This window comes from Clostridium grantii DSM 8605 (genome assembly GCF_900129965.1).
Taxonomy (GTDB): Bacteria; Bacillota; Clostridia; order Clostridiales; family Clostridiaceae; genus Clostridium_AF; species Clostridium_AF grantii.
The window spans coordinates 115,344-230,686 of sequence record NZ_FQXM01000005.1 but is presented as its reverse complement, the minus strand read 5'-3'; the positions used below and the strand labels follow the sequence as shown (position 1 = coordinate 230,686).

General features: G+C 29.7%; 92 protein-coding genes and 2 pseudogenes (2 of these 94 cut by a window edge). 24 read left to right on the top strand and 70 right to left on the bottom strand.

All coding sequences use genetic code 11. The features are described 5' to 3' along the window. Positions 1 to 392: the 3' portion of a Crp/Fnr family transcriptional regulator gene (locus BUB83_RS06045; protein WP_073337546.1), read on the top strand. It extends 289 nt beyond the left edge of the window; only the last 392 of its 681 coding nucleotides appear in the window; its start codon lies off the left edge, out of view; it ends in the stop codon at positions 390 to 392. Between the two features lie 269 nt (positions 393 to 661). Here the strand turns inward: BUB83_RS06045 and BUB83_RS22415 are convergent, their stop codons facing one another. The 6 genes and pseudogenes from BUB83_RS22415 to BUB83_RS06020 all read right to left on the bottom strand — a co-directional run bounded on the left by BUB83_RS22415 (position 662) and on the right by BUB83_RS06020 (position 5,668). Beyond that, complete coding sequence (locus BUB83_RS22415; RefSeq protein WP_242950635.1) at positions 662 to 805, bottom strand: nitroreductase family protein; 144 nt, start codon at positions 803 to 805, stop codon at positions 662 to 664. A 116-nt stretch (positions 806 to 921) separates the two neighbouring features. Continuing rightward, positions 922 to 1,332 carry a hypothetical protein gene (locus BUB83_RS06035; RefSeq protein ID WP_073337545.1) on the bottom strand — a complete coding sequence of 137 codons (411 nt, stop codon included), beginning with the start codon at positions 1,330 to 1,332 and terminating at the stop codon, positions 922 to 924. 122 nt (positions 1,333 to 1,454) lie between these two features. Continuing rightward, positions 1,455 to 1,529 (bottom strand): annotated as a pseudogene (locus tag BUB83_RS22920) (zinc ribbon domain-containing protein); the annotation flags it as partial. A 95-nt stretch (positions 1,530 to 1,624) separates the two neighbouring features. Beyond that, the gene (gene splB / locus BUB83_RS06030) at positions 1,625 to 2,647 is read right to left on the bottom strand and encodes a spore photoproduct lyase (RefSeq protein WP_073337544.1); all 1,023 of its coding nucleotides are present in this window, start codon (positions 2,645 to 2,647) and stop codon (positions 1,625 to 1,627) included. 21 nt (positions 2,648 to 2,668) lie between these two features. Next, a complete protein-coding gene (locus BUB83_RS06025) occupies positions 2,669 to 3,883 on the bottom strand; it encodes an NAD(P)/FAD-dependent oxidoreductase (protein ID WP_073337595.1) in 1,215 nt (404 codons plus the stop codon). A 144-nt stretch (positions 3,884 to 4,027) separates the two neighbouring features. Continuing rightward, positions 4,028 to 5,668 (bottom strand): methyl-accepting chemotaxis protein, encoded by a 1,641-nt coding sequence (locus BUB83_RS06020; protein WP_084133423.1) that lies wholly within the window; start codon positions 5,666 to 5,668, stop codon positions 4,028 to 4,030. A 314-nt stretch (positions 5,669 to 5,982) separates the two neighbouring features. Between BUB83_RS06020 and BUB83_RS06015 the strand changes: the two genes are divergently transcribed. Together BUB83_RS06015 and BUB83_RS06010 are read left to right on the top strand one after the other, a co-directional pair. Then, positions 5,983 to 6,822, top strand: a complete 840-nt coding sequence (locus BUB83_RS06015; RefSeq protein ID WP_242950634.1) for a phosphodiester glycosidase family protein — start codon at positions 5,983 to 5,985, stop codon at positions 6,820 to 6,822. Between the two features lie 51 nt (positions 6,823 to 6,873). Further along, complete coding sequence (locus BUB83_RS06010; RefSeq protein WP_073337542.1) at positions 6,874 to 7,929, top strand: bifunctional glycosyltransferase family 2/GtrA family protein; 1,056 nt, start codon at positions 6,874 to 6,876, stop codon at positions 7,927 to 7,929. Positions 7,930 to 8,355: 426 nt separating this feature from the next. On the opposite strand, the gene BUB83_RS06005 is transcribed toward BUB83_RS06010, so the two are convergent. The 10 genes from BUB83_RS06005 to BUB83_RS05960 all read right to left on the bottom strand — a co-directional run bounded on the left by BUB83_RS06005 (position 8,356) and on the right by BUB83_RS05960 (position 20,441). Beyond that, the gene (locus BUB83_RS06005; RefSeq protein WP_073337541.1) at positions 8,356 to 8,769 is read right to left on the bottom strand and encodes a response regulator; all 414 of its coding nucleotides are present in this window, start codon (positions 8,767 to 8,769) and stop codon (positions 8,356 to 8,358) included. A gap of 3 nt (positions 8,770 to 8,772) precedes the next feature. Then, positions 8,773 to 10,245 (bottom strand): sensor histidine kinase, encoded by a 1,473-nt coding sequence (locus BUB83_RS06000; RefSeq protein WP_073337540.1) that lies wholly within the window; start codon positions 10,243 to 10,245, stop codon positions 8,773 to 8,775. Continuing rightward, positions 10,238 to 11,272 carry a GGDEF domain-containing response regulator gene (locus BUB83_RS05995; protein WP_073337539.1) on the bottom strand — a complete coding sequence of 345 codons (1,035 nt, stop codon included), beginning with the start codon at positions 11,270 to 11,272 and terminating at the stop codon, positions 10,238 to 10,240. The genes BUB83_RS06000 and BUB83_RS05995 overlap by 8 nt, the downstream gene beginning before the upstream one ends. Before the next feature lie 373 nt (positions 11,273 to 11,645). Continuing rightward, positions 11,646 to 12,443 (bottom strand): heterodisulfide reductase-related iron-sulfur binding cluster, encoded by a 798-nt coding sequence (locus BUB83_RS05990; RefSeq protein ID WP_073337538.1) that lies wholly within the window; start codon positions 12,441 to 12,443, stop codon positions 11,646 to 11,648. Further along, the gene (locus BUB83_RS05985) at positions 12,443 to 12,829 is read right to left on the bottom strand and encodes a 4Fe-4S dicluster domain-containing protein (RefSeq protein WP_073337537.1); all 387 of its coding nucleotides are present in this window, start codon (positions 12,827 to 12,829) and stop codon (positions 12,443 to 12,445) included. Before BUB83_RS05985 ends, BUB83_RS05990 begins: the two co-directional genes overlap by 1 nt. 82 nt (positions 12,830 to 12,911) lie before the next feature. Then, the gene (locus tag BUB83_RS05980) at positions 12,912 to 13,343 is read right to left on the bottom strand and encodes a hypothetical protein (RefSeq protein ID WP_073337536.1); all 432 of its coding nucleotides are present in this window, start codon (positions 13,341 to 13,343) and stop codon (positions 12,912 to 12,914) included. A 12-nt stretch (positions 13,344 to 13,355) separates the two neighbouring features. Beyond that, the gene (locus tag BUB83_RS05975) at positions 13,356 to 14,741 is read right to left on the bottom strand and encodes a rhodanese-like domain-containing protein (protein ID WP_073337535.1); all 1,386 of its coding nucleotides are present in this window, start codon (positions 14,739 to 14,741) and stop codon (positions 13,356 to 13,358) included. A gap of 227 nt (positions 14,742 to 14,968) precedes the next feature. Beyond that, a complete protein-coding gene (locus BUB83_RS05970) occupies positions 14,969 to 16,675 on the bottom strand; it encodes an AAA family ATPase (RefSeq protein WP_073337534.1) in 1,707 nt (568 codons plus the stop codon). Between the two features lie 211 nt (positions 16,676 to 16,886). Beyond that, complete coding sequence (locus BUB83_RS05965; RefSeq protein WP_073337533.1) at positions 16,887 to 18,668, bottom strand: ABC transporter ATP-binding protein; 1,782 nt, start codon at positions 18,666 to 18,668, stop codon at positions 16,887 to 16,889. Then, entirely contained in the window at positions 18,669 to 20,441 is a 1,773-nt protein-coding gene (locus tag BUB83_RS05960; protein ID WP_073337532.1) for an ABC transporter ATP-binding protein, read from the bottom strand. Positions 20,442 to 20,642: 201 nt separating this feature from the next. Here BUB83_RS05960 and BUB83_RS05955 point away from each other — a divergent pair, with 201 nt between their 5' ends. After that, the gene (locus tag BUB83_RS05955) at positions 20,643 to 21,479 is read left to right on the top strand and encodes an AraC family transcriptional regulator (RefSeq protein WP_073337531.1); all 837 of its coding nucleotides are present in this window, start codon (positions 20,643 to 20,645) and stop codon (positions 21,477 to 21,479) included. A 43-nt stretch (positions 21,480 to 21,522) separates the two neighbouring features. Then, on the top strand, positions 21,523 to 21,762 hold the full coding sequence (locus BUB83_RS22915) for a helix-turn-helix transcriptional regulator (RefSeq protein ID WP_084133422.1): 240 nt from the start codon (positions 21,523 to 21,525) through the stop codon (positions 21,760 to 21,762). Here the strand turns inward: BUB83_RS22915 and BUB83_RS05945 are convergent. The 8 genes and pseudogenes from BUB83_RS05945 to BUB83_RS05910 form a co-directional block, all read right to left on the bottom strand. Then, on the bottom strand, positions 21,757 to 23,508 hold the full coding sequence (locus tag BUB83_RS05945; RefSeq protein ID WP_073337530.1) for an arylsulfatase: 1,752 nt from the start codon (positions 23,506 to 23,508) through the stop codon (positions 21,757 to 21,759). The two genes, BUB83_RS22915 and BUB83_RS05945, sit on opposite strands and share 6 nt — an antisense overlap. A gap of 205 nt (positions 23,509 to 23,713) precedes the next feature. Continuing rightward, on the bottom strand, positions 23,714 to 24,136 hold the full coding sequence (locus tag BUB83_RS05940; protein WP_073337529.1) for a flavodoxin family protein: 423 nt from the start codon (positions 24,134 to 24,136) through the stop codon (positions 23,714 to 23,716). Between the two features lie 25 nt (positions 24,137 to 24,161). Further along, positions 24,162 to 24,281 (bottom strand): annotated as a pseudogene (locus tag BUB83_RS05935) (YwbE family protein); the annotation flags it as partial. A gap of 65 nt (positions 24,282 to 24,346) precedes the next feature. After that, positions 24,347 to 25,204, bottom strand: a complete 858-nt coding sequence (locus BUB83_RS05930) for an AraC family transcriptional regulator (RefSeq protein ID WP_084133421.1) — start codon at positions 25,202 to 25,204, stop codon at positions 24,347 to 24,349. Positions 25,205 to 25,264: 60 nt separating this feature from the next. Then, a complete protein-coding gene (locus BUB83_RS05925) occupies positions 25,265 to 26,575 on the bottom strand; it encodes a glycoside hydrolase family 30 protein (RefSeq protein WP_073337528.1) in 1,311 nt (436 codons plus the stop codon). Between the two features lie 166 nt (positions 26,576 to 26,741). Next, positions 26,742 to 27,005, bottom strand: coding sequence for a hypothetical protein (locus BUB83_RS05920; RefSeq protein ID WP_073337527.1), 264 nt, complete (start codon positions 27,003 to 27,005; stop codon positions 26,742 to 26,744). Positions 27,006 to 27,020: 15 nt separating this feature from the next. Then, complete coding sequence (locus BUB83_RS05915; RefSeq protein ID WP_073337592.1) at positions 27,021 to 28,286, bottom strand: DNA polymerase Y family protein; 1,266 nt, start codon at positions 28,284 to 28,286, stop codon at positions 27,021 to 27,023. Between the two features lie 105 nt (positions 28,287 to 28,391). Further along, on the bottom strand, positions 28,392 to 28,655 hold the full coding sequence (locus tag BUB83_RS05910; protein WP_073337526.1) for a hypothetical protein: 264 nt from the start codon (positions 28,653 to 28,655) through the stop codon (positions 28,392 to 28,394). Between the two features lie 269 nt (positions 28,656 to 28,924). On the opposite strand from BUB83_RS05910, the gene BUB83_RS05905 reads away from it, so the two are divergent. Next, positions 28,925 to 30,010, top strand: coding sequence for a GIY-YIG nuclease family protein (locus BUB83_RS05905; protein WP_073337525.1), 1,086 nt, complete (start codon positions 28,925 to 28,927; stop codon positions 30,008 to 30,010). A gap of 189 nt (positions 30,011 to 30,199) precedes the next feature. Here the strand turns inward: BUB83_RS05905 and BUB83_RS05900 are convergent, their stop codons facing one another. From BUB83_RS05900 to BUB83_RS05820, 17 genes are all read right to left on the bottom strand, one after another. Next, entirely contained in the window at positions 30,200 to 35,209 is a 5,010-nt protein-coding gene (locus BUB83_RS05900; RefSeq protein WP_073337524.1) for a polysaccharide lyase family 7 protein, read from the bottom strand. Positions 35,210 to 35,605: 396 nt separating this feature from the next. After that, positions 35,606 to 36,883: an MFS transporter gene (locus BUB83_RS05895; RefSeq protein ID WP_073337523.1), complete on the bottom strand. Its 1,278-nt coding sequence runs from the start codon at positions 36,881 to 36,883 to the stop codon at positions 35,606 to 35,608. A gap of 23 nt (positions 36,884 to 36,906) precedes the next feature. Then, positions 36,907 to 37,644: an IclR family transcriptional regulator domain-containing protein gene (locus BUB83_RS05890; RefSeq protein ID WP_073337522.1), complete on the bottom strand. Its 738-nt coding sequence runs from the start codon at positions 37,642 to 37,644 to the stop codon at positions 36,907 to 36,909. Positions 37,645 to 37,815: 171 nt separating this feature from the next. Further along, on the bottom strand, positions 37,816 to 39,153 hold the full coding sequence (locus BUB83_RS05885) for an MATE family efflux transporter (RefSeq protein ID WP_073337521.1): 1,338 nt from the start codon (positions 39,151 to 39,153) through the stop codon (positions 37,816 to 37,818). Between the two features lies 1 nt (position 39,154). Beyond that, positions 39,155 to 39,952 (bottom strand): sugar phosphate isomerase/epimerase family protein, encoded by a 798-nt coding sequence (locus BUB83_RS05880; protein WP_073337520.1) that lies wholly within the window; start codon positions 39,950 to 39,952, stop codon positions 39,155 to 39,157. A 162-nt stretch (positions 39,953 to 40,114) separates the two neighbouring features. Beyond that, complete coding sequence (locus BUB83_RS05875) at positions 40,115 to 40,951, bottom strand: carbohydrate ABC transporter permease (RefSeq protein WP_073337519.1); 837 nt, start codon at positions 40,949 to 40,951, stop codon at positions 40,115 to 40,117. After that, entirely contained in the window at positions 40,951 to 41,826 is an 876-nt protein-coding gene (locus BUB83_RS05870) for a carbohydrate ABC transporter permease (RefSeq protein ID WP_084133420.1), read from the bottom strand. The genes BUB83_RS05875 and BUB83_RS05870 overlap by 1 nt, the downstream gene beginning before the upstream one ends. A gap of 110 nt (positions 41,827 to 41,936) precedes the next feature. Continuing rightward, positions 41,937 to 43,244 (bottom strand): ABC transporter substrate-binding protein, encoded by a 1,308-nt coding sequence (locus BUB83_RS05865; protein ID WP_073337518.1) that lies wholly within the window; start codon positions 43,242 to 43,244, stop codon positions 41,937 to 41,939. Positions 43,245 to 43,383: 139 nt separating this feature from the next. Next, a complete protein-coding gene (locus BUB83_RS05860) occupies positions 43,384 to 44,985 on the bottom strand; it encodes a response regulator (protein WP_073337517.1) in 1,602 nt (533 codons plus the stop codon). Beyond that, the gene (locus tag BUB83_RS05855) at positions 44,963 to 46,759 is read right to left on the bottom strand and encodes a sensor histidine kinase (RefSeq protein WP_073337516.1); all 1,797 of its coding nucleotides are present in this window, start codon (positions 46,757 to 46,759) and stop codon (positions 44,963 to 44,965) included. Before BUB83_RS05855 ends, BUB83_RS05860 begins: the two co-directional genes overlap by 23 nt. Before the next feature lie 77 nt (positions 46,760 to 46,836). Next, complete coding sequence (locus tag BUB83_RS05850) at positions 46,837 to 48,468, bottom strand: glycoside hydrolase family 43 protein (RefSeq protein WP_073337515.1); 1,632 nt, start codon at positions 48,466 to 48,468, stop codon at positions 46,837 to 46,839. A gap of 218 nt (positions 48,469 to 48,686) precedes the next feature. Continuing rightward, positions 48,687 to 49,763, bottom strand: coding sequence for a Gfo/Idh/MocA family protein (locus BUB83_RS05845; RefSeq protein ID WP_073337514.1), 1,077 nt, complete (start codon positions 49,761 to 49,763; stop codon positions 48,687 to 48,689). Positions 49,764 to 49,775: 12 nt separating this feature from the next. After that, positions 49,776 to 50,510, bottom strand: coding sequence for a ThuA domain-containing protein (locus BUB83_RS05840; protein ID WP_073337513.1), 735 nt, complete (start codon positions 50,508 to 50,510; stop codon positions 49,776 to 49,778). An 83-nt stretch (positions 50,511 to 50,593) separates the two neighbouring features. Further along, a complete protein-coding gene (locus BUB83_RS05835; RefSeq protein WP_073337512.1) occupies positions 50,594 to 51,454 on the bottom strand; it encodes an AraC family transcriptional regulator in 861 nt (286 codons plus the stop codon). 4 nt (positions 51,455 to 51,458) lie between these two features. After that, positions 51,459 to 52,715, bottom strand: a complete 1,257-nt coding sequence (locus tag BUB83_RS05830) for an AraC family transcriptional regulator (RefSeq protein WP_084133419.1) — start codon at positions 52,713 to 52,715, stop codon at positions 51,459 to 51,461. 16 nt (positions 52,716 to 52,731) lie between these two features. Continuing rightward, positions 52,732 to 54,510 carry an ASKHA domain-containing protein gene (locus tag BUB83_RS05825; RefSeq protein WP_073337511.1) on the bottom strand — a complete coding sequence of 593 codons (1,779 nt, stop codon included), beginning with the start codon at positions 54,508 to 54,510 and terminating at the stop codon, positions 52,732 to 52,734. Further along, the gene (locus BUB83_RS05820) at positions 54,501 to 55,148 is read right to left on the bottom strand and encodes a hypothetical protein (protein WP_073337510.1); all 648 of its coding nucleotides are present in this window, start codon (positions 55,146 to 55,148) and stop codon (positions 54,501 to 54,503) included. Before BUB83_RS05820 ends, BUB83_RS05825 begins: the two co-directional genes overlap by 10 nt. 203 nt (positions 55,149 to 55,351) lie before the next feature. On the opposite strand from BUB83_RS05820, the gene BUB83_RS05815 reads away from it, so the two are divergent. The 3 genes from BUB83_RS05815 to BUB83_RS05805 all read left to right on the top strand — a co-directional run bounded on the left by BUB83_RS05815 (position 55,352) and on the right by BUB83_RS05805 (position 58,507). Further along, a complete protein-coding gene (locus BUB83_RS05815; protein ID WP_073337509.1) occupies positions 55,352 to 56,707 on the top strand; it encodes a uroporphyrinogen decarboxylase family protein in 1,356 nt (451 codons plus the stop codon). A 42-nt stretch (positions 56,708 to 56,749) separates the two neighbouring features. Continuing rightward, positions 56,750 to 57,382 carry a corrinoid protein gene (locus tag BUB83_RS05810; protein WP_073337508.1) on the top strand — a complete coding sequence of 211 codons (633 nt, stop codon included), beginning with the start codon at positions 56,750 to 56,752 and terminating at the stop codon, positions 57,380 to 57,382. 120 nt (positions 57,383 to 57,502) lie between these two features. Continuing rightward, positions 57,503 to 58,507, top strand: coding sequence for a GTP-binding protein (locus tag BUB83_RS05805; protein WP_073337507.1), 1,005 nt, complete (start codon positions 57,503 to 57,505; stop codon positions 58,505 to 58,507). A gap of 154 nt (positions 58,508 to 58,661) precedes the next feature. Here BUB83_RS05805 and BUB83_RS05800 read toward each other — a convergent pair whose 3' ends face one another. The 3 genes from BUB83_RS05800 to kduI all read right to left on the bottom strand — a co-directional run bounded on the left by BUB83_RS05800 (position 58,662) and on the right by kduI (position 61,539). Next, on the bottom strand, positions 58,662 to 59,648 hold the full coding sequence (locus BUB83_RS05800; RefSeq protein ID WP_073337506.1) for a LacI family DNA-binding transcriptional regulator: 987 nt from the start codon (positions 59,646 to 59,648) through the stop codon (positions 58,662 to 58,664). Positions 59,649 to 59,892: 244 nt separating this feature from the next. Further along, complete coding sequence (gene kduD / locus BUB83_RS05795) at positions 59,893 to 60,675, bottom strand: 2-dehydro-3-deoxy-D-gluconate 5-dehydrogenase KduD (protein WP_073337505.1); 783 nt, start codon at positions 60,673 to 60,675, stop codon at positions 59,893 to 59,895. Between the two features lie 33 nt (positions 60,676 to 60,708). After that, complete coding sequence (gene kduI / locus BUB83_RS05790) at positions 60,709 to 61,539, bottom strand: 5-dehydro-4-deoxy-D-glucuronate isomerase (protein WP_073337504.1); 831 nt, start codon at positions 61,537 to 61,539, stop codon at positions 60,709 to 60,711. 362 nt (positions 61,540 to 61,901) lie between these two features. On the opposite strand from kduI, the gene BUB83_RS05785 reads away from it, so the two are divergent. Then, on the top strand, positions 61,902 to 62,678 hold the full coding sequence (locus tag BUB83_RS05785; protein ID WP_073337503.1) for a hypothetical protein: 777 nt from the start codon (positions 61,902 to 61,904) through the stop codon (positions 62,676 to 62,678). Positions 62,679 to 62,886: 208 nt separating this feature from the next. On the opposite strand, the gene BUB83_RS05780 is transcribed toward BUB83_RS05785, so the two are convergent. From BUB83_RS05780 to BUB83_RS05750, 7 genes are all read right to left on the bottom strand, one after another. Then, positions 62,887 to 64,467, bottom strand: coding sequence for a glycoside hydrolase family 43 protein (locus BUB83_RS05780; RefSeq protein ID WP_073337502.1), 1,581 nt, complete (start codon positions 64,465 to 64,467; stop codon positions 62,887 to 62,889). Positions 64,468 to 64,480: 13 nt separating this feature from the next. Continuing rightward, positions 64,481 to 65,803, bottom strand: coding sequence for a GH1 family beta-glucosidase (locus BUB83_RS05775; protein WP_073337501.1), 1,323 nt, complete (start codon positions 65,801 to 65,803; stop codon positions 64,481 to 64,483). 10 nt (positions 65,804 to 65,813) lie between these two features. After that, the gene (locus BUB83_RS05770) at positions 65,814 to 66,650 is read right to left on the bottom strand and encodes a carbohydrate ABC transporter permease (protein WP_073337500.1); all 837 of its coding nucleotides are present in this window, start codon (positions 66,648 to 66,650) and stop codon (positions 65,814 to 65,816) included. Continuing rightward, positions 66,651 to 67,586 (bottom strand): carbohydrate ABC transporter permease, encoded by a 936-nt coding sequence (locus BUB83_RS05765; RefSeq protein ID WP_073337499.1) that lies wholly within the window; start codon positions 67,584 to 67,586, stop codon positions 66,651 to 66,653. 82 nt (positions 67,587 to 67,668) lie between these two features. Continuing rightward, positions 67,669 to 69,036 carry an ABC transporter substrate-binding protein gene (locus BUB83_RS05760; protein ID WP_073337498.1) on the bottom strand — a complete coding sequence of 456 codons (1,368 nt, stop codon included), beginning with the start codon at positions 69,034 to 69,036 and terminating at the stop codon, positions 67,669 to 67,671. Between the two features lie 338 nt (positions 69,037 to 69,374). Further along, positions 69,375 to 70,373: a LacI family DNA-binding transcriptional regulator gene (locus BUB83_RS05755; RefSeq protein ID WP_073337497.1), complete on the bottom strand. Its 999-nt coding sequence runs from the start codon at positions 70,371 to 70,373 to the stop codon at positions 69,375 to 69,377. 282 nt (positions 70,374 to 70,655) lie between these two features. Next, complete coding sequence (locus BUB83_RS05750; RefSeq protein ID WP_073337496.1) at positions 70,656 to 72,023, bottom strand: MATE family efflux transporter; 1,368 nt, start codon at positions 72,021 to 72,023, stop codon at positions 70,656 to 70,658. Between the two features lie 242 nt (positions 72,024 to 72,265). Between BUB83_RS05750 and BUB83_RS05745 the strand changes: the two genes are divergently transcribed. Beyond that, positions 72,266 to 73,270 carry a LacI family DNA-binding transcriptional regulator gene (locus tag BUB83_RS05745; RefSeq protein WP_073337495.1) on the top strand — a complete coding sequence of 335 codons (1,005 nt, stop codon included), beginning with the start codon at positions 72,266 to 72,268 and terminating at the stop codon, positions 73,268 to 73,270. 92 nt (positions 73,271 to 73,362) lie between these two features. Here the strand turns inward: BUB83_RS05745 and BUB83_RS05740 are convergent, their stop codons facing one another. From BUB83_RS05740 to BUB83_RS05700, 9 genes are all read right to left on the bottom strand, one after another. Continuing rightward, positions 73,363 to 75,774 carry a glycoside hydrolase family 94 protein gene (locus BUB83_RS05740; RefSeq protein ID WP_073337494.1) on the bottom strand — a complete coding sequence of 804 codons (2,412 nt, stop codon included), beginning with the start codon at positions 75,772 to 75,774 and terminating at the stop codon, positions 73,363 to 73,365. 46 nt (positions 75,775 to 75,820) lie between these two features. Then, on the bottom strand, positions 75,821 to 78,256 hold the full coding sequence (locus BUB83_RS05735; protein ID WP_073337493.1) for a glycoside hydrolase family 94 protein: 2,436 nt from the start codon (positions 78,254 to 78,256) through the stop codon (positions 75,821 to 75,823). Positions 78,257 to 78,330: 74 nt separating this feature from the next. Further along, positions 78,331 to 79,383 (bottom strand): LacI family DNA-binding transcriptional regulator, encoded by a 1,053-nt coding sequence (locus BUB83_RS05730; protein ID WP_073337492.1) that lies wholly within the window; start codon positions 79,381 to 79,383, stop codon positions 78,331 to 78,333. Between the two features lie 148 nt (positions 79,384 to 79,531). Continuing rightward, positions 79,532 to 80,479: a D-2-hydroxyacid dehydrogenase gene (locus BUB83_RS05725; protein ID WP_073337491.1), complete on the bottom strand. Its 948-nt coding sequence runs from the start codon at positions 80,477 to 80,479 to the stop codon at positions 79,532 to 79,534. Further along, positions 80,445 to 80,795: a PadR family transcriptional regulator gene (locus BUB83_RS05720; RefSeq protein WP_073337490.1), complete on the bottom strand. Its 351-nt coding sequence runs from the start codon at positions 80,793 to 80,795 to the stop codon at positions 80,445 to 80,447. Before BUB83_RS05720 ends, BUB83_RS05725 begins: the two co-directional genes overlap by 35 nt. 160 nt (positions 80,796 to 80,955) lie before the next feature. Beyond that, on the bottom strand, positions 80,956 to 82,449 hold the full coding sequence (locus BUB83_RS05715; protein ID WP_073337489.1) for a cohesin domain-containing protein: 1,494 nt from the start codon (positions 82,447 to 82,449) through the stop codon (positions 80,956 to 80,958). 97 nt (positions 82,450 to 82,546) lie between these two features. Then, positions 82,547 to 87,937 carry an InlB B-repeat-containing protein gene (locus BUB83_RS05710; protein WP_073337488.1) on the bottom strand — a complete coding sequence of 1,797 codons (5,391 nt, stop codon included), beginning with the start codon at positions 87,935 to 87,937 and terminating at the stop codon, positions 82,547 to 82,549. A gap of 329 nt (positions 87,938 to 88,266) precedes the next feature. Then, a complete protein-coding gene (locus BUB83_RS05705) occupies positions 88,267 to 88,977 on the bottom strand; it encodes a LytR/AlgR family response regulator transcription factor (protein ID WP_073337487.1) in 711 nt (236 codons plus the stop codon). 41 nt (positions 88,978 to 89,018) lie between these two features. Then, positions 89,019 to 89,480 (bottom strand): MarR family winged helix-turn-helix transcriptional regulator, encoded by a 462-nt coding sequence (locus tag BUB83_RS05700; protein ID WP_073337486.1) that lies wholly within the window; start codon positions 89,478 to 89,480, stop codon positions 89,019 to 89,021. A gap of 320 nt (positions 89,481 to 89,800) precedes the next feature. Here BUB83_RS05700 and BUB83_RS05695 point away from each other — a divergent pair, with 320 nt between their 5' ends. Further along, complete coding sequence (locus BUB83_RS05695; protein WP_073337485.1) at positions 89,801 to 90,724, top strand: ketopantoate reductase family protein; 924 nt, start codon at positions 89,801 to 89,803, stop codon at positions 90,722 to 90,724. A 37-nt stretch (positions 90,725 to 90,761) separates the two neighbouring features. On the opposite strand, the gene dhaM is transcribed toward BUB83_RS05695, so the two are convergent. From dhaM to dhaK, 3 genes are read right to left on the bottom strand one after another with little or no spacing between them, the layout of a single operon-like run. Then, positions 90,762 to 91,151 (bottom strand): dihydroxyacetone kinase phosphoryl donor subunit DhaM, encoded by a 390-nt coding sequence (dhaM, locus tag BUB83_RS05690; RefSeq protein ID WP_073337484.1) that lies wholly within the window; start codon positions 91,149 to 91,151, stop codon positions 90,762 to 90,764. Between the two features lie 34 nt (positions 91,152 to 91,185). Further along, entirely contained in the window at positions 91,186 to 91,815 is a 630-nt protein-coding gene (gene dhaL / locus BUB83_RS05685; protein WP_073337483.1) for a dihydroxyacetone kinase subunit DhaL, read from the bottom strand. Between the two features lie 16 nt (positions 91,816 to 91,831). Then, positions 91,832 to 92,833 (bottom strand): dihydroxyacetone kinase subunit DhaK, encoded by a 1,002-nt coding sequence (gene dhaK, locus BUB83_RS05680; RefSeq protein ID WP_073337482.1) that lies wholly within the window; start codon positions 92,831 to 92,833, stop codon positions 91,832 to 91,834. 192 nt (positions 92,834 to 93,025) lie between these two features. Here dhaK and BUB83_RS05675 point away from each other — a divergent pair, with 192 nt between their 5' ends. From BUB83_RS05675 to BUB83_RS05650, 6 genes are all read left to right on the top strand, one after another. Then, positions 93,026 to 94,609, top strand: coding sequence for an ATP-binding protein (locus BUB83_RS05675; RefSeq protein ID WP_073337481.1), 1,584 nt, complete (start codon positions 93,026 to 93,028; stop codon positions 94,607 to 94,609). Beyond that, positions 94,599 to 95,300, top strand: a complete 702-nt coding sequence (locus BUB83_RS05670) for a response regulator (RefSeq protein WP_073337480.1) — start codon at positions 94,599 to 94,601, stop codon at positions 95,298 to 95,300. The genes BUB83_RS05675 and BUB83_RS05670 overlap by 11 nt, the downstream gene beginning before the upstream one ends. A gap of 163 nt (positions 95,301 to 95,463) precedes the next feature. Then, a complete protein-coding gene (locus BUB83_RS05665; RefSeq protein ID WP_073337479.1) occupies positions 95,464 to 95,880 on the top strand; it encodes a potassium channel family protein in 417 nt (138 codons plus the stop codon). Continuing rightward, a complete protein-coding gene (locus tag BUB83_RS05660) occupies positions 95,880 to 96,314 on the top strand; it encodes a potassium channel family protein (RefSeq protein WP_073337478.1) in 435 nt (144 codons plus the stop codon). The genes BUB83_RS05665 and BUB83_RS05660 overlap by 1 nt, the downstream gene beginning before the upstream one ends. Before the next feature lie 148 nt (positions 96,315 to 96,462). Next, entirely contained in the window at positions 96,463 to 97,989 is a 1,527-nt protein-coding gene (locus BUB83_RS05655) for a TrkH family potassium uptake protein (protein ID WP_073337477.1), read from the top strand. Continuing rightward, the gene (locus BUB83_RS05650; protein WP_073337476.1) at positions 97,968 to 98,471 is read left to right on the top strand and encodes a hypothetical protein; all 504 of its coding nucleotides are present in this window, start codon (positions 97,968 to 97,970) and stop codon (positions 98,469 to 98,471) included. The genes BUB83_RS05655 and BUB83_RS05650 overlap by 22 nt, the downstream gene beginning before the upstream one ends. Here BUB83_RS05650 and BUB83_RS05645 read toward each other — a convergent pair. Both BUB83_RS05645 and BUB83_RS05640 read right to left on the bottom strand, forming a co-directional pair. Continuing rightward, entirely contained in the window at positions 98,468 to 99,052 is a 585-nt protein-coding gene (locus tag BUB83_RS05645) for an SPASM domain-containing protein (RefSeq protein WP_073337475.1), read from the bottom strand. The genes BUB83_RS05650 and BUB83_RS05645 overlap by 4 nt on opposite strands. Positions 99,053 to 99,178: 126 nt before the next feature. Continuing rightward, complete coding sequence (locus BUB83_RS05640; protein ID WP_073337474.1) at positions 99,179 to 100,291, bottom strand: NADH:flavin oxidoreductase; 1,113 nt, start codon at positions 100,289 to 100,291, stop codon at positions 99,179 to 99,181. Positions 100,292 to 100,822: 531 nt separating this feature from the next. Between BUB83_RS05640 and BUB83_RS05635 the strand changes: the two genes are divergently transcribed. The 4 genes from BUB83_RS05635 to BUB83_RS05620 all read left to right on the top strand — a co-directional run bounded on the left by BUB83_RS05635 (position 100,823) and on the right by BUB83_RS05620 (position 106,029). Then, positions 100,823 to 102,448, top strand: a complete 1,626-nt coding sequence (locus tag BUB83_RS05635; RefSeq protein WP_073337473.1) for a methyltransferase domain-containing protein — start codon at positions 100,823 to 100,825, stop codon at positions 102,446 to 102,448. A 112-nt stretch (positions 102,449 to 102,560) separates the two neighbouring features. Then, positions 102,561 to 103,232: a response regulator transcription factor gene (locus BUB83_RS05630; RefSeq protein ID WP_073337472.1), complete on the top strand. Its 672-nt coding sequence runs from the start codon at positions 102,561 to 102,563 to the stop codon at positions 103,230 to 103,232. Beyond that, entirely contained in the window at positions 103,213 to 104,643 is a 1,431-nt protein-coding gene (locus BUB83_RS05625) for a sensor histidine kinase (RefSeq protein ID WP_073337471.1), read from the top strand. Before BUB83_RS05630 ends, BUB83_RS05625 begins: the two co-directional genes overlap by 20 nt. A 150-nt stretch (positions 104,644 to 104,793) precedes the next feature. Next, entirely contained in the window at positions 104,794 to 106,029 is a 1,236-nt protein-coding gene (locus BUB83_RS05620; RefSeq protein ID WP_073337470.1) for an MFS transporter, read from the top strand. A gap of 73 nt (positions 106,030 to 106,102) precedes the next feature. Here the strand turns inward: BUB83_RS05620 and BUB83_RS05615 are convergent, their stop codons facing one another. Further along, complete coding sequence (locus BUB83_RS05615) at positions 106,103 to 106,975, bottom strand: radical SAM/SPASM domain-containing protein (RefSeq protein WP_073337469.1); 873 nt, start codon at positions 106,973 to 106,975, stop codon at positions 106,103 to 106,105. A 323-nt stretch (positions 106,976 to 107,298) separates the two neighbouring features. Here BUB83_RS05615 and BUB83_RS05610 point away from each other — a divergent pair, with 323 nt between their 5' ends. Together BUB83_RS05610 and BUB83_RS05605 are read left to right on the top strand one after the other, a co-directional pair. Then, the gene (locus BUB83_RS05610; protein WP_073337468.1) at positions 107,299 to 107,955 is read left to right on the top strand and encodes a pentapeptide repeat-containing protein; all 657 of its coding nucleotides are present in this window, start codon (positions 107,299 to 107,301) and stop codon (positions 107,953 to 107,955) included. 186 nt (positions 107,956 to 108,141) lie between these two features. After that, a complete protein-coding gene (locus BUB83_RS05605) occupies positions 108,142 to 110,148 on the top strand; it encodes an MASE3 domain-containing sensor histidine kinase (protein ID WP_073337467.1) in 2,007 nt (668 codons plus the stop codon). 105 nt (positions 110,149 to 110,253) lie between these two features. On the opposite strand, the gene hypB is transcribed toward BUB83_RS05605, so the two are convergent. From hypB to BUB83_RS05585, 4 genes are all read right to left on the bottom strand, one after another. After that, positions 110,254 to 110,925, bottom strand: a complete 672-nt coding sequence (hypB, locus tag BUB83_RS05600; protein WP_073337466.1) for a hydrogenase nickel incorporation protein HypB — start codon at positions 110,923 to 110,925, stop codon at positions 110,254 to 110,256. 115 nt (positions 110,926 to 111,040) lie between these two features. After that, a complete protein-coding gene (locus BUB83_RS05595) occupies positions 111,041 to 113,725 on the bottom strand; it encodes an FAD-dependent oxidoreductase (protein ID WP_073337465.1) in 2,685 nt (894 codons plus the stop codon). Between the two features lie 451 nt (positions 113,726 to 114,176). Then, positions 114,177 to 114,566 (bottom strand): hypothetical protein, encoded by a 390-nt coding sequence (locus BUB83_RS05590; protein ID WP_073337464.1) that lies wholly within the window; start codon positions 114,564 to 114,566, stop codon positions 114,177 to 114,179. A gap of 29 nt (positions 114,567 to 114,595) precedes the next feature. After that, on the bottom strand, positions 114,596 to 115,343 hold the final stretch of the coding sequence (locus BUB83_RS05585; protein ID WP_073337463.1) for an EAL domain-containing protein. Its footprint extends 1,511 nt past the window's final position; the window shows 748 of its 2,259 coding nt (coding positions 1,512-2,259); its start codon lies off the right edge, out of view — the gene reads right to left on this strand; its stop codon occupies positions 114,596 to 114,598.

Genomic DNA, 115,343 nt, shown 5'->3' with positions numbered 1-115,343 from the left:
ATGTAGAAGCTTTAAAGGATACCTTTTGTATTGGGATTCCAACGGATATTATTAATAAATATTGTATTACCGATGCTATTTTTCTTAGATATCTTTGTTTAAATTTAAGCGATAAATTAAACAATCTTTCTAATATTAGCTCTATTAATATTTTGTATCCTTTGGAAAATAGGCTGGCAAGTTATTTATCCCATATTGCAGCTGGTGAAAAAATATTTAACTTAACTTCCTCTTTTTCAGATATAGCTGACCTTCTAGGAACCAGTTATAGACATTTATCTAGGACTTTGAAAGGGTTAAATGAGAAGAAAATTATTAGAAGTAGTAAAAAAAGAATTGAAATTCTTGATGTGGGGGCGCTGGTGGAACTGGCGGGGGAGCTTTATAAGTAATAGGGATGATAACTTTAAAAGATAGTTGCAGTTAGGATTTATTTGTAGGGGCGGGTTTCCATGCCCGCCCCTTGTAGTCTCCCAATAAAATTACAATTATAGCAATATTATAACAAAAATATTATACTATATTCTGAGTTTTTTATATTATTGTCAATATTATGGTTAAACCTATTATGTAATAAATTGAGGTACCGGGGCTGCTATTATTGCATCAGCACAAGCTAGTAAAATATCCCCTTCTCCTGGTTTTCTTGGATTACAGCCTTCTAGATCAAAAGCATCATAGCTCCTGCAGTTGGAGCTTCAAAGGCTGCTTGTACTATTTCTTTTTTTACTTCTTTATCGATTAATTTATCTTCAAATACTCTCACTGATTTTCTGCTTTTTAATTGTTCTAAAACCTCATTCATAGCTACGGTCTCCTTACATATTGTGTATTTTATATTAATTATATCATTTGTTTGACCGTTTATGTTATATAGCTTTTTATAAAATTACACTGCTCAAAATTGAGCAGTGTAATTTTTTATATAATATGAACCAAAATAGCTACTACTAATGCAAAAGCTAATAAACGATGGATTTTAAGCCAAATTCCTTTACGAGTTTTATTAATATATGCGCCATAAATCCCCAATGCAAATATACTAGCCATTATTGCGGCTGCTATTATTCCTGTTATTTTAATTCGATTTGCTGAAAACGCTATTATAAAATGAGCTAGTACAGATACTACAGCTATAGTTCCTGCTAGCTTATGATTTTTAACAACTATCTTCATTATTTTTCTATACATGTCCACTATTTGCTTTTTGTCTTTTCCTAATTTATTAATATATTTTTTATTGATATACTTCATAACAAAATTCAAAATTGCTATAGTAAAACTTATAATTGTTACCCAACCTAAAATTCCTATTAAATTTGCTGTTTTCATAATCATTTCCCCTTTGAAAATATATTTTTATTTATTATACCACTATTTTTCTTCAGTGGTATACAAACAAGAAATAATTTATCCATTATTGCATCTGCTACTATTCCAGTTATTTTAATTCAATTTGATGATGCTATTATTATTTCTCTACCATACCATTTTGCTTTATACTCTAGCATCCTTCTAAATTCATTCCATATGATATTTACAATTCCACTTACTATGCGTTAAACTACTATTTTCCAATACAAAGGGAGGGGTGCACAATTTTGAGCACCCCCTTTTTTCAAAGCTATATAATGTACTTCACTTCTTTATTTTCAAATAATTCTTCTATTTCTTTTATAAAAAACTCTTTCATTTCTTCTAAATTTTCTTTAGGATAAACATATTTTCCATATCCAAATTGCCCATATTTATACTTACGGTCTTCATCAATCATAGGTAGCTTGCTTTCGGGAAATACCTGAGATATTATATTTTTGGCTGCTGTGGTGTAACGGTGTGATATAATCTCAAAAGTTACTGGATACTTTAAATCTTTTGGAAGTTTTCTACTTAATTGTACTAATAAATCATGATATTCTTGTTTCCAGTTAGGATAAATAAATACGGGTGCAATTAGAAATCCTATGGGATAACCTGCTTTTGCCATTTTTATGCTTGCTTCTATTCTTTTATCAACCGAAGCTGTAAAATTCTCATATTCATTTATTATAGTGGAGGTATTAAGACTAAATCTGATTTCAGTATGTCCATTATGTTTTATGTTAATCAACGAATCCACATCATTATATTTTGTTACAAATCTAAATCTAGCATTTTCATTATCCCCGAAATAAGTTATAGCTTTTTCTAAAGAATGAGTATAAGGTTCTACAGGTATTGGGTCTGAGGTTGCCGCTCCTTCGAATATTGTTATCTCTGGCAATCTCTCATTTATATACTTCTCTGCTTGCATTAAAATATCATCTATATTGGCAAAAACTTTTACATAAGATTTATCTCCCATATTGGTGTTTAAATAACAATATTCACATTGGCCCATACAGCCTGATACCAAAGGAAGTTGATAATGAGCTGAAGGTTTACAGGATTGAAATTTTAAACCAGTCTTAATTCCCACCACTAAAGTTTTCTTTCCTTCTTTATATTGAGCAGATAAATCATCTCCTGGAATATGTTTTTTTACTTGATTAGACGTTAAATTTATAATTTCAACTTTGGGATTATCTTTGAAGGTGGCTAGAATTTCCTTAGCTATTGGGTAGTTTTGTGTATCTTTTTGAAATATTATTCTGTTTGGTAAAAACATTTTTTCTCTCCTTTAATATTATTACGAGTCAAATCTTCCTACATCAAAAAGTTTCAAATCCTTTACTTCTTCTCCCAGATATAATTTACTCAACATCATTCCACCTAGCACAGCATATAAAATACCATTAGCTCCATAACCTAGTCCATACCATAGTTTTGAATTTTTTGGGTCTTTCCCTAGAAATCCTAAGTTATCTTGAGTTGAGGCGAAAGCCCCACAGTATCTGTATTCCACATCAATATTTAAATGGGGGAACATATTTTTTAGCCTTTGCTCTAACTTATCATAGCTTTTATTACACAATTCTTCATTAAATATTTCTGGGATAAAATTAATATCTTCCCCACCAATTATTATTCTGTTATCACTGGTTGTTCTTAAATAATTATAGGGGTCTTCATTATCTCTCACTACCACGCTCTTATAAATTTCTTTTATATTATTTATTGGTTTAGTTGCTATATTAAAAGTAGTAGTTTTAATTCCAAAGTTCCTTTTTGTAAAAAGTTCAGTATTGTATCCAGTGGCAACTATAATAATTTTTCCTTTTACTTTATGTCCATATACAGTTTCTACGGTAACTCCCTTTTCACTATAATCTACCCTTATAACTTCACTATTTTCATAAACTTTTAATCCTTTTTTGCAACTTTCATTTAATAAATCATGAGTAAATTTATAAGGATCTAATTTAGCCCCTCCTTCTATACTTAGCAAACCAGCTTTTATATTAAAAGAAAATGGATTCTTGTTTTCATCAATAAATTCTACCGGAAATCCTGCTTTTCTTCTAAACTTATATTCTTCTTCAATTTGTTTTTTTTCTATATCTTTTGCAGTATATAAAAAACTATCTGCTATTTGAAAATCACATCTATTGCCGTATTCTTTTATAAACTCTTTAATTTCATTTAAAGCTTTTAGTCCTAGTTCATAGGATTTTATAATGTTATCCTCAGATGTATGTGTCTTTAATTCTCCAACATTACTATCCAGTTCATATTGAAGAAGGGAAGTTGTTATACTAGTACTTCCATGGGCAATTCTTGATTTTTCTAGAATAACAGCATTGATATTGTTTTTTGTAAAATAATATGCTAAAGTTGCCCCCGTTACTCCACCACCTACTATTATCACCTCTGTTTCAATGTCCTCTTTTAAATATTCAGATTGCTTAATTTCCCTATTAACTCTCGTAAATATACTTTCTCCTTGTACATATTGAATATCTATATAAATCACCTACTTCCTTATAAATATAATTTCCTAAATCTTATGATTATATTTATCTTCTTTACTTTGTGATTTAATATTTTCAGTTTATTTTATTACAGCACAAAAACAGATACAAATAGATATTTTATTTTTCCTCTGAATTTATTCTGATTTGTTATTTTTCAATTTAAAATTTCCTACTTGTTCTTTTAATATAGCAGCTTGTCCTGAAAGTTCTTCACTTGCAGATGCTGTTTCTTCTGAGGTAGATGAAGTAGTTTGAACCACCTTAGTTATTTGATTGATACTTCGATTAACTTGGTCTGCCCCTATAGCTTGTTCATTTGACGCTAGAGCTATATCTCCAACTAATTTAGCTGCTTTAGAAACATCTTGCACTATATTATTAAGTTCGTTTGATGTTAGATTTGCAATTTTACTACCTACTTCAACTTTTTTAACAGACCCTTCTATCATATCTGTTGTTTCTTTTGCAGCATTTGATGAGCGCAATGCTAAATTTCTAACCTCTTCAGCTACTACTGAAAAACCTTTGCCATATTGGCCTGCTCTGGCTGCTTCAATTGCGGCATTCAGTGCTAATATATTAGTTTGAAAAGCAATTTCTTCTATAACTTTTATGACTTTTGATATATTCATGGAGGATTCATTAATTTCAGACATTGCATTAAGCATTTCATTCATTTGCTTTTTACTTTCTTCTGCATTAACTTTGGCTTTTTCCGTAATATTCTTAGCTAAATTTGCATTTGTTGCATTATATTTGGTTTGCTTTGAAATTTCTTCAACAGTTGATGATAACTGTTCAATAGCGCTTGCTTGTTCCGTTGCTCCTTGTGATAATAACATACTAGAATTTGCAACCTGATTTGCTCCACTTGCAACTTGTTCTGCTGATTCATTAATATTGTATAATGCATGATTTATATTATAAGTCATTTTGTTAAATGCTGTACTTAAAACTCCAATTTCACTTTTGTTTTGAATATCAATTTCTATATCCAAATTTCCCTCTGCTATCTGTGTAGATGCACTTAACAACTTATTTATTGGTTTACTAATTAAACCTGCAACCCACATGCCCAAAACAATTGCAGCTGATAATACTACTAAAATAGTAAGTATCATTCTAAAATAGGATGCCTCAAAATAAGTTTGGTTATTGTCTAGTAAAAGAGCTGCTTCTTCTTTGTTTATCTGAATTAAATGTTCTATATTTTCGCTAACTTTATCCCATGCTTCATTAAAGCTAACTACATAACTCATGGCTTCTTCATATTTATTTTCCTTTAATTTCATCTCGTACATCATAGCAAACTGATTATATGATGTTAAACTAGATTGCAATTCAATTAAATAATTTTCTTCTGCTTTTGTTAAGTCTGTTTCTTTGTATTTTGTAATTAATTCTTGATATCCTACTTTTAATTCTTCAATTTCGTCTACTGCTTCGCTTATTTTAGCTGTATCTTTTTCTGAGAGCATGTATAAATGTTTAGCTCTAATAAGCAGCATATTTTTTTGAACTCCTGTCACATATGTAATTGGCAAAAGTCTTTTTTCGTAAATTTCTATTGAGCTTTCATTAGTATTATTCATATTTTTTAAAGCAATTATTCCAACAAATGAAGTTAATATTCCTATTAATGCAAAACAGCTTATAAGTTGTTTTGCTAGTTTGATGTTTTTAAATCCTGTTATAAAATTTGTCTTTTTTAAAATACCACCACGTCTAGATTCTTTCTTTTTAAATTTTCTTTTAAGGTAAGTTAACGTTTTCATATTATACACACCTCTATCCCCATAGTTTATAAAATTAATTTAAATCCTTTTTAAGCTTAGATTAAAATATTCCTTTTCTTTAATTATATTTTATTTTATACAATAATTCAATTCTTTTATATATTACCATTTCTTAATTATTTAAGGTTAATTTAAGCTTTCTCTTTTATAATGTAAATATACTAGTGAATAACACTTTTAAGGAGCTGATTTAAATTAAAACTAAAAGAAAATTAAATAAAAAACCTATAATAATAATTTTACCAATAATTTTAATAATTGCTGCTATACTTTATGGTTTGGCTGATCGTTATTTGATTGAAAAGGTTGAAGCAAAAGTAGAGAATGTTACTGTTAGTACTCCTGTTGAGGATATTGTGACCTGGTCAAATGATATAGAATACGATGCCTCTAGTTATAAAAGCGATAATATAGAAATAAATATCGAAACCGTTGAAACTGGTTCTGGTAGTAACAAAATAACTTATTATGTGGCGGATGTTGTGCTTAGTGATGCTTCTTATTTAAATTCTGCTCTTGCCAAAGATTCTTTTGGTAGCAATATAACGGAAGATACTTCAGTAATAGCTGAAAATCATAATGCAATCTTTGCCATCAACGGTGATTATTACGGATTTAGAGATGATGGTGTTGTGATACGTAATGGTGTTCTTTATAGAGATAATCCAACTCGAACCGGTGCTGCTTTTTACAGTGATGGAAATATGCTTACCTATGACGAAACTGAAATAAGCGCAGAGGAATTACTTGACAGCGGAGTTATGGATACCTACTCTTTTGGTCCTATACTTATTTCTAATGGGGTAGTTACAGAAGATTTTGAAGATACTGCTATTGATACCAATGTAGGAAATCGTACTATTGAAAATTCAAATCCCAGAACTGGTTTTGGAATGATTGAGCCTAATCACTTTGTTTTTGTAGTAGTAGATGGTAGAAGTACTGGTTACAGTAAAGGAATGACTTTAACTGAGTTTGCAAATGTTTTTGAAGAACTTGGATGTGTGGAAGCTTATAATTTAGATGGTGGTGGTTCTTCAACTATGTATTTTATGGGAGAAGTAGTTAATGATCCTCTTGGTAAAGGTGATGAAAGAGGAGTCAGCGATATTATTTATATTGGTGAAAATTAGTGTTGATTTTGAAATATAAAAAAATATAATTTGAAAGGATTTGTTATTATTATGATAGTATTAATTCCAGCTTATGAGCCGACTAATAAAATGATTAATCTTATAAAGAATCTTAAGGATAAATGTGATTATGATATATTAATTGTGGATGATGGAAGTGGCAATGATTATAAAATTGTGTTTGATATTGCCCGGGAAATGGGCTGTTTAGTCATTACTGGGGAAGTGAATAAAGGTAAGGGCTCTGCTTTAAAACTTGGTTTTGAATTTATAAAAAGTTTAGGTAATAACCAGGGAATTGTTACTGCAGATTGTGATGGACAACATTTGCCGGAAGATATAATTAAAGTTGCAGAGGCTATTGATGAAAATTCCAATAAAATTATACTAGGTAGTAGAAAATTTAAGGGTAATGTGCCTTTCCGTAGTCGTTTTGGAAACAGCATCACAAGAAATGTTTTTACTTTTGCTAGTGGTGTAAAAATTTACGATACTCAAACGGGCCTAAGAGGATTTAATTATTCAATGCTTAATTGGCTTTGCCATATTCCTGGCCATAGATTTGAATATGAAATGAATCAATTATTAGAAGCAAATTTTGCTGGCTATGATTTTAAAGAAATTGATATAGATACAGTTTATTTGGAAGAGAATAAATCTTCACATTTCAGAACAATTCAAGATTCTGCTCAGGTTTATTATCCTATTATTAAGTTTAGTCTTTCTTCTATACTTTCAGCTGTTTTAGACTTTACTTTGGTAATACTGCTACAATTACTTACTTCAAATTTATTTCTTGCAGTTGTTGGTGCTAGAGTTTGTAGTGGAATATTTAATTATACTATGAATAATCTTTATGTGTTTTCAAAGTTTAAAAATTCTTCCATAAAAAAATCTTTACCTAGATATTTTATTCTTGCCTTTTTTATAATGCTTGCAAATTACGGCATTATTCATATTTTTAATGAAACACTGGGAGTAAATTTATTTATGTCTAAACTTATGGCTGAAGTTTCAATTTTTTCATTTAGCTTTTGGGCACAAAGAAAATTCGTTTTTACTAATAATAATGATGATTGTTATACCAAAATTTCTCATATAAACTAAAGTGTTTTAAATTATAAAAGCCAAAAGGTAAGCTATTTGTATAATTATAGCTTACCTTTTGACTTTATTTGTTATATGGATTTCAGTTAAACTACTATAAAATTGGACAGTAATAAATTTAAATCCATAAGTATTTTGTTTTTTAAAGGATAGTTTCCTTCATTTAAACACCAATCAAAAATTACCCCTCTAGACATTCGTAAGATTGTAGTAGTAAGCTCTTGAGGATTTACCTCAAAAACTAATTCTTTATTTTTCATAGCATTATTTATTGTTTCTTTTAGAACTAGATAAATATATCTTTCTTCATTTTTATGGTTAATTAGTATTTTAGCTTTAGGATCTAATGTGGCAGTATTTATTTACCATTTCCACAAAATCCACAAGTTTAAACTTAATCCATTTAAAGAAGAAATTCATACAGATTTAAAGCAATGGCTTCTTAGCAAGAACTATCCAAAACTCTTCAATAGTCATAATTATTTTTATAAATTCTTTAGGATCTATTGGCTTTTCCACATAAGCATTAGCTCCTAAGCTATAAGCTAACTCAATATCTTCATCACGATGTGATGATGTTAAGATAACTACTGGAATTTTTGATAGTTTTTCTGATTCTTTTCTAATTTTCAAAAAATCAAAGCCATTCATCACTTCCATGTTTAAGTCTAGTAGAATTAATTCTATGGATTTATTCTGTATACTTTCCATAAAATCCAGTGCTTCTTTACCATTAACAAACCTTTTTAAAGGATTTGCTATCTTGCCTTTTTTGAATCCACGTTCAATAACAAGAACATCATCATCATTATCTTCAATAATCAGTATTAAATCATTCATCTTTTATACTCCTTTTTTAATGGTAAAACAAATTTTTGTGCCAACCCCAACAGTGCTATCTTCAATCCATACATCTCCACCATGTTCCTGAATAATGGATTTTACAATAGCTAAGCCTGCACCACTTCCTTCTTTGTCTTTCTTGCTGTAGGCTCTTCTAAAAAGTCCAAAAACTTTTTCATGTTGAGTTTCATCAATTCCTATTCCATTATCTGATACATCAATTAAATACTTGTTTTTATCCTTTGGATCATTGTTTATTGTTACGCTAATTTCAACTGATTCCTTAGATTCATCATGGTACTTAATTGAATTACTAATTAGATTTGAAAACACCATTTTCATCCACATGGGTTGACAGTTAATTGTGGGCAAATCTGCATAATGTAATGTTACATTGTTTGTTCTAAAAAATGCATTCATCTCAAACTCAATTTCTTTTAAAATATCATTCAATGCTACGTTTTTGAATTCTATCTCTTTTTTTCCGATTCTTGATAATATTAATAAATCATCAATCATATTTGCCATTTTATTTGATGCTAAAATAATTCTATTAAAATAATCTTTTCCTGTTTCATCAAATTGTTCTTCATAATCTTCCAGAATAAATTCAGAAAAAGTTCTAATGCTTCTTATAGGCTCTTTTAAATCGTGGCTAATAATATAGGTATATTCATTAAGTTTCTTATTGATTTCAAGTATTTCATTATTTTTTTGTTCTAGCTTTTTACGGTTATCTTCAATAAGAATTAGAATAAAGCCTAACATAATAATATATGCTATGAGCCTTGTTACATGCCATGTCCACCATGTAACGCACCACACTTCAGACATTTGAAAAGTAATATTGCTAATGCCCATTAATAAGGAGGATGAGAAAAATAATAAATTAACTTCGCTATCATTATTTGTTAATTGTATATAAAAAAACAGGGAACTCAATAAAAAGAAAATTCCTGCTGCAACATTGATTGCTACTGCAAGATTTGTAAACTCATTGTTCTCAACCATTCTAGGTATTAGTTGATCAAAATAAAATACTAAAGTTCCTACAATTAAAGCCATAATCGATGTAATGATTAAACTTTTTAATTTAATCATTTTTGTAAAATTTAATTTTTTCATTATGATGGTTGATACAATCCCAATTCCCCCAAAAATCCCTGCAATACTATGCAAAAATACAAATCTATCTCCTAATGGTGAAAAACTATGGAATAAATCAAACAACCCCATTAATAAAAATCCAATAATAAAGCCACTCATATTGTATTCCCAATCATGCTTGTATATTGTAATCATAAAAGCAACTAAAATGATAATAACAGCTCCTATAACCTCAACAACAATATGTATGTGTTCATTAATTAGTAAAGGATCATTGGTAACTATTTCAATACAACATATGCCTGCAAATAGGATTATATTCATTACAAGTAGAATTATAGCTTTACGGTTTAAATATTTAGTCATTTAAGCAATCCTTTCTATTAATTAATATAGGCTTCTGGATATTGTAATCACTATATGCAATGTTATTTCGGCCAGATTCCTTAACTAAATAAAGACATTGATCAGCTATTCTAAACAAATCATAAAATTCCACTAATTTCCCACTTAGAAAGGTTGTTCCCACGGATGCCGTTACTCTAAAATATTGGCGTTGGGAACTTACATCACTTAATTTCAAATACTTTGCTGTTTTTAAATATTCGTTGATTTCTTTTTCAATCTTTTGAGAAATTTTCTTTAATATCAAAATTTGATTATTTATAATATTTGACATGTTTTCATCCAAGGCTTCCACAAGGCATAGGGTAAACTCATCTCCACCGTATCTACAGACTATATCTGTACTTCTTACAGACTCAGCGATAATTTTTCCTGCGATTTTCAGTACTTCATCACCAATCAAATGTCCATAATTATCATTAACCAGTTTAAAATAATCCAAATCAATGATTGTTATGGATATTGTATTATGACTTCTGTTTAATCGTTTAATTTCTTCTTCTACTTTTTCGATAAACCACCTTCGATTGTATAAACCTGTCAAATCATCAATCCTTGAAAGCCTAATGATTTCCTTATGTTGTTCCTCAATTTTATTATTTAGTTTTGATTCAGTTATAGCTCGCTTTACCGCTAAACGAAGGTCATTTTTACCTAAGTCATCTTTAATGAGATAATTTTCAGCATTATTTTTAATACAATCCACAATAATATTAGGGTCTATTTCATTTGTTAACATAATAACCGAAATATTTTTATACTCTTCATCTGACTGTAATATTTTAAGCATTTCAATACCTTGAAGTCCTCCTAGGTTATAATCTAACAAAATACATACAGGGGCAACCTCTTTAATCGTATTCATTATTACTTCAGGATTTGCTTGTCCATTATCATATTTAATCCTATACTTATCACCTAAAAATCTTTTTATTATTAAATAATCATTTTCATTATCATCAATTACTAATAACACTTCTTTATCCATAAGTCACCTCTGCTATTAATACATAATACTCCTTATTTCTACATATTTATTTTATCACACCTATAATTTTATTACTATTATAAATAGTACTATATATTAGGTTTTTTGTGTAGAAGTGGTTTATATATAAGTGGTATAATTAGTATAATTGTATACAACTATTACAAAAATCAACTAAAAAAGAGAACTATAATGAAAAAAATTATCAAATTAGGATTATTTATGTTGTTAATATGAAAGTTTACGAAAACAATAAAACTTGTTTTAAATTAACTGATGGTGACGGAAAAAATATTGCCATTGATGTAGTTATGGGTGATGATCAAGTTGATGCTGATATTAAAAATGATATTGAAATTAAGCCTAAAAGTTCTTACTTTTTAGTTATATATGCTTTCTTTTCAATTTTCCTTTTGGATATATATCTATTAGTCCAAGCTCTTACTGGTGAGTGTAAGATATTTTTAGGACACATATCTTTACTATTCACTACAGGACCCCATAATAAATCTAGAACATGCCAAGCTTTTGCTCCACCTTTTATTATTGATGAACCACATTCTGCGCAGTAAACTACCACATTATTATTCTCTAAGGTTTCCACTCTTCGCTTTATAATCCTTTTACCCATTTCTGGATTTCCTGCTAAAACCATTCCTCCACTCCCACAACAAAGTGTTCTTTCTCTAGAATATTTAGATTCCACATATTTATAACCCAGTTCGTCCATTATCCATCTTATTCCCTCTTGAATTTCTGATTCTTTTCTTGTAACACAAGAATCATGAATTGTAAATACAATATCACTCTTTTTACCTTTACCTATCATTTCTTCTGGCAATCCAATTAAGGGTAACATCTGCCACAAAGAATGTGTAGTAACTGAATTTTCTTCGTTAAAAGTAACTTTACAATTTTGGCATGCAACTATCATTTCTTCAATATTTAAATTCTTTATATCACTTTCTAAACTTTGGAATCTTTCTTTAAATAACTTTTCTTGCCCCAAATATTTTGTAGGTTTACCACAGCATTTTTGAAAAGCTGAGAATTTAGGAAAAATGCTATTTAAATATGCAATAGTTTTTTCTACATTTTCTGGACTATATGAGGCCAAGCTGCATCCTGGCATAAAACCATATGTTTTATTTTTATTTATTTGAATGTCCATTACTTTTTTCCACTCTTTGTTTTTGTAGTAAAGAACTTAGAGAAGCTAAGCCACTGATGGATTTTAACAGGTTTATGATTTTTTATAGGTGATTGACCTTTATTTGCTTTTACAAAATCTTTCCGCGAATCCATAAACACTTTTTCCATGGGAAGATTATTTGGACAAACTACCTTACATAAACCACATTGATTACAAGAATAAGCTAATAATGGGTCCATCTCAGAATTATTGGCTAATTTTTTCATAAAATCTTTGGGGCAATTTCCAAAATCATTCATCATAACACACTCTTTCATACAAAGCCTACACTCACTTCCATTGCATTTTTCTACGATTATATTTGCGTAATTTATAACGGATAAGCTAAATTCTACTTTATTCATGCTATCACCTCTTTGAATAATAATTTTCTCCGAAAATCTTTGAATTCAACAAAAATAACCCTCAATTATAGTAGTTAAACTACTATAATTGGGGTTTTATTTTTTCCAACAATAATTTCATTGCTTCAATCCCAATGAAGATTTCTAAAAATATTAATATATAAACATAAGTATTTAAGTCTTTCATATAAGGAAGATAAAATCCACTAATTAATATAATAACATATAAAAGAAATCTAATGAAATTTAATTTTCTTTTTTTGCTCAAACTGTTTTTGAAAACAAAAGCTAATGTTACAAATAAAAAGACTATAATAATTGTATGAATCATCATTCCTTTTTCTGTGTATATCTTAGCCAAGTATTCTATTTTTTTTGAATATAAGTGTCGCATTACACCCGCTTTGAAACTAGATAAATACTCTAATACCAAAATCGTTACAACTATAATTAATTCAAGTCCATAAATTAAACTATTAATTATTTTACTCTTCTTAATTATTTTACTATCCAAGTTAATTCTCACCTACTTAGTTGGCTCTCCTGTTTCTGTTGGGTTGCTTTCATCTGTGCTCCAACCAATCCATCCATCACTGTAAAGAGCTATATCTTTAAGCCCTACTACTTCAGCATAAGTGTATATTTCTGCCGCTCTCCAACCACTTCCACACATAAATGCTAAATGTTTATTTGTATCTATTCCTTGCTCTTCCCAAAATCCTATAAATTCACTGGCATTTCTCATAGTTTGATCAATATTTCTATAGTAATCTAGTGATAAAGAATCTGTTATACCTGCACGACCAAATACAGCTCCTGGTATTCTACCTTTTTTATCATAATAAGTGTATCCACTTTCCTCACCTATAAACTCCTTCCAAGTACGATTATCCACAAATGTATTTTTATCTGGAGATTGAAGGTTTACTTTTAATTCTTCTATTGTATCTATTACATTTGGATTTACTGGTATAACTGCGCCAAAATCTTCAACTGCTACAGGTTTGTTACTTTCAGTTTCTAAATCATAGCCAGCCATAGTCCAAGCTGTTGTACCACCATTTAAAACTCTTACATCCTGAACACCAATATATTTAAGAACTGTAGCCACTCTATAAGCTGCCATTTGTTCTTCTCCTGTAACTATTACTGTATCTTCTTTTGTAAAACCATTATCAATTGCAAACTTAGTTAAAGTTGCATCATCAGCTAACATCCATGCTGGAGGTGGTTCTACTGAATCTGTATCAATATGAAAGGAAGTTGGTATATGTCCATTGGCATAAGAAGTTTTTTCTTCTCCCCAACTTGCTTCAACTATTTTTATATTCTTAGCATTTTCAAAACTTTCTGGTTTATTTCCATCAAGAATATCTTTTACAATTGAAGCTGGTACAATTGATTGATAGTTTTCATATTTAACCATTTCTAAACTTTCATCATTTGCCCATTCATTAACATCATATATGTATAAATTGCTATATCCTTTTTCTTTTAAATAATTAGCAACTTCTTCTGCATCTTTTTTATTTGCATCGTATAATACTACATTTTTGTCTTTTGTTATTCCTTTTGTTTCTAAAGCTTCATCTAAAATAGCTTCTTTGTCCTCATTTTCAACCTTTAACCAATTAGCTGAAAAATCCACAGCACCAGGGATTCTTCCACCTCTTTTAACTCCATCTAATTTCCATCCATTAAAAGCATCATTTAATCGTGTATCTACTATTACCCACGAATTGTCTTTCAAAGCTTCTTGAACTTTTTCAGTATCCACTTTAGTGTATACTTCCTCAGTGTTATTGATAATTTCTTCTTTATTTGCTACATCTTTATTATTTACACTTGAACATCCTACAAAAGTAAAGATAGCCATAATTAAAGATAATATAACTATAAATGTTTTTTTCATAATAACTTAGCTCCTTCTTTTTTTCATCTTCACAACAAAAAATATTTATAAAAATTAGGTTTATAGGTATATAGAAATAATATCTATATACCTATTGCCCAGTTTATTATAAATAAGAAGTTTTCATATGTCCAATAGATTTTCTTTATACTTAATAAATAATTATAAGTTTTTCTAATACTGTGTATATAGAGTCCCCTATACTTTTATGAAACACAAGAGTTTATTTAATACTTACTAGGGATAGTAGATATATTTGTTTTTCTTTCTTTAATATATATTTCTTTTCCTTTAAATACTATAGCAATTTCTTTAATATTAGTTATCCCTTTACTCTTCAGTGTAGTAGTATATTTCTTGCAAGAAATTTGCTTTAAAGCCACATCTGCTGTTTCTTCTAAGGTTTCTTCATCATCAGGGTCTAGTTTTTTGAATTCTATAACAATACCCAATTTAGAAATATCCTTTGGGATTATCATTACATCATATCTTCCATAGCCACTCTCTCTATTTGATAAAATCTCATGGGTATCATCTAAAGATATTAGCATACCTAGTACAAAAGCATGGTAAACCTTCTCCCCCTCATATCCACCTACATCAAAGTAACTTATGCTTTTTAAAACAAATTGTCTTAACATCTTTCCAAATATTTTAATATCTCCAATAACCAGACTATTCATCATCATGTCATAATTTTGCTTTGTTATTGTATCCTTGAACCAACTTTCTATTAATCCATAGTAAAGGGTCGTTACTTCTAGATTGGGAATAGAAAGAGCGTAGTAATCTCGAAGTCCTATTCTTTCCTGAGAATTAACTTTTAAATATCCAGTAAATAAAAGAAAACTCCATAAGTTATCACTAGATTTTTCTATATCCTCCATAACTATATTTTCATCTATTAATTTAGTTATTGTAGTTCCCTTTATAAGTGACTCTAGATCTTTTTTCACTTCCTCTGATCCTTTAGATAGAAGAATATTCACTAAATCGTTAGAACTGCTATTTACCCAATAAGCTTTTAATCCAGCTTTAGGGCTTGATAAATAGTTTAATATTGACCAAGGATTGTAAATGGTCACTTCTCCAAAATAATAACCATTGTACCATTCTTTTATATTCTTAAACTGTTCTTTTACTTTGTATTCTAAGACAAGCTTTTCAATGTCTGAATCAGTAAATCCAAATTTATCAGAAAAATTATGGCTTAGTATGCTTTCCACCTTAAGATTGTTTAATCCTGAAAAAATAGATTCTCGAGCAACTCTAAGTATGCCTGTAATCATTCCCTTTTGTAATGAATTATTATCCTTAAAGGCTCCGCTTAATAAATTTCTCATAAATTCTATAGCTTCTGTATAATAATTATTTACATATGAGGCTTGAATTGGAACATCATATTCATCTATTAAGATTAATACTTTTTCATCATAATAATTATAAAGATATTCAGATAACATTTTTAGTGCATCAGATAAATCTATTATATTAGCTTTTTTATTTACTATAGAAGAATAATATTCTTTATCCACATCATGGATTTTCTCATTATCCAAACAATAATCATGTTCTTTATATAGTCTACTTAATAAATTTCTTAAGCCAATTTGCAAATACTCAAAGGAACTATATTTTTCATCTTTAAAGCTTAAATATATCACTGGATACTTACCTTGAATATCCATCATATTTTTATAATTTTCTATATTAAGACCTTGAAAAAGATATCTATTGTTTTCATTACTTTTCTCAAAAAAATACTTAAGCATACTCATATTAAGCGTTTTACCAAACCTTCTTGGTCTTGGGATTAAAATAGTTTGCCCATTGCTTTGCCAAAATTCACTTATTAATTCAGATTTATCAATGAACAAATAATCTTCATCTATTAACATTTTAAAATCACTTATACCTATTGGTATTTTTTTCATATTTATCACCTACTTTTTTAGAACTGATATATATTTTATTATACGCAATAAGCATAAGTTAAACAACATATTCATAATGAGCTGCTATATATTTTATATTTTTCTTTATAGGGTTCCCAGCTCAACTATTAATTTATACATGTCCAAAACTAGTTGATGCGTCTAGATTTTGGAACAAGTATAAATTAAGTTTCGCAATGGGAACCCTATACTACATTGCTTCCAATAATTTATATTGAGACATGTATAATTTATAATATTCTCCTTTAAATCTCATAAGTTCTTCATGATTTCCTGACTCAACTATTGTTCCTTTATTTATGCACATTATTATATCTGAATTTTTTATTGTGGAAAGTCTATGAGCTATTATAAAGGATGTTCTTCCTTTTAATAATTCTTCTAATCCCTTTTGAAGTAAAAGTTCTGTTTTTGTATCTATACTAGAAGTAGCTTCGTCTAATATTAATATTTTTGGATCTGCTAATATAGCTCTAGCAAAAGATATTAATTGTCTTTGTCCTGCGGATAATCTAGCACCTCTTTCATTTACTTCTGTGTTATACCCATCCTCTAAATTTGCAATGAAATCATGTGCATGAACTTTTTTAGCCGCTTCAATAACTTCCTCATCTGTTGCTTCTATATTTCCATATCTAATGTTGTCCATAATTGTTCCTGAAAATATAAAGGAATCTTGCATCATTATTCCCATTTGTTTTCTAAGAGTGCTTAAAGTTACCTTGCTAATATCTACTCCATCAATTAAAATTTCACCGGAATTTAGATTATAAAATCTACTAATTAAATTTATTATGGTGGATTTACCTGCTCCTGTTGGTCCTACTAAAGCTATACTTTTTCCTTCATTAACTTTAAAACTGATATTATTTAATATTTTATGGTCTTCTTCGTAAGCAAAATCCACATTTTTGAACTCTACACTACCTTTAATTTCTGGCATTTCAAAAGCTCCCACCACATCTTTAACCGCAGGTTCTTCGTCCATTGTCTCAAATATTCTTTCTAAGTATGCCATGGCATTGATAATGGAGTTATAAAAATTGGCCATATTTGATATAGGTGCCCAGAATCTACCGATGTATCCTAAGAAAGCAATAAGTACCCCTACTGTAACCCCCTGCGCCATCCAAGCCACACCAAAGATATACACTGCAGCCATTACTAAGCTAGATGTTCCATCTACCATAGGTCCCATTAACATCATTATTCTTACACAATTAAGCCAAGCTGTTCTATAATTGTTATTTAACTCTTCAAATATTTTATAGTTTTCCTTTTCTCTAGAAAAAGATTGAGTTACTTTCATACCAGTAATGCTTTCATGAATATAAGCATTTAAATTTGAAGTTTTACTACTCATTATTTGCCATCCTTTTCTTTGGGCATTCTTTATAGCAAAAATGCCTGCAAAAAGTATTGGTAATCCCAAAAGACATATAATAGTTAGCTTTACATCTATTATTAACATAAATATAATAATAATTATTAAAGTGGCTAAGTCCGTGATTAAATTTATAATACCGTTAGATAACAAATCACTTAAGCTATTAATATAATTTACAACTCTTATAAGGATTTTACCATGGGGTCTACTATCGTAATAGCTAAAAGGTAGTTTTTGAAGATGCTCAAATAAATCTTTTCTAATGTTGTATATTATACTTTGACCCACATTGGTCATAATTTTTATTTTTAAATGTAAGCATACTCCTCCGATTATCAAGGTTGCCAAATAAATTCCTGCTAAAATAACCAGCCCTTTTATATCCGAATTGATTATTTTATTATCTATGGCATCCTTTACCAAAAAAGGTCCTAATAAACTTGCAACAGAAGCTACAAGCATTATCATTATTGTTATGCCCATTTGCTTTTTAAAGGGTTTAACATATTTAAATATTCTTTTCAGATGATTATAATTAAACTTAGTTGCTAAACTCTCATCCACATCAAATTTGTTTCTTGCCATTTAGCCCACCACCTTTTTAATTTCCGTGTCAAAGTCTCCAAATTGATTCAAATATACACTTTTATAGTATCCATTTTTCTCAATCAACTCATTATGTGTTCCTCTTTCAACTATTCTTCCTTCACTTAAAACCAGTATTTTATCTGCTTGCATAACTGAAGATATTCTATGAGCTATTATAAAAGTTGTTTTATCTTTATAGTAATTATCAAGTGATTTTTGAATTTTATGTTCTGTTTCCATATCCAAACTAGAGGTGGTATCATCTAAAACCAGTATTGATGGATTTTTCAACAAAGCTCTAGCTAGTGAAATTCTTTGTTTTTGACCCCCTGATAATCCAACTCCTCTTTCCCCAACAATAGTGTTATAACCTTCCTCCATATTTCCTATAAAGTCATTAGCTTTTGCTAATTCTGCTGCCCATTTTACTTGAGCAAAGGAAGCATCTGGTTTACCATAAGCAATGTTTCCCTCAATGGTATCCGAGAATAAAAATATATCCTGCATTGCAACTCCAATACTACTTCTCAGCTTGCTTAGTTTTACATTTTGTATATCAATACCATCAACTAAAATTCCTCCGCTTGTACAATCATAAAATCTACATAAAAGATTTATTAATGTGGATTTTCCTGAACCTGTAGGTCCTATAATTGCAATGGTCTGTCCCGGTTTTACACTAAAACTAATATTTTCTAAAATAGGTTCTCTCCCATATTTAAAGGAAACATTTCTATATTCTAAATTCCCACTAACTCTTTCTTCTTTAAATAAATCTTTATTGTTTTTGATTTTAGGTTCTTCTTTAAGAATTTCTATAATCTTCTCACCAGAGGCACTGAATTTTTGAATATCATTTAATATCCACCCTGACATTTTTAAAGGATTACTTATAGTGAAGATTAATGAATTCATAGTTACCAATTTACCTATAGTTAACTCTCCTTTGATAACTAAAATACCTCCCACAAGAATTAATACAATATTCAAAACTCCAGATAAAGAATCAATAATAGGTAAATACTTTCCCCAAACTTTAGCTGCCGTTAAGTTTCTATTTTTGAATTCCTCATTCTCTTTATTAAATTTTTCTATCTCATATTCTTCTTTTGCAAAAGCTTTAACCACTCTATTCCCACTTATATTCTCTTGTGCCACAGAATTCAACTTAGAAAATTGATTTCTTATAGCTGTAAAATTTGGTTTAACTTCTATGGAAAGTTTACGAGCAAAATAAGCTATAAATGGAGTTATAAGCATTAATAATAAAGTCATTTTCACGTTTATCGTAAATAATAATATAATTCCAACAATAAAAGTCATTCCATTTTCCACCGCCATATAAATTACCCAGGCAATAAAATGTCTTACTGCATCCATATCCCCTGTCATCTTGGCCATAATATCCCCAACTTTTGTTTTATCAAAAAAGTCAAAGTCTAGTTTTTGAAGTTTATTATAAACCTCGCCTCTAATGTCAAAGATAATGCTTTGTGAAACATTTTCAAGTAACATTATAAACCCATACCTAAGTAAAGCTCTTCCAATGGTGAAACCTACAATAATTAATACCATGGGAATCAAAAGATTTACTTCTTTATTGATAATTACTTTATCAACGATTACACCTGAAAGATAAGGTGCTACCATCACCATCACCGAACAAACCACCACTAAAAAAATTGCTGCAACTAATTTTACCTTGTAATTTTTTAAATATCCCCAAATCCACTTAAAAGCCAAAAGAGATACCCCCTTTTCTTTATTCATGTACTATTATGTTTCATATATGGTTAAATTTAAATGTAGTATCTATGTAAATTTCATGTATATTCTTATACATGTGTATTCTTATACATGTGTATTCTTATACAATGGAACTCTTTTCCTTACCCCATTGACTTACTCATTAAGAAATACTAAAATTAAAATAACAAAAACTTTATACAAAGGGTAAGTGTGGTGTTTTTAATGTGTGACTTAGGAATAAAAGTAGAGGATTTTAATCCAAAAATTCTTTACACCTTTGAGAGAAAATTCTCTGAAGGAGAAAAATATGATAACCATAACCATGATTTTTTATCACTTATTTATATACTATCTGGCTCTTGTAATTATATAATCGATGATATTCCATACAAAGTAAAGAAAGGTGATCTTTTAATCTTTAATAAAGGGGTTTATCATGAACGCTGTGAAATTTTTGGAAATGATTTAATTGAATTTCATTTAGGTTATGAGAATATTAATATAAAAAATCGCTGTCCAAACAAACTTCTAGATAGTACTCAAACCCCCATAATAAACTTTCTGAATTATGATAAGGATTTTATTAAATGTTTGAATGAAATTATGGCAGAGCAACAAAAGGATGACAAAGGCAAATACTTAACAATTAAAACTTTAGCAATGAAATTAATTGTTATAATTTTAAAAGAAACTTATGAGAATATTAACACCAAGGATAAAGGAGCTTTAAATATAGACAAGTATGACAAGCTTACAATAGTAAATACAATGATGGAATTTATTAATGAAAATTATATGGAAGAGATATCTTTGGATATTATTTCACAGAATATGTATTTAAGCCCTATGTATATTTCAAAACTTTTCAAGGATGAAACTGGTGAAACTCCTATAAATTACGTTATTAAAGTAAGGCTAGCAAAAGCTTTAGAACTACTAAAAGAAACAGATATTTCTATCAAAGAAGTAGCTAAATCTGTTGGTTATAATGATGCTTATCATTTTAGTAAGCTTTTCAAAAAATATTATGGCTTTCCGCCATCAAAAGCTAAAAGATAGTAAAATAGTGGCAGCCATATATATATGGCTGCCACTATAAAGCATTACTCTTAATAAGTCCTTTGTAACCTATTTTAAAGATGTCCTTGGAATAACACCTCTTCAATACTATATTCAGCTAAAAATGCATAATGCTGTGTTTCTTATTAAACAACAACGCTATACAATCAAAGAAATTTCTTACACCCTTGGCTATAATGACCAATATAACTTCTCTACAGCATTCAAAAAACATTATGGCGTTGAACCTAGCAATTACTTATCCTCTGGTGAAATTTCATGAAATATATTTTATATATATATAATAAGCTCCTATACAATCACCATTTTTACATAAAAACCAAGTTTGTAGTTTAGTTTTTCCTTGGTGTAAATCTACAATAAAAGTGGCTGCACTATCTTTACTTGATAATTCCTGTATCTGAAAATTGCCTTGAATAGAAATCTTTGCCCCACATATTTCATATACTTTACCTTCAGGTCGCTGATGGGTTTTTTCAGTGGCAGGTATTTTTGCAACTCCTTCGCTTAAAAGCAAGTTTGTTTCTCTAGGCCATCTACGTAATTCTATACTATATTTTCCTTCTTTTTCTACTTCTAAGGTCCAATAACCACTTCCGTAAATACCTTTTCTTATATTAATTTGACTATAAGCCATATTTGTATTTCCATGCCATGCATGACAAGTTAATTTCATTTCTCTATCATCATGGCCAATATTTATATAACTATAATCATATTGACCATTTGAAGTCACGTCATCCCACCATTTTTCATAAATTCTAATATATTCATTGCACATACTCATGTTTTCTTTAATAATATTTTTCTTTTGCCCATAATCATTTTTCATATCAAATAACAACATATTTTCTTGATCATCATTTTTTGTTTTTATAAATGCATAGTCTTGTGTCAATACTGTAAAATCCTTATATTTTTCAGGGTAATCTAGTTGCATACAATGTATTATCAATTTTCTATCTTTGTTTAGTGCATCCTTTCCTTCTACTAAATCTTTAGCTATACTTATTCCATCAAATTTCAATCCTTCACCTTTAAGATTGCAACAATCAATCAGTGTTGGTAACAAATCTATGTGTGATGTTAATCCATTAACATCTCTTGGTTTACCAAACTTTCCATTGTGCCATTGAATAAAACAGTTATTTTTATGTGAGCCCTGATATACTTGTCCTTTTTTTCCTCTCATATTGGCATTATAACCATCTGTAACAAAGCCCTCTGCATCGGTAGTTATTCCCGAACTGCCATTATCCCCCATAAAGATAATTATTGTATTGTCCAATATACCCAGTTGTTTTAACTTATTTTCTAGCCTTCCAATATTTTCATCTATATTACTTATCATTCCATAGAATTTTGATAGCTTGTCCGAAAGTCCTTGTTGTAAATAGGATTTTGCATATTTAGGGTTAACATTATAGGGGTCGTGAGGCGCATTAGTAGGTAGATAACAGAAAAACGGTTTGTTTTTATTGTCTTCAATAAAGCTAATCGTTTCATCAAACCATACATCTGTACAATAACCAGTAAAATCCTTTGTTTCACCATTTTTTATATATTTATCATTAAAATAATCATTATCCCAATAATCCGGAGTTTCTCCAATTACTCCACCACCAAAACTTACCACTTGGTCAAATCCTCTGTCACAAGCTCTATATGGATATTCATCTCCCATATGCCATTTGCCAAATATTCCAGTCTTGTACCCAGATTCATGAAAAAAATCTGCCATGGTTTTTGTGTTTTTATTAAGATAATATCTTCCATTCAAAGTACTCCATACCCCTACTCTCATGGAATATTGTCCCGTTAATACTGCTGCTCTTGTAGGAGCACACATTGGATCTGTGTGATAATCACACAATCGAATAGAATCGTCATGCATTGCATCCAAATTAGGTGTTTTTAACCACGGATTCCCATTACATCCAACATCCCCATAACCTTGATCATCCGTTATAATTAATATAACATTAGGTTTAATAATTTTTTTATCCATTTTACCTCTTCCCTTCTATCCTTTTACAGCGCCTGCCACCATACCTGATACAATATATTTTTCTAAAATTAAAAACAATACAATCACTGGCAAAATAGTTAATTTATATTTAACTCAAAAAAACATGGAGTTTTAGGAAAAGAAAAAAACTGTAATTAAATTTCCATCTATTTACAGTCTTTGTTTTTAAAATTCAAGTACTCAATTACCCCAAATATTTTACAAGGCTATCAATCACTTCATCTTCATTATTGTTCTTTTTAACTATATCTGTAACAGATCTAAATCCTGTAGAATCATTTATAGTACTTCCACTAGATGTTACTACTAGATGTATTTTATTCAATTCTTTGTCTTTTAAAAAAGTTTTAATTGCTGGCACTGCACCACCAGCCCATAATGGAGTGACTACAACTAAATCATCTTCCTTAGATAGCTCTCCATTGATTTTTATTTCTACATCTTTGTTTTTTGAAGCGTAGTATCCGCCTTTTATAAAACCTAAAGCTCCACTCCAATTCATGTTATCTGTAATTTCTACTTTGTCACAAGAAAGTTTCTCTGCTATTTTCTCTGCAATTCTTTTACTAATATTTGTTCTTGAAAAATAAACAACTTTATAACCCATTTTACCGTCTCCCTTAAATTTATTATTATTTTACTTCTTTAACTCTACCTACTATGCCACTTTCAAGCATTACTTTAATACCATGATGGTGATTTTGTGAATTTGTAAGAATTCTTTGAACAACACCCTCTGTTGATTTTTCTGTACTTATATGCTTATTCTAGTATACCAGTATTTTAGAATAAAAACATATAAACAAAATTTGATTTATTATTTCTTAATTTTCATGAATTCACTGGGGGTACATCCTTTAATGCTTTTAAAAGTACGGTTAAAGGTAGTTATACTATTAAAACCACTTGAAAATGCAGCTTCTGTTATTGTGACTGTATTGCTCATAAAAATTCTTTCAAATTCTTTTAATCTAAACTCATTAAGAAATATATGAAAATTTTTACCATAGATACTCTTAAAAATTTTTGAAAAATATGTTTCGCTGAATCCTACTGCTTTGGAAACATCAGAAAGTGAAATGTTATTTTGATAGTTTTTTTCAATATATTTAAAAGCCTCGTTTAGTTTCTCAAGTCCAATAACTTTTTTATATGTGTTTTTAGCACCTATATCTTCAAGTTTGCCCGCAATATTTTGTAAAAGTATTACAAAGATATCACAAATCCTGGCCGTCAAATATAAATTATAAGCCAACTCTTTTTCCATAAAGGACTTCACTATTTTATCTATATGCTCTTCCAACTGTGCCCTTATAAAAGGTTGGTGGGTGGTATATACCTTTGTTTGATAAATAAAGGGCTTTATGGCTTCAATCTCCCCCAAATTATCTAAAATAGATGTGTTCAACTGAATATAAACCTTTTTGCCCTCAGTATAATGAGCTTCAATTTTGTGAACATTCCCACCAGGAATTATAACAATATCCTTTTCATTAAGAATATACTCATAGTTATTCACCGTAAGTTTCATACCTTCCTCATAAGCATATATTATCTCAAGTTCATTATGCCAGTGAGCGGGGTAGCTAAAATCTTTATTTTTATTTACTATAACATTAAAGGGTAATGTTTTATTCAAAATACCTGTTTCCCTCAAACCTTCAATTACAATCATAAAATAATCACCAATTTAATTTTATACTTAAAATTAAATTGGTGCAATACGTTAATATTATTAGAACTTAAATCCATTTATTGATTGAGGTGGAAGTTCTATAGATTTCTTTTTTCCATCCAATATTATTGTGCCAACTTCCCTTTTATCATTCATATTGCTTACAAAGACAACTATACTTTTATCAATATTTTCAAAAGCAATAGCACACTTGTCGAAACAAAATGACTCTATTCTTCTAGCTCCCGGTCTTAAGTAACTACCTATTAACTTCATCACATAAAAGTCAGGATTATAGGTAACTTCACCTGTTTCATCATTAATGCTTATTAATGAATTCTGACACCATCCCCAGGTACTTTTCCCGGAATGATCCAAAATCATATTCCAATACGTATAAACACTACAGCCTGCATTAATATAATTAACAAAGTCATTGTAAAGCTTCACCGCTTGTTCCCACTTGTTTTGTCCGTCATAACAAACACTTTCAGTATGAATAATCTTCTTGTCCTGTCTAATTTTAAAAATGTCATTTAAGTGACTAATTATGCTGTATTGAACACCAATACCATCAATATCATCCATAAGTTCAGTATTACCCATGCATTTATTGGCCTGAAGTCCTGTAACTGTTCTAAAGGTTCCTGCACAAATTTTTGTATTTATGTTACGTCTTTCAAACATAGGTATTAGGTAGTTTCTTATAAAATGACTCATCTGCTCTTCAGACATTACACAGCTAGGATATTTTGTATTTACATCAGGTTCATTTTGTATCATTAGTCTATCAATATCTATACCCTTCTTTGCATATTCCTCAAGAAATTTACTAAAATACAAAGCATATGCATTATATACTTCTACAGAGTCTATTAAACTTCCTCCATTAATCATGGAATTATTATCCTTTAACCATGCTGGCGGACTCCAAGGAGAAGTATGGATTTTTAGCTGTGATGCATATTTTTGTGCTAGTTTAATATATGGAATTAAGTATTTCATATCTCTATGGAGACTGAATTTTTCCATCTCATAGTCGCCTACATTATCGTTTAAGCTGTAAGCATTTAATCCAAAATCACTTGCCCCTATGGGAAGACGGCAATAGGTAAAACCAGCACCTTCTTCATTATCAAATAAACTTTTCATAATTTCTTCTCTTCTTTTTTTTTCAAGTGAAAAAAGTGCTTTTCCTCCAATTTCACTAAATGCTGCCCCCACGCCTTCAATTTCCTGGAATTTCTGTTCACTGCTAATCACTATGCTAATGTCTTTAGTATCCTGTCCAGGTTGGTCCTTGCTTTCTCCCCATGAATTTGATATATAATTCATGTCTAAATGATTTTTTCCTAGCTTAATGCTTTGCATATCGATCCCTCCAATTTTGTTTGTCTATATTATAAGAAAAATACGTTTTTTATACTTATCAACTTTTATTCTAGACTTATCATTTTTTATTTTAATACATAATTTTCATAAAATTGATAACAAAACTACCCTAACCAAATTAAATATTATTGGTTGGGGTTTTCATTTAGTATTTAAACAATATCCATTTACAAGTACTTATTTCATATTTTATTTCATATACTTTCAAACAATTATCAATTAAACTTTCACAGGTAAATTTAAGCATATCGTTTCCTGCTAACCTTTCTTTATTTCTCTCTATCACGCTATGTATCTTTATAACTCGATATTGTTCATCCTTTAGATTCAGTTTAAATCTAACTGGATTAGCTACCCCCTCAGAGTCAAACCAAACCATCATTTCAATTGGCTTTGCTATAACCTTCATTATTCATTCCTCATTTTATAAAATACTAGACATTATAGGATACTCTTCTTCTTGAGTTCCTCCGTTTATAGGTCCTATCCCCGAATGTAAAAAACTAGAGCGTATAATAGCTTTTTTACCATATTTCATTCTTATATCATCTATTGTTTTATCTAAAGATAGCTTCTTATCAATATTTGGTTTTTCAAAAAAAGATATTTGATTCTCCATAGCTTTATTCAAATGTGATACTCTAACACCAATATGTCGAATAGCTTCCCCTTTCCACATTTGGTCGAATAACTTTTTGGCTATAATATAAATATCATCAGTACAATTGGTATAGTATCCTATATTTTTCTGATGGGAACAGTTTTCAAATTCACTAGTTCTAATACTAACGGCTACTAATGAACATAAATTTTTAGAATCCCTTAACCTCATTCCTATTGTTTCCACCAAAGATAAAATAACCATATGAGCTGTTCTTGAATCTATAACATCAAATGAAATGGTTGTAGAATTTCCAAGCCCTTTCATATCAATTTGTTTCCCTCCCCTAACCAAAGAATGCTCCATTCCATTTGCATATTGCCATAGTAAAACACCAAAACTTTTAAATTTATGTTGTAACAATTCTACGTCATAATTAGCAATGTCACCAATAGTATTTATATTATATTTTCTTAATTTAGGCGCTGTAGCTCTTCCCACCATAAATAAATCTTCCACCGGCAGTGGCCACATTTTTTCTTTTATCTCATGTTCAAATAAAGTATGAACATTATCTGGTTTTTTAAAATCAGAGGCCATTTTAGCTAAAAGTTTATTGGATGAAATTCCTATGTTAACGGTAAATCCCAACTCATTTTTAATTCTCTCTTTTATTTCGTTGGCTATATCTACTGGTTTCTTTCTAAATAGTGTTTCTAAATTTGTAAAATCTAAAAAACACTCATCTACAGAATACCTTTGAATAACAGGAGAATAGTCTTTAAGCAGTTCCATCATTGCATTGCTGCACTTTAAATATAATTGATAATGGGGAGGTACAATTTTTAATTGAGGGCATTTTTGTAAAGCCGCATACAAGGTTTCCCCTGTTTTTATTCCATATTTCTTAGCTGGAATAGATTTTGCTAATATAATGCCATTTCTACTTTTAGGATCCCCACCCACTGCAGAAGGAATTTCTCTTAAATCCTTTAAATCTCCATGTTGTATTCTATCAATAGCTTCCCAAGATAAATAAGCAGAATTAACATCTATATGAAAAACAATTCTTTTTAAATCATCTTCCATTTCCATCATCTTCCTTTCATTTTAGTTACTATTTATATTATACCCGAACATAAGTTCTATTATCAAGAAAAATTTAAATTTTTTATTTACTTCTATATATTCAATTCATTTCAAGCTATATAAATACCATCTACAGCTCTTCATATCAAACTTGATAACCAAATATTTTCTAGAATCATTAACTAAAGCTTCACATCTAAAAACCACATGAGGGTCAACTTTAGATTTAACCATATCTTTCTGCAATACTCTTTTGATTCTCACCACTTCAGAATAACCATCATCCTCTGTAATTCTAAATCTAATAGGCTTAATTTCTCCATTTACTGTAAAATAAGAAACTACTTCAATAATTTTGGGTAGTAGCATAAAATCACTCCTTTAAGGCTTTTAGAACATATGTTCTTTTTAATTATACTACTATTCTTTTGTTTTATAAAGTTTTTTTTATTCAAAAAAAAGAATATATATATCACTCTACAATACTAGAAAATCAAGATCCAAAATTCGTAACACAATCATAATTTATATGAAAATCATGTTAATAAAATTGACTAATTTTTATATCTCATATATGATTTTTATAATGGCATTCTTTAAAATATAACTCATATATCTGCCATTATACTGGAGGGCCTATGAACTTAAAAGATAAAGCAAAACAACTTCCTTCTTCTCCCGGTGTATACCTTATGAAGGATTCACTTGAAGGTATTATATATGTAGGAAAATCTAAAAATTTAAAAAATAGAGTTAGTTCATACTTCACAAAATCAAAAGCTCATTCTCCTAAGGTGATAAAATTAGTTCAAAATTTAAAAGATTTTGATTATATTCTTACAGATACAGAATTTGAAGCTTTTATGTTAGAGTGCCAATTAATAAAAGAGTTAAAGCCAAGATACAATAGATTAATGAAAAATCCTGAAGGTTATACTTATATAAAAATTAGTGTAAATGATGATTTCCCTTCCATAGAAGCTACTAATGAAGCTAATAAAAATGATAAAAATCTTTATTTTGGTCCTTATACAAGTAAAGGTACCGTTGAAAAAGCAATTGAAGCTATAAAAGTTTCTTGTAAAATACTTTGTAGTAATAATTTCAAAAATAGTTCTGCTTGTTTAAACTATTCTTTAGGTTTATGCATGGGCTTATGTTTAAAAGATTTTCCCCGAGAAAAATATATTAATATTATTGATAACATAATAAACTTACTAAAAGGTAACGACAAAAGTATTATTGAAATAATGGAAAATACTATGAATGATGCTGCCTTCAACCTTGATTTTGAGAAAGCTGCTAAATATAGAGATTATATAAGTGCTGTTAATTCTTTAATTTATAAATCTAAAGTGGTTAAGCATACGAAGCAGAATAGAAATATTGTTTTACTGGAGTATTTAAGTGACAGCATTATTAAATGTTTTCTTATTAAAAGAAATAAAGTGCTTTTTAGTGAAACCTATTTGTTAAAAGATATAAGTACAAAAGAAATTAAGGTTTTGCTTAAAAGTAGAATTTTATTTTATTTTAATACCAAAGAACTTAAGAATTCTTCCTTTCTTGCAAAAGAAGAACTTGATGAATCTGAAATAATTTACCATTATATTAAAAGCAAGGCTAATAACTGTATTCATGTAATCATTGCAGAAAAATGGCTACACTGTGAAAATGGTATACTTCTTGATAACGCCATAAACAAATTATTCTATATTAAATAAATCAACTTAAATTTCGCTTAAAAAATAGAACAAATGAAAGAATTTCTCATAATAATGTGAAAAAATCCATTGAATTTTTTATTCAACTCATTAATAATTGCTCTAAATAAAAAAAACAAACCGGTTAATAATATAACTGGTTTGTTTTTTTATTAATACTTTTATATCTTATAATTCACTAAACTTATCTTAATTCAAATCCTTTTTTCTAATTAAAACAACACCTGCTGCTATAATTGTTAGTCCAAGCATTATTAGGATATTAATATCTATTCTTGATCCTGTTTGTGGAAGTTTAGCAACTGATTCTGTAATAAAATAGTCAGAGCAATGATTTGTATCATATTCCATATACCCTTCACTATCAACCTTTATATTGCTATCCACTTCTTTATACATATCTTTTTCTGGGTAGTATCTGTATACGTTAATTATTTTTCCTGCCCAATTTTTTCCTACAAATACTTTTACAGAAAACATTCCTGGTAATTCTCCGTCATAGTTATAAGAGAATGGGAATAATTCAACATCTTTGCCCATTACATTATAAACTTTATCAATTATTTTTCCTTGAAGTTCTGCACTAACATCTTTAAGTGATAAATCAATATCTCCTATAGTTGCTAAGCTTTCTGCATTAATATCTTTTCCATTAATGCTCCATTGAACGCCATTTTTTGCAAATTTTACGTTGATATTTTTTCCTTGTATAGCTTCAAAAATATCTTTTGAAACTGTTGCTTTGGAAGTGATATCAATTTCAAAGGATATTCCTTCTTTTAACTGGTTATCTTTTACTATCTTACTGATAGCTTGAATTAATTCATCTGAGTTCTTGCCTGCTTCAACAACTGAAGAGTTATTGATTTTATCCTTCAATTTTTCAACCACTTCACTTGGTGCTGTGGTTGTTGTTTCTGGTGTTGTTGTATCTGGTGTTGTTGTATCTGGTGTTGTCGCATCCGGTGTTGTCGCATCCGGTGTTGTCGCATCCGGTGTTGTAGCATCCGGTGTTGTCCCATCTGGTGTTGTTGCATCCGGTGTTGTTGCATCCGGTGTTTCATTTCCTTCAACTATGAAAATAAATTCTTTAGTTGTTATTTCATTATTCTTAGTGAAAGTAGCAGTAAGTGTTACATCTAAATTTTTAGATGCTGCTTTTACTAATCCTGTATTATCTATTAAATTCACATTTCCGCTAACCCATGAAACTACTACATCACTGCCTACTAAAGTAGGTAATGTGATTCCATCATTTGTTAACTTCAATGAATCATAGCAAACTAATGATAATGCACGATCTACTGCATTTGCATCTACTGCTGTTTCTGCTGCTGTTTCTGCTGGTTTTGTCGGTACTGTTTCATCTTCATTTGTATCAGCAGTATTTGTATCCGTAGTATTTGTGTTAGATGAAATTGAAGGATACCATATGCTTAATTCTGGTTTAAGTTCCTCAATAGTTTTATCATTTGAATAAATTTTAACATCAGAACTATCTTTAATTTCATTAACTAGAATAATTGAAAATTTATCAGAACTTAAATCATTATTAACAAAATCTGTTAAATTGAATTTGTATTCAGAAACTCCAAGAAACATATTAATTTCACCTATTTTTGTTGCATTAGCTTCTAGCCAATCTGGAATTTCTGTATTGTCTTTGCTAAATCTTGAAGTTTCTGTAAATATATCATTCCAATTAATTGTATCCCAATCATAAGTTGTCCCATAAACAGATATTGTTGTATCTTTGCTGACACTACTAGCTGATAATCTTATTTGTGCTGCATCAATATCTTTTGATACTGAACTTTTATCAAATTTCATAACTCCTAATCTAATAGTGGTTTCGCCTGAAGTGGTTTTAATATATAATGTATCTTTGTTTAATAATGAATTTGTTGTATCATCTGTAGCTTTACCTGAAGATAACTCTACAATTGTATCTATAGTAGGATTTAGTACAACATCTCCAGCAGTTTCTGGAATAATACCTGTAGCAATAAACTCTACTGCTTTATTCCATATTTTCAATTCTGGCTTTGATCCTTCTTTTTCACTAGAATAAAAATAAACATTTGAATTTGATGCTGTTTCGTCAAATAAAACAAAAGTAAATTTATCCGCATCTAAGTTATCATTAACAAAATCTGAAACATTAATTGAATATTGTTGTTCTGTGGTAGATGCTTCTACGCTTATTTCACCAATTTTTGTTAATCCATTTAACCAATCTTTAATATCAGTATTCATAACTGAATCTACTTCTTTTTCATATCTTGAACTATCAGTGAATCCTAAATCAGTCCATACCAATGCTGTATTCCATGAATTTACTGTTCCATATACTGATATGCTTGTAGCTGCTGACACAGATTTTGCAGTTAAATTTAAACTTAAAGCACTTGCTGATGTTAATTCTAAATTTGTAGCATCAAATTCCACAAGTCCTGCTCTTATCGTAGTTTGTCCGCCACTCATTTTAACATACAAAGTATCTTTTTCATTCTTAACCTCTTCTGTAGCTTTCCCTGATGATAATTCTACATAAGTATCCATTGATGGATTTATAACATTGTCTGCTTCTCTGTCTGGTATGTCCACTGAATTCCCACTGCTATCAGTTGAATCATCAGGTGTAGTAGCTTCTTCCCCTGAATGAGTTACACTTAAATCATATATTTCTACTTCTCCATAAGCTTCAGCTGCATCCCCTTTTGATAAATTTGATTGAGTATACATACCTGCTTTAAAGTAACATCCAACTTTTTCAGCAGCATACTCAACTTTTAATTCATCATTATAGTATATGTTTATAAAACCATTTTCCACTTCAACTTTAATTTTAAATCTGGTTCCTATTTGATACTCACTATCTAGAGTTCCTAGATCTATACTTTCAGCTTGTACAAATAATTTAGTTCCTTCTAATCTAATCATGATAACATCGTCCACAGCATCATGAATTTGTCCCACAACTACATGTGGCTTAACCACAGGTGTATTTGTGATTTTTTCATCAATTATCATGGTATGTTTACCTTCAGTAGTTGACCAACTAGCTTTGCTTGCACCATTATTTGTCATTTCTCTAAGTTCTGATCTAGGATAAGAAGAATTAACAGTGGTTGCATCTGTTCCATCTGCTGCAACTGGAGCATTAAATATAACAGCATCACTTGTATCATTAACATAAAAATACTCTGACTCATAACTATTTAATGCTGGTTGAGTTATCTCCTGAGCATTATTAATAGGAAGAGTTACTTTCCAATTAGTTAAATCAAGTACTTGTGAAGGTAAAAGTTGCTCTGCATAACTATAAGTTCTTGAATCCAGAACTTTTTCATTAATAATTGAATCATAGCTATTATTATTTACTGATATATTTGTTCCAGCAGTAATTTTGATACCATTTGTACAGTTATTAAAAGCATTATCTTCAACAGTAACATTTTCTGCAATACCTGACCCTCTATTATCTGTTCCCGGATCTGCTTCTATAATAAGAGCCCAAAAATCTTTAGAAGTATTATCTTTTATAATATTATTTTTTATAATTGTACCTGGCGCATTTTGAAGATATATTCCTTTTGCACTATCCACTGTAGAACCAGTTATAATATTATTTGAAATAACTGTATCCTCAGAACCAAGATGAACTTTAACTCCTTCACGACAATTAGTAATTATATTGTCATGAATATAGTTACCTGGACCTGATTTATCATGAGTTGCGCCTGTATTTCCAACGCCGACCCCTGCACCTGTTTCAATATCTGTTATTGTATTTCCGTATATCTCATTAAGATACTCATCTTCACCATGTAAGTCGATAGCATCTAATTTTGTTTGAATAAATGTGTTATTTCGAATCATATTATTGTGGGCATAATACTGAATAAGCGCACCATGACGAAGATATGGTCCTTGGAATGTACAATTTTCAACAACATTAAATCTTGTATCATTCATATATCCTAATCTATTAACATTATTACCTTCTCCTTGGATAGAAACACCATATCCAGCTCCTCCACCACCAACATCTGTAGCATTTTGAAAAGTAGAATTCTTAACTACTACATCATGACTTTTTGAAATTCTAACACCCATAGTTTGGTATTTCTCAATTAAAACGTTGTCAATTGTAATATTATAAGACGGAGTATGTGTTGAAGTTGCATCTTCTATACGAATAACATACTTTGGTCCATCCGCTTCTGGATTGTTTGTTTGGTGATCTGTAGAATAATTTCCAGAAAAAGTTGATGTAATAGTCAAATCAGAAATAGCTATATTGTTTTGACCCCACATTTCAAACACATTATCTGAATAATTGCCTTCACTATTTTTTTCAGCTATAAAAATTGTTTTTTCTTTACTTTCTCCTCTTAAATTAACTCCAGTTTTTAGAATTAGTGATGATTTTAAATTATATGTTCCATTTGGAAAGTAAATTTCTTCTCCACTACTAGCTGCATTAATAGCCGCTTGGATTTCAGGTGCATCATCACCATCATTATTTTCTAAATCAATCTTGAAAGTAGAAATATTTATACTATCTTTTGTTACCGAATTAGCAGTATGTACTTCATGAACACTATTATCTGAATTATATAAACCAACTTTTGTGTACTTCACATCTTTAGCTACTTCTGATAATTCCATAGCATCCATTGAATCACTATCTGAAGAATAAAAATGTGTTTCTAAAATACTAGTCCACGCTCCTGATTTTGATCCATCATAGTAAGTATAACCGTGCCCTGTAATTTTTACGTATCTAGCTTTTGTATTTTCAATATCGAATTTTTCCATATCTAATGTTTGAGCTGAACTTTGTCCTGAATATACGGTTGTCCAATTTACGTCATCATCAGACACTTCTATGTCTATCATAGTGTATCTTTTGTCTCCTTGATGAAATGCGATCCCTATAAAACCAATTTCTTTTGACTCACCAAGATCATATTTAATCCATGGTCCATTTCCATTTACATCATTAGCTGCAGACCAACGAGTATCACTAAGGTTATCATTTGTATTAATAGGTAAATTCCCATCATCTGCACTTGCAATTACATTAACCACACTTAAACGTTTACTTGATTCCTCTGCAAGAACATGAGTATTTACTACTAAAATATTAAACATTAGTAAAAAACTCATGGTGACGCTGATAATTTTTTTCATTTTCTTACCCCCCTGTATTTTTGTGGAACTTTGATATATTCACTAAAGAATAATTTTGCATTCTTTTATGAGTAATAAAATGCTTAATTATTCATTTGTGCTTAGTTGGTTCGCATTTAAGAACTCAGTACGGAATAGCTCGCAGAAAAATTCGTAACTACGTATTTAATTCTTGTATGTTTGCAGAATTATTCGCAATTACGTACTTAGTACGAACTGTACCATATAATTATATTTGAATTAATAAATTATCTATTAATTCAAATTTTTTCTTTACTATTTGTCATAGTATTCCATGTAAACTTATATTACCCTTTATTTATTATTTTGTCAATGGTCTTTTTATCACTTCCATTTATGAGTAAAAAAGTGTACATGGAATTCATTATTTCCATATTATATCTGGCTTGTTTCTTGTTTTTTTCTAGTAAAAATCAATGTGCTCCCTAAAATTAATACACTAGTTATAAAAAACATTAATTGATATCCATTTAACTGCATTGAAAAAATATTTATTTTATTTGAACTAATTGATTTTACAATAATTCCGCTAAGATTGGGTCCTACAAAAGAAAAAATACTGATTATCATACCTTGTATGCTCCAATAAATCATTTTATTATCTTTATCACTAAACAATAATGTAATGTTAAAAAGAATTATATTGCTTCCAATCATGAATACTCCTCTTAAAATTGAGAATATTGGATATAAATAAAAAGTGTTGTTGCTACCAATAAAAATCAATATTATATAGGTAATTGCATATCCTATACCGGAAAATTTTAATGCCTTTGTCCATCCAGTTTTGTCAAAATACTTTCCCCATCTTTTGGCCAATAAAACTTTAAATAATGCTGTTATACTTCCTATAATTGAGAGATAATAATATTCTAATTTTATATATTTTAAAGAATAAATATTTATATATGGGTCTGTTAAAGAACAAGCAAATCTAAAAATCAAGCAAAATAGAATATAACTAAGATATCTTTTGTCTTTTAAGGGTATCAATACCATCTTTTTCAAACTTAAATTTTCTTTTTCAAGTAAATCTTCATTATATTCATCAATTCTCAGTAAGCTAGTGATTTCAAATACTGCAAAAATTAGCACTCCCATCATTATAATAAAATATCCATAAAGTTGAGAATCGTAATGATCTAGTAATTTTCCTATTATAACGGAAGAAATCATACTTATTAAATTTGTTAATAGGTTTCTATTTGAAAAATAACTACCCTGAATTTCCGTTGGAACAAAAAAAGAATTCCATTCAGTTAAAGCATTTGTAACTAACATTGTATTAGTATAAACTAAAAACATTGTCATAAAGAAAGCTAATATTTGATATTGCTTTGGTATAATTATTGGTATAAGTATTATGGAATAAAGCATTACATACTTTAAAGAAATTAAAACACAAATTATTTGCTTTCTTTTTTTTAATTTATTATATAACATAGGAGCAAATACCTGTGTTGAATTTACAATGGCAGGAATTGAAGCTAAAAAGCCTATCTGAGAATCTGAAAATCCTAAAAAAATCACAAAACTTGTAATAAATAATGATCCTACATTGAACACTTGAAGAGTAAAATAAGAACTAGCATAACTTTGCATAAAAAATCTACTTAATTTTTTAGATCTTTGCTTATAAGCAATTGAATACATTTTATCACACCCTTGAAAAAATTCTATTTTGTAATTTCACTTGCTTTTAGATTTAAGTAATCTATTAATAAATTAACTTTGTTATCATCTAACGCTTCACTTATAAAAGCCGCTACTAGCGAAGCAATTACTTTTTGATTATAATCATATACTGGAACTGCAATTCTTCTTATGCCTTTACATAATTTACCTAAATCATCTGAATAATTATTTTCTCTTGTAAAATTTAAATATTCCCACATAAGTTCATCACTTATAAGGTCATCATCAATTAATTCACTTTTAATTTTATGGATAAAAATCATCATCTGCTCTAAAGGCAAGCTAGCTGTATATACAAATCCCCAAGGCCGATTAATATATTGTTTACTTATAGTTCCCTTCCTTTGAAGTGAAGGACTATTATTATGGGACTTTTTATCTAATGCTATCACCACATTATTTTCAAATCCAATTAAAAGAGAAGTAACTTGAAATTTGTTAGTAATATCAGAAAGAGCTTCATTGGACTTTGAAAGCATATTATCCCACTTTGAATTGCCATCTTTTAAAGTTAATAGTTTATAGCCTAATACATATTTTCCATTGTTATTTTTTTTTATATAAAAAGTGTCTACTAAAACTTTAGTAATTCTACTCATAGTAGTAGAGTTTTTACCTGTTAGTTCACAAAGTTCATTAAAACCTAGTGCCCCATTTTGAGCTATTAATTCTAATACATTAAGTCCTATACTTAGTGCTGGTGCTGGGCTTTTATCCATTTTTATATCCTCCAATATGTTTCCCTTAATATACTTTCATATATGAAAGTATATTAACTTATATGAAACTTCTTTTTAATTATATAATATTAGGTAAAATTTATCAATAGTAGTATTGGCAAAAAAATAAGAAAGAGTAGGTTGTGTTAGCCTACTCTTTCTTATTTTTTACTATTCCATAACGCTTATTTTCTTCCATTTTTTAGATTTCCACCTGAAGAATAAGGTAACTCCTCTTACCCATTCATCTAATCCTGATGCAATCCATACTCCAACTAAACCTAAACAAAAATTTATGCCTAGAACATGACTTAATAAAACTCCTACTATCCACATGGAAATTATGCTAATTATAACTGGGTAGCCTACATCCCCTGTACCTCTTAAACAGCTCATTACTACATGGTTTATAGCCCTTCCAAATTCTAATATAATATCAATTAATAAAATCATTCTTCCCATTTCTATAATAGAAGAATTTTCTGTAAATATGCTCAGTATATTTCTAGAAAATAAATATATTATTATGGACATGATTAAATTTGAAATCATCGCTATCTTCAAACTTTCTAGTCCTCTTTGATAAATAAGATCATTTTTCCCTGCACCTTTCATATATCCAATGATAATTTGAGTTCCTTGGCCCACTGATAAACTTAATATATACACAAAAGATACAATGTTTTTAACAAATATTCCAGTATTAATAACATCTGCACCAAAGGTAGTTATTACTGCGGTTATGGCAATTTGCGAAAAACTATAAGAGATATATTCTCCAGCTGAGGGAGCTCCTACTTTAATTACCATCATAACAATTTTAGTAGAAAATTCGGATATAATTTTCAAATTAAATTTAAAATTAATTGCATTGTTCATTACATAAGCAATGACTATAAATCCCACAATATTACTTACTACAACTGATATAGCCACACCTGTGACACCATACACAGGTATTCCAAAAGGTTTATACAACGCAATATAATTTCCTGTTATATTAATAATATTCATTAATATTGCAACTTTCATAGGTAATTTTGTAAAACCATAACTTCTTAAAATTGCAGATGCCGTTACTATAGTTGCTTGTACAAAAGATGTACCTCCTACAATCCTTACATAAATTAAACCATACTCCATCATATCTGGAGGCAGTTTAATTAAATTTAATAATTGTTGTCCAAAAACTATAAATATCAGGCTGCAAATTAATCCAAATAACAAGTTCATTAATAAAGAAACTTGGGATACTTTTTTAGCCATACTTCTGTTTTCTGCACCTAAGTATTGAGTTATAAGTATGGCCGTTCCCATGGCCACCACATTGTATAACACTGCTAGCATTGCTATAATTTGATTTGAAACTCCCACTGCACCCACTGCTTTGTCTGAAAAATGACTTAGCATAAAAACATTCACATTACCCATAAGTAAAGTCAGAAATGTTTGTAAAAATATAGGCCATGTGATTGTTTTTAAATTATAGTTCTCATTATTTACTCCCATTTTAGCTTTTCTCAAAAGTTTTTTTTAACATAGCATAATCTGCTTTTATTATTTCTAAATAATTAGGATATTTTTTGTATTCACTTTCCAGTTGAATCCATCCATTAAAATCATTTTCCGCAAATACTTTAATAGCTTCTTTGAATCTGGTATCTCCCTGTCCAAGATATAATTCTATAGAACCATCTGGAAAACTATCCTTAGCATGAATTTCTCTTACATATTTGTGTAAATCTTCTGCAATTTTTACATTATCAAGAGCTGAAAATCTGTATGGATTTTGAGTATCATAGTAAATAAATAACTTATTTGAATTAACTTTCTCTAAGATAATCAAATTATCCTCTGTAGAAACTCCATTTTCTGTTCCTACAAAAATATCATATTTTTCACCAAGGTATGACGCATATTTTAAACATTCAATAGTTTGTTCAAGTTGTTGTGTATCTTCTATTTTACCATCAAAAAAACTTGGTATTTGGATAGTTTTTACTCCCATTTCTTTTGCAACTTTAAAACCTATATCAAATACTGCTTTTACATTTTCAAAATTTTCTTTATGGCTCATGCCGTAGTTTTTATCACACATTGTATTTAAAGCAAGGGTACAAATTTCAACATCATATTTTTCTGCTAGTTGAAGATACTTTGCTTGCAAATCTTTATCTTCTAATTTAAATCCATTATTGTTTTTCCCTAAGTCGATATCCACCCCTTGAAACCCTATGGATGATGCAAATTCAAATACATCCTCTTCTTTTATAGGTAGTACCCATGCACATATTCCAATTTTAACCATTGTCTTTCCTCCTAAGCTCTTACATATACACTTTTATTACTTTTAAAGACTCGCCAATTTGTTGTATTTTGTTTCAATTATACCAGATTTACACTTTCATTAAAGACTTCAATTATATATTGATGACCATTTCCTTTAAAAGGACAATGAAATACTTCTTTTTTATCCTTTTACCCCTCCAGCCATTAAACCACCAATAATATATTTTTGCAATATCAAATATAAAATAATAATTGGAATCATTGCTAGAGTGAATGAAGCAAAGGCTAAATTTAATTCAGAACTATATTGTCCAAAAAAGAAATATTGTGACAAAGGAATTGTTTTAGCAGAATCTGTTTGAGCAATTATTAAAGTTATAGGGAATTCATTCCATGCCGTTAAAGCATTTAATATTATAGAAGTGGCTACAATTGGTTTCAATAAAGGGAACACAATAATCCAAAAGGTTTGAAATTTATTACATCCATCAATTGTTGCAGCTTCTTCAATTTCTATAGGAACTGTTTTTATAAACCCAGTATAAATAAAAATATTATACCCTACTTGAAAACCAGCTATGGCAAGAATAAGACCTAAGTTTGTATTCATTAATCTAGCTTTATCTATAGTTTTATATAAAGGTAGCATTACTACTTGAAAGGGTATTAATATGGCTGCTAGAGAAATATAATACATAACTGAATATATCTTACCTTTTCCCCTTGCAATAACATATGCAGCCATAGAACATGTAAATGTAACTAATAACACAACTCCAATAGTAACAATCAAGCTATTTTTTGCTGCATTAAAGAAATTAGACATTTCAATGGCTTTTGTAAAGTTCTCAAAATGTAGTACTTTTGGCCATGCAAGTCCCGTAAATGCAATTTCACTTTTAGTTTTAAGGGAATACACTATTGAAATGTAAAAAGGTGATAAAAAAATCATTGCTAAAATTATTGCTACTATATGATACACTATTTTAAGGATTTTTTTCTGAGTTTTGATTTTCATTATACTTCCACCTCTCTTTTTCTAAAGAAAGCAGCTGCTGATCCTGCTAAAACAAATACTAAAATCATCATGTATATTGCTACCGTTTGACCGTATCCTACTTTATTGTAATTAAATGTATATTTGTAAACGTACAAAGCTAAAGTTTCCGAAGATTTACCTGGTCCCCCACCGGTAGCTGCCATTACATAGTCAAATACTTTAACTCCCCATCCAAGAAATAATGCAATATTAATGGTAAAAGCAGGTGTAAGCATTGGTAGTGTAATAAATTTGAATTTACTTAAAGCTGTTGCTCCATCCACTTTTGCGGCCTCATAAAACTCTTCTGGTATAGATTGTAATGCTGCAAGATAAATCACCATTACATATCCAGCATCTCTCCAAAGGGACATTCCAGCAATGGCTGGAATAACAGTTTTAGGATTACCTAAAAAACTTGGAATATTGAATATTGCACCTATTACATCTGAATACATGTAAGACCATAAGAATCCAACCAAAACGAAACTAATTACAAAAGGTATAAAAAATATTGTTCTATAAACTTTTGTTCCTTTAAAACTATTATTCAATAATAAAGCTAGCCCAAGCCCTATCAAGTTATTTACTACTACAGTTATTGCTGTATAGTAAAGTGAATTTTTAATTGGTAATAAAACAGTGGGGTCCTTAAAAAATTTCATGTAATTGTCAAAACCCACCATATTCATTTCTTTGGATGCCCCGTTCCAATCAGTAAACGAATATAAAAATCCTCTAATAAAAGGTTCCCCTACTATATAAAAAAATAAAATAAATGCTGGTGCCAAGAATCCTATTTTCCATAAACTATCTTTATATTTCTTCCACATTTTATTTAAATATTTCTTCAAAATATTATCCTCCTTACAAGAATATTGATTTTTGATAAAATAAAGGATTAGGAGAATGTCCTAACCCTTTCTTCTATTTTCCTTGTCTTTCTTTTATTCTTTTATAGTAATTATCTTATAGCATCAAATTCTGCATCTAAATCTTGTATAAATTTTACTGGATCCGTGTCTTTTACAGCTGGGAATAATTCTTGGTTTTCTTTAAAAGTAGCATCCATTTGCCCTGCAAAAGTTTCTGTATCCTCTTGTCCAACTGTATTTCCTGATTGAATGTAGCTTAAGAAATCTTTTGCTGCTAAAGAAGGATAATCTACTCCAACATCTTTAACATAAGATATTTGACCTGAAGTTTCTGTCCAAATTTTAGCCCCTTCTGGTGACATCATGAAGGCAAAGAATTCATTTGCTTCTTCTTTATGTTTAGAAGTTTCGCTAATCATAAATCCATCATCTGCAAAAGCATGAAGAAGTGGAGTATAATCTGCATCATTTGAAACTGGGAGTGCAAAGAATCCAAATTCAGTATCAGGACTTATTGATTGAAGAGAACCTAATGACCAAAAACCTTGTGTAATCATTCCTGCTTCTCCAGTTGCGACCATTTCAACTGCTCTAGAGTCTGGTGTACCAAATATATCATCGTTACCATGTTCTAAACGTTTTGACCATCTTTTAAGTGTATCTGCAATTGGGTAATCGCTGAATTTTTTATCTCCTCTAGCTATTGAACCAAAGAAATCTGGGTTATCATTAAGAATTTGGAATTGATCTGCTTGATATTCAAGTTGAGCGGTCCAAGCATCCTTATATCCACGAGCAATTGGAATAATGTTGTTATCTTCCATTACTTTGATACAATTAAAATACTCATCCTCTGTTTTAGGAACTTCTAAATCTAACTTATCAAATACATCTTTGTTGTACAAAACGCCAATAGCTGTAACATCAAGTGCTACCCCATAAACTTTACCGTCTATAGTCAATGATGGTAATGCAGCTGGTTCCATGTTATTCACATAATCTTCATTTGATAAATCCATAATTTGTCCTGCTTCAACTAGTTCTGGAAGACTCTTAGGGCGTCTGAATATAATATCAGGTGAATCCCCTGCAGATATTTTAGTTTTCAAAATTGAAGTGTATTGTCCATAATCTATTGATTGTATATCAAAGGTTACTTCTGGATGCTCTTTTGTAAAAGCTGTTGCTAATGCATCTAATCCATTTCTTTTTGGTTCTTCTCCCATATGATGAAATATAGTTAAAACAACCTTATCACTACTATCAGTACTATCAGTACTATCAGTACTAGCATTATTTTTATTTGCTGTAGAATTTACATTATTTCCTCCACCACAACCTGTCATCAATCCTACTGATAACATTGCACTTAGTACAAGCGTCATTACTTTTTTCATAATTACTCCCCCAATATTTAAGATTTAACTACTTTTGAAAGCGTTTACCTTCCATGCTTTTAGTATAAAATATTTAAGGATCATTTAATATACTATAAAATTTACAAAACATTATATATATTTACCTTTTCTAAATAAATCATAATTTTCTATTATTTTTACGAAAATCCATGGGTGTTATCCCCATGTTCTTTTTAAATACTTGATAAAAATATGCGTAATCTTTATATCCTACTAAAGAGGCTATCTCATTTAATCTTAATTTTGGGTCTTGTAGTAGTTGCTTTGCTGTATTGATTCTTTCTTCTAAAATTATATCTATAAAATTCTTACCCGTTTCTTTTTTAATTAACCTACTTAAATATGATGGGTTGATAGAAATAGAATCACTAACAGTTTCTAAAGAAATATTTTCACAATAATGCTTTTTAATAAAAGCCATTGCGCTAGTTATGATAGGTGAGTATTCTTCATGTTTCTCTTGCTGAGAAATTATTTTAATAAAATTAATAATATACTTTTTACTATCTTGTATGTTGTATAATTTATTTATATCATTTTGTATTTGTTCCACAGAAAAGTCATTATGTGTGTTTTGTTTTAAATATAATCTACCTATTGTAATACAGACTTCTGAAAGTATTGATTTTGCTAATGAAATGTTGCCTTTAGAATAAACTGATATTTCATCTATTAGTTTATTAATTTCTGTTTCAATTTCTTCATTATAAATATTCTGACGCTGAAGAAAGTTATAAAAATAATCCAAATCATGGATAATAGAAAATTTAATATTTCGATCATTTTTTTCTAAATCTTCCCTAAATGATATACTTTTATTTCTAATAAAAAATTGATTTTCTGCTACATTAAAAGCCTCTTGATAAGCTTTCCACATTTCTTTTGTATCACTATAAATTGAACTTACTCCAATATAAAAATTTACTTCAACCCAGTCAGAAATATAATTTAATATGGATTTACAGAACTTATTAATAGTTTTCTTTGCATCCTTTTGACTAATTTTATTTGTAAATAGAACTACAAAAACTATATTATTATTAATTATTGTTTGTTTAATTTCAAAATCATAATATCCTTGATTCTCTTCTATATATTTCAATATATATTTTTTATTAATTGCACTATCTTCTATTTTACTAAGAGATTTTATTACTATGGCTGCATGTTTACTTGAATTTTGAGGAATAACTTTTAAATCTTCTGATAAATCTGATATTTCATTGTTAGTTAAAATATTTTTTAAGATTTGACTTTGAACTAATTGTCTTGACTTTGCAAAATAGTTATTCAACATCTTTGTTTCATCTTGTTTTAACTTCTCTAATAAATTTAAATCCTTCTCTTCTTTTATTGCTAAAATTGCTTTTTTCACAATGCTTACTACTTCTTGATTACTTATAGGTTTTGCAATGTAATCAAAAACTCCAATTTGTAAAGCTTGTTTAACATATTGAAAATCTTTATAAGCAGATACCATAATTACCTTGATATTATTATTTTTTTTCTTTATTTCCTTAGCAAAAGTTAACCCGTCAACTCCTGGTAAATTTATATCAAGTAATAATATATCTACTTCATTATCCTTTAAATATTCTGTTATAGCTTTAACTTCTGGTGCTTGTAGACATACCTCACACTCAAAAGTATCCCAATCAATGCTTTCACTTAGTGATTTGCGTATTAAGGGTTCATCGTCAACTATAGCTACTTGGTACATCTATATCATTCCCTTCTAAATTACTATTAGTTATATAAGGTAAAGTTATTTCCACATGGGCTCCCATTAAAGTTTCTTTATCCACATATAAACCATATTTATCTCCATAAAGTATTTTCAATCGTTTATCTATACTTTTTAAACCCACATGAGTCCTTCTCCATTTGTTCAAAGTTATACTACCAGGAGAAATTTCACTTTCTTTATTGTAATCAAATCCAACTCCGTTATCTATAACAACTAAATATAAATCCTTTTCTTTTTCATAACATTTAATATTAATAATTCCTTTACCACTTCTTTTATCAATTCCATGGGTTACTGCATTTTCAACAATGGGCTGAAGTATAAACTTGGGAATTAGGGCTCCTAATAGCATTTCATCTATATCATAGTTAACTTCAAACTCATCATTTCTCATGATTTTTTTCAGCTCACAATAATTTTTAACATACTCAATTTCATCTTCTAAATATATAGTTGCTCTATCATCACTTATTGAACTTCCTATTAATTCCCCCAGTAAAATTGATACCTTGCTTATATCCTCATTACCATCAATTTTTGCCATACTATTAATTCCTTCTAATACATTGTAAATAAAGTGTGGATTCATTTTAGCTTGCAAAGCGCCATATTCGAATTCAATAGCTTTCCTTTGTATTTTTTCTTTCGATAATTGTTCCACATAAACTTCTTCTATTAAAGTATTAATTTCAGCTGACATTTTATTAAATTCGTCAGCAATTATTCCTATTTCATCTTTTGAATTAATATGAATTTTAGTATTAAAATTCCCTTTAGAAATTTCATTCATCTTGTTAATTAACAGGTTAATATTATTTGAAACTGAAGAACTTATTATAATTACCGTAAATAAAGCAAAAATAGAAACTACTATACATGCTATAATAATAACTTTCATAAGTTCATAGGAACTCTCTCTTATTACTTTGGTAGGGATTATATTCATTATTCTAAGTTGTCCACTAGGCATAGCATTGGTATTAAATATAAACTCTTTATTATCAACTATAATGCTTCTTTGCATAGTTCCCTTCAAGTTATAATTCATTGTAATCTTATCAAATATTTCTTTTACATTATCATTTTCACTAGTTAACAATTCATTATTTTCATCTAAAATAATAATGTCCCAATCACTACTGCTATCATTTTTTCTAAATTCATCTGTAAAAAATTTATGAGAAACTTCAAAAGCTATGTACCCTATAGTTTTCGTCGTATTAATATCTAAAATTGGTTTTATTATAGAGAAGGAATCTTCATTTATTCTTCTAAGCACCGTGTTTTTTTCTTTTTCATTCATTAAAATAGAGGTTAATACTTGTTCCCCGCTACCTCTATCTTTTCTATTTTGATAATACACATTTCCCACCAAATCTGTAATAGCTAATGATTCAATGTGCATGTTTGAAACTATAATATCTGAAATTATCTTTTTACCTTCTATAATTTCTATTTTATCACTATTGCTATCACTAATACTCTCCATTAATTTATTAAAACTTTTCTCGTTTTGTAATCCTTTTCCCATCATTCGATAAAATATATCATTGTTTAATTTTTCAATTCTCCCATCCAGATTATAACTCAGTTCTACTAAATATTTATCTGAATAAGCAAGTAGATCTGCCCTAAGTCCATTGGATGTAATTTTATAATTCACAACACTTATTACTGTTGCTGTAAATATAATTACCATACCAAAAATCAAAAGTAATTTTTCTCTTATCTTAAAATTTTTAAACATTCTACTTTAAGACCCCTCCTTTGAAAACCTTTCTCCAAAGCGAAAGGTTTTCATCACTTCCAATTGCAAATTATATTCTACTCCTGTTTTTTTAAACTAAAATATTCAAACTCTGCCCATTTTGATTTCTTATATAAATCTTGCACAGTTATACCTGCAAAAGCCCCAGTAAATCCATGAGCATATTCATCTGATAGAATGCTAGCATCTAGAATTGGTCCAATTTTTTGCCACTGATCTTTTTTAAGAGCATAATAAAATTGTAAATCACCATTCTTTATAATAGCTTTCATATAAACACCTTTACCCCCATCCATAATAGGAACCCTATGTTCTAAAAGTTCATCTTTATAACCATTGTCATTAATCATTATCCCTAAGCATTGTGATTTTAATGATTCACTATAATACAATCTTAAATAGTAAAAAGCGCTGTTATTATAGAAACATGTGAGTCCAGCCATTTCAAGAAAATTTTCAGGGTTGAAAAATACTAAAGTTTCAATTTCATTATTGAAATATTTTAATTTTTTAGCAATAAAACTTTGATCATACCTTGAAAATAAAGTATCTCTTCCTTTGATTCTTAACATACTTTCTTTTTCTAAGGACAACCAAGAAGAATTTTGTGGTTCTCTAAGAGTATAATAGTCAATTGTTAAATTTGGTTTATCAAAATCATCAAAATCCGGAATTTTATTAACTTCTACTTCTTCAAGATTAGGTTGTTGAACAAATCTTTTGGCTAAATTGTCATCACTGTCTAGCTCTAACCAATTATCCTTGGTCCAACGGCATTTTTGTATAGCTGTTTCACGCCCTAAAATGGATCTAATTTCTGGCAATATAGGTCTAGAGCATAAGTGAGTAACATATACTTCTCCATTTTGAGTTTCCACAATATTTCCGTGGCCTGCTCGTTGAAGATAACTTTCTGGATTAAATCTATGTATCTTCATAGATTCTTCTACTCCACGCTCATTGAAATCCTCTGGCTGTGAAGTAATGATAGGTTTTCTGTCAAAAGTTTTATAAGGTCCTTTGATGTTTTCCGCTCTTGAAACAACCACTCCATGGCCATATCCTGTCCCCCCTTCAGCCGTAACAAGATAATAGTAATTATTCCTTTTATATATTTGTGGTCCCTCCTGGCAGCCTCTATCTGTTCCTCCTTTAAAAATCCTAGTGGCTCCACCCATTAATATTTCATTAATAGGATCATATTCTTCAATAACTATGGCTCCTGGATGCTCATACCCTTTTCTAAAATCCCACTCCAAATTTACAATCCACTTCTTCCCATCATCGTCATGAAACAAAGCTGGGTCAAAACCACTACTATTTAAATATATTGGCATAGACCATTCTGCTGTAATATCATTTGTATACATAAGATAATTATTCACATCAAAATTATTATTTGTAGCTCCATTAATAACCGAAAAGCACATATAAAATCTTTCCTTCACTTTATCATAAGATAAAGCCGGTGCCCAAATTCCTAATGCAGAATCAATTCCTCTCAAGTCAATTTGTTCCTTTTTAGTAACAACATGAGTGAATAATTCCCAATTCTTTAAATCCTTAGATTTATAAATTGGAATACCTGGAAACCACTCAAAAGTTGAAGTTGCAATATAATAATCTTCCCCCACTCTAATTATAGATGGATCTGGATTGAACCCAGAAATAATAGGATTTTCTAACATTTTTCTACCTCCACAAGTTTAAGCATAATTGTTGCCTATTATATATATTATACAAAAATTTGTACTCAAAAAATATGTATCTTTTGCATATTTCATTTAATAAATTTAACTATTTAATATATCAAAAAATAAATCAGTCCACAACACTAAAGTGAAGTGGACAAGGTACTCTTAGTTGACAGTATATATAACCTTCACATAGCTGTCCACTTATTTAATTATCTTTTCATCATTTCAGGTTTTAAGCAAGTGCTTTCAATTTTGATATATTCTTCTTTATCCGATGCTTCATGAAATGCATGCATTATATCTAAAACATGGTATGCTAAATCACCATTTGCTTTATGATTTGTGTTATTGATAATAGCTTCTGCCATATCTGCTATTCCAAGGCCTCTACTATTTTCTGCATATCCATGGGATAATGGCATTTCTACAAATTCATTATTATTATTTGTTCTAATTTTTACAGGACCACCAAAAGTGTTTGGATCTGGAACGGATAAACTTCCTTTTGTACCATATATTTCGATTCTAGGTAATTCTGCTCCCCATACATCAAAACTTGTTATTAATGTTCCTATAGCTCCATTTTTAAATCTAAGTAATCCATTAATATGAGTTGGAACTTCCACATCTATAATTTGTCCACATTTCTTTTCACTTGTAATTGTTCTTGTTTCAAAACTTTTCTTTGTATATCCTGCGACTGTGTCCACTGGACCAAGTAAAGAAATTAAGGCTGTTAAATAATATGGTCCCATATCGAACATAGGGCCTCCGCCAACTTTATAATAAAATTCTGGGTCTGGATGCCAGCTTTCATGACCATGACAAGTTAAAAAAGCTGTAGCTGCTATAGGCTCTCCAATCCATCCATCTTCTATTAATTTAGCACAAGTTTGTATGCCACCCCCTAGAAAAGTATCAGGTGCACATCCTATTTTCAATCCTTTTTCATTGGCTAAATCCACTAAAAACTTACCATCTTCTTTTGTTAAAGATAAAGGTTTTTCCACATAAACATGTTTTCCTGCTTTAAGAATTTGTTCGCAAACAATTCTATGTGATTGAGGAGTTGTAATATTTAGAACTATGTTTATATCATCATTAGCTAATAATTCTTCTACTGTACATGCTTTTATATCGTACTCTTTGGCTTTTGCCTCTGCTTTTTCCATATCTAAATCTGAACAAGCAATTAATTTTATTGATGGAAACTTGCTTTTACAATTTTTTAAATATATATCACTGATATTTCCACATCCGATAATTCCTAAACCTAATTTTTCCATATTATTCCCTCCTTAAAATTCTTCTTTATAAATGCTGGGTGCATCTTTACTAAATACTTCAAGATTAATCTCTTTATCTTTATATTTTTCTTTACCTTCTGCTGCCCATACAAAACCTTTTCTTATTAAATCAGTTACTTCAGGCATTTTTACTATAGCTTCACTATGTCCTAAAGAAGTATAATAGACTCTACCAAATCCCCATCTTTTTGTCCAAACTACAGGCATATCCACTGCTTTATTAAAAACGTGGAATCCATTTGCTACTGGAAATCTTGTGGTAGCTAGTACTTCTACAGCTGGGTCCACATGTAAATAGTATTGCTCACTTTTAACCATAAAATCATTCATACCTTCTGTAAGAGGGCTTGAACTATTTTTAAACTCTACTTTATACTCAACACCATCATTCCCTGGATGGGCAACCCAATTGCCCCCAGTCATAAATTGCCATTCAACACTATTTCTAAAAGCATCACACATACCCCCATGACACCCCGCTAAACCTACTCCACTTGCCACAGCTGTTGTTATGTTTTTTAATTGCTCTTGTTCTATAGTTGACATTGTCCAAACTGGTACAATTAAATCTAATGAATAAAGAAATGCTAAATCATTTAATAAATCTAAATTATCTTCAATAATAACTTCAAAGCCTTCTTCTTTTAAAACCTTTTCAAAGTGTTTTGCAACTAAATCTGGTTGATGACCGTCCCATCCACCATAAGTAACTAATGCTTTTTTCATAATCAAGCCTCCATTAATTTAATTTTTCTTATATATTAAATAATAAAGGATTAAAGACTTATTTTCTCGCCAACTCTTGCTAACTACTTCTCAAAAATTGTTCTTTTGTATTCTGTAGGATTACATCCTATATAATCTTTGAAAACTCTATTGAAGGTTTTTATACTATTAAATCCACTTTCATAAGCAACGTTTACAATTGTTTTGTCTTCTTCTAAAAGAAACTCCCTTGCTTTATTTAATCTATAATAAATCAAATACTTTTTAAAACCAACTCCAGTATATTCTTTAAATACTCTTGTGAAATAAAAAGTACTATAATTAACTTCATTCGCTATTTGATTTAAAGTAATTTCATTCATAAAATTTCTGTGGATATAATCATTGACCTTTGTAAGAAGCTCTGTCTTCTTTTGAATCTTTTTAATTTCTTCTACAGTGTAATTTTCTTTTGGCAAGGTTCTTAATAATATAGTAACAAACTCATATAACCTAGCCATAATTATATATTTATACCCAATTTCCTTATTATTAAATTCTTCAACTAAGGTTCTAATTTGGGATTCAAGTCTTTTGTGTATATGAGGATTCTCTTCCGATTTAATCAAATGGTTATTCTGTAATATAGGTAACAAATTCTTAAAACTATCGTAATCTTTATTTAGTTCTTCTAAAATAGAATAATTAAAAAGAATCATATCTATTCTGTTTTCACAATAAAGTTCTTGATAACTATGAATTTTATTTGAGCCAATAATCAAAATATCTCCTTTTTTTAGTAGATATTCTTCTTGGTTTAAAGTTATTATAATGCTGCCCTCATTTACATGAACAATTTCCATTTCACTATGCCAGTGTTTTGGAAAATTGCCTTTAAAATTAGAGTTACTTACTCTTACTTGAAAATTGCCTTTTTTTAATGGCTTTTCTAAATATGGTTCCATTTTATTAGTTACTCCTATACTGTTTTGGTGTTCTTCCTGTTATTTTCTTAAATACTTTAGTGAAATAACTTTGACTTTCATATCCCACTAAATTAGATATTTCTAAAAGGGAATACTCTGTTTCTTTTAAAAACTTTTTAGCTTCACTTATTCTCACTTTATTTAAATAATCTGAAAAGCCTTCTCCTATATGTGATTTAAACAATGTTGAAAAATATGAAGAATTTAAGTGAACATAGTTAGCCATATCATCTAGCGATAGGTTTTCCATGTAATGATTATTTATATAATTTAATGAAGTTTTCATTATCTCCGAATTATTTGCATTGGAAAGATTAAATACATTTTCAGTAAATCTATCTAAAATATTTAATGTCCAATAAGAAAGCTCCTCTATACTATCAAGTTTACTTAATTTGCTTATAAACTTATAATTTATACCAAAAATAGTATCAAGGGATGCTCCCCCTTGTACTGCTGCTCTTGATAAAACTGAGAATAACTCAAGAATTCTTGTTTTTATTATTTCTTTATTTCCTCCGGAAGAAAAAAATACATGGCCTAATAACTCGTTTAGGATTTTTTTTGCTCCAACTTCATCCCCTAATTTTACTTTTGTAACTAAATCCTTTTCTTTTTGATAAGGATATACTTCAGTAGTATTTTCAGTTTTTATTGAATGAATAGTTTCACCAATTTTGGCTTGCTGATGTAGTAAAATATTCTTTTCTCTTAACTTAAATTTTTCCTCATCTAGTAAGTTAGCACAAAGAATAAACAACAATTTACTAAGATATGTGGTTCTTTCTGGGGAAACTATTGTAGTTTTCTTGATAAGTTCCTGTAGATTACTTTTTTCGCTTATAGGAATATCATATTTATAAATAATATCATCTACAATTAAATCATCATATTCACTTAAGAGTATGGGTCCAGCTATCAAAGCTCCTTTAAATTCACCTTCATAAACAATTGGTGCTGAAAAATGAGTAAGTAATGCTGGACAATTAAAAATATAACTTTCTCCCCAATTAATTGAATTAATACTATTATCTAAATGGATTTTATTGCACAAATATTTATTGTCTACTAAGTTGTTAAAAACTCCACAAAATTTACAATTTTCCTTTGAAGTAGCAATTTTAATTCCTTTGTCATTAATGGCAAAAACGGGTATATTAGTTGAGTAGTAAAAAGTATCTAAAGTTTCTTTTATTATGTTTATGTTTAAATCACCATTAGTATCAAATAAACCTTCCACGCAAAAACCTCCAATATTAAAAATACATATTATCTATAAATTTATTGTTAAAATCTTGATTTAAGGATAGTTCAATATAATCTGTTTTTCTTATAATATTTTCTAACTCATTTGATGCGTCTTTATTTAACAAAAATTTTATTGCTCCGTCTAAAGAAGAATTCCCAATAGGCACTATCTTTTCTTTTAATTCTTTTGGCAATAAACCAATATTTATTGCTTGCTCAAAATGAAGTTTAGTTCCAAATCCTCCAGATAAATATATTTTATCAATATCTTCATAGCTACATTGATAAGATTGTATTAAAACTTCGATTCCAGCAAGTATAGCAGCTTTAGCTAATTGCACTTCCCGGATATCCTTTTGAGTAAATCCAATATTAGTTTTATCTTCTTTATTTGTTATAAAATACTCTTTATCTTCATTCAAATATTCTTCATTTAAATATCCTGTTTCATCTATTATTTTGTTATCTAATAGCTCACTTACAATATCCACTACCCCTGTACCACAGATTCCCAGTGGTGGTTCATTAGCTATTGTTTTTACTAAAACTTTGTTTCCTTCTATTTTTATAGCTTCAATAGCTCCTTTTACTCCTCCAACACCATATTTTATTTTTGCTCCTTCAAAAGCTGGTCCTGCTGCAGTGGAAGCCGACATAAGTTTATCTTTGTTACCTATAACCATTTCTCCATTAGTTCCTATATCTAAAAGAATTGATATAAAATCTTTGTGCCCCATATCAGTTGTATATATACCTGATGTTATATCTCCACCTACATAAGCCGATACTGAAGGAAGTAGGAAAATCTTTGCTTTTAAATTATGTGTTTTAAAAACTTCTGCGTAACTTAAATCTATAATTTGGTTAGTAATCATGGTAAATGGAGCCAAACTTATAGAGAATGAATCTAAACCCAAAAGTAATTGAATCATTGTGGTATTTCCTGCAATGGTTATACAATCCAATAATAATTTGTCTATATTTGACATACTTAACAATTTATTTATTGATTCCTCTAAAGCACTACTTATTAACTTGCTCATTTCTTTTAAGTTTTTCTCGTCTTCAGAAGCATATTGTATTCTAGTTATAACATCATATCCATATTTTTGTTGTGGATTAATTGATGAGTAATTATTTATAATATTTCCTGTTTTCATATCAATTAAAGAAATTGCAAGAGTAGTGGTTCCTATGTCTATTGCTATTCCGTATGAATCTATTGGTTTTGTGGAAACATCAATAACCTTTGCTTCCATAGTTTTTATATAAATTTTATCAATTATTGTAATATCATCTTTTAATAAAAAAGCCAATTTTTCTAAAGAATCTAAAGAATAGTTTAATTGTAGTTGAAGAGTTTTATTAATATAAGAAGTTATATTATTAATTTCTTCTAATATTTCTTCATTAATTTTAACTTCATATATGTTTACTCTTAAATTATCTTTTGATATCTTTTGAATTTTATTAGTAGTTATTATTTCATAATTACAAGAAAAATTCTTTTCTACTTCTATAATAACACATTCTTCTGGGTAACATGTACAAGCTAATCTATATCCCTTAATTAATTCATCTTCCGAGAAATATATTTTATCCTGAGAACTAGGTATAACCTGTCCCTGTAAAATTCTAATTTTACATTTACCACAACTTCCTTTTCCCCCACAAGGACTTTCTAGTTTGAAATTATTATTTGTAAGGTTTTTTAATAAGCTTTCGCCTGGATTTAATTGAATAATTGTCTCATTATCTTCTAATATGATTTTTGCTTCTAGTGACATATTTTTTCCTCCCTAAACTTGCAATCTGTATTTTTACAAAGTGCACAATTGTGATCTTTCTCTGATTTTATATTGTCCCCTTGAGCATAAATAAATGCCAATGATTTTACTGGATAGATCATATATGATTCTGTATAACCTATATTTATATCTAGTTTCTCTTTTTCAATTAAATTGTCAATAATAAATTTATTATATTCCATAGGATATTGATCATCCCCTGGAGAAATTTTTTTGCTTACTCCTTGGTTATTATTTTCTGCTAATTCTTTTATATGCTGTGCCAGTTTATTGCTGTATTGAAAAAGTATATCATCACAAATTGAATCTAACAGCATACCTTCAAAGTAACTATCCTCTTCAAAGTATTCTTGAATTTTATCTAAGACCTTTGTCCCAAGAGTAACAAAGCATAAACATAGTTTGTTATAGCACTTTGGTATATGAAACTCAATTTCTTTTGCAATCTCTACATTTGTATAAATCATAGATAAATCTAAAAATTCATTAAGATTATCCTTTAAACTTTCAAATACTTCAGTTGCATATTCATATACTGGGCTATCTTCAAAGCAATCTATTGAGTTAAATACAATGTTTTTTCTTGGCTCACAAGTATAATTTTTAACAATAGGCATACAAAATTCTCCTTTAAATTTGTTCTTTTTTTATAATTTTATCACGATTTTTGGAATTATAATAGAAAAAAAGAAACATCAAAAAATAGTACAAAAATACAAAATTTATTTCAATAGTGATTTTTTTAGATGTGATATAGTTTAAACATAAACAAGTAAACTATTACAAATAATATATAATAAATATACACTGGAGGTAAATAATGAATAGTAAAGAAAGAGTTTTAAAATCTTTAAGTTTTGAAACTGTAGATAGAACACCTTGGGTCCCTTATGCCGGAGTTCAAACTGCAAACTTAATTGATATGAATGCAGAAACATATTTAAAAAGTGCTGATAATATTGTAAATGGTGTATTAGCCGCTTATGAATTATATAAACCTGATGGTCTGCCAATAGCTTTTGACCTTCAAATTGAGCCTGAAGCCTTAGGTTGTGAACTTCGATGGTCTGAAAATAATCCACCTGCTGTAATGGGTCATATATTAGAAGAAAAATCAGTTAAAGACTTGAAGTTTCCTACTGAAAATGATGGAAGATATCCTATAGTATTAGAAGCTGCAAGAAGAATTTCCGAAAAACTTGGTGATGAAATTGCTCTTTATGCTTTGATTTGTGGTCCTTTTACTTTAGCTTCTCACTTAATGGGAACAAACTTATTTATGGATATGATATTAGATCCAGATAAAGTTAAAGAAGTAATGGACTTTACTACACAAGTTGCAAAAGATTTTTCAAAAATGTATTCTACCACTGGAGTTCACATTATTGCTACAGTAGATCCTATGGTAACACAAATTTCTCCAGATCATTTTGAAGAATTTGTTTTCCCTTATTTAAAAGATTTAAATACTTATATTAAAGATTTAGGTTTAAAAGTAACAACTTTCTGTTGTGGAGATGCAACTAAATGTCTTGAATTAATGTGCCAAACTGAACCAGATGGTCTTGCTTTTGATGAAAATGTTAGTTTATCTTTTGCTAGAGAATTAGCAGATAAATATAAAATATGTATAGGTGGAAATCTTCCTTTAACTACAAAAATGTTATTTGGTTCTCCTATGGAAAATGTTGCTGAAGCTAAATCACAAATCGAAATAGCTGGTGGAAAACCAGGATATATTTTATCTCCTGGATGTGATATGCCTTTTGATACTCCGGTAGAAAATATTGTAGCCATTTCTCAATTTGTAAGAGGTGAATTTACTTCCTTAGATGTGTTTAAATCAGATAGACAATATGAAGATGAAAAAGATGTGCAAGTATTTGAAGATATAATTGTAGAAAGTGGTAAAGCTTTTATTGAAATAATTACATTGGATTCAGAAGGATGTGCTCCTTGCCAATATATGCTAGAATCTGTTAAAAGAATTTTACCTAAGTATGGTGACAAAGTTCAATATAGAGAATCTTTGATTAAATCAAAAGCTGGAATTGCAAGAGTTATGAAACTAGGAGTTTCAAATTTACCAGCAATGCTTATCAACAACGATTTGGTTTTCGATAACTTAATACCAAGCGAAACAGAATTAATGAAAGAAATAGATAAAAGACTTTAATTAAAAAACTATATGAATTTAAATAAAAAGGAGTGTATTAAAATGAGTTTATACGAAGAAATGTCTTTAATGTTACAAAAAGGTAATGCAAAAAAGGTTCAAGAATTGGTTGAAGAAGCTATATCTAATAATGAAAAAGCAGATACTATCTTAAACGAAGGATTATTATCTGGTATGAGTATAATTGGAGAAAAATTCAAGAAAAACGAAATTTATGTTCCTGAAGTATTAATTGCTGCAAGAGCCATGAATTCTGGCCTTAAAGTTTTAGAACCTTTACTGGCTTCTCAAGGAGTTAAACCATTAGGAAAATTTGTTATTGGAACAGTTAAAGGGGATTTACACGATATCGGTAAAAACTTAGTTGCAATGATGGTAAAAGGTGCAGGCTTTGAAGTTATAGATGTTGGTGTAGATGTATCTCCCGAAAAATTTGTTGATGCTGCTATAGAAAGCGGCGCTGATATAATAGCAATGTCTGCATTACTCACTACTACAATGGGTAGAATGAAAGATGTTATTGAAGAGTTAAATAAAAGAGGAGTTAGAGATAACTTCAAGGTAATGGTAGGAGGAGCTCCTATAACAACTAATTTTGCAAAAGAAATAGGCGCAGATTATTATACTCCAGATGCTGCTTCAGCTGCAGAGGTTGCAAAATCTTTAGTTAGCTAAATAATAATTTTCCCCACTATCCCAAAACAATTATAAAAAGTTTAGAAGCAATCCATAAGTTGGTTTGCTTCTATTTATTATACTATGCTATAAACTACTTAAAGATGAGGTGTATTGTTTATGAAAAAGAAAATAAAGTTATATTTTATTACTGGATTTTTAGGTTCTGGAAAAACCACCTTTTTAAATCTATTGATTGAACAATTCAAAAATGAAAAAATCGGTATAGTAATGAATGAATTTGGAAATGAAAGTATAGATGGTTATAGAGTTTCAGATCCCAATAAAGATTTAATTGAGATAAATAACGGAGCTATTTTTTGTTCTTGCTTAAAAGGAACTTTTATAACAGCTTTAGGTAAGTTATCTGAACATGATTTAGATCATGTTTTTGTAGAATCCTCTGGCATAGGTGACCCCTCTAACACTAGAACAATTCTAGAACTTATAGAAAAAAATTATGGGGATGCTTATGATTATAAGGGTACAATTGCTTTAATCGATAGTACAAATTTTGTAGAATTAGTTCAAGTGCTTCCTGCTGTTAAAAAAGGAGTTATTTATAGTGATTTTATTGTTTTGAATAAAATTGACTTAATTAATGATGAAAGAATAAATACTATTTTTAGTATTATTACTCATCTTAATCCATCAACTGAGATTCACCAAGGAAGTTATTGTAATCTAAAACAGGACTTCTGGGATAAAATTAAAGAAGATAAAATTAATAGATCCCCTTATATGGATGGTTCTTGTGAAGAAAAAGAACTTTTAACCTTAAATTTAAAGCCTACTCCAACATCCAATACTCCTTTGAATAGATTAAAAGCTTTTAATTTAAAATCAGATGCTTTCTTGGATAAAAATTCTGTTAAGTTATTTTCTTTAGCATTAAAAGATACCTTTTTCAGAATTAAAGGAGATGTTTTTGATGGAGAATATTGGTATCAGATAGATTTAGCTTCCTCAAATTACAGTGAGAAAAGAATCGAAAGAAAACATGCTAAATCTCAATTAATGCTTATTACAACTTATGAAACAACTTTACTAGAAAAGGAAGAAATCGAAAAAATCATAAGAAAAGCCTGGAGTGAACACATAAATACTTCTTTAGAAGTTATTTAATTAACTTCTTTTTTCTCTTTATATAAGGAATATCCATAAATTATCAAATGATTATTTATGGCTATTCTTCTTATTTTTTGTACAATATAATTTATATTTTAATATGTTTAAATATAAATTATACGCAATATTACATTTGATTTTTTCATAACAATTATTTTAATTTCTTACAAGACTCTCTAACAATTAATTCATGGTCAATAATTGTTTTTATACTTTTAATTTTTTTATCAATCAATTGCATAAGTTGTTCCATGGCAACACTTCCCATTTTTTTAAAAAACATATCTATAGTTGTTAAAGGGGGGTTAATATATTGAGCCATACTTATATTGTCCATGCCCACAATGGATATATCTTTTGGAATTTTCATCCCCATGCTTGTAGCTACATTCATAAATTTAATGGCATCACTATCACAAATACCAAAAAAAGCTGTAGGAGTATTACCTGCTTCTAGTGCTTTTCTTAAGTCATTCTCCAAATTTATTTTATTTGTTTTTATATATAATTTTTCATTAAATTCTACTCCGTTATCTTCCAGTGCTTTTTTATACCCTCTCATTTTATGTTCATCAATTAAAAGTTCATCTGGATTTCCTGCAACTAATATGTCTTTGTGTCCTAAACTAATAAGATAATTAGTGATCTCATAAGCACCTTTTTCCACATCCGTGGTTACATAACTTATATTCTCATCATTAATTTTTCTATTAACTAAAATAAAAGGAATATTATTTTTTGATAAATAACTAGCTTCTTTTAATTCATCAACTTTATTTTTACCAACTACCAGCACTCCATGAACTTTATTTTCTTCATTTATGTCCGTATAATCTTTATCTATTTGCTCTCCCGTTCTGCTTGACAAATAAATCCTTATCCCATTTTCCTGCGCATACTCTGTTATTCCGCTAACCACATCCGAAAATCCTTGAAAATCATAATGATCATGACATATGCTTATTTCTATATTCAAATTATCTAATTTTTTTATTTCTTCTGTTTTATAATTTAATTTTTTCATAGATTCTATTATTTTGTTTTTACTATCTTCTCTAACATTCTGTCCATTTAAAAATCTAAAAACTGTACTCCTGGATACCCCTGATTCTTTAACTACATCATCAACTGTGGCCATAAAATTTCCTCCCGAACTATTAAATTAATCATTGAAATATAGGTATCCCAGTTCAACTATTAAGTTTCACAATGGGTTCCCTATAGTGTCATTTCAATGAAACTTAATTCTCATTACAATATAACATAGTTTTAAAGCTGATTCAACCTAAAACAAAAGCCTTACTATTAGATTAAAGAGCTTTACTCTTCCTCTATAATAAGGCTTACATGATTTTTTAATTTTTTTATTCAATCTTTTCCAACTATCTAACTAACCAACCACCATCTATAGCTAAAATATGTCCATTCATATAATCTGAACCTTTTGATGCAAGGAATACAACTACTCCCATTAAATCTGCTGGGTGTCCCCATCTGTTTGCAGGTATTCTTCCTAATATTTCAGCATTTCTTTTTTCATCTGCTCTTATTGGTGCAGTATTTGCTGTAGCTATATATCCAGGAGCGATTGCATTTATTTGAATATTTTCACAAGCTAATTCATTAGCAAATGCTTTAGTTACACCAGCAACCCCATGTTTACTTGCTGTATAAGACGGAACAAATTTACCTCCTTGGAAAGATAACATTGAAGCTACATTAACTATTTTACCTCCGCCTTGCTTAACCATGATTTTAGCTACATCTTGGCTTAAATAATACACAGCATTTAAATTTACATCTAGTACTGCCTTCCAGTCTTCATCTTTATATTCTAAAAGAGGAGCTCTTCTTATTGTTCCAGCATTATTTACTAAAACATCAATTTTTCCGTATACTTCCATACAATTTTCAACTAAAGCTGTTATACTGTCTCTATTTGATAAGTCAGCTTGAAAAAACTCTACTTTTCTTCCTTCTTTTTCAATAATTTCTCTTGTTTCATCCCAATTAGTATCATAAGTTGGAATAAATAAATCCGCACCAGCTTTTGCAAGTGCCACTGCATATCCTTGTCCTAAGCCTGTATTTCCGCCTGTAACAATAGCAACTTTACCTTTAAGTGAAAAATAATCCATTGTAAAACTATCTAAAGAATGATCCATTTTTTTATCTCCTCTTTAATTTATATTTTTAATTTAGAATAAATCCTTCATATCAATATGGTCCATATCTGTAAATGTTTGATTTTCTCCAACCATGCCCCATATAAATGTGTAATTTTTAGTTCCAACTCCTGAATGAATTGACCAACTTGGTGATATAACCGCTTGTTCATTTCTCATAACAATATGTCTAGTTTCATTGGGCTCGCCCATCATATGGAAAACCGCAGATTCTTCATCTAAGTCAAAGTATAAATAAACTTCCATTCTTCTTTCATGAGTATGTGAAGGCATTGTGTTCCAAACATTATTTGGTTCAAGTACTGTTAATCCCATAACTAATTGACAACTTTCACAAACTGCTGGATGAACATATTGATATATTGTTCTTAGATTTGATTGTTCTAAACTTCCTAATTTAACTGGATTAGCTTTACTTATCTCAATTTTAACTGTTGGATAAGTTTTATGAGCTGGGGCACTGTTTATATAGAATTTTGCTGGTTTTTCAGAATCTTTACTTGCAAATTTTACTTCTTTAACTCCCATACCTACATAAAGACCATCTCTTGCAGATAATTCATAAGCTTCTCCATCTAAATAAACTATTCCGCTTTCACCTATATTTATTATTCCTAATTCTCTTCTTTGTAGAAAATAATCCGCTGCTAATTCTTTTCCGCCTTCTAATTCAAGCATTTTGTCTGTTGGCGAAATACTACCAATTATAATTCTATCAATATGACTGTAAACCAACTTCATCTCACCTGGCACAAAAAGATTATCAACTAAATATTTTTCCCTTAACTCTGTAGTATCATATTTTTTTGAATCCTGTGGATGTGACGAATATCTTATTTCCATAATTTGAATCCTCCTAATTATTTATTTTAATACTTTGCTTGTTGCAAAACATTTTATTATAATTTGTTCGTTTCATTTTTTGACACTTTAATCTCACTAATAATATATCATTTATCTAGACTTTATTCAATATATCTCACTTTCATATTCATTCAAAAATACCCATTATAATAAATAAAGTCGCATTTACTAACTATATCTACTTATTTCTCTTCTTTAAACGCTGTATAGAATTATGAACATATAGTGTCACTATATTGACATTAAGCGCTAGCTATATTATCATATAAGTAAGAGAAATTGAAAACTTTGATTATACTTGAAAATATTTGATTATACTTGAAAATAATGGAGGAGATTTTATGAGATTACTACTAAAAAACAAAGAGAATGAGATACTTTTTCAATCCGATGGAGAAAATGTTTCTTTAAACTTTAAAAGAGAATATGTTGAAGGGGATAAATTAGTCTTTGATTTAGAAAAAGAACTTTACGCTTATGTAAATATTGATAAAACTTTAAAAGAATCTATGGTTTACGCTCCAGAAGGATTTTTTGAATATTCTATTCCTTTTTCAGAAAAAAAAAGAGCATATCATCCAGAAGCATTTGCAGGTGAAAATCATATAATCACTTTAAGAAAGGTATCTAATGAAGATATTCATACTAGACGTAATTTAGCTATGAATACTCTTGATTTAAGAAAAGAAATTAATTATTTTCCACATTCTGATGCAAATATTGTTACTCGTGATGAGTCTGTTTTTGAATCTAGAAATGCCATCGATGGCGTATGTGAGACAAGCGGTCACGGAAACTATCCTTATCAATCTTGGGGTGGTGGACTAAGAGATGATTTAGCTTTTTATTTATACTTCGGAAGAAAAGTTAAGATTGATGAAATTAGATTATATTTGCGTGCGGATTATATAAATGATCATGATATAAATTGGTATAGTGGTACATTTACTTTTTCTAATGGAACAATTATGGATATTACTATGGAAAAAACCACAGATTATCAAAGTTATAAGTTTGACGAAATAGAAATAGATTCACTTAAATTTAGTAGTTTAAAACGTGAACTTTCTGCAGCTTTTTCTGCCCTTATTCAGATTGAGGTTTATGGTAGAGGATAAAAAAGTTTCATGTTGTAAAATCTTTTACAGTGTCTTATAACAGATTAAAATTCTTTAACCATAAATAGGTTTAACTTCAACAATTAATTATCAATTTGTTTGAAGTTAAACCTATTTTCATTTTACAAAAGCTCCGGCTTTTGGGAGTTTTGTGGCATGTATAAATTAATAGTTGAACTGAGATACCTTTATTAGAACCTTTAAAAAATTATTTTATTTCTTTATAATTAAAATACTTAAAATCTGCATAAAATTTTTGATGCCTCATATCAATAGTTTGCATTCCTACAAAAGCTCCTGTAAAACCCATTGGTTCCACATAATCATCAGATAAAATCGATGAATCATATTCTCCAGGGAACTCAACAAATTTGTCTTTTATAGCATAATAAAATTTTATTTTATCGTAGTTTACCACAACTTTTAAAGTTATACTTTCATAATAATCAATTCCTATTTCTTCGAGCTTAAATACTCCTCTATCAGCCCACAAAAGACCTAGTGAGTATTTTTGATCATCTTCATCAAAACTTACTCTAAAGAAATATTGGTTTTTCTCATCATATCTATAAGTTAAACCAGCCATATGATGAAAGCTTTCTGGGTTACAATAAAATTTAGTTTCTGCTTCAAAGCTGAAATCAGTTTGTCTTCTTGCCACGACTGTTTGTACATGACATGACATAAGTGACTCTCTACCATATAATCTTAAATAACCTGGATTTTCCTCTATGGTCATCAAATTCCCTAAAGGTACTCTAAGAGTTTGAAAATCATTTAGAAAATCATTGTTATCAAAAGTATATTTTATTTCATTTTTTTCTAATTTAGCAATATTTCCTTCAACTTCTATAAAGTCTTGAGGATCATGACATGGTCCATTTTCAGATGCAATATAAGGCCAGCCATCTTGCCAAACTAATCTTTGAATTGAGGTTTCTCTTCCTAATACACAACGATTAGTTCCTGGAAGAGGTCGTCCACATAAATGTACTAAAAACCATTCATCGTTATTATTTTTACACATACTAGCATGGCCTGCTTTTTTTAAGTAAACATCTTTTTCGTAACTTGTAACTAAAGGATTATTTGGATGTGTTTGATATGGTCCAAGTACGCTTCTACTTCTAGCAACTGTTACTGAATGCTCATAAGAAGTTCCACCTTCTGCAGTCATCAAATAATAAAATTCTCCAACTTTATATATATGAGGTCCTTCTACTAAACCTATACTTGTTCCTTTGTAAATCTTAGTAACTTCTCCTAAAAGGCATCTATTTTCTTCATCAAATTCTTGTATAACAATGCCTGTAAAACGGTTTGTTCCTTCTTTTCTATAATCCCATTCCATGTTCATGTACCATATTTTCCCGTCATCGTCATGAAATAGTGAAGCATCAAATCCGCTGCTATTCATATAAAGAGGGTCACTCCAAACGCCATCAATCTTATCACAAGTTGTTAAAAAATTTGGTGAATCTTTGAAAGGTGAAGAATTATCCCAACTTTTCACGTCAGTATATATAAGGTAAAACTTTCCCTTGCTATAAGTAAGACATGGTGCCCAAATACCACCTGATGATGGATTTCCCTTCATGTCCAATAGACTAATTCTATTTAGTGGTCTTGCAACCACTTTCCAGTTAACTAAATCCTTTGACGCATGAATTTGCACACCAGGAAACCATTCAAAAGTGCTAGTTGCTATGTAATATACTCCATCTACATAACAAATAGCCGGGTCAGGATTAAACCCTTTTAAAATTGGATTTTGAATCCTTGTCTGCATTTTTAACCCTCCCCTACAATTCTCTAGCTTTAATTATTTCTTTGTATCTATAGTAACTATCCTTTGGATATCTTTTTTGAGTTTCATAATCAATGTAAATAATACCAAATCTTTTAGCATATCCATAAGCCCATTCGAAATTATCCATAAGTGACCAAGCAAAATATCCTGCAATATTCATTCCTTCATGGTTTAACTTTTCTACTACTTCTAAATGAAGATTAAAATAATTAATTCGTCCATCATCATGCACTCTTCCATCTTCAAGCTTATCATCCCAAGCTGATCCATTTTCAGTAATATAAATAGGTATATCTGTGTACTCATTTCTTACTCGATGTACAAGATCATATAATGCTTGTGGCGTTATATCCCAATTCATTGCTGTTTTTTCATGTTCTGTATAAGCAGGGCGTCCTAAAAATTTACTAGTTGCATCAAATTCCACAAAACAGTGGGTATAATAATTAATTCCTAGAAAATCAATTTTATTAGAGATGATTTCTAAATCACCTTCCCTAATAAAATTAAAATCTGACACCTTATTTGACAAAAGCATCATTAAATCATCTGGATACCTTCCTTTAAATATAGGGTCTAAATAAACTGTATTGCTTATAGCATCCCATACTTTAATGGCCATTCTATTATTATATGAATTGTCACTTGAATAAACATGAGTTAAATTTACCACAATTCCTATAGGCTTATTATAATTTTTTTTGTAATAGTCTACGGCCAATCCATGTGCTAGATGTAAATGATGAACAGCCTTAATATAATCAGTTTCATTTCTATGTCCCGGGGCATGGTCTCCTGTTAGATAGCCTAAAAAACTACTGCAGAAAGGTTCATTAAAAGTTACCCATTGATCAACATACTCATCTAATTCCCTTGTTACAAGTTTCATATATTCAAGGTATAAATATGCTGTATCACGGCTAATCCATCCTCCATTTTTCTCATAAATCCAAAGTGGAAGATCCCAATGATATATTGTAACTGATGATTTTAACCCTTTTTCTTTAAGTTCAAGAAGTAAATTTTTATAAAAATCTATTCCCTCTTGTGATATTTCTCCTTCTTTTGGCATAATTCTTGGCCAAGAAATGGAAAATCTATATGCATCAAGATTCAATTCTTTCATAAGTTGAATATCTTCTTTATAATACTTCATATGCTCACAAGCAACTTTACCATCACTTTTATCTAAAATTGCTCCTGGTTTTTTAGAAAATTCATCCCAAATACTTTCTATATATCCTGATGTAGTTTTTGTACCTTCTATCTGATATGAAGATGTAGCTGCACCAAAAATAAAATCTTTAGTAAACATTTTTATTCTCCTATTCTTTTACTCCGCCAAGTGTAATACCTCTAATGATATATTTTGATAAAAATAAGTATGTTACTAATAGTGGGAATACTGATAATGATAAACCTAAATAAATACCGCCGTATTCAGTACTATATATATCTGCTTTCAATAGCTGTACAAGCATTGGAAGTGTGTATTTACTTTCACTTGTTAATAATGTTAATGGCATTAAATAATTGTTCCATGATCCTACTATTCCGAAAATACCCATAGTTGCCAAAGCTGGTTTCATAATAGGTAACATGATTTTATGGAAGATTCCTATTTCTCCCTCTCCATCAATACGCGCTGCTTCTATTAATTCCTTTTGGAAGGAAGAAAGCAAGTATTGTCTTAAGAAAAATATTGTAGCTGGAGATGATATAGCTCCAAAAATAATTGGAATAAAGGAATCTACTAAATTCAAGTCCAACATAAAACGGTAAAATCCAACCATACTAAGTTGAGCTGGAATCATCATAACCACAAGGATTATTGTAAAAAGTGTGTCACGGCCTTTAAACTCATATGCTACAAGTCCGTAAGCTGCCATTGCTGAAAAGTATATTGATAAGAATGTTGAAGAAAAAGCTATAATGGCACTGTTCTTCAAACCACTCCAAATATTAAACCCTCTACCTGTTAATACATCCCAGTTAAATTTTAAATATTTACTTGGGATAAGAGATATTCCTTGTTGAATTTGTTCTGTGGAACGCGTTGCATTAACAAACATAAGCCAAAATGGTATTATGCTTAAAAATAGTAGAAAGCAAAGTAGTGTGTAAATGAGTATTTTTTCAATTTTTTCGCTTTTTGTATGCATTTACGCTCTCCCCCTATCTTCTTGTCTGAAAAATCTAAATATTATTAAACTAATTACAGCAATAAGTATAAATAGTAACATTGATGCCGCTGCTGCAAAATAGAAATTACGTCCACCTGTAAAGGCTTGTTTGTATATAAACATTGTCATAGTTTGAACTGAATTGTTTGGCGCTCCACCTGTAAGTAGGAATGGAATGTCAAACATTTGCATACCACCAATTAATGATGTTATCAATGTATATAACATAATTGGTTTGATTAAAGGCATTGTTATTCTCCAAAACATTTGTGTTGAAGTTGCTCCATCTACCATTGCTGACTCATAAAGTGATGGTGAAATACCTAAAATAGCTGCCATTAATATAATCATTGTGTTTCCGTACCACATCCAAAATTGAATGAATGCTACTGTTCCTCTTGTAATACCCACACTTCTAAAGAAATTTATAGGTGCATCAATCAATCCCATATTTTGCATTAATTGATTTAATGGACCTGATGGATATCCAAATATTGCATAGAAAAGAACTGATACTGATGCTGCTGTTATTATATTTGGTAAGTATAAGGTAACTTTAAAAAATCCAGTTCCTTTTATTTTCAATTTTAGATTTGTAAACCAACTAGCTAATAATAGTGCTAAAGTTATTTGTGGAATAAAATTCATCATCCATATTATCCATGTATTTATAAATGCTGCATGAAACAATTTGTTATTAAGAAGCGATGTGTAATTTTTAAAACCAACATAATTGAATTCTTCTGCCCAACCTGCCAAATCTGTAAAACTCAAATTTATTGTATATAATATCGGATAAAACTGAAAAATTAAAAAAGCAATAATAAAAGGAGCTACGAAGAAATAACCATATTTAGAATAAGAAATAGTTTTTCTTTTTCCTTCTTTTTTACTTGATAAACTCTTAGTTGCCATCTTAAAACCCCCTTTTAGCTAAGAAACAGAATTTTCCTAAAGTTTTTTAGGAAAATTCTATTCCATTATAGTTTGTAATTCTTTATTCTACATTAATAGTTGGGAATGCGTTTTGTACTTCTGCTTTGAAATCTTCCATAGCTGTATCAAAGTCTTTTTCTCCATTTGAGTAAGCTATTAATTGTTCACCCAATAAAGCTTGAATGTCATAATCGCTACCTTGAAGTTTAGAAGCATCTATTTTTGGAGCCATTTCTGCAAAATAATCATAATGATTTTGTCCTGCTAAGAATTCTTCTGAGAAATCACCTTTAATTTTATCAACTACAACTTGATCTGATAAGAAGTCACCAGTATTTTTTGCCCAAGCTGTTAAGAAGTCATCATTTAAAGTTAAGTATTCAACCAATTGTGCTGCTGCTTCTTGCATTTCTGTTCCTTCACGAAGTCCAACCCATGTTCCACCCCAGAAATATGGTGATGGTCCTTGAACCATTCCCCAGTCACCTGAAGTTGAAGTTCCACTTGTAGCATTTTCAGCATTTGTTTTTAAAACATAGTGTAATCCCCAAGTTGGTAATAAATATCCGAATACGTCGTCTCCACTCATACCTGCAAACCAAGCTTCACTCCATTGTTCAGCATCTGTAGTTAAGTTTTCATCTTTTAATATTTTTGCTGTTTCAAATAATTCTTTGATTTTATCATCAATTACAAGAGTATCATTTTCAACCCAAGCATGTTCACGTGCTGCATAGAATACTTGTGTAAGGTCACCTGTACCTGAAATCGCATGAACTTTTCCTCCAGACTTTTCATCTAAAGTACGTGCTACATCGATGAAACCATCAAAATCATTCATAAGTGCTTGCACTTCGTCTGGTTCAGAAACCCCTAAGTATTCCTTAGCAATTGAACGACGATAGAAGAATGCACCTGGTGTTCCTTGCCATGAAAGTCCTTTTAAAACTCCATCTTTATCTTTAGCAACATCTAATACATATGGAAGAGTATCTCCAGCTTTTGCTTCAAGACCTACTTTTGATAAGTCCATTGTGAAAGGTGAATCTATATACTTTTTAACAAAAGCTGCTTCCATAGTGAATACATCTGGAGCATTTTTTCCTGATGCAAGAACTGGATCAAGTTTTGTTTGATAATTTTCAGTTGGAACTACTACTACTTCGATGTTATAAGGAAGGTCTGGATTATCTTTTAAATAGTAATCACTAATCATACCTTTTACTTCATCTGTGAATGTCCATACAACTAAAGTTTTGTCAGCATTTGCATTACCAAGTATAGTTGATTCTGTTGGATCTGCTTCCTCAGTTACCTCAGGTGTTGCTGCATTTTCATTAGAATTTTTAGTGTTGGAGTTTCCTCCTCCACAAGCTACTAATGACGTCATTAAAGTTAAACTCATTACTAATGCAATAATTTTTTTCATCTTTAATACCCCCTATGAATATGTTTTTGAATATATCTGAAAATATATAGAATAGTTTATACCCTTATTCCACATATTATTCATTCTCAACTTATATTTGCTTAATATGCTTAATACGCTTAACCGATTTAGATATTATTTTTCAAAATCAGATAGAATATTTTAATTTTACTTAACCGGTTTAGAACTTTAGTAAAAATAATAGATTAAAACATTCTCACACTCTAAATATCTCTTTTAAAGTTCATTAATTCAATGTTTAAATCTTGTAATGGTTTTCCTCAACCGATTAAGTTTATTATACAATAAAAAAACGCATTATACAAGCGTTTTTTTATTTATTTTGAAGAATCTCTTTCTACAAGTTTAACCGGCACTTGTATTACCACATTTTCTTCATCTGGATTTTCAATTTGTTTCAATAATTGCTTTACTGCTAATCTTCCCATTTTGTTTGTATCCTGTTTTATTGTGGTAAGAGATGGTTTTATTATTTCTCCTAACTCAACACCATCGAAACCAACTACTGCTATATCATCTGGAATATTATATCCATATTCTAAAATGCAATCGATACCCCCTAGAGCAGAATAATCATCTGGATAAACAATAGCACTAGGAATTTCATCTGTTTTTTGAAAAAGAAGATTTGTTTTGTTATATGCATCTGTTTTAGATGAATATACTCCTTCGATTAAATTATATTTACCTTGATCCTGAAAATCTTCATTTGCTTTTATAAAACTCTCTATTCTTTGTTCAGTTACATAAGAGGGCTCTCCATGTATATATGTAATATTTTTATGTCCTTGTGCTTTTAAATAATAAACTATCTTTCTCATACCATCTATATTATCTGACTTAACTGTACTTGCTGAATCAAATAAATGGTCAATTACCACCACTGGTATCTCGCTATCTACCAATTCTCTTATTCCTTTTATAGTAAAATCAACACATGCAATTATTATACCTTCACACCTTCTATATCTGGCATGTTCAAGGTATGTGGTATCTCTTCCTGCAATACTTTGTGAAATAAAGGTAATATCATACCCACTTAATTCTGCTTCTTTTTTCAAACTTTCTAGAATTTTAGAAAAAAGATAATGAGTAAATCCATTATGTCTTCCATCCTCAAATAAAACCCCAATATTCCAAGTTTTATTGGTAGATAAAGCAATAGCCTGTGAATTAGGGGAGTATCCCATTTCTTTTGCTACAGCATGTATTTTTTCTTTTGTTTTCGCACTAATATCTGGTTTATCATTAAGTGCCTTTGAAACCGTTGCAGGCGCATATCCAGTTTTCTTTGCTATATCATAAATTGTAACCATAAAATTACCTACTTTCATCCATTAACTATATCTTAATAATATCATATTTATTCTCAATATCGTAGATATTTTTTGGTATAAATTAAAAGCTTTTAATACCGTAGCAGGTTTTGACAGTAATCAAAAGAAGTTGACAAGTGGCAGTTTACAGTAATGGAGACCTTTCGCTTTGGCGAAAGCTTAAATGAAAGCAAAAGATTTAAAAACATTTTACAACAAAAAAAACTTATCATCCTTATTACCCCGAATGATAAGTTCTTTTTATCTTTTTATTTTTAGATTTTAATTCTTTTCTCCTACCAATCTTAATTTATTTCTATTCTTAAAGTATAAAATTAAAGCAAATACCCCTGTTAATATATTACTAAATAGCATTCCGTACCATATGCTATATTCTGCTAAATTCGTAAATTTTGTTAAAGCAATTACTATAGGTAGTCTGAAACAATATATCCTCATAATACTGATAATCATATTGTAATGAGTTTGTCCTGTTCCTTGGAAAACTCCATTAGTTACTTGGAATAAAGCCCAAGGTATTACTGATATTGAATACACGCCCATGGCATTAACGGTATGATAAAGCACTTCACTATCTCCATTAGCAAATAGGCCTGCTAGGGCATATCTTAAAGGAAGTACTATACTTATTAAAATAACAGATATACTTATTGTTATTATAAATGTATTTCTAATAGCTTTTAGTACTCTTTTTTCTTGTTTAATTGCTAAATTTTGGCTGATAATAGGTGATAACCCAGTTCCAAACCCTGTAACTAATGCAAAAAATAAAGTATTAATTCTATTTGTTATGCCATAACCTGCCATCACTTTTTCGCTATATCCAATAACGTATTTATTCATCACAATAAAACTAAAGGAAATAGATGATTTTTCAATAATAATAGGAATTGAAATTATAAATAATGCTACCAGAACTTGCTTTGTAAATTTAAAGTTTGCAAAGGATAATTTAACAAGACTTTCCCTTATAAACAAATCGTAGAAACCATAGCAACTTACAAACATAGTTCCTATAATAGTAGAAATGGCTAGACTTTTTATGCCCATATTAAGATGATAAATCATAATGTAGGTAAATATAACTTTGATACCCATGGATATCATATTTAGCCTCATAGTTTTTAAAGTATCACCTTCTGCTCTTTTTATAGAAATATATGCTGAATTAATAAAAACAAAAGGTGAACTTAAAACTGTCAGTTTAAAATAAATATCTGAAAGTTCCATAATTCCTTCTGTGGCCGAAGCCGCTACTAAAATTTGTTTTGAAAAAATAAAAGCTACCATTGCTATTAAAATACCTAACATAGTAGAAATAATTAATAATTGCATTGATACATTTTTGGCTTTGTCATAGTCTTTTTTCCCAATTTCCCGGGCAATTAGATTTGTACCACCTACCCCTAGACCAACACTAATTGCTTGAACAAACATATTAAGAGGTCCTACAAAGGTAATAGCTGCAATCTCCATAGTGCCTATACTTGCAACAAAAAATGCATCTATTAAATTATAAAAACCAAGTATAAGATCATTTATTGCTACTGGTACGGCTAATACCATAATTACTTTCCATAGATTTCCTTCTAAAATTAATTCTCTTCGATTTTCAACTTTACTTGCCATATGCTCCCCTTATAAAATTTATTTTCACTTATATAATTCCTAGTTTTCTTTACAAACCTTTATTTAGTAAACCGGTTTATATAACAATATTATATTACTCTTTCTTTTGTGTCAATAGTATCCTTATTTTTTTTAAATGCTTTTTTAACTTATAGACAAACCACTCCAACTATTAATTTATAAATTAATACTGTATAATTAATTTATATTTTAATACAAGATTTTTATAAAGGAGTATAAATATGAGCGTTAAATTAATTGACGTAGCAAATAAAGCTGGCGTTTCCAAGAGCACTGCTTCTCAATATTTAAATGGCAGATATAAATATATGTCTCTAGAAACAAAAGAACGAATTCGACTTGCCATAGAAGAACTAAATTTTGTTCCAAATCAAATTGCAAGAAGTCTTAAGACTGAAAAAACAAATACCATAGGCATTATAGTTAGTAATATTACTGGTTCTATTACTAGTCAGGTCATTAGAGGAGTAGATGATTATTGTAAAAAAAATAATTATAATCTGCTAATCTATAATACGGATTATATTAAAGAAATGGAGAAAAAATCTATTGCCACCCTTAATTCCTTAAAGGCTGATGGTTTAATCATCACATCCTCTGGTGAAATAAATGACCTTCTTAATACAGAAGATCAAGGTTCTCTACCAATTGTGCATATACATAGAGATTTTGATGGTTTAAAGGTTAATACAGTGCTATCTGATTATACTCAGGGTGCATATGCGGCAACAGAATATTTGATACAACTGGGACATACAAGAATTGGGGTTATAACTCGTCCTTATGATAAAATACCTTCCAGACGTAGACGATTAAACGGCTGTAAAAATGCTTTAGAAAAGAATCATATACCTTTTGATTCTAATTTGGTTCAAATTGCAAATACTGAATGTGATATAGAAAGAATTTATAATTATTTTATGTCATTAACTGAGCCTCCTACTGTGATTTTCACAATGTATTCTATGATTACTATTGATTTGCTCAGATATTTCAATAAACATAATATTTCTGTACCGGAGGATATTTCTTTGCTTGCTTTCGATGATTTAACTTTGGCTGATTTACTTAAAGTTCCACTTACCGTGGTTAATCAGCAATCCTATGAGCTAGGAGAAAAAGCTGCCTCTCTGCTTTTAAATAAAATTGCCTTACCAAAGAAACCACAAGAAAATATAACCTTACCTTGTAACTTAATTATACGAAGTTCTTGTAAAAAAATATAAACACACCCTACTGTTTTTCAGTAGAGTATGTTTATTTTTTTTATTAATATGGACAAAGTGTATCATTTCCCACTGTGAGAATCTACTATCTCCTAGCCCATGTATGCTACTATATTGTGAACTAATCCATCTGCAAAAATTGGTGCTTTATTTGTATCCACTTCTTTACCGTCAATTTCCATACGGCTAATTCCTTTAGATATGTGGTTAGGATTTTTAATGGTAATATTATAAGTAGCATTTTTAAATTCTTTAATTATGCTAACTTCATCCCAAGCTTTTGGAATACAAGGATCTATTATTAAACCATCATAATCCGCTCTAACTCCCATAATGTATTTTGTAGCTGCTTGATAAACCCATGAAGCTGTTCCTGACAACCAACTATTACGACCTAATCCAAATTGTGGATGCTCATCACCTAGGATATTTTGAGGGAATACATAAGGCTCTACTTCAAATTCATCAATATTATCATTCTTTAAAATTGGATTTATTTGTTGATAGTATTGGAAAGCTCTATCCCCGTTACCTACTAAGGTTTCAGCAATAATTACCCACGGATTTGAATGTAGGAAAATACCTCCATTTTCTTTTGCTCCAGGTGGATATGTTGATACTCCTCCTAAGTTAGGGTCAAAACCATTATAGCCTGGATAACTTAACTTAATACCATTCTTAGTATTTAAATATTTATTCAATGACTCTAAAGATTGAGTAGCTCTCTGTTCATCAGCAAATCCAGACATAATTGTCCAAGATTGAGCATTAGTATAGATCATACCAGCTTCATTTACCTTAGAACCTAGAGGCTTACCTTCATGGTCAAAATACCTCAAGTACCATTCTCCATCCCAACAGTTTTCATTTACAGCTATCTTCATTTCATCATAATAATCTTTATATTTATTAACTATTTCTTCATCACCTAAATGTGTCATTAACTCCATCATTTCTAATAAAGCTTTACCATATAAATTGGCGTTGAAAATAGATTCAGCTGTTTTTGGTAAGTTAACACAATCATTCCAATCTGCAAAACCTAACAACGGTATGCCATGTCTTCCTTTATTATCATGAGTAAATTCAATAGCTCTTTTTAAATGCTCTAAAATTGTTGCTTCTTCTAAAGGCTTATCCTTTGAATCTTTTTCATAAAAAGGAACTACTTTGTTTAACAAATCATAATTAGCTGATTCTTTAAGATACTCACAAACAGTTTGTACAATCCATAAATGATCATCACCATAGAAATCATCTCTATTCTCCATCTCACCTGATTCACCTTTAGTAGCTTCCATAGTCAATGGATAAAATTGATGCATTGCGCAACCATTTCTTCTTTGTATTGATAATAGTTTTCCAATCATTTCAGTAGATTCATCAGCACATAATCCCATAATTCCTATCAAATCTTGAGAAGTGTCTCTGAATCCTATTCCTCTTACTCCAAGCCCTAATTGATATAATGATAAAAATCTAGACCAATTTTTAGTAGTCATGCATTGTTTAGGATTGTGTATGTTAACTAATGTATTAAAGTCTTCGTCTGGAGTTTTAACTTGGAATTTTGACAAATAATTATTCCAATGATTTTCCAATTTGATAAAGGCTTCGTCTACACATTTCTCATCTCTATATTTTTCTATTTCTGTCATTTCATAATCAAAATCAGTATATTGACCTAATTGAGTGATTATTCTTTTTGTTTCATTTGGTTCAAGTTGCCCCATCTTATGCAGAGCCGCAACAATATTGTCTTCTCTTAAGGCTTCATAATTACTTAATTCTTCTTGAAACAGGCTTAAAGGTTTCATAAATGTTCCATAGCCATTGTCCCCTAAAAAGATTTTTCTATCTGTTTCAAATGATGCTATTGGATAATTTGATGTAAAATAGTTTACATTTGTATCTTTTCTCATAAATGCAAATTGTTTTATTACTCTCTTACCATCTGCTTCATTTATGCACTGTGATTGCATAGTTTGAGGAACCCAATCAGCATTATTAAACTGTTTCATCGCTTCGAAATGAGTGTATTCAACAAAAGGAATAATATCCATTTCAATAGCTTCTCCAGAAATATTTGTTACTTTAATATCTCTAATTTCTCTTTGACTATCCATAGGTACAAATATTGTAACCTCAGTTCTGATACCTAATATCTCAGAAGTAATAATGCTATACCCATTACCAACTCTACATTCATAGTAATCATATGGTGTTAGCGTAGGTACATAAAATGGAGAGAACACTACATATTCATTATTTTTCTTTATACGAATATATAAAGTTTCACCCTTAAGTTCTGAAGCTGGTAATTGAGGAATGTATTTTACTATTCTGTTCAAAGCAGGATCACCCTTACAAAGAAGAGCTCCCCCTGTTTGATCAATTAATCCACCAAAATCTAACCCGCCAATATAATTCGTCCATTTTACTGGAGTTTTGGGATTAGTTATAACATATTCTTTTCTTTCATTGTTAAAATATCCGTATTTCATTTGAATCCTCCTCGTATATTGATATGAATTTAATATTAATAAATTGTTATCCTAGGATTACCTCTACTTCACAACTTTCTTCTTCCATAGCAGGTACAATATTTCCTTGAACTATTTTTCCATTAACTTTTAATGATTTCACTCCTTTACAAACAGAATCAGGATTAAGAATTTGAATATTATAAGTTGTACCTCTAAATTTTCTGCTGACAGTATATTCATTCCAATCTTTTGGTATACATGGGTTTATTTCTAGTCCATCATAATTTGGTTTAACACCAAGTATCCATTGAGTTATAGTTACATAGTTCCATGCTGCTGTACCAGTTAACCATGAATTCTTAGCTTCTCCATGTCTTATTGCATCTTTTCCAGCTATCATTTGTGAATAAACATAAGGTTCTGTTCTATGGATTTCACTGATTTCTTCTAAGTATGCAGGACAAATTTTCTTAAATATATTAAAGGCTTCATCTCCTCTACCAATAACCGTTTCTCCACAAGCTACCCAAGGATTATTGTGACAGAAGATACCCGCATTTTCTTTATATCCTGGTGGGTAAGATGATATTTCCCCTAAATTAATCATGTATTTAGTGTAGGCTGGATTATTTAATACCATTCCATATGGAGTATCTAAGTATTTTCTAGCTGAATCTAAGGCTTTCTTTGCAAGACCTTCTTCTACTCCAATTTCACCCATTACACACATACCTTGAGGTTCAATAAATATCTTTCCTTCTTCACAATCGTTGCTTCCAACTTTTTCTCCAAAAGCATCAAAAGCTCTTAAGAACCATTCACCATCATGACCATGCTCGATTACATTTTGTTTCATTTTTTCAATCTCTTTTGTAGCTTTTAGCGCTTCATCATCAAGTCCTTTTCTTTTGCATAATTCTGCAAATTCTGGGCCAATAAATGCAAACATTCCTGCTATAAATATAGATTCAGCCACTTTACCATCGGCATTATTTTGTGCTGTTTGAAAAGACTCTCCTGGTGAATCTGAGAAACAATTTAAATTTAAACAATCATTCCAGTCAGCTCTTCCGATTAATGGAAGACCGTGAGGACCAACATTATTTACAACATGATAAAATGATCTTTTTAAATGTTCAAGCATAGATTGACTTAAACTTTCATCATTATTAAAAGGTACATTTTCATCTAAAATACTATAATCCCCTGTTTCTTTTATATATGTTGCTACAGATAAAATCATCCAAAGTGGATCATCGTTAAACCCACCACCCATAGCGTGATTTCCCATTTTAGTTAATGGCTGATATTGGTGATAAGCTCCACCATCTTCTTTTTGAGTTGCAGCTAAATCAAGTAGTCTTTCTCTTGCTCTCTCTGGTATTTGATGAACAAATCCTAGAATATCTTGATTGGAATCTCTAAAACCCATTCCTCTTCCAATACCTGATTCAAAGAAAGATGCACTTCTTGATAAATTAAAGGTAACCATACATTGATACGTGTTCCATATATTAACCATTCTATTAAGTTTTGTTTCAGAAGTATTTACATTATATGCTGATAATAAGTTTTCCCAGTGATTTTTCAATTCTTCTAATGATGCATCAACTTTACTACTTGTGCTAAAGTTTTCCATCATTTCTTTTGCTTTATCTTTATTAATTATATTCTTGCTTTCCCATTTGTTTTCTTTATCATTTTCAACATATCCAAGTATAAATATATATTTCTTGCTTTCTTTAGGTTTCAAGCTTACATTAATCATATGGGAAGCTATAGGAGACCAACCACTTGCAACAGAATTTTTTGCTACTCCTTCTACTACAACATCTGGACTGTCAATTCCATTGTAAAGACCTGTAAAGCTTTCTCTATCCGTATCAAATCCATTAATATCAGTATTTACAGAATAAAATGAGTAATGATTTCTTCTTTCTCTGTATTCAGTTTTGTGATAAATTGTTGACCCTTCTACTTCTACTTCTCCAATATTCAAATTTCTTTGAAAATTAGTCATATCATCATTAGCATCCCATAAACAAAATTCTAAATATGAGAATAAGCTTATATTTTTTTCTTCTTCAGAATTATTTATAACTTCTAATTGATGAACTTCACAGTTATTAGCTAATGGTACAAAAGAAGTTTGTTGAACCTTTACACTGTTCTTTTCACCAGTGATTTTTGAATAACCAAGCCCATGTCTACACTCATAAAAATCTAATTCTGTTTTGCATGGTTTATAAGCTGGTGACCATACTGTATCATTATCTTTTATATAAAAATATCTTCCTTCATTGTCCACTGGTATATTATTGTATCTATATCTGGTTATTCTTCTTAATCTTGCATCTTTATAAAAAGCGTACCCTCCTGATGTATTTGAGAATAAAGAAAAAAAGTTTTCGCTGCCTAAATAATTAATCCAAGGGTAAGGTGTCTTTGGTGTTGTAATTACATATTCCTTGTTCGAGTCATCAAAAAATCCAAATTTCATTGTTATACTCCTCCTAATATATTATAATTTCATTAATAAACGCGTGTTTATTTTATGTGTAAAAAAGATGTTTATTACACCTTTTTACAAGTATCTCTTTCAAAAAACTCTACATCATATTCAAAAATTTCTAACTGAGATCTAATATTCTCTCCATTGATTTGATCATCAAGTACACTAATTGCTTTTTTAGCCATTTCATAAAAATTTGGCCCTATAGTTGTTAGTTTTAAATCAGATTCTTGAGCTCTATGTGTATTGTCAAATCCCACAATAGATATATCCCCTGGCACAGTATACCCTGCTTCTTTAAATGCTTTAATTGCGCCAAAAGCCATGTAATCATTTGCACTTATATAAGCAGTAGCTAATTTGTTGTTCTTAATGGCACTTTTAACTTTAGAATAAGCTGTATCTGTGGAAAAATCACCTTCTAAAAGATAATCCTCATTAACATAAAGATTTTTTCTTTTCATAGTTTCTTTGAAACCATTAAATCTCACTATAGCAGATCTAGAAGTTTCCCCACCTTTTATAAATCCAATTTCTTTATGCCCCAAGTTGTACAAGTAATCTACAGCTTTTTCTATACCTAAATTGTCTTTAGAATTAATAATTGTAAAGTTAGTATTTTCATATTTTTTTGCTTCTTCTTTGCTCATATCGTAGTCAAATAAAATCATAGAAGTATTATAGTTTTGAGCATTAATCCGAGTTAAAGTATCATTCTGTGTTCCTATAATAATACCCGCGTCAATTCTTTTTTCTAAAAATGCTTGGTTTATCTTTAAATACTTATCCTCATTTGAAACAATGCTTACTAAAACATAATAATCTTTTGCATTAGCCATATCCACTATAATATCAAGATATGAAGCAAAATAGTCATTTCTAAATAGTCTATTTCCATCTTCCTGGCCACCACGAATTATAAAAAATAATCCTATTGTATTACTATTTTTTCCTGCTAATGTTCTTGCAAAGGAATTTGGCATATAATTATGTTCATTAATAACTGCCATAACTTTTTGCCTAGTTTTTTCTGGAACATTAGAATAGTTATTGATAACCCTGGATACAGTACTTCGAGATACCCCTGCTAATTTTGCTATTTCAATACTTTTCATTTATAATCCTTCTCCTAAATAACGCTGAATAAATGTTTATGAACACGCGTTTATTATACTATTTTTTCACCACATTGTCAAATAAAAAAAACAATTAAAATAGTATATTTGCCATCTTAACCGTTTTCATCACTATAGCATAGAAAAATCAATATCCTTTATTTAAATCATATTTATTAGTTAATTCCTCACCCTTTATAAAGGCTTCGATATTAGGTTTTATTACTTCATAAAATTTTTCAGAATAATTAGCATTTGGGCCTGCAATATGTGGGGTTATTATTATATTGTCTAAATCCCATAAAGGACTTGCTTCACTCAAAGGTTCTTCAGCAAATACATCTGAAATATAAAGTTTTAACTGTTTATTCTTCAAGGCCACATATAAATCCTCTTCATTTACAGTTGTTCCTCTACCTATATTTATCATAGTACAGCTTTCTTTTACCATATCAAAATATTTTTTATCTATCATATTCAGTGTATCCTTTGTTGATGGAAGTAAATTTACAATATAATCGCAATTCTTAAAGATCCAGTCCATATCATTTGAGTCAAATACTTTTTCCACATATTCAGTTTGCTGAGCAGTTCTTTTTACACCATAAACCTGCATTCCTAAAAAGCTAGCTCTTCTAGCCAATTCTTGTCCTATGGAGCCAAGGCCTAATATTCCAAGTTTTTTGCCACTTATCTCATCTTGTTTTTTTATACCTGGTGTGATTTTTCTGTTTTGTTTTTCTACAATATAATCTTGTATATTTCTAGCAGCCATTATCATCATACAAAGGGCATATTCTGATATATGTGATTTATGCATTCCTCTTGCTGTAGTTAAAATTATATTTTTATCATTTAGTTTATCAACTGGCCAAAAATCTACTCCAGCGCTAGCTGCTTGAATCCACTTAAGTTTTTTTGCATTATTCAAAGCTTCATCAGAAGTTTTGAAACATATAAGTACATCTGCATCCTCTATTTCCTCAATTACCCTATCTGGATTTTTTTCAAATACAAATTCAATATTACTAAAGTCATTCTTTAATTTTAATAATGGTTCTTCATCGAAAGCTCCTGCATCTATTAATATTTTCATATCTATCCTCTCCTAATAATTCATTTCCATCTATTACCAACTGTTTTAACCTACTATGCTCTTCTTTTAGAATTTCTCTACCTTTATCTGTGAGTATATAAGTTTTTTTACTTTCTTCCGTAGATATTTTAACAACAATATCTTCTTTCTCAAATCTAGATAAAAGGGAATACACCGTTCCAGCCCCTACCTTTACTTTATCCTTTGTCATCTCACTTATATTTTTCATTATTCCATAACCATGTATTGGTTCAAGTAAATTAAGAAGCACATAATACATAGGTTCTGTTAATGTTTGAAGCTGTTTTCTTGCCATACATTTCCTCCATATATCGAGTATAGATATATTTTATATCTATACTGGATATATGACAATAGTTGAGTATTATTTTTATCAGTTAAAGTTTCTTAATTTAAGACAAAAAACAACAGCCACTTTTTACAGTAGCTGTTGTTTTTTAATGCACTTAATAATTTTATTTTGCTTTTTTGCGTTTTAAATATATAAACGAAATCACAGCAGCAGAAATAATTACAATACTTATACTACTTACCCATGGAAATTTTTTTGAATCATCCACGGTTTTTGAATCGTCTACGCTTTTTGAATCATCTACAGTTTTTGGAGTTGTTTCTTCTTTTGTAATTGTGAATTTTGTACTGGCTTCCCCATCAGGATAAACAACTGTTAATGTATGTTTTCCCTCAGACAAGTTACCCAAATATTCGGGGTTTAAAGTTACAACTGTGTCACCTGGCTCTAAAGTATAATGATTTGCATCAACTAAAACATCATCAACCTCAATGCCACTAAATTTAGCACTATCTCCATCAGCTGTAATAGAAAGCCCCATTTCACTACCAGTTTTCCATTCACTGTTTTCACCTTTAATGATTCTATATTCCTGTTTATTATCCTCTGTGGTAACTGTTACTTCGTTTTTACTGTCAGTTGTAACCGCAGGTTCCTTTGTACTTGCAATTGTAACTGAAGGTTTATTTGCACTTCCAGTTGTAACTGCAGGTTCCTTTGTACTTCCAGTTGTAACCGCAGGTTCATCTGTACTTCCAGTTATAACCGCAGGTTCATCTGTATTTCCGTTTATAACCTCAGGTTCATCTGTATTTCCAGTTATAACCGGAATTTCAATTGGAGTCTCTGGTTCTGGTTTAACATTTCCACCATCAGTATCACTGGATTTTAATACATCTCCATCCTCAAAATACAAGGTATTGCTAATTTCACCACAGAGTTGGCAAGTATAAAAATAAGTAGCTTTATCTGTATAAGTAGCATCACTACGCTTGGTTGCTAAACTTACAACTTTTTTTGTAAAGCTATGACCAAGTGCGGCAATAATTCTTGTATCAAGTACCTCATTACCACTGTCGCAAACAAGGTTTTCGCTACCGTTTTTTTCACATGTTGGTAGCTCTACAGTTACCCATTTACTGCTTTCATGAATGCATTTTATTACAGAAATCTTTCCATTAGAACAGTTTAAAGCAACTTCCTCAACTTTATTATTTATTGTATTTTCATTGCTAAGCTGCAAGCTGATTGCATAGTCATTGTATGCAGCCTCATTAGCAATTGTAAAATTTAAAGTAACAAGTTTTCCTGTGTTAGTAGTATTGTCCAAACTATCTCTTGCCGCAACAAAGAAATAATCTTTTTTATCAAGGGATTCAACAGGTATAACCTCACCCTCAGTAAAAATACTTCCCACGGTGTAACTATTTAAAGTCAATGCATCGTGGTCATACCCCACATTTAAACCTAAACCCCATATACCAGGATTATTGTTCAATGAAATAACTACACTAACGGAGGAGCCAGGTACTGCTTCCACTATTGTTGCAGTGATATCGGGCGTAGATACTGCATTTACCAAAATACCCGGTGTTGCTGTAAGCAATACACAAATCAGCAACACTATTGCTAACAGATTTTGAATGCTTTTTCTCATATCAAATCTCCTTCTATTGTAATATATAGATAAACTGCTTTGTGGTTTATTCAACAGTTGACAGTTGCCTGTCAACTGTCTTTTAATTAAATGCTCCTTATCTGTTGATTGTTACAGTCTTCGTAAATTCAGTTGTGTTTGACGAACGTGGATTAAAGCTCATAGTTACAGTAAATTCAATTTTTTCATCACCACGTTGAATCATTTTTTCATAAAGAGCTTTTTTGTCAATAGTAAAGGAATTAATGTTGTAAGTAAAGCAATCATAATAACCTGTTTGAGATGGTATAACACTTATTACAGGTGCGTCATCATGGGCTAAAGCATTATATGTGCCGTACTGATCAGTAACATTTCCATTGTAGGTGTAAGAAATATTACCCGTAGAAGTACTATCCACATTATTATCGCCCTCCCAGCTATCAAAATCACCTGTCGCGGTAATATTACGTTTGAAGGCAGTAGTGCTATAATCTTGCCATTGGTTATCAAACCATCTATCTACCTGAATAGTTGTTTTTTGTCCGAAAATATTAAGCATCACATAATCACATTCCCAACCAGCAGCTGAATGCTTACCATCATTACCTATATTCATACCGCTTATCATCCATGGATCTCTACTATCTGGTACTGAGTAATCACGATAATCACCCTTCTCAAAATCGTTTCCTGAACCATTAAGATTATACTGACTTCCTCGAGTGTTATCCCCATATAAGAATGTAAATTTAACATTGGCGTCTGTTCCTGCGTTTTTGTTATTAGCTGTTCTAACTCCCACTGTATGATTAGTAGTACTATTAGGTATTACATTTTCAGTTTTTACGGTGATAGAAGACGCTATTGAAGTTGCAGACAGATAATTATCTCCCTCGGTAGCTCTTGCAAACATATAATAATTTGTATTTGCATCTAGATTTACTATGGATAAAGATGTTGTCCATCCATTTTCAGGTGCAGTAGTAGTTTTGCTTACCGCATACTCCACAGCTCCATCCCCATAAGCTTCAAAATCTGTTACCGGTTCTACCGATACAGTTTTGTATAATGCAGTTCCACTTGTAGGGGCAGTTACTGTACGACTTTTCTTATTAATAATAAGAGTGTCTGTCAATACTAATTCATAAGCTGCGTAAGTATCGTCTTCCTCACGAGAAATTTTAACTGCATATTTTCCAGCATTTATTGCACTATCACTCCAGTCCGTATCACCTGGCTTTTTATACATTACAGTAAAGTCCTTAATAGTTGTTCCTTTTACATCAAATGAAATCTGGCTACCATTGTAGGTATTACTCTGTACAGCAGTATCTATACCAGTTATAACTGATTTTTTCTTCCACTGAGCATAAAGTGTCTGTGGAGCTGTGATTTTCACCATTGTATCTGCTGCAACTTGACTTCCGCCATCTACTGCTGTAAACCACCCATTAAAGATATAACCTTTCCTTGTAGGCATTGGTAATTCTTCGTAGGCTTTGTCGTAATTTACTTGCTTGTTCAAAGTTCTAACTTCGCCTCCGTTAGCATTAAAGCTAACAGTGTATTGATTTACCTTCCACTTTGCATAAAGTGTAAAACTGTTACCAGGCATTTTATCAAAACTATAGGCCTTGGTAAGTCCTAAATCTGAACACCACCCATCAAAGGTATATCCAACTTTAGTTGGCTCAACTGGTGGATTTACTACAGTACCTTTATAACGTTGTATAGCATTAACCTTACTGCCTCCATTAGAATCAAAAGTGATTGTGTATTTTTCTCCTGTAGGTTCACCACATTCACCAGTAAAAGTAGTGTCATTGGTGACTCTGCTGATGTTCTTGTCCCAATTTGTAACTATATAGCCTTGTCCTTGATTCAAAAGATATTCTGAATAATCAAATACAGGAATAGTTCCCTTTTTAACAATCTCAGTGACAGGTTCTATAACCTTTCCATCCATTGATTTGAACCTATATGTGACTACACATGAATTTTCCTCATATTTGGCTGTGTATTTATAATTATTTGCCAAAAGCTGCTTTGCAAAAACAACATCTATTGCATTGCCTGAAGATCTCCCATTTACTACATCACTGCATTCAGCTGTGAGATAGCGTGTATAAGTTTTACCCGGAATGCTTGTCCCAGTTTCATCTAAAGCTGACAAATCAAAATTTTCGCCAAAATTAGCCGTAAAATTTTTGTTTTCCTTAGTTCCATCTGGTTTTTGAATACCCTCTATAGTTAGTGTGTATTCTTTTTCTGTAACCCCAAAGTTATAGATTTTATTTTCACTTGCAAGAATGGCTTCTTCTTCATAACCTGTGTAACCTGTGTATTTCAAGTTAGTTTGTCCATCCATCTTTTTATCATATCCAATAAGTTCTAAAACCTCTTCTTCTGTTGGAAGCACTGGTATTTCACCCTTATTAACACGTTCACTCCAAATAATTTTATCTCCTGCCATAACACTAACTGAATACTGTTCTTTTAATTCTGTGTCAGTGAGGTTTGTCCAAACTAAATGAATTGTACGTTTCAAATCTCCCATAGAAAATGCAAGTTTTGCTGATTTCCAAGTGATAGTTAAATCACAGGTCTGGTAACGAATATTTTCCGGTACCGTAACCGTGATAATACCATCCTTTAGAACAAAGTTTTTATTTGAAAGTGTATAGTAAAATCTATCATTATCATAAACTTCTTGGAACATATCTCCTTCTGTCAAATTCAAACAAGACATATTACGGAACTCTTGTGGTAGTGGATAAGTGGTTATATCCTTTATAAGTTCCTTATTATCCTTTTCCGGTTGTTCATACGCAAAATCATATACATTGATTTCATCTCCGGCGTAAAGTAAAGGCCACTGCTCTTCATAAACAGTCGGATTATACGATACATTACCATTGAGCACCTGTGCTTTAAAGGCAATTTCTAAATAGATACCAAATTCTAGATAAAGTGCACCTACCATCTTAGATGTTCTCTTATTATTAACAGATTTTAAGTCATAAAAGAAATATCCAAACATCTCTGTGTATGCTCCAACTTCAACTCCCACACCTACACTGTCCAACTTTGTGGAGAACAGGCCTATGGCAAACTCTAATTGAAGTCCTGCACGAATTCCTAGTTCACCCATGGCATAAAATTGGAATGCATAAGTTTCATCTATTAAAGGCATACTGGAACTGCCCGCATTCTTCTCACGAATTTTGAACCAGAAACAATAACGGGTACCACTCTGATATTCAAAGTTGCAACCTAATGCTAAATTTATGTTTGCTGAAACTACAAAATCCATCTTATAAGAATAAGCAAAGATATTGAAAGGATCTACACATCCTTGGGCATCTACAAGATTTTGATCAATAATGCTTATATAGTCGGTTTCGTTTTCCAGCATTTCTCCGTAGGCTTCAAAAAGGTTTTGCACTCCTGCGGTAATTTCTTCCTCATCCTGCTCCTCCATAAGAGATTTTAATTCTTCTGAAATATCAAGTTTTCCTTCTTCTTCTTTTTGAGCTGATGAAACAACAGCCTTTATACTAATGCCAGTGTAATTATAAATATCAATATTGGCTTTCATTTGATAGTCACCGATATAATAGAGATTTGGCCACCAATCTGTTTGCTTCCAAACCGCTTTACCATTGGCATTTACAGACATCTTCACTTCTTGTACAAATGTAGCAGAAAGCTGAATTATAATTTCATTTTCCTCGCCCACATTAAGTGAAACTTCTCCACTTACTTTGACGGAACATTGAATTCCTTTACCAAAATGCTGGGATTTATTGTCGATTTGTACTTCTACATTGATATTTTCAGTATTATATTCGCTACCTATTCTAGCCCCTGCAATTTGCGAAAGATTGATTTCTTCACCCATCTTATCAGTGATGATAAAATCCTCTACTCCGGAAATTTCACTAAATCCGTCGGTTTGGGTAGCTGCACTAGCGAGGAATCTCATAGCCTGATGTGCAAATCCGCTATCAATTGTTTCCTTTTCTATTTGTGCTTGAAGTTCATCAACATCAACATCTTCAAGCATAGTTTCACCGTCAGTGTCATTAGTAGTATAATAATCTAAAGTTATATCTTGAATTGCTTCCTCTGTTGTTGGAGAAAAGTTGACAGTCATTATGTCATCATTTGATGTAATACTTTCAATTTGCCCATAAAGAACTTCATTGTCAGTTTCCATAATTACTACAAAATCGCCTTTATCCACAGTAGTATCTTTATCAAGACCCAACTCTGCATATACAGAAAAGTCAACCTGATCTTTGTCTACAGTAAATGAACCCTCTGGATTATATGTTGTTAGCTCATCTTCTTTGAAAGGTAAAGTATCTGGAAGAAATAAAACATCTTCCGCATCAGTATTTTTATAACTTACAGTGATTCCATTTATAGCTGTTACATTCACATAAGCAATAGTATCCTCTGAATAATCATCAGTTGTATTACGCTCATTAGGTTTAGTTGTTTTGTAAATACAAAGTACATCACCAATTTTCAGATTAGCCGCATTTGCATAATCAAAGGTTCCTTCAATAGTTGCCTCTTCCTTATTTCCTAAAAGCGCCAAAGAAAGGGATTCCATAGGTTGGCCTTTCTTCGTAATCTGTGAAATTTCTCCGCTCTTTATGTAAATCATGTCCTCATTAAGAGAAATATTAATTACTTCTTCTTTTTTGATGGTAAATGTACAGTTTCGGAAAGAAACCTCTTTATCTGCAAATTTTATTGCATCATTCACAAGCGTTAACTTGTAAGAAGATCCCTCGGTAAATCCATCCTCTGCAGATACACTAAATGTACCTTTTCCACCCGTAACCTGAAGATTTACATACTCTGAGTTATCCACTATTTCTAATAATAGATTTTCCTTCACCTGTTCTGCAGTCATGTTAGCATCAGAACTGTAAAGCTCAAATCTGATGTTTGATTGCTGATCCATAAGACTAAATGAATCATCTACAAATTGTTCTTCTTTTGCAATGTCTGCATATTTTGCATACAAAGTCATACTTGAATTAATTGGACTTTCAGCATAAAATTGATTTTTAAAATTTTCATCCTCGTACCACCCCAAGAAAATCGCATTGTCTTTTTTTGGAGAAAGCACTTCAGAAATATTATCACCTTTTATTACCTGAACAGAACTGATTGAAGAACCTCCGTTAGAATTAAAAGCTATTGTATATACTTCTGGGCCAAGTTTCATATCCCAGCCTGCAATATATTGTTTCATTAATAGCATATCTTCTTCATTAATAACACCGTCAGAATTTATATCAGCTGCCGCCTTGTCAATATCATTCTCGTATCCCGCTATGTATTGCTTCAATAAAAGAACATCTTTTAGATTAATTTTTTTATCACCATTCACGTCGCCCCAAAGGACATTAGTCGCTAAAGCGCTCATAGGCATTATGGACAATATCATACATACCACTAGCAAGAAGCTTAAGATTCGTTTTTTCATGTGAGTCTCTCCTTTAAAATTATTCCCTTCTCAAATGTTGGTCTTAGCCCACTTGTCCACTTTTGTTGTTTCTCTTTAAATATATTCCACATTTACCACCTCCTAATAAATGTTTTTTTTCATTGGCTTTATGTGAATATGTTATTAATTTTATGTGAATTTTTATTATCTATCAATCGAAAGTGCATAATTTGTAGATTTTTAGCATAACTCGTATAAAATATAATTATAAAAGGGCTAGTAAAAAGTATAAATTTCTTTTTACTAGCCCTCTTGATTTTTTTCTATTATTTTATTTACTGTAACCATAAATTATTTTATTAAAATAACTAATCATTAACATTTCCCTTGTCTGAAAACATATAATTAAAATATATTTTTTTTGCATCACTAAAATATTGCCTTGAAATCTTTACTTTATCACCATTTGTCATTATAAATTGTTCTCCTGCAATACTACTAATATGCTCAAGATTCACGATATAGCTTTTATGGCAACGATAAAAGTTGAAACTTTCAATAAGCATCTCATAATCACTTAATTTTGCAATTAATTTAATCTCACGTTTATCTTCTAAATGAAACATAATCTTATGTAAATTACTTTCTAAATATAAAATATTACTGATACAAATTTTCAGATCAATTCCCATTACTTTAACACTAATTGATTCTTTATTTTTTTTTAAAGCTAAGAATCGACATAAGCAATTTTGGATTTCAATTTCTTTAATTGGTTTTAAAATGTAATCAAAAGCAAATACTCGGTAACTTTTCACTGCAAACTCCTTTGAAGTTGTTATAAATACAATAGGCGTTTCTTTATCATATTCACGAATAGCTTCAGCAACATTTATTCCGTTAATTATGGGCATTAAAACATCGAGAAATACCATATCATACCGATTGATTTTGTGGTGAACTAGAAACTCATTTCCATTTTCATATTCGAATACTTGTGTATTTATTTGATTTTTATCAATACATTTACGCAAAGCATCACGTTCTACTTTTAAATCATCACAAATTGCTATCCTCATTTTATATACCCATACTCCTTTGTTTTCAGTAATTATATTCTTTAATCTTTATTTATCCATAACTCATAGCCTAATCTATTGGAAGATAATTTTTTCATAATTTCTACCCAAGCTGTTTGATACTCTTCTCCCAATTGAAGAAATATTTTATTCAATTGTTCTTTTTGAACATTACTAAGTTCTTCTTCAAGCTTTTCTCCTTCTTTTGTAAGAAAAAGATTTTTTACTCTTAAATCCTGTTCACACTGCTCGCTTTTGACAAAACCTTTTTCTAATAATTTTTTAAGTGGCCCATGAAGCCCTTGCTTAGTTATTTCTAATAATGTCAATAATTCATTTACGCTTAAGCCTGGAAATTTAGCTATAAAAAAAATAATTCTATGATGCATTCTTTGTATACCATATTTTTCTAATATTTCATCTGGTTTTTTGGTAAAAGTTTTGTAGCCAAAATAAAATAAAGCTAGTATCTCATCTAATTGATCATGTTTTTTTATATCCATAAATTTTCGTCCTCTCCAAAGTTAAACTGGATTCTCTATAGATACAATAATACCATATTTTATAATTGTATTGTTTGAATATATTTAAATAATATTAATCTTTACTTTAACCACAAAAATTATTGTTTTAGAATTTACTTTCAACTTGTTTTGAACTTTCTATTTAACAGAATTATATTGCTATGTTTAGCAATATAATTAGTCAACTTTATTGACTTATATAGAGTTTTATAATATAATTGTCTTAGGTCAATTATATTGACTTATTTTTATAGATATTTATTAACTCTACAATAATTTATATGGAGTGTGAGGTTTAAATGAAAATAGTAATTGCAGGGTCCGGAGCTATGGGATGCTTTTTGGGATCAAAACTTTATGAACAAGGAAATGAAGTTCTTTTAGTGGATAATTGGGTAGATCATGTTAAAACTATTCAAGAAAAAGGACTAGAAATTATAGATGATAACGGAAGTCATGTTGATTTAATCAAGTCTTCTCTTCCAAAGGAAAGTAAAGGAGAATTTGATTTGCTTATAATTCTCACAAAAGCAATGCAAACTACAGATATGATGAAATCCTGCCAGCATTTAATTAATGAAAATACTTATATATTAACATTGCAGAATGGTCTTGGTAATATTGATATCCTTGAAAAATTTGTTCCAAGAGAGAAATTAATAGCTGGTGTTACAACCTTTGGAAGTAATTTACTCGGACCAGGTAAAATAAAATCTCTAGGTAGTGGCATTATTCAAATGATGCAGATTGACGGTATTGATTCCCCAATGCTAAATAACATTAATAAAGCTTTTACTGATGCAAATATAGATTGCACAATTTGTGATGATGTTATGAAAAGCATTTGGACAAAAGTAACTATTAATTGTGTTTTAAATCCACTTTGCTCAGTTATGGGTACTACAATATCAGATATTTCAAAATATGAAGGTATTCAAGATTTATACGATAATCTTATAAGCGAAATTATTGCTGTTGCAAAAGCTGAAAATATTCTACTTGATGAAGAAAAAATCAAATCCATGCTAACAGATTTATTTAATCCTTCTGTATGTGGAAATCATATTCCTTCTATGCTTCAAGATATTCAAAATGGAAGAGAAACAGAAATTGAATTTCTTAATGGAACTATTATAAAATTAGGTAAAAAACATAATATTATTACACCAAGTAATAATCAAATATATCACTTAGTAAAAATTCTTGAGAAAAAAGCTAGTTAATTTAAAATTAACTAGCTTTTTATTAAGGTTTATTTTTTTATTGCATCTTATTCAAACTAATTGACTGCAAGGATTTTTCTATTTCTAACAAATCACTGCCAATGCTACTTTGTACAGCAGCTACAACTGTTCCCTCAACCAATGCTGCATCTACAATAATTACTTTCTTTTGCATTTCTTCATCTAGGAGCTCTACTGCCATTTGTGCATTCATAAGTGCACTACCCAAATCAAATAATACTATAACTCCATCCTCTGAGTATACTTCATTTATACCCTCAAGTATTTTTTCCATGTCTGTACCTATTCTTTTATCCGATGTTCCCCCTGCAGATACCATTACTACTGAAGGAGCCATCTCCTTAGCAAGCTCTATGGCTCCTTCTGCAATTTTGCTACTATGTGATATTACAACTATTCCTACCATAATTGTCCTCCAGGACTTTAGAAATTGTATTTCTTTATTTTAAAGTTTCGTATATTGTTTCTAGCATTATATAACTTGAAGTAGCTCCTGCATCTTGATGTCCAATGCTTCTTTCTCCAAGATAACTTGCCCTACCTTTTCTCGCTACTATTCCCTTTGTATATTCTACTCCTTTATATGCAGCTTCTTTTGCTTTTTTAAGAGATTCTAGGGAACTGTCCCCGTTATGTATAGATTCTTTTAATGCTTCAATAGCTGGTGCTATTGCATCTATCATGGTTTTATCTCCCGATTCTCCTTTTCCTCTCATTTTTATTCCTTCTAAAGCCACTTCAAGTATTTCAATAAAATCACTTAATCCTATTTCACTTTTACCTGCAACAGCTGCTCCTGCCTTCATAAAAGCCGTTCCATATAATGGACCAGAAGCTCCTCCTACATTTGAAACTAAAGTCATTCCTGTTTTCTTTAAAATATTTCCTATATCTTTTTTATCCTCATCTTTGATTTTTTCAACTACAGCAGTAAATCCTTTACTCATATTTAAGCCATGGTCTCCATCTCCTATAGCTGCATCAAGTTCAGATAGAAAAGCTTTATTCTCATCCATTTTGATACTAATTTCTTTTAATATATGAAATACTTTTTCTCCTGAAATACTCATTTTTGAATCTCCCCTCTTATTTTATCACTTTAAACGCCGGTGTATTTGATGGTTCGTCTAAAAGTTCTATTAATTCATCATCTAATTTCAAAATACTTATAGAGAAACCTGCCATTTCTAGTGCCGTCATATATTCCCCTATAAAAGTTTTATGAACATTTATTCCTTTTTCTAAAAGTACTTCGCTTACTCTTTTATTAACTATATAAAGTTCCATATTAGGAGTTGATCCCAAGCCATTAATCATTACCGCAACTTTTTCTTTTTTTGATACTGGCATATCTTTTAGTATTTTTTCAATCAAATGATCTACTATTTGATCTGCTTCTTTTATATCTTCTTTATGTGTGCCTGGCTCGCCATGGATACCCATGCCTATTTCCATTTCATTTTCACTTAATGTAAAATTTGCTTTTCCTGCTGCAGGAACAATGCATGATGTAAGAGCCATTCCCATACTTCTTACATTAGCTATTACTTTTTCTGCCACAGCTTTTACTTCACTTAAATTAGCCCCATTTTCAGCTTTTGCCCCAGCTATTTTATGAACAAATACAGTTCCTGCAATACCTCTTCTTCCTGCAGTGTACAAGCTATCTTCTACAGCTACATCATCGTTTACCACAACAGTTTCTACTTTTATTTCATCCATATCAGCAAATTCTTTTGCCATTTCAAAATTCATAATATCCCCAGTATAATTTTTAACTACTAATAATACTCCCTCTCCACCATCAACAGCTTTAATGGCTTCATATATTTCATCTGGTGTAGGGGATGTAAATACCGACCCAACTACTGCCCCATGAAGCATGCCTTGTCCAACATATCCAGCATGAGCAGGTTCATGTCCACTTCCACCTCCACTTACAAGAGCTACTTTTCCTTTAATAGGCGAATCTTTTCTAACTAATACATCTGCACTATCTATCTTTTTTAAATATTCCGGATAAGCTGCAGCCAACCCTTTCAACATATCTTCAACCACAAAATTTGGATTATTAATTATTTTTTTCACAACAATTCCTCCAATATTATTTTTATTCAACTAAGGAACAAATAATTATGTTTTTCTAAATTATATACAATATAGTAAACATTTTCAATGAAAATAGTAATTCAAATTTCTTTTTAGCAAATCTTAACACTTTCTTTATATATTTTATGATATGATTTATGATATAATTTTCTATCGAAGAAGGTGAACTTAATGTCTTTAATTGATTTAATTAAGAAACTTCACAAAAAAAAAATTACTTCATTTAATCTAGAATCATTAAAATTTAACTTAGTTAAATTTATAGCTATTATGTTTGGGGCTACTCTTTTAGCTTTTATGTTTAAATATATAAACATTAGCGAATCAAATATTATAATTTCTTTTATACTAGCGGTTCAACTTATAGCTAAAAATACTGATGGTTACTTATACGGAATTTTGGCTTCTATAACAGGAGTTTTAACATTTAACTTTTTCTTTGTTGAACCCTACTATAAATTTATTTCTTATAGTCCTTATTATGCTGCAACTTTTATTATTATGCTATCTGCTGCTATTCTTACAAGTACATTAACTGCTAAGGTAAAACAAGAAGCACTTTTATCTAATCAACGTGAAAAAAGAACCGAAATACTTTATCAAATCAACAAAAGTCTTTTAATGGTTCGAGGATTAAATGAATTAGTTGAAGTTTGCACTAAAGATTTTGCAAACCTTTTCAATCGTTCGGTAATAATTTCTATTGTAAATTCTTCTAACTGCTTAGAACCACCTTATATTCATAGATTTAATAATGATTTAAACGCTAATTTTTTTGATTTATCTTTGGAAAGAACAATAATAAATGATACGCTTAATTCTGAAAAACCTACCGGTGTTGGAACCCATATTCATAGTGATATCGATGCTTATTATATTCCTATTAAAGGACAAAATGGTAATATTGGAGTTTTAGGTGTTTCTTGTTTTGAAAATAATTATCTTTCCGATGAACAAAAATATCTACTTGAGGCAGTTACAGCTCAAATTGCTTTAGCAGTAGAAAGAGAGAATCTTTGGAAAAAACAACAACTGTCCAAAATGGAGGTAGAACGAGAAAGGCTTAGAAGTAATCTCCTTCGTGGAATATCCCATGATTTACGCACTCCTCTTACTGGAATACTGGGTGCCACTTCCACAATTTCAGAAAACTATGATATACTTCATACCGATATAAAAAAAAGTCTATTAAAAGATATTTATGAAGAAACAAGTTGGCTCATTCATTCCATTGAAAATATACTTAGTTTAACAAAAATCGATGAAGGCAATCTTGATGTAAAAAAGAATATGGAGGCAGTGGAAGAAATAATTGGGTCTGCTGTATCTAGAGTTAGAAAACTATGCGGTTTCCATACTATAAAAATCAATATACCTAATGATTTAATTCTTATTCCTATAGATGGAATGCTTATTGAAAAAGTGTTTATAAATCTTTTAGATAATGCTATTAAATATACACCTCAGAATTCAACTATTATTGTTAGCGCTGAGCTTGAAATAGATAATATTATTTTTGAAGTATCAGATAACGGAACTGGCATCAATGAAGAAAGTTTGCCCCTTGTATTTAATAGATTCTATACTGGTACCTCATCAAATAAAGACATAAGACATGGAACAGGACTAGGGCTTGCCATTTGTGAATCTATTATAACTGCCCATAAAGGAAAAATTTATGCTTTTAATAATGAATTCCACGGAGCCACCTTTAGATTTATTTTACCAACAAGGAGTGATAGAAATGATAAATAAACCATTGATTTTAGTTGTAGAAGATGATAAACCTATTCGTAATTTTATATGTGTATCTTTAGATGCTCAGGGCTATAAATTTATTGAAACTTCAAATGGAAAAACTGCAATTTCTTTAGTTTCCTCACACACACCCGATGTAATAGTACTAGATTTAGGCCTTCCAGATATAGATGGCATTGAAGTTATTGAAAAAATAAGGCCAAATACTAACTCTCATATAATTGTAGTTTCTGCAAGAGGTCGTGAAAGAGAAAAAGTTGAAGCCTTAGACTTGGGCGCTGATGATTATCTTACAAAACCTTTCAGCGTTAATGAACTATTAGCCAGAATAAGGGTTGCCTTAAGGCATACTTCTCAAAGAACTAGAAATGAAATTCTTCCTTCAGAAATATTTTGCATAGGTGATTTAAAAATAAATTTTGAGAAAAGACAGGTTACAATTTCTGATGAAGATATACATCTTACTCCTATTGAATATAAGTTAATGGCACTTATGGTTGAATATGCTGGAAAAGTATTAACTCATAAATTCATATTAAATCAAATATGGGGTTCCTATTCTGGAGATGATACTCAATCTCTTCGAGTTTTCATGGCTAATATAAGAAGAAAAATCGAAAAAGATCCTGCTCAGCCAAGATATATAATGACCGAAGTAGGCGTAGGCTATCGATTAGTAGATGAATAATAAAAAAGCTGACTTAAGTGTCCAGCTTTTTTATTTTGCAAGTATACAATGAAATATTAACAAAATCTTTATACCAACAATAATTTTGTTAACACTGAATTTATGAATTTTCTGCTAACATTATTTAATACTAGTTAATAGCCAATATATGAGGAGAGATAAAATGTATATCTTAATTATAGGATGCGGAAGACTTGGCAGCAGTTTGGCAAAGGATTTGGTTAGTCAAGGTCATGATATATCAATAATTGATAAAAATGCTACAAACTTAGACAGGTTAGGAAGCGGCTTTAATGGAAGAAGAGTAAAGGGTATTGAAATAGACCAAGACTTACTTCTTGAAGCTGGTATAGATAAAGCAGATGTTTTTCTTGCTATGACACCTGACGATAATATTAATATAATGGCTAGTCAAATCGCAAAAAATATTTTCGGAGTTAAAAGGGTTATAGCTAGAGTATTCGAACCATCCAAAGAGCATATTTATATAAAGCTTGGCATTGAGACAGTAAATATAACTGAAATAGCTGCTAAAATGGTTAAAAGTAGAATAACAGACCCTATTATGGAGGTAATATAATGAAAGCTGTAATAGTTGGTGGTGGAAAAGTAGGATACTATTTATTTAAAACTTTAAATAAAAAACGGTATGATGTCGTATTAATAGAGAAGGACAAGATTATTTGCGAAAAAATTGCTGATGAAATTGATGGAAATATCATATGGGGGGATGGTTCTGATATACAAGTACTTGAAGATGCTGGTATTGATAAAGCTGAAATAGTGGCTGCAGTTACAGGTAAAGATGAAGAAAATCTTATTATTTGCCAGATTGCAAAAATAGATTTTAATATAAAAAAAACTATAGCTAGGATTAATAACCCTAAAAATATACAAGTTTTTAAAGCCCTTGGTGTAGATAAAACTGTTTGTAGCACTGAGGTGATTTCAAATCTTATAGAAGATGAATTTGAAAATGATCAATTTTCTTTTTTCAGAAAATCAAAAAAATAAATGCAAATACAGAAGTTCAAACTGGGGAGGATATTTATATGATTAAAAAGAATAAAATATTACTAGGTGTGCTTACAGAAATTGCCTTTGTTTCTGCTTTCGTAAGCTTAATTTGGATAATAAATACATTGGTTATAGGCTAAAACTTATGAAAATTTCAAATAAAGATTTTGATGATATAAGATTAATAAATTATTATACAGGGTATATAATTATAGTAATTGCTGCTTTGATGGTAATTCCAATAATTACTTCTATTTGTTTTAAAGAATGGAATTCGGTGCTTGATTTTGGAATCAGCTTAAATATATCTTTAATTATTGGACTTGCTCTTATGATTACAGGGAATGTTAAAGTTAAAAAATTTGAGTGGAAACATGGACTTATAATATCTGCTTTATCCTGGATTATACTAATGTTTATTTCTGCTATTCCATATTTTTTAAGTGGACATCTTAACTCTTTTCTCGATGCTTGCTTTGATGTTATGAGTGGTTTTACAACTACTGGCATTATTTTGACTCAAGACCTTGACCATCTTTCCTACGGACTAAACATGTGGCGTCATATTCTCACATTTATAGGGGGTCAAGGCATGGTGGTTTTAGCTTTAACTTTTCTTGTTAAGGATACTACCGGTGCTTATAAAATGTATGTGGGTGAAGGTAAAGATATTGAACTTTTACCAAATGTAAAACATACAGCAAAATTAATATGGATGATAAGTTTGGTTTATTTAATAATAGGCACCCTTGCTTTATGGATAAATGGACTTTTCATAGGACTTAAACCTGTGTCATCTTTTTTTCATGGATTATTTATTTTTATGTCAGCTTGGAGTACTGGTGGATTTTCACCCATGTCTCAAAATATGTTATACTATCACAGTTTTTCCTACGAATTATTGACAATTATTTTTTTTGTAATAGGTTCTTTTAACTTCGGACTTCACTATTCAGTGTGGCAAGGAAATAGAAAAGAGATCTTTAAGAATATTGAAATTCAAAGTTTTATAGTAACTGTAGGCATAACTACTTTTTTATTAATTATTGGCCTTAAAAAGCTAAATATTTATCCTAATTCTTTGGCTTTATTTAGAAAAGGATTTTATCTTTTGATTTCAGCTCATACTACCACAGGCTTTGGAACTCTTTATGCCCGTCAGTTTGCTTTAGAGTGGGGTGATTTCGGTATTTTTATATTAGTTATAGCTATGCTTATAGGCGGTTCTGCTTGTTCAACAGCAGGTGGCTTTAAAGGCCTTAGGGTTGGCATAGTGTTTAAAAGCATCATTTCAGATGTGAAAAAAACTTTAACTCCTGAAAGCAAGATTAAAATATACAAATATCATTATATAAAAAACCAAGTACTTGATGATACCATAGTAAAAAGTGCTGCCTTTATTATAATCTGTTATATCTCATTGTTTACTATAGGAACTGCACTTGGATGTTATTATGGTTATTCTATGGCTAGTTCCGCTTTTGAATCTGCTTCCATAACAGGAAATGTAGGTTTATCTATAGGTATATCTAATCCTTCAATGCCCTGGGTAATGAAAGTATACTATATAATTGCTATGTATCTAGGTAGGCTTGAATTTATATCTATTTTTGCATTAATTGGATTTACATTTGGAGGGTTAAAAAAATTATGTTTAGAATATATAAGATAATAATTTTATGTTTAGTTTTATTACTAAAAACATCTTCACTTTGCCTAGCAGAAGATATTACAAATTTTAATATTCTTATAGAGGATGGTAAAAACTTAGATAGCACTATGGTAACTGTAGATGGAGAAGCTATCGGGGATATTATGCAAAGAGGAAATGCTTCTTGGCTTAATGTAAGTGATGGCAGCAATGCTATTGGTGTTTGGGATGAAACTGGGATATTAAATACAGTAACTGTCCTTGGAAATTATCATGAAAAAGGAGATCTAGTTAAAGTACAAGGTGAATTTCATAGAGCATGCAGCGAACATGGCGGAGATATGGATATCCATTTAAAAAATCTTTGTATATTAGAAAAAGGATATACCTTATCTCAACCTTTAGATTCTTTAAAACTAAGATTTCTAGGATTATTAAGCTTAGTCACTTTTTTTGTTCTTGGTATTTATTACAAATCAAAAAAAGTTAGAACTTTCTTTTAATCTTTTAACTGTGAACCCAAGAAAATTGCCCATTTTTCAGAATCTTTCCCTATACCCACATCTCCATTTACTAGTATTCCTATCTGTTCTCTTAAACCATAACAGCTTCCTTTTGTGCTAATAACCTGTCTTGACATATCTGGCCACTGAAACTCATAGCTTTTGCTCAAGTAAACTTGGGATAATAGTTTGATACCTTTTCCTTTTGGAAGTTCTTCATAAAAATCCTCTGATATTTCTAAAGCTTTCTTAATGATTTCTAAAGCTTGTTGATTCTTAATTGAGTTATTGCCAACACTTTCTTCATCTTCATAATTCCATAATCTTAACTCAAATATAATGTTTGTATTATTTCTTCCTTCATTTACAATACTCATCACATTATTTAAATATATTTCAAAATCTTTATAGTCTTCCGGTTTTTCATAACTTTGAAGAGATATACTTACTTGCCTTAAAGCCTTGCTACTTAATAATAAATCCTTATGTTTTTTTAGCAAGGTTCCATTAGTAGTTAAGTTTACTTTGACTTCATACTTATAACATAAAGTTAATATTTCTTCAAAAGCCTCTATAGTCATATATTCTTGTTTTCTTTTTGTTTCAGGACAAAAACTACAATTTAAATTGCATCAATTAGTTATTTCAATATATATTCGTTTAAATTGTTTCAAAAATAAAACCTCCAACATTTATATCTACAGTTTTTATTTCAACTTGTTAAAAACAGTACAATAATTTCCTTCTGCCGTTCTACATTTTGAACATCGAACACATTTTGCGGGTTTTCTATTCCCCTCAATCCATCTTTTAATTAAATCAGGTTCTGTAAGTAAAGGTCTTGAAATGCCAAAATATTCAATATTGCTTTCATTAAAAATCTCTTCTATATTATTAATATCTTTAAATCCACCTACTGTTATTATTGGAATATTTACCATTTCACTAATAACCTTTGCATATTCTACAAAATATCCTTCTTCTTTTATTTCATATCCCTCAAATATTTCTCCAGCCATAGTATTAGCCTTGCCATGAATATTACCTGAAATTTCAAGACCATCTACACCTATTTCCTTTAATTTTTTACATATTAATTTAGTTTCTTCAAAAGTTAATCCACCTTGAAAGAATTCAGTTGCAGTAAGCTTTACCAATATAGAAAAATTATTGCCTACTTTTTCTCTCATTTTATTATATATTTCAATTAAAAATCTCATTCTGTTTTCTAAACTTCCGCCATATTCATCTGTTCTTTTGTTATAATACGGACTAAGAAATTGATTAATTAAATAAGTATGCGCTCCATGGATTTCTACTCCATCAAAACCAGACTCTTTAACTCTTTTGCCAGCTTCAGCAAAACCATTAACAATATAGTCAATTTCTTCTTTGGACATAGCCTTACCTAAAACATTTGTACTTTTTTCAGGTACTTCACTTGGAGCAAATATAATTCTTTCACCCAGGTTAAAATTAGTTTTTGTACCACCATAAGCTAATTGCATAATAATTTTTGAACCGTAACTGTGAACTAAATTTGTTAGTTTTTTGTATTCCTCAATAAATGAATCATTATAAATTCCCATCATACCAGGATTAGGTTGCTCTTCTTTAACAACATTGCCGTATCCTGTTATAATCAATCCAATCTGACCTTTTGATAGGTTTTCGTAAATATCATAAAGCTCCTTTGTCATATGCCCATCTTCAGTGGTCATATTTTCCCAAGTTGCACTTCTAACAAATCTGTTTTTAAGCTCAATATTTGCTAATTTTGTTTTATGAAACAAAGATTTATCTTGTTTATCATTATACATAAAAACACACCTTTCTAATTTGATACATATAGACATACCACTTCAACTATTAAGTTTCACAATGAGATTACTATACATAATTATATATATATATTAGTTTTGTGTCAAACTAATTTCAATAGTTATTTTAACCTAATTGTTTGTTTTATTTGTCTATTAATTTATATATAATTTTATTATAGGTATACAAGTTCAACTATTAATTTATACATGCCCCAAAACTCCCAAAAGCCGGAGCTTTTGGAACAAGTATAAATTAAGTTTCACCGTTGTATCCTATATAATCAGCCCTGCACTTATTATTTAGTATAACAAGCCTATATTTTGTGGTATAATATTACTGCAAAGTATAGCAAAAGATGTGTAGAGCAATTTTCAATAAAATTGCTTTACTTTTTTATTTTATGCTTATAAAAGCAAATAAACTTATCTTATATTCAGAAAAATTTGCTGTAATATAAGATATAATAAGCTAAACTATTATAGAAGTTCTTTATTTATGAACTACAATTAATCCTAAGAGGTGAACAAATGCTAGAAAATAATAATACAATAAATGCTTCCATTGAAAATCTTAAGAATTCAAATGATAAACAAAGAATTACAATTATCAACAAACTTTCCTTAGATTATAAGAATTCAATTCCAGTGCTTTGGTCAAAAGCATTAAGTGAAGATAATCCAAGGATAATACTCTCCGTAATAAGGGATATTATAAAAAAAGAAAAACCAAGAAACTTTTTTACAAAAACTATTGGATTTTCAAAAGAGCAACTTTCTGATTTGCTTTCCCATTCAGATGCAAAAACAAGAAAAAATGTGTGTGGAATTATTGGAGAACTAGGAGATCCCGCATATTTAGAATCTTTATACCTTGCTTATATGTCTGAAGACCAACAATTCGCAAGAGCTTCTTATGCTTCTGCTATAGGTGGCTGCGGTGGAGCTTTGGACGGAGAAAAATTAAATAAAATACTTGAAGATTTGGTATCAAAAGAAAATGATTCTGCTGGTACTAACTCCCCAATAAAAATCAATAAACATATTAATGAAGAAAAGCTTGCTCTTACAAAGGCTATAGATAAATTATCGCCTCTTGTATCCCATAAATTTAAAGGCTTTGAAAGCCCTGTTCCTATGTTGCTTACTTTAATGAACAACCAATATCATCTTGCTTTGAACGACTTAAAAGAAAAATCAATTAAAGGTCAACTTATAGAGGAAGGTATACTTATTAAAGAAAAAGATTTAGATAAAGTTTACTCTTGTAGAACCTTTTATGAGGTTTTATTTCCTTTAAATAAATGTGAGAACCTAAAATTTGATTCTAAATCCATAGCTTCTGCTATTATAAACGGACATATTGTAGAATTTTTAAATGACTGTCATGAGGTGGATTCTAATTCTTCCTTTAGATATAGAGTTGAATTTAAGACCACTGATCATATTATTGAAAAATCAGAGTTTGTAAAAAACTTATCCCGTGAGTTGGATGAATTATCTAGTGGTACTTTGAAAAACAGTACTTCTTCCTATGAAGTTGAAATAAGAATAATTGAAAAAAATAATCTTTGTAATGTGTTTTTAAAATTATATACTTTTAAAGATACTAGATTTGATTATAGAGAGAATGCTCTACCTACTTCTATAAATCCTATATCTGCGGCTATTGTTCTAAAATCTATAGAAAAGTGGGTAAAACCTAATTCTTCAGTTATAGACCCATTTTGTGGTGCTGGAACAATGCTTATTGAAAGAGCTAAACTATTAGAATATCACTCTTTAACAGGAGTTGATATATATAAAACAGCTATATCTAATGCTACAGCTAATGCAGCTTTAGCTAGTGTGAATATTGAGCTAGTAAATAAAGATATATTAAGTTATGATTCCTTAGAATATTTTGATGAGCTTATAACAAATATGCCTTTTGATAATAAGTCAGCAGACCATAATAAATATGCTCAATTATATAGTGATTTTATCAAGGAAATCCCTTATTTTGTGAAACCAGGTGGAATGGCTTTTATTCACACCATAGAAAAGAAATTATTTAAGGAACTTTTAATTGATAATGAAGAACTTGAATTAATTGAAGAAATTAAACTTGAAGCTGGAAGACTTATCCCTCATGTATTTGTGCTGCTAGTTAAGTAAAGAAGTATAGTTATATTCATATGAGTTATGAGTTATCTTATTTTTATCTACTATAAAGTGCAATAATATTTTTATAAAAAATAAAATTCGAAATAAAAACTGAGGTGTTTATATGAAAATTATTATTATAGATGATGAAGAAAAAATAAGAAGAATACTAGGAGATTATTTAAAAAATGAAGGATTTGAGATAATAGAAGGCAAAGATGGTATGGATGGATTGGAGAAAATCATGACACATAATGATATTGACCTTATACTACTTGATATTCGTATGCCAGGTATGGATGGATTTGAAACTATTAAGGAAATTAGAAAAGTAAGTCCCTCTCCAGTTATTTTTCTAACTGCATTAAATCAAACTCATGATGAAGTTAAAGGGTTGCAACTAGGAGCAGATGACTACATATCTAAACCCTTCACTTATGAAATATTAGTAGCAAGAGTACATGCTTGCTTACGTAGATTTCAGAAATCAAAACCTAAAATCCTTGAAATTTATGATTTAAAAATAGATTTTACTAATCGTGAAGTTATAAGTAACAAAGAAACTTTAAACTTAACCCAAAAGGAATTCGAAATGCTAGACTTTCTTATTTATAATAAAAATATACCCATAAAAAGAGATGTAATTCTTGATAGAATTTGGGGATATGATTATTATGGTGATCCAAGAACAGTAGATACTCATATAAAAACTTTAAGAGCAAAACTTGGTAAGTACAGTGATATTATTAAAACCGTTAGAGGAGTTGGTTATAAACTTGAAATTCCTGAAAACTAAATCTATTAGAAAAAAACTATTATTAATTTATTCTGGAATATTTCTATTGATGTTAGCTCTGATAATGCTTATAAATTTTTTTTTCATGGATGATTTTTTTCTATTTTATAATAAGTACACTATCATAAAAATCAGTAAAGAGTATTCTAATAATCAAATATATAATAAAACCCATAACGCCATTAAAGATTTAGAAATTAGAACTGGAGGCTCCGCACTTATTTTTACTCCAGATAATAAACTGATTTTCGGTCGAGTGTCAAAAGATAATAGTAAGTATATTACGCCTGAAGAACTAGAAATTATAAAAGATAAAGCCAGTTCTAATATTAAAGATGGATATTTTTTTGTTTCTCATGAGGAAACTTTTTTAGAGCAGAAAATTATATATGGTTATATTCTTAATAATGGTGATCTTTTAATCATCAATAAACCCATGGGGATTTTTCGTGAAGTTCAACAAGTATTTTTACTTTTCTTAACTATTATAACTTTAGTTATTTATATACTCGCTTTTATAATTATTATTTTTATGGCAAGCCTAATTTCTCGCCCTATTGTAACATTAAAGGATGCTGCTGAAAAAATTGCTTCTCTTGATTTTACTGGTGCCTTAAAAGAAGAAGGCGATGATGAAATTGGAGAATTATATGTAAGTGTTAATAAAATGTCTAAAGAACTTTCTAATAATATAAATGCATTAAATGAAAGCAACTCTAAGCTTGAAAAAGAATTATCTAGAGAAAAAAATCTTGAAAATATGCGCCGTAGATTTGTTTCTGATGTATCTCACGAACTGAAAAATCCTATTAGCGTAATTCTTGGTTATGCAGATGGATTGCAGCGAGGCCTCCCAAAAACCAAAGAAGATATAAATTATTATGTTCAAGTTATTCTTGATGAAGGTATAAGAATGAATGGACTCATTAAAGATTTACTGGACTTATCAAGCTATGAATCTGGCTCCTTTACTCTTGTAAAGGAAGATATACTTCTCAACGAATTACTTGAAACCTGTATTAACAAATTTGAGTATTTAAGTGATGAAAAATTTATAAAAGTTGATGTTTATGCTGAAGAAAATTGTTTAATACAAGGTGATTCTTTACGTATAGGACAGGTTATTATTAATTTATTAAGTAATGCCTTTAAGTATGTGGATGAAAAAGGTAACATTGTTATTAATTTAAAAAGAACTTCAAATAAAGTAACATTAACTATCTGCAATACTGGATTACTAATACCTGAAACTGAACTAGAAAACATTTGGAATAGCTTTTATCAAGTTGATACAGTAAAAGATGGAAATGGTTTAGGCTTATCTATTGTTAAAAGTATTGTAACACTTCATAATGGGCAAATAAAAGCTTATGTAGAAAGTAATATGAATTGCTTCCAAGTAATTTTCTAATTAAAAATAAAATTAATGTAATACCCCTCTGAATTATAGAGGGGTTATTTTTAATGTTAAGACTTCATTAAGTTTCAAGAATATTATTTTTATATTGTATAAATATGGTATGATATTTTTATCGGTTAAATTTGGAATGGAGGTTTTCTAATGACTAAAAAAGAAAGAAGTTGGGTTTTATATGATTGGGCTAATTCTGCTTTTTCAATGACAGTTTTAAGTGTAATCTTACCAATTTTCTATAAAGATGTAGTAGCCAAAGAACTACCAAGTCACTTATCCACAGCCTATTGGGGTTATGGTAATTCTATAGCTACCTTGCTTGTAGCTATTTTAGCTCCTATTTTAGGAACAATTGCTGCTTACAAAGGCTATAAAAAGAAACTTTTTACATTTTTTTTATTTTTAGGGCTTATATTTACATCACTATTTTTTATAGTTAATGAAGGAAATTGGCTTTTATGTATAATAATTTATATTTTCGCAATCTTAGGTTTTTCAGGTTCAAATATTTTCTATGATTCTTTTTTAGTTGATGTTACAACTGAAGATAGGATGGATTGGATTTCCTCTGCTGGTTTTGGTTATGGTTATATAGGTAGCACTATTCCTTTTATAATAAGTATTATATTTATTATGAAACCTGATCTAATAGGCATTACCACTCTACAAGCAACAAAACTTTCTTTTCTTATTACTTCAGTTTGGTGGTTTATTTTCTCACTACCAATGTTAAAAGATGTTGAGCAAACCCAATTTATAGAACCCGAGAAAAATGCAATCAAAAAAAGTTTTATTAGATTATATGATACTTTTAAGAACATTACTCAATATAAATCTATATTCTTATTTTTAATAGCCTATTTCTTTTATATTGATGGCGTTTCCACAATAATTAAAATGGCCACAATATTTGGAAGAGATATAGGTGTTAGCTCTAATGATTTAATGATTATTCTATTAGCTATTCAATTTATTGCTTTTCCTTTTGCCCTTTTATTTGGAAAACTAGCTAAAAAATACTCAGCTAGAAAGATGATTTTGGTTGGTATCGGTGTTTATAGCTTTATTGCAATTTATGCTTATTTTATGCATACAACTATTCAATTCTGGATTTTAGGCTTTTTAGTGGCTACTTCCCAAGGTGGTATACAAGCTTTAAGTAGATCTTACTTCGGTAAAATAATACCCAAAGATAAAGCCAGTGAATTTTTTGGATTCTATAATATCTTTGGAAAATTTGCTTCTATATTAGGACCATTATTAGTAGCTTTTGTTACTCAAGTCACAGGCAATTCTAGACTTGGCGTTTCTAGCATAATTATATTATTTCTTATTGGAGGCTTTTTATTTATGAAAGTTCCAGAACATATTGAAACTATTTAATTTAAACATATAAAGTAAATAGTTCGTTATATAGTAAAAGCCTGAAAATAATTTTCAGGCTTTTAAATTTATATTAGAATCTCTGTCTATATCCACATCTCATACATAATGGTTCAACCAATTTTTTTGTTTCAAATCCATCTACAATAGCCTTTGCTCTACAAGAATTGATAATCTCTTCAAAACTACAATTAAATAGATTACCCAAAACAATATCTCCATCTGAATCTAAACAACAAGGTACTACATCCCCATTGACTAAAATTCCAATTTGTTGTCTTAATCCATAACAACTTCCTTTTGTACTAATGATTTCTCTTGATAAATTGGGCCATTGAAATTCATAACTTTTGCTTAAATATACTTGCGGTAAAAGTTTTATTCCTTTTCCTTTTGGAAGTTGTTCATACACTCCATCTTTTAATTCCAATGATTCTTTAATATGTTCTAAAGATTTTTTATTTTTATTAAAATTATTTATAACACTTTCTTCATCTTCATAATTCCAAAGTCTCAATTCAAAAATAATATTTGTTTTTTCCCTTCCTTTATTTACAAAGGATATTATGCTTTTTAAATATGTTTCAAAGGCTTCATAATCCTTTAAATTTTCATAACTTTGAAGAGACATACTAACTTGTCTTATGGCTTTACTACTCAATAATAAACCCATATGTTTCATGATCATTGTGCCATTAGTAGTCAAGTTCACCTTTACTTTATATTTATAACATAAGTCTAATATTTCTTTAAACTGGGGATGTAATAAAGGTTCTCCTTTTAAATGCAAAAATACATATTGCCCATACCCTTGGATTTTTTTAAGTACTTCCTCAAACTTATCTACAGTCATATATTCTAATTTTCTTTTTGTTTCAGGACAAAAACTGCATTTCAAATTACAATAATTGGTGATTTCTATATATATTCGTTTAAATTGTTTCATATAATCTCCTTTACTTATAATCTTAATTCTAAATTTACTATTCTATTTATATTATTATATCAGATATATGATGTATAATCTAATAAATAGATTGCCGAACCCTTGTAAGTGTGTTATTCTATAGGAATACCACTGTGAAACTTAATTTATACTTGTTCCAAAAACTAGACGTTTCAACTAGTTTTGGACACGTATAAATTAATAGTTGAACTGGTATACCTATATTATGTAGACTACTATATCCTTTTAATAAATTCTAGTACTAGGATATAAACTAACCGGATAGTAAACTAAAATAAACTATCTTTTAAATGGAGGAAAAAATGGCTATAAGTAAAAGATTAAATGACCAAATTAACTATAGTAATAGAAAAAAATCAGGTTCTGATTTCCAGAACAAAGATTTAAGAAGAAGTAATTGTTTTAGCAGTGATTTTTCAAATTCTAACTTCAATCATGCAAGTTTTAGAGGTGCTCAATTTAAATCATGTAATTTTTCTGAATGTTCTTTTGAATCTACCGAATTTATTGCAACTAACCTTAAAAATAGTAGGTTTAAAAAAAGCAAATTTGAAAATACTATCTTCCATTCTGCAAAAATAGAAGGAGTTGATTTCGAAGAAGCTGAATTTAAAAATGTTATATTTGTATCTACGGATATAAGTAAAGCAGTAAATTTAGATTTATCAAATGAAGAAATTAAAGTATTCGATAAAATGCCTGAATTAGAAATCAGCGAAGATCTTAAAATTGCAGTTAAAACAGCTATGAAAAATGAGTATATTAAATTTGCAAGAGTATTGGATACAAAAGATGGTGCTATTAGTTCTATTAGTATGATGATATTATTAGAAACCTTTGATGAGGAAACTTTAATCAAAGGGCTAGATCTTTTAAAACGTAAGATTGACAAGAATTTTGGTACTTTAAGTTATTTAATTGAAGAATTGAAACTTTATAAAAATGATGGCTTAATTTAAAGAAATTATATCATTAAACTCATATATAGTATCTAAGCTATAAAAGTTGACTTTTATAGCTTATTTTATATTATATAGACAATTAGCCAAATACAATTTTTTCATTTACCTTACATATAATTTTAATGATATAATGTAGGTATCCCAATTCAACTATTTAAATATTAACATTTGAAGGAGATACTAATGAAGAAAGTTATTCCAAAAAATAGCCTAATAAAAAAACAAGAACTTAGTTTTATTTTAGTAACACTTATAATATTTTGGTTTATAAGCCAATATAATTTTATATTATTTCATACTTCTCTTGAAATACTAGTTATGGTATCTAGCATTAGTTTAATGTTTATCGCTATTGGAACCTGGAATATTTCTAAAAATAAAATGTTTAGTTATATAGGAATATTATATGGTTTTATAGGTATCCTTAATTTTAGTGATATTGTATCTTACGCAGGTATTGTAACCTATTCAGATGCTATAAATAAAGCTTATCAAACATGGGCTTTTGCATCATCTTATCAAAGTATATCTTTATGTATTGCTGTTTATTTTATCAATTCCAACATTAAATTAAATAAATTGATTTATATTAATTTTTCTATAATTATAATAGGGATGGCTTCTATTTATTTAATACCTATTTTCCCTACATCTTATACTGCTGAAACAGGAATAACACTATTCAAATATATAGATGAAGCAATAGTTATTGGTGTTTATATTTTATCCATTTATCTTTATAAAAAGAATAGTAATGAATTCCCTTTAAATACTTGCAATTTAGTAATAGTATCTGTAATTTTAACAATAATATCAGAATTGTGTTTTATTTTTAGCACTTCTTTATTTGATTCAATGAATTTTTTAGCTCATATAAGTAAAGGAATTTCATTCTATCTATTATATAAAGGTTTATTTCTAGTTATAATTATTGACCCCTATGAAACAATATTCAATAAGTTAAATAAAAAAGCAGAAGATTTAAAAAAAGCAAATATAATAATAGCTAAGGAAGCTAAAAAATACAGTGAAATTTTAGATTTTTTGCCTACTGGCATAGTAAAAAAAGAGAATAATAAAATTGTTTATGCAAATAAAATAGCTAAAGAAATATTTAATATTCATGGAGACATTCAACTCTTAGAAGAGTATTTTAGTTTTGCAAATTTTGATGAAATAAAATTAAACATTGGTTCTGTAAGTAACCAAACTGAAAAATATTTCACGAACACCAAAGAAAATATTTTTTGGGTAGACAATAAGAAAGTAATTACTGAAATATCTACCTTATCTATTAATGAAGAAAATACAAACTCAATTTTCTTAGTAATTAAGGATATTGGATATAAGGAAAAAGCACAAGAAATGCTTAAAATACTAAAAGAAAAAGAAAAATCCGAAAAATTAAAAGATGAATTTTTTGCAAATATATCTCATGAATTGAAAACTCCTATTACTGTTATTCATTCTGCCATTCAAACCGAAAAAATATTTTTACAGAATAAAGATATTGAATCACTTAAAAAATACAATGGCATAATCAAACAAAATTGCAATAGATTAATAAGAATAATAAATAACATTATAGATTCTACCAAAATTGAATCAGGTTTCATGAACCCCATCCTTAAAGTAAATAACATAGTTGAATTAATAGAAAATATAACTCAATCAATAGTACATTATGTAAAATCCAAAGAAATGGAAGTTGTATTCGATACCTGTGAAGAGGAAATTTACATTTTATGTGACCCAGATTATATAGAAAGAATTATTCTAAATTTATTATCTAATGCAATTAAGTATAGCCAGAAAGGTTCTACAATTCAAGTTATAATAAATAAAGATGACCTTGGACAAGTATTAATTATGGTTAAAGATAATGGAATTGGTATTTCCCCTGATAATATTGATTCAATATTTGATAGATTTGAAAAAGTAGATAAAAAAATGAATAGAGAAAATGAAGGTAGCGGTATAGGCCTTTTTATTACCAAATCATTGGTAGAAATTCAAAAGGGTACTATATTGGTAGAAAGTGAATTAACAAAAGGCAGTAATTTTTTTATAAAATTTCCTGTTTTAGATGACTATGATGAAAGCTGTATTTCTACAGAAACTTCTACTCATATACAGGATAATAATATAGTTGAAAAAATAAATATAGAATTTTCCGATATATATTTTTAGTGACTTTAGCATTGGTTTTGAGAACCAAGAAAACAAAAACCACTTTTGGTTATTTTCACAACCAAAAGTGGTTTTTAATGTTATGGTTTCTAGGTGATACTTATACTATTCTTGATTCCAAGCTTTCACTTCAGTACGTATCCACTCTGCCCATTCTTCTATGCCTTCACCATTTCTAGCAGAGATTGGGATAACCTTTATATTTGGATTTAATTTTAATACACGCTCTTTAACTGCCTCTAAATCAAAGTCAAAATAGTCTATTGCATCAATTTTATTTATTAATAAAACATCTACAATGGAAAACATCAAAGGATATTTTAAAGGTTTATCATCTCCCTCTGGTACACTTAAAATCATAGCATTTTTTGATGCACCAGTATCGAACTCAGCTGGACACACCAAATTTCCTACATTCTCTAAAACAGCAAAATCAATATCTTCTGTTCCCAAACCTAATAAGCCTTGTTTAGTCATGTCTGCATCTAAATGACACATTCCCCCTGTGTGCAATTGAATTACCTTCGTGCCCGTTTTTGACACAGTATTAGCATCAACATCTGAATCAATATCTGCTTCTAAAATTCCAATTCTCATTTCATCTTTTAAAGCTTCAATTGTTCTTAAAAGAGTTGTTGTTTTACCTGAGCCAGGAGATGACATTAAATTCAATAAAAAAGTTTTTTCTTTTTTTAAATCTTCCCTAAGTAAGTCTGCTTGTCTATCGTTATCCTTGAAAACGCTTTCTTTGATTTCCATAATTCTATAAGCATCCATATATTATTTCTCCTTATTTATATATTTTTTTTCTTTACCTCTTTTTTTTCGTTAAAAACATAACAATCCTTACATATAATAATATTATATCATTAAACCAATGTTGTAGTTAAAATTAACTTTTCTTATAAATTCCTTTAAAGAAATTTTTTGCTTTCTTAACCACTATTCTTTGTTTACGTTTTATAATATATTTCATAATTGTAGGTCTCATTTCCATCAATTCCACATTAGAATTATCATATTTTCTTACTAGTGAGATGGCATCAAATTTACATTTAGTAGTACACACTCCGCATCCTACGCATTGATTTTGATCTACTACTGTAGCTCCACAGCTAAGGCAACGTTCTGTTTCTTTTTTCATTTGATCTTCTGTGAAGGTAGTACGTAAATCCATAAAAGTTTCCTTAGATTTATTTCCATCCACATGAACAGCTCTTTGTCTTGGTATACTATCATATCCGTCAAGATTTAAGTTTTCTTTATCAAAAGCATGATATTCTCTCTCACGACTTATAGTCAAATTATGACCATTAACATATCTATGGATAGAGATAGCTCCTTGCTTACCTAAAGCTATAGCATCAATGGCAAATTTAGGACCTGTCACCGCATCTCCACCTGCAAACACATCAGCTTCTCCAGTTTGGAAAGTAAGTGGTTCAGCTTTCACTGTTTTATTAGGGTTTAATTCCATTTTAGAATCTTCCAATAAACCACCCCATTCCATTGCTTGCCCTACTGAAATCAACAAATTATTTGTTTTAACAATCTTAGTTTCCTTCTCATCATATTTAGGATTAAATTTACCATTATCATCAAATACAGAGATACATTTTTTGAATTCTACCCCTACAACTCGTCCACTTTCATGAAGAATGCTTTTTGGACCCCATGAATTATTGATACCAATTTGTTCTGACAATGCTTCTTCAATTTCTTCCTGAAGGGCTGGCATTTCTTCACGGCTTTCTAAACAATACATATCCACTTGTGAAGCCCCAATTCTTACTGCAGTACGAGCAACGTCTATTGCAACATTTCCTCCTCCAATAACAATAGCTGGTCCCTCCATTTTTAAGTTTTCATTTAGATTTACATTATGTAAAAATTCTACTCCAGTAATTACGCCTTCAGCATCTTCTCCCTGTAAGCCTAGTTTTCTGCCAGCTTGAGCTCCTATAGCTACATAAAAAGCATTATACCCTTGACTTCTTAATTCTTTAAGGGTAACATCCTTACCTACCTCAATACCTATTTTAAATTCTACTCCTAATTCTTTTAAAATATCAATTTCTGCATTTACTACTTCTCTTCCCAATCTATATGATGGGATTCCCAATGTTAACATTCCACCTAAGATTTTTGCCTTTTCAAATACTGTTACTTGATATCCTTCAACTGATAAGAAATAAGCACAAGAAAGTCCTGCTGGTCCTGCTCCAATTATTGCAATTCTTTTAGCCTTCTGATCTTTCTTTTCAGGTACAAAACGGTGTTCTGCTTTTAATTCCTGATCTGCAATAAATTTTTTAATTTCATCAATAGCAATTGAATCATCTAACTCTGATCTTGTACAAACAGACTCACATTTTCTAGGACAAATACGTCCACAGATTGCTGGGAATGGATTTTCCTGTTTAATAAGTTCAAGTGCTTCTCTATATTTTCCTTGAGATGCCATCTTAATATATCCCTGCACCGCTATATGGGCTGGACATTCTGATTTACATGGACTTGTACCACCTTCTTCAACAACTTTTCTATGGCGGAAATCTGGATTCCATTTATCTGATCCCCACTCTGTATCATAAGGTACTTCTATTTCTTTCTGAACCAAAGGTGCATTTTTGGAACATAAACTTTGTCCAAGAGTTAATGCATTTACATGGCAATTTTCTACACATTCTCCGCAAGCCACACACTTATCTTTGTTTACTTGAGAAACATAGTTAGATCTAACAGAATCAGGACTTCTAAAAAGATTAGCATGTCTTAATGCAAGACATGAACATCCACAACAATTACAAATAGCATGAGTATGTCCTACTCCTTCTGTATTTGGTATTTGATGTACTAACCCATCTTTTTCAGCTTTCTCTATAATCTCAAAAGCTTCTTCCCTAGTAATTTCTCTTCCTCTTCCTGTACGAATATAAAATTCCGCTGCATCACCTAGTTGAATACACATATCTTCCTTTAAATGGCCACAACCTTCTCCCATAGACTCTCTAACAGAACGGCAAGCACAATCTGAAACTGAGAAAATATCATTTTCTTTAAGATATTTGGAAACCTCCTCATAAGAAGCTTTTCTTGATTCTCCATCAATAGCAGTTTCTATAGGTATTACCCTCATTAATCCTAGCCCTACAGGAATTTTTCCAGCGAACATACCACCCTTAATTCTTGAATATTCTTCAAAACATTCAGCAATTTCTGGATATTTCTCAACATTTTCCTTGTTTACCACCATAAATTCCATAACTCCTGGAACCCATAACTCAAGACAGAATTTATCAACTCCATCTTTTGTAGCAAAGCTAATAACACCATCATTTGCTAGTTTATATAGCATTTCTTTAACATCTTCCACAGGTTTGCCACATAAAGCCGCAATTTCTTCCGCAGTTTTATGTTTTTTAAGTTCTAAGCAAAGTGCTACTTCTGCCATTTCTTCTGTAACAACTGGTTCCAATATTCGATACTCTGGGTGTTCTGGTTTCACTTCCTTTTTTGAACCACGTTTAACCCTACTAATTTTATTAGCAAGATCTAGTACTTTTTCTTTTACCATATGTACTACCTCCCAAAATTAAGATACATAATAATTATATTTTTTATTACAATATTTCCTTTAAATATACAAATAATCCAGTATCTATATTGTTTGTCCTCATTCATTGGGTACAATACAAACGAATATTCAGTAATCGTTTGCATGTTTTCATCTATTAATAAAACAACTCTTACTAAATTTCCACGGTTCCGTTAAAAACATAACAACTGTTCTTTAATTACAAACCTATTATATCATGAATTCTACTGCAATAGAATACTTTTATTAACTATTTTTAACTATTTTCCAAAAACATAACGATGATATCGTTTAAATATTTTAAAATACAAAACTTATTATATTGTAAATGTTAAAAAAATCACAAATTTAGTAACTCAATAATATTAAATAATCAAAACAAAAGCATATTGCTTTCTCATAAGGAGAGAACAATATGCTTTTAAATATATCATTTAGATACTATATTCTTAATCTTCTTTTCTTTAAAAACTATCACTACTTTTATATTTGTATTCTCATCTAATTTTCCCTTTAAAGTAAGTGAATTATCCTCTATTTTATAATCAGATATTTTGTCAATGCTAATATGAACATAATCTAGAGTTGCCATACCTGTTTTAGGGTTGTACCTATTCATAATAATAAATGGATCTGCAAAATAAATATCAAAATACTCATAATGAGTTTGTACCAATACCTCATTATTGCTATTTAATATATTTACTTCCCCTTTACATTGGTATTCTGTTGTTTTTTCAATGGTTTCTTTTAATTGTTGAAGTTTCTTCACATCAATTTCATTTATTACTTTTATATAATCTTTAAAACTAATACTCATGATGCATTCCCCCTGTACATGATTTTATATCATACTAATTTCCCATCAATTTTCTGTTCTGGTTTACTAAACAAGAATCCTTGCATCCAGTCACAGTTTAATTTTTCTATTATAGCAAATTGTTCCTCAGTTTCAATTCCTTGCACAACCACAGTAAAACCCAGTTTTTTTCCTATAGATATCATAGATTCTATCATGCTGATTTTTTTTGGTGAGCCCATCATTCCAAAAACAAAGGATTTATCAATTTTCAAAATATCAATTGGACTATTTAAAAGGTAATCAAAAGATACTGCCCCTTTACCAAAGTCGTCAACAGCTATCTTTACTCCCATGTTTCTTAACACTTCTAATGTTTTCATTTCTTTTTTCATAGATCCATTGAATATATTTTCCGACATTTCAAGTATTAAATGTTCTGGCTGAAAATCTGACTTACTCAGTATTTTCTTTACTGTTTTATAAAAATTTTCATCCCTTAATTGAGCTGCTGAAATATTTACAGATACATAAAACTTTTTATAGCCTGATTGACTAAGTGATTTACCTGTATAGCAAGCCTCTTTTAGAACAATTTCACCAATATCAATTATTTGACCTGTTTCTTCTGCAATAGGAATAAATTGTCCTGGAGATATCATTCCTTTTTCAGGACTATTCCACCTAACTAAAGCTTCTCCACCAATAAACCGACTTCCATCACCCGCTTTTTGAAGCTGATAAAATACTTTGAATTCCTGCTTATCTATTCCCTTTTGTATCAAATTAATCATTTCA

Bases quoted from the DNA above. Each gene is read 5' to 3' on its own strand.
- BUB83_RS05750 (WP_073337496.1), bottom strand. From the start codon at position 72,023: ATGGCAAGTAAAGTTGAAAATCGAAGAGAATTAATTTTAGAAGGAAAT.
- BUB83_RS05765 (WP_073337499.1), bottom strand. From the start codon at position 67,586: ATGGCAACTAAGAGTTTATCAAGTAAAAAAGAAGGAAAAAGAAAAACT.
- BUB83_RS06000 (WP_073337540.1), bottom strand. From the start codon at position 10,245: ATGACTAAATATTTAAACCGTAAAGCTATAATTCTACTTGTAATGAAT.
- BUB83_RS05595 (WP_073337465.1), bottom strand. From the start codon at position 113,725: ATGGTAAAAGAAAAAGTACTAGATCTTGCTAATAAAATTAGTAGGGTT.
- BUB83_RS05865 (WP_073337518.1), bottom strand. From the start codon at position 43,244: ATGAAAAAAGTAATGACGCTTGTACTAAGTGCAATGTTATCAGTAGGA.
- BUB83_RS05955 (WP_073337531.1), top strand. From the start codon at position 20,643: ATGTGTGACTTAGGAATAAAAGTAGAGGATTTTAATCCAAAAATTCTT.
- BUB83_RS05930 (WP_084133421.1), bottom strand. From the start codon at position 25,204: ATGATTGTAATTGAAGGTTTGAGGGAAACAGGTATTTTGAATAAAACA.
- BUB83_RS05965 (WP_073337533.1), bottom strand. From the start codon at position 18,668: ATGGCAAGAAACAAATTTGATGTGGATGAGAGTTTAGCAACTAAGTTT.
- BUB83_RS05785 (WP_073337503.1), top strand. From the start codon at position 61,902: ATGAGATTACTACTAAAAAACAAAGAGAATGAGATACTTTTTCAATCC.
- BUB83_RS05730 (WP_073337492.1), bottom strand. From the start codon at position 79,383: ATGAAAAGTATTGAAATAGCAAAATTAGCAGGGGTATCTCGAAGTACT.
- BUB83_RS05775 (WP_073337501.1), bottom strand. From the start codon at position 65,803: ATGTTTACTAAAGATTTTATTTTTGGTGCAGCTACATCTTCATATCAG.
- BUB83_RS05610 (WP_073337468.1), top strand. From the start codon at position 107,299: ATGGCTATAAGTAAAAGATTAAATGACCAAATTAACTATAGTAATAGA.
- BUB83_RS05800 (WP_073337506.1), bottom strand. From the start codon at position 59,648: ATGGCCACAGTTGATGATGTAGTTAAAGAATCAGGGGTATCCAGGAGT.
- BUB83_RS05780 (WP_073337502.1), bottom strand. From the start codon at position 64,467: ATGCAGACAAGGATTCAAAATCCAATTTTAAAAGGGTTTAATCCTGAC.
- dhaL (WP_073337483.1), bottom strand. From the start codon at position 91,815: ATGAGTATTTCAGGAGAAAAAGTATTTCATATATTAAAAGAAATTAGT.
- BUB83_RS05740 (WP_073337494.1), bottom strand. From the start codon at position 75,774: ATGAAATACGGATATTTTAACAATGAAAGAAAAGAATATGTTATAACT.
- BUB83_RS05845 (WP_073337514.1), bottom strand. From the start codon at position 49,763: ATGGAAAAATTAGGTTTAGGAATTATCGGATGTGGAAATATCAGTGAT.
- hypB (WP_073337466.1), bottom strand. From the start codon at position 110,925: ATGGATGCTTATAGAATTATGGAAATCAAAGAAAGCGTTTTCAAGGAT.
- BUB83_RS05990 (WP_073337538.1), bottom strand. From the start codon at position 12,443: ATGGACATTCAAATAAATAAAAATAAAACATATGGTTTTATGCCAGGA.
- BUB83_RS05885 (WP_073337521.1), bottom strand. From the start codon at position 39,153: ATGGGAGTAAATAATGAGAACTATAATTTAAAAACAATCACATGGCCT.
- BUB83_RS05670 (WP_073337480.1), top strand. From the start codon at position 94,599: ATGATAAATAAACCATTGATTTTAGTTGTAGAAGATGATAAACCTATT.
- BUB83_RS05850 (WP_073337515.1), bottom strand. From the start codon at position 48,468: ATGTTAGAAAATCCTATTATTTCTGGGTTCAATCCAGATCCATCTATA.
- BUB83_RS05905 (WP_073337525.1), top strand. From the start codon at position 28,925: ATGAACTTAAAAGATAAAGCAAAACAACTTCCTTCTTCTCCCGGTGTA.
- BUB83_RS05635 (WP_073337473.1), top strand. From the start codon at position 100,823: ATGCTAGAAAATAATAATACAATAAATGCTTCCATTGAAAATCTTAAG.
- BUB83_RS05655 (WP_073337477.1), top strand. From the start codon at position 96,463: ATGAAAATTTCAAATAAAGATTTTGATGATATAAGATTAATAAATTAT.
- BUB83_RS05835 (WP_073337512.1), bottom strand. From the start codon at position 51,454: ATGGAACCATATTTAGAAAAGCCATTAAAAAAAGGCAATTTTCAAGTA.
- BUB83_RS05880 (WP_073337520.1), bottom strand. From the start codon at position 39,952: ATGGTTAAAATTGGAATATGTGCATGGGTACTACCTATAAAAGAAGAG.
- BUB83_RS06020 (WP_084133423.1), bottom strand. From the start codon at position 5,668: ATGAAAACGTTAACTTACCTTAAAAGAAAATTTAAAAAGAAAGAATCT.
- BUB83_RS05620 (WP_073337470.1), top strand. From the start codon at position 104,794: ATGACTAAAAAAGAAAGAAGTTGGGTTTTATATGATTGGGCTAATTCT.
- BUB83_RS05705 (WP_073337487.1), bottom strand. From the start codon at position 88,977: ATGAGGATAGCAATTTGTGATGATTTAAAAGTAGAACGTGATGCTTTG.
- BUB83_RS05665 (WP_073337479.1), top strand. From the start codon at position 95,464: ATGTATATCTTAATTATAGGATGCGGAAGACTTGGCAGCAGTTTGGCA.
- BUB83_RS05910 (WP_073337526.1), bottom strand. From the start codon at position 28,655: ATGCTACTACCCAAAATTATTGAAGTAGTTTCTTATTTTACAGTAAAT.
- BUB83_RS05970 (WP_073337534.1), bottom strand. From the start codon at position 16,675: ATGAAAAAAATACCAATAGGTATAAGTGATTTTAAAATGTTAATAGAT.
- BUB83_RS05820 (WP_073337510.1), bottom strand. From the start codon at position 55,148: ATGCCTATTGTTAAAAATTATACTTGTGAGCCAAGAAAAAACATTGTA.
- BUB83_RS05915 (WP_073337592.1), bottom strand. From the start codon at position 28,286: ATGGAAGATGATTTAAAAAGAATTGTTTTTCATATAGATGTTAATTCT.
- BUB83_RS05630 (WP_073337472.1), top strand. From the start codon at position 102,561: ATGAAAATTATTATTATAGATGATGAAGAAAAAATAAGAAGAATACTA.
- BUB83_RS05925 (WP_073337528.1), bottom strand. From the start codon at position 26,575: ATGCAAAGCATTAAGCTAGGAAAAAATCATTTAGACATGAATTATATA.
- BUB83_RS05900 (WP_073337524.1), bottom strand. From the start codon at position 35,209: ATGAAAAAAATTATCAGCGTCACCATGAGTTTTTTACTAATGTTTAAT.
- BUB83_RS05825 (WP_073337511.1), bottom strand. From the start codon at position 54,510: ATGTCACTAGAAGCAAAAATCATATTAGAAGATAATGAGACAATTATT.
- BUB83_RS05895 (WP_073337523.1), bottom strand. From the start codon at position 36,883: ATGTATTCAATTGCTTATAAGCAAAGATCTAAAAAATTAAGTAGATTT.
- BUB83_RS05860 (WP_073337517.1), bottom strand. From the start codon at position 44,985: ATGTACCAAGTAGCTATAGTTGACGATGAACCCTTAATACGCAAATCA.
- BUB83_RS05745 (WP_073337495.1), top strand. From the start codon at position 72,266: ATGAGCGTTAAATTAATTGACGTAGCAAATAAAGCTGGCGTTTCCAAG.
- BUB83_RS06010 (WP_073337542.1), top strand. From the start codon at position 6,874: ATGATAGTATTAATTCCAGCTTATGAGCCGACTAATAAAATGATTAAT.
- BUB83_RS05940 (WP_073337529.1), bottom strand. From the start codon at position 24,136: ATGGGTTATAAAGTTGTTTATTTTTCAAGAACAAATATTAGTAAAAGA.
- BUB83_RS05725 (WP_073337491.1), bottom strand. From the start codon at position 80,479: ATGAAAATATTAATAGATGCAGGAGCTTTCGATGAAGAACCATTATTA.
- BUB83_RS05945 (WP_073337530.1), bottom strand. From the start codon at position 23,508: ATGGATAAAAAAATTATTAAACCTAATGTTATATTAATTATAACGGAT.
- BUB83_RS05815 (WP_073337509.1), top strand. From the start codon at position 55,352: ATGAATAGTAAAGAAAGAGTTTTAAAATCTTTAAGTTTTGAAACTGTA.
- BUB83_RS05755 (WP_073337497.1), bottom strand. From the start codon at position 70,373: ATGGTTACAATTTATGATATAGCAAAGAAAACTGGATATGCGCCTGCA.
- BUB83_RS05960 (WP_073337532.1), bottom strand. From the start codon at position 20,441: ATGAATAAAGAAAAGGGGGTATCTCTTTTGGCTTTTAAGTGGATTTGG.
- BUB83_RS05590 (WP_073337464.1), bottom strand. From the start codon at position 114,566: ATGAGTATTAGTTTTAAAGATTATATAAAAGTAATAAATGAAATTGAT.
- BUB83_RS05760 (WP_073337498.1), bottom strand. From the start codon at position 69,036: ATGAAAAAAATTATTGCATTAGTAATGAGTTTAACTTTAATGACGTCA.
- kduD (WP_073337505.1), bottom strand. From the start codon at position 60,675: ATGGATCATTCTTTAGATAGTTTTACAATGGATTATTTTTCACTTAAA.
- BUB83_RS05810 (WP_073337508.1), top strand. From the start codon at position 56,750: ATGAGTTTATACGAAGAAATGTCTTTAATGTTACAAAAAGGTAATGCA.
- BUB83_RS05735 (WP_073337493.1), bottom strand. From the start codon at position 78,256: ATGAAATTTGGATTTTTTGATGACTCGAACAAGGAATATGTAATTACA.
- BUB83_RS05995 (WP_073337539.1), bottom strand. From the start codon at position 11,272: ATGGATAAAGAAGTGTTATTAGTAATTGATGATAATGAAAATGATTAT.
- BUB83_RS05700 (WP_073337486.1), bottom strand. From the start codon at position 89,480: ATGGATATAAAAAAACATGATCAATTAGATGAGATACTAGCTTTATTT.
- BUB83_RS05920 (WP_073337527.1), bottom strand. From the start codon at position 27,005: ATGAAGGTTATAGCAAAGCCAATTGAAATGATGGTTTGGTTTGACTCT.
- BUB83_RS05640 (WP_073337474.1), bottom strand. From the start codon at position 100,291: ATGTATAATGATAAACAAGATAAATCTTTGTTTCATAAAACAAAATTA.
- BUB83_RS05975 (WP_073337535.1), bottom strand. From the start codon at position 14,741: ATGAAAAAAACATTTATAGTTATATTATCTTTAATTATGGCTATCTTT.
- BUB83_RS05855 (WP_073337516.1), bottom strand. From the start codon at position 46,759: ATGTTTAAAAATTTTAAGATAAGAGAAAAATTACTTTTGATTTTTGGT.
- BUB83_RS05645 (WP_073337475.1), bottom strand. From the start codon at position 99,052: ATGACTATAGAGGCTTTTGAAGAAATATTAACTTTATGTTATAAGTAT.
- BUB83_RS05805 (WP_073337507.1), top strand. From the start codon at position 57,503: ATGAAAAAGAAAATAAAGTTATATTTTATTACTGGATTTTTAGGTTCT.
- BUB83_RS05890 (WP_073337522.1), bottom strand. From the start codon at position 37,644: ATGGATAAAAGCCCAGCACCAGCACTAAGTATAGGACTTAATGTATTA.
- BUB83_RS05720 (WP_073337490.1), bottom strand. From the start codon at position 80,795: ATGGCAAGAAAACAGCTTCAAACATTAACAGAACCTATGTATTATGTG.
- BUB83_RS22415 (WP_242950635.1), bottom strand. From the start codon at position 805: ATGAATGAGGTTTTAGAACAATTAAAAAGCAGAAAATCAGTGAGAGTA.
- BUB83_RS06035 (WP_073337545.1), bottom strand. From the start codon at position 1,332: ATGAAAACAGCAAATTTAATAGGAATTTTAGGTTGGGTAACAATTATA.
- kduI (WP_073337504.1), bottom strand. From the start codon at position 61,539: ATGGAAATAAGATATTCGTCACATCCACAGGATTCAAAAAAATATGAT.
- BUB83_RS05660 (WP_073337478.1), top strand. From the start codon at position 95,880: ATGAAAGCTGTAATAGTTGGTGGTGGAAAAGTAGGATACTATTTATTT.
- BUB83_RS05710 (WP_073337488.1), bottom strand. From the start codon at position 87,937: ATGAAAAAACGAATCTTAAGCTTCTTGCTAGTGGTATGTATGATATTG.
- dhaM (WP_073337484.1), bottom strand. From the start codon at position 91,151: ATGGTAGGAATAGTTGTAATATCACATAGTAGCAAAATTGCAGAAGGA.
- BUB83_RS05650 (WP_073337476.1), top strand. From the start codon at position 97,968: ATGTTTAGAATATATAAGATAATAATTTTATGTTTAGTTTTATTACTA.
- BUB83_RS06005 (WP_073337541.1), bottom strand. From the start codon at position 8,769: ATGAATGATTTAATACTGATTATTGAAGATAATGATGATGATGTTCTT.
- BUB83_RS05615 (WP_073337469.1), bottom strand. From the start codon at position 106,975: ATGAAACAATTTAAACGAATATATATAGAAATCACCAATTATTGTAAT.
- BUB83_RS05715 (WP_073337489.1), bottom strand. From the start codon at position 82,449: ATGAGAAAAAGCATTCAAAATCTGTTAGCAATAGTGTTGCTGATTTGT.
- BUB83_RS05695 (WP_073337485.1), top strand. From the start codon at position 89,801: ATGAAAATAGTAATTGCAGGGTCCGGAGCTATGGGATGCTTTTTGGGA.
- BUB83_RS05875 (WP_073337519.1), bottom strand. From the start codon at position 40,951: ATGAAAATCAAAACTCAGAAAAAAATCCTTAAAATAGTGTATCATATA.
- BUB83_RS05985 (WP_073337537.1), bottom strand. From the start codon at position 12,829: ATGAATAAAGTAGAATTTAGCTTATCCGTTATAAATTACGCAAATATA.
- splB (WP_073337544.1), bottom strand. From the start codon at position 2,647: ATGTTTTTACCAAACAGAATAATATTTCAAAAAGATACACAAAACTAC.
- BUB83_RS05770 (WP_073337500.1), bottom strand. From the start codon at position 66,650: ATGCATACAAAAAGCGAAAAAATTGAAAAAATACTCATTTACACACTA.
- BUB83_RS05840 (WP_073337513.1), bottom strand. From the start codon at position 50,510: ATGAAAAAAGCATTAGTTACTTATGGTGGATGGGACGGTCATCAACCA.
- BUB83_RS05605 (WP_073337467.1), top strand. From the start codon at position 108,142: ATGAAGAAAGTTATTCCAAAAAATAGCCTAATAAAAAAACAAGAACTT.
- BUB83_RS05675 (WP_073337481.1), top strand. From the start codon at position 93,026: ATGTCTTTAATTGATTTAATTAAGAAACTTCACAAAAAAAAAATTACT.